The following is a 114,124-nucleotide window of genomic DNA, read 5'->3' as shown; positions in this document are numbered from 1 at the left end:
GTGCGGTTGTTCAGCACCCTACGCAGGGTCACTGACACCGCGGAGGGGCGGTCCGGTTTTGTGTCGGTCTTGCAACACACCGGACCGCCTCCGGCCGGGCGGGGCCTGTTCGCCGGCGGCACGGACTCGCAGAGCAACCTGGGGACCGCCTCCGGCCGGGCGGGACCCGCCGTCAGGCGAGGCCCGCCTCCTTCATCTGGCGCAGCTCCTTCTTCAGTTCTCCCACCTCGTCGCGGAGCCGGGCCGCCACCTCGAACTGGAGCTCGGCTGCGGCGGCGCGCATCCGGTCCGTCATCTCCTCGATGATCGCGGCCAGTTCGGTGGCGGGCCGGTCGCCGAGCTCGACCGTGGACCCGGCCCTGCCCCGGCCCTTGGACGCGTGCGCGGCGAGCGCGGGGACGGGGGTCTTGGCGCCCTTGCCCTCCTTCGCCTGGCGGTAGCCGGTGCCGAGCAGTTCCTCGGTGTCGATCTCCTCGCGCGCGATGGTCGCCACGATGTCGTTGATCTTCTTGCGGAGCGGCTGCGGGTCGATGCCGTGCTCCGTGTTGTACGCGATCTGCTTCTCGCGGCGCCGGTTGGTCTCGTCGATGGCCTGCTCCATCGCCGGGGTGATCCGGTCCGCGTACATGTGGACCTGGCCCGAGACGTTCCGCGCGGCGCGGCCGATCGTCTGGATGAGGGAGGTCCCGGAGCGCAGGAAGCCCTGCTTGTCGGCGTCGAGGATGGCGACCAGGGACACCTCGGGGAGGTCGAGGCCCTCCCGGAGGAGGTTGATGCCGACCAGGACGTCGTACTCACCGGCGCGCAGCTCGCGCAGCAGCTCGATGCGGCGCAGGGTGTCGACGTCGCTGTGCAGGTAGCGCACCTGGATGCCGAGCTCCAGGAAGTAGTCGGTGAGGTCCTCGGCCATCTTCTTGGTGAGGGTGGTGACGAGGACCCGCTCGTCCCGCTCGGTGCGCAGCCGGATCTCGTGGACCAGGTCGTCGATCTGGCCCTCGGTGGGCTTGACGACGACCTCGGGGTCGACGAGGCCGGTGGGGCGGATGATCTGCTCGACGAAGCCGTCGCCCCGGGAGAGCTCGTACGTGCCGGGGGTCGCGGAGAGGTAGACGGTCTGGCCGATCCGCTTCTGGAACTCCTCCCACTTCAGCGGGCGGTTGTCGAGGGCCGACGGGAGCCGGAAGCCGTGGTCGACCAGGGTCCGCTTGCGGGAGGCGTCGCCCTCGTACATGGCGCCGATCTGCGGCACGGTGACGTGCGACTCGTCGATGACGAGCAGGAAGTCCTCGGGGAAGTAGTCCAGGAGCGTGTTGGGCGCGGAGCCGGGCTCGCGTCCGTCGAAGTGCATCGAGTAGTTCTCGATGCCGGAGCAGGAGCCGATCTGGCGCATCATCTCGATGTCGTACGTGGTCCGCATGCGCAGCCGCTGGGACTCCAGGTGCTTGCCCTGCTTGTCCAGCTCGGCGAGACGGCCCTCCAGCTCGCGCTCGATGTCGTTGACGGCCCGCTCCATGCGCTCGGGTCCGGCGACGTAGTGGCTGGCCGGGAAGACGTACAGGTGCTCGTCCTCGCTGATGACCTCGCCGGTGAGCGGGTGGAGGGTGGAGAGGGCCTCGATCTCGTCGCCGAACATCTCGATGCGGACGGCGAGCTCCTCGTACACCGGGAAGATCTCGATGGTGTCGCCGCGGACGCGGAAGGTGCCGCGGGTGAACGCCAGGTCGTTCCGGGTGTACTGGATGTCGACGAAGCGGCGGAGGAGCTGGTCGCGGTCGATCTCCTCGCCGACCTTGAGCGGGACCATCCGGTCCACGTACTCCTGGGGCGTGCCGAGGCCGTAGATGCAGGAGACGGAGGCGACGACGATCACGTCCCGGCGGGTGAGCAGGGAGTTCGTCGCGGAGTGGCGCAGCCGCTCCACCTCCTCGTTGATGGAGGAGTCCTTCTCGATGTAGGTGTCCGACTGCGGGACGTACGCCTCGGGCTGGTAGTAGTCGTAGTACGAGACGAAGTACTCGACGGCGTTGTTGGGCAGGAGCTCGCGGAACTCGTTCGCCAGCTGGGCGGCCAGCGTCTTGTTCGGCGCCATCACCAGGGTGGGGCGCTGGAGCTTCTCGATCATCCAGGCGGTGGTCGCCGACTTGCCGGTGCCGGTGGCACCGAGGAGGACGACGTCCTTCTCGCCCGCGCGGATCCGCCGCTCGAGGTCGGCGATGGCCGTCGGCTGGTCGCCGCTGGGCTGGTAGGAGCTGACGACCTCGAAGGGCGCCACCGTACGTTCGATCTTGGAAACGGGCCGCATGCAACCACCGTACGACCCGGCACTGACACTCGGGCGGCGATCGGCTCACCGCACGGCCTCCGGGCGGCTCGTCACCAGTCCTGGGAGCGGTGCACGCCGTGCAGCGCGGCGGTCCTGCGGATGGCGCGGCGGGTGGGTCGGCGGGCGGGCTCGCCGTAGTGGGTCGGCACGTGGCGCGGGGCGGGCACACCGGGGCGGTGCACGGTCCGGGCCGGGGTCCGCCTCCATTCGGGGTCGCCCATCACGAGCAGCGGGTCGAACATGACGACGACCGCGGCGAGGATCAGGAAGACCGCCGGGCCGATCAGCATCGGCAGGAGGAGCGAGGCGGCGGGGGCGGTGGCGGCCCCGGGGGCCACGGCCCCGTTCAGGTGGACGGTGACGGCGGCCATGGCCGTGTAGTGCATACCACTGACGGCGACGCCCATCACCAGGCTCGCACCGAGACTGGCCAGAAACCCATGGACGGAGACGGCCGCCCAGAGGGCCGTGGTGGCGGCCACGACGGCGATGACTACGGAGAGGGCCACGGTCGCCGTGTCGTACTCGACGCGGCCGTGGAGGCGCATGCCGGCCATGCCGAGGTAGTGCATGGTGGCGATGCCGAGACCGGTGATGGTGCCGCCGGTGACCAGGGTGAGGGCGGTCGCCCCGCGGTAACCGACGATGAGGATGCCGATGCCGACCATGAGGATGGCGACGCCCAGGCTGGCGAAGGTGAGGGGCCGGTCGTAGTCGACCGGGGCCTGCTGGACCGAGAAGCCCATCATGGCGATGAAGTGCATGGTCCAGATGCCGGTGCCGATCGAGGTGGCGCCGAGGACGAGCCAGCCCGCCTTGAAGCTGTCGCGGTGGCGGAGGGATCTGGTGGTGCACCTCAGACCGAGGGCGCCGCCGAGGCAGGCCATGAGGAACGAGGCCACCGGGGTGACGAGCCCGTAACTGAATCCGTCGACCGTGCCCTGCATGAGCTGTGCCCTCCACCCCTGGTGCGACGTCGGCCGAAAACAGTCGGTTCCGTCGGCTCCTGACTCCCCGGGGCGAGATTATGGCGCGCGGAAGTCGCGGCGACCATGTGACCGGGGAATTTCCCTTCGTGAGTCCGGAGCGAGACCGGTCCGTGATCTTGGCGCCGGTCCCGGACGGCTGCACGTGGTCGCGGCCGGGTTGTCGGTGGGGGGTCGTAGCGTGGTCGGCATGGACATCGAAGCGGTGGAGTGGGCGGTCGTGGAGAGCGACGTCGGGCCGCTCTTCCTCGCCGCGACCGGGCGGGGGCTCGTACGGGTCGGGTTCCACGCGGACGCGGTGCGGCGGGAGCAGATGCCGGACCGGCTGGGGTCCCGGCTCGGCGCGGAGCCGGTGGAGCGCGCCTCGGGGCTGCTCGCGGAGCCGATACGCCGGCTGGAGCGGTACTTCGCGGGCGATCCGGACGAGTTCGACCTGCCCCTGGACTGGAGCCTGACGGCCGGGTTCAACCGGCAGGTGCTGCGCGAGCTGGCGACCGGCGTCCCGTACGGGACGGTCGTCGGGTACGGGGAGCTGGCGAGGCGCGTGGGGCAGCCGGGCGCCGCGCAGGCGGTGGGGGCGGCGATGGGTTCCAATCCGCTGCCGGTGGTGGTGCCGTGCCACCGCGTGGTGGAGAGCGACGGCGGGCTCGGGGGCTTCGGGGGCGGCCTGGAGACCAAGCGGCGGCTGCTGGCCCTTGAGGGGGTGCTGCCGGCGCTGTTGTTCTGAGGGGGGTGTTCCGGGGTGTTCTGAGGGGGGTGCCGTTCTGGAGGGGGCTGTTCTGAGGGGCGCTGCTCCGATGGGCGTCGCAGGACGGAGGGGCGCTGCCGGACGGGGCGCGTCGGCGGGCGGAGGCGCGTCGGTGATCGGGACGTTCCCATCAGGTGGGACGGCTGGCACACTCTCGTAAGTGACCCAGACCCCCGGTGCCCCTGACGCCACCCTGCCCGGCCGCATACCCGGCCCCGCCCCCGTCACCGCCGCCGAACTGCCCGCGCTGCGCCGCCGCGTCCAGGCCGTGCTGATCGCCACCCAGATCCTCGGCGGACTCGGCATCGCCATCGGTGTCGCGCTCGCCGCCGTCCTGGCCACGGAGGTCGGCGGCACCGAGGCGCTGGCCGGTCTGGCGTCGACGGCGACGGTGGCCGGTCCCGCGCTCCTCGCCATGCCGCTGGCCGCCCTGATGGCCTCGCGGGGGCGCCGGGCGGGGCTCGTCCTCGCGTATCTGCTCGGGGCGGTGGGCGCCGGGGTCGTGGTGCTCGGGGCGGTCGTCGGGAGCTTCGCCCTGCTGCTCGTCGGGCTCGTCGGCTTCGGCGCCGGTTCCTCGGCCAATCTGGCGGCCCGTTTCGCCGCCGCCGACCTGGCCGAGCCGGACCACCGGGCCCGGGCCATCTCCACGGTGGTGTGGGCGACCACGATCGGCGCGGTGCTCGGGCCGAACGTCGCGGCGCCCGCCGGGAAGAGCGTCGCGGACCTCGGCATACCGGCCACGGCGGGCCCCTTCGTCTGGGCCGCCGGCGTCTTCGTGGTCTCCGCGGCCGTGGTGGCCCTGCTGCTGCGCCCGGACCCGCTGCTCACCGCCCGCGCGCTGACCGACGAGGACCCGGGCGGGAAGGCGGCGGTCGAGGGCCGCTCCCTGCGGGCCGGGATGCGGGCGGTGCGGGAGTCCCCGAAGGCCCGGCTCGCCCTGGTCACCGTCGCGGGCTCGCACACCGCCATGGTGTCGATCATGTCGATGACCCCGGTGGCGCTCACCCACCACGGCGCGGACATCCAGCTGATCGGCCTCGTCATCAGCGGCCACATCGCGGGCATGTACGCCTTCTCGCCGCTGATGGGCTGGCTCTCCGACCGGCTGGGGCGCCTGTCGGTGATCGGGCTCGCGGTCGGGCTGATCGGCGTGGCGGCGCTCGTCGCGGGCACGGCCGGGGCGAGCCACGGCCGGGTCGCCCTGGGGCTCTTCGTCCTCGGCCTGGGCTGGTCCGCGGGGCTCGTGTCCGGTTCGGCGCTGCTCACGGACTCGGTGCCGCAGGCCGCCCGGGCCGCCGTCCAGGGGCTCTCCGACTTCATCATGAACACGGCCGCCGGGCTCGGCGGCCTCGCGGCGGGCCTGATCGTCTCGCAGGCGGGCTACGGACCGCTGAACGCGATCGCCGCCTGCCTGCTCCTTCCGATGGCGGCGCTCGCCCTGCGGAGCGTCTTCCGGAAGGCCTGAGCCGAACTCCCGGAAGACGCGCCGTCAGCGCGGCGCCGCCAGGAGGAGGCTCCGGCGGCCGGGCGGCGCGGGGCGTCCGTGCCGCCGACCGGGGTGCCGACGGACGGGAAGGTTTCCACTCGACTCCCGCCGACGGCTCACGAGCGGACCCCCAGTGGGGCGCGGGGCCTCAGAGACTGATGTGGTACGCCTTGCGCAGGGTCTCGTGGACGGTCCAGGTGGTCCGGTCGCCCTCGCGCAGGACACAGGCGTCGCCGGGGCCGATCTCCAGGGTGTCCCCGCCCTCGACGGCGACGGTCGCCCGCCCGGAGACCACCACGAACAGTTCGTTCGCCTCGGTGTCGGTGACGACGCCGGGCGTGATCTGCCAGATGCCGCGCACCTGCTTGCCGTCGGCGGACTCCCACAGCACCCTGCCCGTCACCTCGGGCGTGCCGGAGACGATCTGGGCGGGGTCGAGCGGCTCCGCTTCGAGCTCCGCGTCGGGGATGTGGACGGCGAAGGAGGGCAGGTCGTGTGTCGTCATGGGCGGTGACTGTAGCGGGGATCCGGAGGCCGCCCGAGACCGGGACCACGTGAACGGCACGGCTCCCACCAGGCACGATGCACGGTTCCGGAGACGGCGACGGAATCCGCACCGCCGTCCCGGCGTGGCGCCGCAAGGGTGCCGTGGACGCCCGGGAGGGTCGCCGGGGGTGGCCGGTGACGGATTCCGCAGGGCGCGGCGACCGCGCTGGCGGGAGGTCGCCGGCGAGGTTTGCGGGGCCCGTGGGTGCGCCAGGAATGGGGCATGTCCACACACGTGTCCGAAGAGGTACGGGAGGCGCTCCACGAGGGCCGTCCCGTCGTCGCGCTGGAATCGACGCTCATCGCCCACGGCCTGCCGCGCCCGCGCAACCTCGCGGTGGCCCGTGAGCTGGAGGGGCTGGTACGGGCCGGGGGCGCCGTCCCCGCCACGATCGCCGTGGTGGACGGCAGGGCCAGGGTGGGCCTGGACGAGGCGGCGCTGATACGGATCGCCGAGGACCCGACGGTGCGGAAGCTGGGCCACCGCGATCTGGCCCCCGCCCTGGCGACGGGCGCGACCGGCGCGACGACGGTCTCGGCGACGGCCTGGCTGGCGGACGCGGCGGGCGTCCGGGTGTTCGCGACGGGCGGCCTCGGCGGGGTGCACCGCGAGTGGGGCGAGACGCAGGACGAGTCCGCCGATCTGCGGCTGCTCGCCCGGGTCGGGACCACCGTCGTCTGCGCCGGGGTCAAGTCGATCCTCGACGTGCCCGCGACGCTCCAGCGGCTGGAGACGCTGGGGGTGACGGTCGTCGGGTACGGCACGGAGCACTTCCCCGGCTTCTACCTCTCCTCCTCGGGCGAGCCGGTCGACTGGACCCTGCGGACGCCGGAGGAGGTGGCGGCGGTGATACGCGCGCAGGACCGGCTCGCGGGCCTCCGGACCGCGCTCGTCGTGGCCAACCCCGTCCCGGAGGCGGAGCAGTTGGACCCCGCGCTGCACGACCGGGTGCTCGCGGACGGCCTGGCGGCGGCGAAGGAGAAGGGGATCACGGGCCAGGCGGTGACGCCGTTCCTCCTCGAATACCTGACGGTCCACACGGAGGGCGCGTCCCTGGAGGCCAACCTGGCGGCGGTACGGGGGAACGTGCGGCTCGCGGCGGAGATCGCGGGGGCGTACGGGGCGGGCACATCCGGCGCGGGAGGGACGAGCGGCGGCACGGAGAGACGTGAGGGGACGCACGTCACGGGAGCACGCGACGGAGGGGGCGGTACGGAGGCGCACGGCGGAGAGGTCGGTACGGAGGCGCGCGGCGCGGGCGGCCGGTGAACCGCGCCGGGCGGGCGCTGCTCGTCGTCGGGGACGTGGTCACGGACGTCATCGCCCGGCACCGGACCCCGCTCGCGGCGGCCACGGACACGGCGGCGGAGATCCGGACCCTGCCGGGCGGCGCCGGGGCCAACGCGGCCTGCTGGGCGGCGCGTTCCGGCGGCGGGGAGGTGCGGCTGCTCGGCCGGGTGGGGACGGACGCGGCCGACTGGCACGAGCGGGCGCTGCGGGCGGCGGGGGTGCGTCCCCTGCTCGTCCGGGACGCGGAGGCGGCGACGGCCACCGTCATCGCGCTCGTGGACGCGTCGGCGGAGCGCACCTTCCTGACCGACAGCGGCGCCGCGCTGCGCCTCTCCCCCGCCGACTGGTCCCCCGGGCTGCTCGACGGCGTGGGCCGGCTGCACCTCTCGGGATACCTGTTCTTCGCGGATCCGAGCCGCGAGACGGCCGGGCGGGCGCTGCGGGACGCCGCCGGGGCGGGGGTTCCGGTGAGCGTGGACCCGGCCTCGGCGGGGTTCCTGACGGTGCTGGGCGCCGACCGTTTCCTGGCGGCCGTGGCGGGGGCCGAGGTGCTGCTGCCCAACGCCGACGAGGCCCGGGTGCTCACCGGACACGCCGAACCGGAGCGGGCGGCGGCGGAGTTGAGCCGGCGCTTCCCGCTGGTCGTGGTCACCCTCGGGGCGGCGGGCGCGCTGGTCGCCGAGGGCGGCGCGGTCACCGGGCGGGTGGCGGCGCCTCCGGCGCGGCCGGTGGACTCGACGGGGGCGGGCGACGCGTTCACCGGGGCCTTCCTGGCGGCCCGGCTCGCGGGCGCGGATCCGGCCAAGGCGGCGGAGGCGGGGTGCGGGGCGGGCGCGGAGGCGGTCACGGTGGTGGGCGGCAGACCACCGGTACCACCGGCGGGCGGCTGATCGACCTCCCGGGGAACGGCGGGTCCGGGGCGCCTACCGCTCGAACCCCGTCCAGGCCGGGTGGCGCGGGTCGTCGGCGCGCACGACGACGTCCGCCGTCCCGGCCGGTTCGACCTCCGTCTCGTACCGAGCGAAGGCGGGGAGGGTCCAGGCCTCCTCCGTGCGCCGGGCGAGGGCGGCGGGCGAGAGCAGCAGGTGCACGGCGAGGTCGAAGGGGAACCAGTGGCCGAGCAGGAAGGGGCCGTGCAGGACGAGGACGCCGCCGGGCGGCAGCGTGACGTACGGGCTGCGGGTGGCCCGGTCCCTGACCGGGTCCCACAGGTCGGGCAGCACGCGCCCGGTGCCGCCGGGCTCCAGCGGGCCGAAGACCTCCCGCCACAGGGCCCCGGTGTCGGTCCACCCGCCGTAGTACGCGTCGGGGTCCTGCTTGCCGTACTCGTACCGGAGGGAGGCGGGTCGCAGGAAGCCGTCCGTGCCCGCCAGGTGGACGGGGCGCCCGCGCGCCCGCAGGGCCTCGGCCAGCGCGGCGGCGAGTTCGCCGCCGGGCGCGGCGGGCGGCCCGTCGATGCCGACCTTGAGCCATGCGCCGCCGTCTCCGGGGGCGGACGCGTCGACGTGCCCGGCGAGCGCCTCCGCCAGCCGGTCCCAGGTGATCGCCTCGTACCGCATCCCCCCACTCTGCCCGTACGCACGGCGGCCCGTCGTCACCGGGTCCGCGCGGCGGCACGGTAAGCCGGTCGGCGCGGGCCTCCGTGCGTGCGGCGACGAGGTCGGCACGGTCGTACGGGCCGGGCCGGGCCGGGCCGAGCAGAGTCGGGGCAAGCCGAGCCGGGCCAGAGCGCGACGCCGGGCTCCCGTATCCCCCGGGCCGCCCGGATCCCCCTCCGTCGGACGACGAACGCGTCCACGTGCTCGCGCGCCTCCCCGGGCCTCGGGCAGGGCCGTCCGCGGCTCGTTCGACGTCAGGCCTTGACCTTGTCACTGGCGTCACCGTTCGACCATCGGATTCATGGACACCACCACATCCACCAGGGTCGTCGTCACGGGCGCGGGCACCGGCATCGGCCGGGCCGCCGCGCGGGCCTTCGCCGGGCAGGGGGCGACCGTCGTCGCCGTCGGCCGCAGGGAGGAGCCGCTGCGGGAGACCGCCGGGGGCCGGCCCGGGATCCACCCGTTCGCCGCCGACGTCACGGCGGAGGGCGCCGCCGAGGAGATCGTCAAGGCCGTCCTGGACGCCCACGGCCGCCTCGACGTCCTCGTCAACAACGCCGGGATCGCCACGGGCGGTCCGCTCGGCACCCTCGACCGCTCGGTGATCACCCCGCTCCTGGAGACGAACCTCGTCGCCCCGGTCCTGCTGACCCAGGCCGCCGTCCCCGCCCTCCGGGAGTCCGGGGGCGTGGTGGTGAACGTGTCGACGACCGTCGGGCAGCGCGGCTGGCCCGCCAACTCCTTCTATCAGGCGACCAAGAGCGCCCTGGAGACCCTGACCCGCTGCTGGGCGGTGGAGCTGGCGCCGGCCGGGGTCCGGGTGGTGGCGGTCGCCCCCGGGCCGATCGACACCCCGATCGGCCCGCACACGGGCCTGTCACCCGAGGAGTCGGAGGCGGTGCGGGCCTGGCAGCTCGCGCACGTCCCGCCGGGGCGGCTCGGCAGGCCCGAGGAGGTCGCGTGGGCGATCACCGCCCTCGCCGCGCCCGACGCCGCCTTCCTGACCGGCACGGTGCTGCCCGTCGACGGGGGCGCGCTGGTCGCCTGAACGGCCTCCCGCCGGGCCGTGGTACGACTGTGCGAGGAGGTGGCGTCCTTGCGCATCGGCGAACTGGCCCGGCGGACCGGGGTGTCGGCCCGGGCCCTGCGGCACTACGAGAAGGCGGATCTGATCGCGTCGTCCCGGGCGGCCAACGGCTACCGGGTGTACGAAGAGGGCGCCGTCACGCGGGTGGCGAACATCCGGTACCTGCTGGACGCCGGGCTCACCCTGGACGACGTGTCCGCCTTCCGCTCCTGCCTGGACGGGGACATGCCCTCGGCCCCGCCGTCCGGCCGCGGCCTGGAGATCGCGCGTGAGCGGCTGGCCGTGCTCGACGCCCGGATCGCGGCGCAGACCGCGGCCCGCGACCGCCTGGCGAAGGCCCTGGGGGCGGAGTCCGTCAGGACGTGAGGCCGGGGGTCGCGACCGGAAGCGGGACCGGCTCCGCCCCCGCTCCTCGGAACTCCGCCCCCGCTCCTTCGAGCTCCGCCCGTCCCGACGCCACGGCCTCGGCGAGCGTCAGCTCCCCGCCCGCGAGCGCCCGGCACGTCGCCGCGTCGGTCAGCAGCCGGGCGTCGGGGGACCCGGCGGGGCCGTCCCCGTACGCGACGGCGCCGTCGGCCCCGACCCGTACGTGGAACTCTCCCTCGTCCAGGGTGACCTGGACGGTTCCCGCGCCCAGCTCCGCGAGCGCCCCGAGGAGCGGGATCGCGTACCAGTGGGCGCGCATCGCGTCGGTCGGGCGCGGTTCCCCCAGGTCGGGCGCGCCCCACGCGGCGAGGGCGCGCAGGACGGGCAGCAGGTCCCGGCCGCGCGGGGTGAGCTCGTAGACGGACGCCGAGGCGGGCGGGGGCAGTCGGCGGCGGGTGACCAGTCCGGCGCCCTCCATGTCCTTGAGGCGGCCGGCCAGCATGTCCGTGCTGACGCCGGGCAGGTCGGCGTGGAGGTCGGTGTAGCGGCGCGGCCCGGCGAGGAGTTCGCGGACGACGAGCAGGGTCCAGCGGTCGCCGACGAGGTCGAGGGCGCGCGCGGCGGCGCAGTGCTGGTCGTAGCTGCGGCGTGTCTGACGTGGCATGCGACGCAGTCTAGACATGTCGTTGGACTTTCCAAGCTCGAACTTGGTAAAACCAAGCAACAACGAGCGGTGCTGGTTCCGGGAACTGGGGAGGTCGGACATGGAGTTCCGGCAGTCGAGCAAGCTGAACGAGGTCTGCTACGAGATCCGCGGCCCGGTGATCGAGCACGCCAACGCCCTGGAGGAGGCGGGCCACAGCGTCCTGCGCCTCAACACGGGCAATCCGGCCCTCTTCGGCTTCGAGGCGCCCGAGGAGATCGTCCAGGACATGATCCGGATGCTCCCCAAGGCCCACGGCTACACCGACTCGCGCGGCATCCTCTCCGCCCGCCGCGCGGTGGCCCAGCGCTACCAGGAGATGGGCCTCCCCGAGGTCGACGTCGACGACGTCTTCCTCGGCAACGGCGTCTCGGAGCTGGTCTCCATGGCCGTGCAGGCCCTCCTGGAGGACGGCGACGAGGTCCTGATCCCCGCCCCCGACTTCCCGCTCTGGACGGCCGCCACCACCCTCGCGGGCGGCAAGGCCGTGCACTACCTCTGCGACGAGTCGGCCGACTGGTACCCCGACCTCGACGACATGGCGTCGAAGATCACCGACCGGACCCGGGCCGTCGTCATCATCAACCCCAACAACCCCACCGGCGCGGTCTATCCGAAGGAGATCGTCGAGGGGATCCTCGACCTCGCCCGCCGCCACGGCCTGATGGTCCTCGCCGACGAGATCTACGACCGGATCGTCTACGACGACGCCGTCCATCATCCGGCCGCCTCCCTCGCCGACGACCTGGTGATCCTCACCTTCGGCGGCCTCTCCAAGACGTACCGGGTGGCGGGCTTCCGCTCCGGCTGGCTGGTCGTCACCGGCCCGAAGCGGCACGCCGCCAACTACCTGGAGGGCCTCACCATGCTGGCCTCCATGCGCCTGTGCCCCAACGCCCCCGCCCAGTACGCCATCCAGGCCGCGCTCGGCGGCCGCCAGTCGATCCACGAGCTGACCGCCCCGGGCGGCAGGCTGCGCGAACAGCGCGACCGCGCCTGGGAGAAGCTCAACGAGATCCCGGGCGTCTCCTGCGTGAAGCCGAAGGGCGCCCTGTACGCCTTCCCGCGCCTCGACCCGGCCGTGCACAGGATCCACGACGACGAGAAGTTCGTCCTCGACCTGCTGCTCCGGGAGAAGATCCAGGTCGTCCAGGGCAGCGGCTTCAACTGGCCGCGCCCGGACCACTTCCGCATCCTCACCCTGCCGTACGCCGACGACCTCGACGCCGCGATCAGCCGCATCGGCCGCTTCCTGAGCGGATACCGGCAGTAGCGGACACGGGCGGTGACGCGAGCCCTCCCGGCTGTCATGATCAAGGGGTCGGGCGGTCGAGGGAAACGGGAGGGCGGCCGGTCATGGACGCTGCGCTGATAGCCGTGGTGGGAACCCTGCTGGGTGTCGTCTTCACCCACTGGTTCCAGGCGCGGGCCACCGAGCGCACGGCCGCGCTCGCCCGGTCCGAACAGCTCCGGCAGGAGCGGATCGCGACCTACAGCGCCTTCGCCGGCGCGGTCGTCGACTACCGGCACAGCCAGAACGACCGCTGGTTCCGGGCGGCCGAGGAGCCCGGTTCGGAGGAGGCGGAGGAGTCGCGCTACGCCTCCTACCGGCAGCGCACCGCCGCCCGGCAGGCCCTCTTCCGCGTCCAGCTGGTGTGCGACGACCCCGAGACCCGGCGCCTGGCGGAGAGGGCCTTCGAGGAGACCCACTGCATGCACGAGGCGGTGGGAATCGCGGACCGCGCCGGCCGCTCCGAGCGGGCGAAGGAGGCCCTCGCCCTGTTCGTCGCCGCCGCCGCGCCCGGCGTCCGCTGACGGGGGCGGCCGTGGACCTCGTCGCGCCGGTCGTCGTCGAACCGCTCAAGCGCCGCCGCTGCTCGGAGTGCCGCCGGGGGCCGCTGGAGCGGATGATCCTCGAATTCAACGCGCCGGTCTGCCTCGACTGCGCCGACCTCGGACACCTGGTCTTCCTGCCCCGGGGCGACACGGCCCTCACCCGCCGCGCCCGCGAGGGCAGCACCCTCTGGGCGGTGGTGGTACGGCACAACCGGCGCCGCACCCGGTACGAGCGCCAGGGCCTCCTCGTCGAGGAGGCGGCGCTGGCCGCGGCGGAGCGGACCTGTCTGGCGGACGCGGAGGCGCGCGCCAGGCGGCGGGCCCGGGACGCGGCGCGGCGCGCGGTCCTCGACACCGAGGTGACCGCCGCCCTCCGGGCGGAGATCCTGCGGCTCTTCCCGTCCTGCCCGGTGGACCGGGCCGGCGAGATCGCCGCCCACGCCTCGGCGAAGGGCAGCGGGCGGGTGGGGCGCACGGCCGCGGGCCGCTCGCTCGACCACGGCGCGGTGACCGCCGCGGTACAGGCCGGCGTACGGCACGTCGACACCCCGTACGACACCCTGCTGATGCAGGGGGTGCCCCGTCACCAGGCCCGGACGAGGGTCGCGCCCGCCATCGAGGCGGTGCTCCGGGCCTGGAGCGGTGGCGGCGGGGACGCGCGCGGCTGACGGCTCGGGCGTCGGCGCGCGCCGGTCCCGCCGCGCGGGGCGCTTCCTCAGGCCCGGTCTCCGGCGCGGCGCGCGCGGCGGTACAGCAGGGCGCCGCCGAGGAGCAGCGCGGCGCTTCCCGAAGCGGCGTAGCCGAGGCCGTCCGACGAACCGGTGTGGGCCAGCGCGGCCTCGCCCGTCTCGCCCTGCGGCGCGGGGGCCGGGGCGGGGGTGGGCGGCACGGTCTGCGGGGCCGGGATGTTCCGCACGGGGGTCTGCGGGCGCGGCGTCGGCGTCTCGATCGGCTGGGCCGGCTTCGAGGGGCCGTTGACCGCGGTGTTGCCGAAGGCCGGGTTGCCGATGCCGACCACGTTGACCGAGTTCCCGCTGACGTTCGCGGGGACGTCGACGGGGAGCTGGAGGCCGTTCCCGGAGAGGACGCCGGGCGATCCCTGGGCCTGGCCCTCGGCGGTGGAACCGCCGCCGTTGGAGGAGCCGCCGCTCTGGGCGCCGCCTCCGGAACCGCCGGCCTGCTCTCCGCCGCGCGGGGTGCCGGGCTCGTCCTTGTGGGAGTGGGAGCGGCCGTCGTCGTCCGATCCGTAACCCGTCGGCCCGTCCGAGACGTTGGCACAGCTGTTGCCGAAGGCCGGGTTGAGCAGCCCGACGACGTTGACCGTGTTGCCGCAGACGTTGACCGGCACGTGCACCGGCAGCTGAACCGTGTTGCCGGAACCGACTCCCGGCGAACCGACCGCGGCGCCCTGGGCGCCGGCGTCGGCGTGCGCGGCGCCCGCCGAGAGGGCGAGCGCTCCGCCCGTGACCAACAGTGTGGCCAGACCACTTCGGCGAATCTGCCTCATGGCTTCCTGCCTTCCGGAGGTGTGCACGGGCAGTCGCCCGTACCCGAATCAACGCGGCGGACGTGCGCGCCGGATCCGGCCCCCGGAGGGTTTCACCCCAACGAGTGGGACCTGTTCGAGTGTGGACCCTCCTCGGCTTCGTCGGCCGGGCCGGTCGCGGAATCAGCGTCCGAGGAGGCCGTCGAGGGTGTCGACGGGGTCCGGGCCGGGGCCGCCGCGCGGCCACCAGTCCTCGCGGTCGGCGTCCGACTCGTAGCCGTACCAGAGGCCGTCCCGGCCCAGGCGGAGCTGGAGGGACCTGCCGGAGAGGCGGTTGCGCCAGGGGCGGAAGGCGGGGAGTCCGGCGGCGAGCAGCGCGGGTCTGGCCCGGTCGAACGGGCCCGCCGGCGGGTCCCAGGCCTCCTCCAGGGCCGCGAGGCCCTCGGCGCCGCCCTGCCGCCAGGCGGCGACGGCACGGGCCAGGTCGGTGGGGGTGCGGTCGAGGGCGTGGGCCAGGTCGCGGTAGAGCGCGCGGGTGGAGGCGGTGAGGCCGGAGCCGGGGTGCGCGGCGGCGAGCCGGACCGCGTCCTGCCAGGGGGTGAGGGCGGCGACCGGGTCGTGGCCGGTGCCGAGGAACGCGTGGGCGCGGGCGGCGGCCTCGGTGGCGAGGAGGTCGAGCGCGAGCGGGTCGGGGGCGGCCGGGCCGGTCGGGAAGACGGCCGGGCGGCCGGGCCGGTCGGGAAGCGGCAGCGGGGCGGGCAGCGGCGGGAGTCCGGCCCCGGCGGCGTCGAGGGCGGCCCGGGCCGGGACGGTGGGCATCGGGGGCGCGGCGGCGTCCGCCTCGGCGGCGGACCGGGCCGCGTTGCGCCGGGTCAGCTCGGCGAGGAGCTCCTGCTCGCCGCGGCCGCGCATCAGGAAGAGGACGAACGGGTCCTCGTCGAGGAGCCGCGCGGCCTGGTAGCAGAGGGCGGCGGCGTGCTTGCAGGGGTAGCCGTCGTCCGGGCAGGAGCAGTCGGGGACGAGGTCGCCCGGCGCGGGAAGCAGCCCGGCGACCGCCTCCAGGGCGTGCGGCACGTCCTTGTCGAGGAGGGCGGCGATGTGGTCGGGGCGCGCGGTGGCCCCGTCGAGGAACGCCTCCCAGCCGTCGTCGCCGAGGGTCCGCATCCTGATCTCGGTGCGGTACGGGCGGGGCCGGCTGCCGTGGACGTAGGCGACGACCCGGCCGGGGGTGACCGTGATCGCGTCGACGTGGCCGCGTCCCGCGTAGGCCCTCCCGCGGGCGAGCCGGGCCGGGTCGAGGGCGGTGTCCTCCAGGGCGTCGACCCAGGCGTTCCCCCACCAGGTGGCGGCGAACCGCCCGTCGGGGGCCTCGCGGGGCGCGACCTGCGGGAAGGAGCGGCGGCGATCGTCGTGGCGGGGGGCGGCGGCCCCGCGCGCGGCCCGGGCGCGGTTCACGAGGGCCTCCTCAGGGACACCAGGTCGGCGAGCTCCCGGTCGGTGAGTTCGGTGAGGGCGGCCTCGCCGGAGCCGAGGACGGCGTCGGCCAGGGCCCGTTTGGCGCGGAGCATGTCGGCGATCCGGTCCTCGACCGTGCCCTCGGCGATCAGCCGGTGGACCTGCACCGGCCGGGTCTGCCCGATGCGGTAGGCGCGGTCGGTGGCCTGCTCCTCCACGGCCGGGTTCCACCAGCGGTCGTAGTGGACGACGTGGCCGGCCCGGGTGAGGTTGAGGCCGGTGCCCGCGGCCTTCAAGGAGAGCAGGAAGACGGGGACCTCGCCGTCCTGGAAGCGGTCGACCATCCGCTCCCGCTCGGCCACCGGGGTCCCGCCGTGCAGGAGCTGGGCGGGGACGCCGCGCGCGGCCAGGTGGTCGGCGAGGAGCCGCGCCATGGACACGTACTGGGTGAAGACGAGTACGGACCCGTCCTCGGCGAGGATCGTGTCGAGGAGTTCGTCGAGGAGGGCGAGCTTGCCCGAGCGGCCGGCGAGGCGGGCGGTGCCGGGGCCGCGCGGGGCCTCCTCCTTGAGGAACTGGGCGGGGTGGTTGCAGATCTGCTTGAGGGAGGTCAGCAGCTTCATGACGAGGCCGCGGCGTGCCATGCCCTCGGACTCCTCGATCCGCGCCATGGTCTCGCGGACGGTCGCCTCGTAGAGGGAGGCCTGCTCGCGGGTGAGGGGGACGGGGTGGTCGGACTCCGTCTTGGGCGGCAGCTCGGGGACGATGCCGGGGTCGGACTTGCGGCGGCGCAGCAGGAAGGGCCGCACGAGCCGGGCGAGTCGCTCGACGGCCTCGTCGTGCTCGATCTCCTCGTGGTTCTCCACGGCCCGGGCGTGCCGGGAGCGGAAGGCCTTGAGCGGTCCGAGGAGCCCGGGGGTGGTCCAGTCGAGGAGGGCCCACAGCTCGGAGAGGTTGTTCTCGACGGGGGTGCCGGTCAGGGCGACCCTGGCGGGCGCGGGGATCTCGCGCAGCGCCCTCGCGGTCGCGGAGAACGGGTTCTTGACGTGCTGCGCCTCGTCGGCGACGACCATCCCCCACTCGTGCGCGGCCAGCCGGGCGGCGCTGGTGCGCAGGGTGCCGTACGTGGTGAGGACGATGCCGCCCCCGGTGCCGTCCAGGTCCCGGTCGGCGCCGTGGAAGCGCCGTACGGGCACGTCGGGGGCGAACTTCCGCACCTCCCGCTGCCAGTTGCCGAGCAGGGACGCCGGGCAGACGACGAGGGTGGGGGCGCGGCGGGCGCGGCGCAGGTGGAGGGCGATGAGGGTGACGGTCTTGCCGAGGCCCATGTCGTCGGCGAGGCAGCCGCCGAGGCCGAGCGAGGTCATCAGGTCCAGCCAGGCGAGGCCGCAGAGCTGGTAGTCGCGCAGGGTGGCGGTGAGGCCGGGCGGGGCCTGCACGTCCTCGGGTCCGGCCAGGAGCCGGTCGCGGAGGGCGGCGAGCGCCCCGACGGGGACGGCGGGGACGGTCTCGCCGTCGACCTCGGCGGTGCCGGTGAGGGCGGCGGCGAGGGCGTCGACCGGTTCGAGCAGGCCGAGTTCCCGCTTGCGGGCCTTGCGGACCAGGTCGGGGTCGACGACGACCCACTGGTCGCGCAGGCGCACGACGGGCCGGTGGGCCTCGGCCAGGAGGTCCATCTCGCGCTCGGTGAGCGGATCGCCGTCGAGGGCGAGCTGCCAGTCGAACCGCAGCAGCTCCTCGCTGTCGAAGAACGAGGTGCCGTCGGTCGCGGAGCCGGGCGCGGCGAACGCCGGGCGGACGACGGCGGAGGCGCTGAGCGAGCGGGCCAGCTCGCGCGGCCAGTGGACGGCGACCCCGGCGTCGGCGAGCCGGGCGGCGGCGGGGCCGAGCAGTTCGTACAGCTCGTCCTCGGTGACGGCGAGGACGTCGGGCACGTCCCGCTCCAGGAACCGGGCCAGCGGGGGCCAGACCCGGGCGGCGCGGCGCAGCGCGAGGACGGCGTCGATCCGGGCGCGGGGGCCGAAGTGCTCGCCCTCCCCCGCCCACAGGGCCGCGGCGTCGATGACGAGGGTGGGGTCGGCGAGGCTGTGGACCTGGAGGAGGGCGGCGGCCGCGTGGCGCTCGCCGCCGTTCGGACCGGGAACGGCCGCGCGGCTCCCGCCGCGCTCCTCGCCGGACGCGGCGCCCTGCTCCCCGGGCGTGCCGGTCTTCTCCTCGGGGACTCCGATGTCGAAGAGTTCGTACGCCGACAGGTCGAGGCGGAGCGAGACGCGGACCCCGGCGTCCATCCCGGCCGCCGCCTCGGCGGCCCAGGCCCGCGCGCGGGGCAGGTGCTGCGGGGCCCGGGCGGCGAACGGCGCCCCGACCGCGTGGGCGGCGGCCGGGGTGCGGGGCAGGACGTCGGCGACGGCGTCCAGGAAGGCGCGGACGAGGGCCTCGGGCTCGGGCAGCCGCAGCGGCCCCCGGCCGGGGACGGGCACGGCGTACGCCTCGGCCGGCAGGGCGGCGGCGACGGCCCGCAGGTGGGCGATGTCGTCGGCGTCCAGGGGTCCGGCCCGCCAGGCGTCCAGTTCGTCGGCGGTGAGTCCCGGCAGGAGCCTCCCCCGGGCGGCCAGGTGCAGGGCGTGCAGGGCGGCGGCGCCCCAGCCGGCGGTGGCGGGGTGGGCGGCCGGGTGGTGGCGGGCCGCGACGAGGTGGGGCAGGGCGGCCTCGACGGGAAGCGTGACGGCGGGGACTCCGCGGCTCCGGGCGCCGCCGCCGTGCCGCCGAGCGACGGTCAGCTCGACGCGCTCCGCGCCGGCCGCCGTCTCCGGGTCGGGCAGCGCGCCGCCGTCGGGGGCCCAGAAGGCGACCCGGCCCTCGCGGGGAAGGGCGGCGGGCAGGAAGACGGCCGCGCCGGTGGTCCAGGTGTGTGTCACGGTTCCGCTCTCCTCCCCAGGCTCTCCGCCGTGCGACGGAGCCCCGACCTGCTCCGACGCGGTTGTCCGACGTGGATCTCCGACCTTACGGGTGGGGTCTGACAACCGGGTCCGGCCACCGCCGCCGGCCGTGGCCGCCGGGCGGTTCCCCCGGGCGGCCCAGCAGCGGATGACACGGGGCCCGGCGGGCGGGAGGGTGGGCCTGGACCGGGGTCGGGCCCGAGGGGCGCCGCCCGCCGGCCGCCACCCTCCGCGGCCCACCGCCGTCCGCCGTCCTTCGTCCCGCAGAAGCCCGGCGGAAGCCCGACAGAAGAGGAACCGCCATGTCCGTTCGCCGGCGTCTCACGACCGCCACCGGGGCCGTGCTGCTCACCCTCGCCGTCGCCGGCTGCTCGGGCCTCGGCCGCACCGCCGTGGGCACGATCGAGTACGAGACGGAGCGCGAGGTGGGGGTGCAGGTGACGAGTCCCTCGGTGAAGGGCTGCCACCGCCTGGCACCGTCCGGCGCGACCAAGGTCGAGAACAACACCATGGTGGACATCGTGCTGTACCGGACCCGTGACTGCCGGGGCGAGGACTCCACCTACCTGCCGTCCGACACCGGGGACCGGATCGTTCCGGACACCCTGCCCTGGCGCAGCTACAGCGTCATCCACTGACCGCCCCCGGCTCCGCCTCCCCTCCGGCCCGTTTTCCGTTCGGTCCGGGGCGGGTCCATGCTGGAAGGGTCCGAGGGGGCCTCACGGGAGAGGTGACCGCCATGCGGACCGGGAACGAGCCGGTGACCGCGCGCAGTCCCCTGCGGATGCGGTTCTGGCTGAGCGTGTGGGGGCTGCTGTGGGCGGCCTTCGGCACGATCGCGTTCGCCCTGGTGGGCCGCCCCGGCTGGGCCGCGGCCTGCGGGGTGCTGTTCCTGGTGGTCCTGGTCGACATGGTCCTCGTGGTGCGCCGGATGCGGCAGGGACCGCACTGGCAGCCGGGCCGGGACGTCCCTCCGTACGACCCCGACCGGAGCAGCGGCGGGAAGCGCTGAGCGCCGCCCTCGCTCCCGTACGCCCCCAGCTCGTACGTCCCGCGTCCGCGCGCCCTCAGTTCGGCGAGTCGAAGCCCGCCGCCTCCAGGTACTCCGGCTTGGGGTCGAGCGCGGCGGCGAGGCGGAAGTGCCGGGTGGCCCGGTCGGTCTGTCCGGAGCGCTCGAAGGTGCGGGCGAGGGCGAAGTGGGCGAACGCGTTGTCCGGCTCGCGCTCCAGGACCAGTTCGAACTCCAGCTGCGCGGGACGCAGCTGGGCGGCGGCGAAGAAGGCACGCGCGCGCAGCAGGCGCGCGGCCGTGTTCTCGGGGTGGGCGGCGATCACCGAGTCCAGCAGCTTCACGGCGCCACGGGGGTCCCGCGCGGCCAGCAGGTGCTCCGCGGCGCGGAAGTCGATGACGTGCGTTTCCGGATTGCTGTCGGCCACGATGGCATCCTTCCCCTCGTCCGGTGGTTGAACACCGGACCCGGTGACCGCATTCCGTCCGTCCCCCGTGGACAAGCCCTGCACAGGCCCCGCACAGGCCTCGAACAGGCTCCGGGCAGGTCCTAGGCGGAGGGCGCGGCCCGCCGGGCCAGCTCGTCCCAGACCTTCCGGACCTGCGGTTCGAGGGCGTCGAGCGGTCCGTCGTTGTCGATCACGAGGTCCGCGACGGCCAGCCGCCGCGCGCGCGCGGCCTGGGCCGCCATCCGGGCCCTGGCCTCCGACTCGTCCATGCCCCGGAGCCGTACGAGCCGGTCGAGCTGGGTCTCGGGGGACGCGTCCACGACCACGACCAGGTCGTAGAGGGGCGCGAGTCCGTTCTCGGTGAGCAGGGGGACGTCGTGGACGACGACGTCCCCGGTCTCCGCCCGGCTCTCCAGCTCCGCGGACCGGGCTCCGACCAGGGGGTGGACGATGGCGTTGAGGGTGGCCAGGCGCTCGGCGTCGGCGAACACGACGGAGCCGAGCTTCGGCCGGTCGAGCGTCCCCTCCGGGGTGAGGACGCCGTCGCCGAAGGCCTCCACGACGGCCGCGAGCCCCGGGGTGCCGGGCTCCACGACCTCGCGGGCGATCCGGTCCGCGTCGATCAGCACGGCCCCGTACGAGACGAGCAGCCGTGACACTTCGCTCTTGCCGGCGCCGATCCCGCCGGTCAGGCCCACCTTCAGCATGAGCGGCAGCTTAGGGCCTGCCCCGGCGGTGCTACGCGTCGCCCTCCCGCTCCGCGAGGAAGCGCTCGAACTCGCGGCCCAGCTCGTCCGCCGACGGCAGGTCGGCGGGCTCCGCGACGAGGTTGCCCCGGGTCTCGGCCCCGGCCACCGCGTCGTACTGGTGCTCCAGGCCCTGCACGAGCGCCACCAGTTCCTCGTCGCCCTCGCCGATCTGGCGGTCGATCTCGGTCTGGGTGCGGCGGGCCTCCGTCCGCAGGGAGTGGGCGATGCCGGGGAGGACGAGGCCCGTGGCGGCGGTGACGGCCTCCAGGGCGGTCAGGGCCGCGTCCGGGTACGGCGAGCGGGCCACGTAGTGCGGGACGTGGGCGGCGACGCCGAGGGTGTCGTGGCCGGCCTCCGTGAGCCGGTACTCGACGAGCGACTCGGCGCTGCCGGGGACCTGGGCCTCGTCGAAGGGGCTGCGGTGGCCGGGCATGAGGTCGGTGCGGCTGCCGTGCGGGGTGAGCCCGACCGGGCGGGTGTGCGGCACGCCCATGGGGATGCCGTGGAAGTTGACGGAGAGGCGCACGCCGAGGCGCTCGACGATCTGCTGGACGGCGGCGGCGAACCGCTCCCACTCCACGTCCGGCTCCGGGCCGGAGAGGACGAGGAAGGGGGCGCCGGTGGCGTCCTGCACGAGGCGGACCTCCAGGGACGGCGTCTCGTACGCGGTCCAGCGGTCGCGCCGGAAGGTCAGCAGCGGGCGGCGGGCCCGGTAGTCCACGAGCCGGTCGTGGTCGAAGCGGGCCACCAGCTGGTGCGGAAGCGTGTCGAGCACGCGCTCGACGATCTGCTCGCCGGTCTCGCCCGCGTCGATGTAGCCGTCGAAGTGGTACAGCATGACGAGGCCGGCCGACTCCTGTGCCAGAGCCATGTCGACGACGGCCACGCCCTTCGGGTCCCATTCGTACAAATCCTGCGGATCAAGCACGATTACCGCTCCTCCTCGTGTTCTCTCTGGGAACGCGCCGGGCGGCGCCGCCATTCCCGGAGGTGCGATCTTTCGGCGGCGACGGCCCGAACTCCGGCCATTGGTCCAGACCTTGACACGGTCAGGGCGGCTCCCTACCGTCTCCGGACAGCGCCGCGTCCTGCCCTCTCGCCCCGTGCACCCCAGCGGGGACCGCCCCCGCTCCCGCCCCGTGCACCCCGACGGGGACACCCCCGCTCCCGCCCCGGAAGGCACCCCCATGCGCCCTCGCACGCTGCTCCTTCCCCTCCTCCCGGCGCTCCTCGCCGTTCCCCTCGCGACCGCTCCGGCCGCCGCGGCGACCATCGAGGTCACGACCGCCGCCCAGCTCAAGTCGGCACTCACCGCCGCGCGCCCCGGCGACACGATCCACCTCGCGGACGGCACGTACACCGGGAACTTCAAGGCCACCGCGGCGGGCACCCCGGCCGCCCGGATCACCCTGACCGGCTCCCCGCGCGCGGTGCTGACCGCCCGCGGCGGCTACGGGCTGCACCTGAACGGCGCCTCGTACTGGACGGTGGAGGGGGTCACGGTGACCGGCGGCCAGAAGGGGATCATGGCCGACTCGGCGGACCACGTGGTGATCGACGGGGTGACCGTGCACAACCTCACCATGGAGGGCGTGCACTTCCGCAACTCCAGCAGGAACGGCGTCCTCAAGAACTCGCGGATCTACGACACCGGGAACGACGGCCGGGGCATGGGCGAGGGGGTGTACGTCGGCACCGCCAACGACCTCTCCGACCGGAGCGACGGCGCGCAGATCCTGAACAACGTCATCGGGCCGGACGTGGGCGGCGAGAGCGTCGACATCAAGGAGGGCACGACGGGGGCGCGGATCGTCGGCAACACCTTCGACGGGCGCGGGCTGACCGGCGCCAACTACGACGACTCCTGGGTCGACGTGAAGGGCAACGACGTCCTGGTGGAGGACAACACCGGGGTGAACACGACGAACAACGGCTTCGAGACCCACAGCCAGCAGAGCGGCTGGGGCTGCGGGACGGTCTTCCGCGACAACCGCGCGAACCTGACGGGCGCGACCGGTCCGCGGCGGCTGGCGATCGACGTCACCAACCAGAGCGGCTCGTGCCGGACCACGGTGTACGCCTCGAACACGGTGACCGGCGGGAAGGGCCTGACGAACATCGCCGTCACGCCCTGAGGGGACGGGGCCCCGATCCCCAGAAAAACGTCCGAGGCCCGCTCCCCCGGAGGGGAACGGGCCTCGGTCTCACCAGCGACTAGCGCTCAGCGGAGAGCCTGTTCAGCTCTGGCCGCCGGCCAGCTTCTCGCGCAGGGCGGCGAGCGCCTCGTCCGACGCCAGGGCGCCGGAGTTGTCGTCCGACTCCGAGGAGTACGAACCACCCGAGATGCCCGCACCGGCGTTGCCACCGGCGGCCGGGGCGGCAGCGCCCTCGGCAGCGGCGGCCTCGTCGGCCTCGCGGGACTTGATGACCTGGGCCTGGTGCTGCTCGAAGCGAGCCTGCGCCTCGGCGTACTGGGTCTCCCAGGCCTCGCGCTGGGTCTCGAAGCCCTCGAGCCAGTCGTTGGTCTCGGGGTCGAAGCCCTCGGGGTAGATGTAGTTGCCCTGGTCGTCGTAGGACGCGGCCATGCCGTACAGGGTCGGGTCGAACTCGACCGAGGCCGGGTCTGCACCGAAGGACTCGTTGGCCTGCTTCAGCGAGAGGCTGATGCGGCGGCGCTCGAGGTCGATGTCGATGACCTTGACGAAGATCTCGTCGTTGACCTGGACGACCTGCTCCGGGATCTCCACGTGGCGCTCGGCCAGCTCGGAGATGTGGACCAGACCCTCGATGCCCTCGTCCACGCGGACGAACGCACCGAACGGAACCAGCTTGGTGACCTTACCCGGGACGACCTGACCGATCTGGTGGGTCCGGGCGAACTGCTGCCACGGGTCCTCCTGGGTCGCCTTCAGCGACAGGGAGACGCGCTCGCGGTCCATGTCCACGTCGAGAACCTCGACGGTGACCTCCTGGCCGACCTCGACGACCTCGGAGGGGTGGTCGATGTGCTTCCAGGACAGCTCGGAGACGTGCACGAGGCCGTCGACGCCACCCAGGTCCACGAAGGCACCGAAGTTGACGATCGAGGACACGACGCCGGAGCGGACCTGACCCTTCTGGAGGGTCGTGAGGAAGGTCTGGCGGACCTCGGACTGGGTCTGCTCCAGCCAGGCGCGGCGGGACAGGACCACGTTGTTGCGGTTCTTGTCCAGCTCGATGATCTTCGCCTCGAGCTCCTTGCCCACGTAGGGCTGGAGGTCGCGGACGCGACGCATCTCGACGAGGGAGGCCGGCAGGAAGCCACGGAGGCCGATGTCGAGGATGAGACCACCCTTGACGACCTCGATGACGGTACCGGTGACGATGCCGTCCTCTTCCTTGATCTTCTCGATGGTGCCCCAGGCGCGCTCGTACTGGGCGCGCTTCTTCGAGAGGATCAGGCGGCCTTCCTTGTCCTCCTTCTGGAGAACCAGGGCCTCGATCTCGTCGCCGACCTTGACGACCTCGTTCGGGTCGACGTCGTGCTTGATCGAGAGCTCGCGGCTCGGGATGACACCTTCGGTCTTGTAACCGATGTCGAGCAGGACCTCGTCCCGGTCGACCTTCACGATGACGCCGTCGACGATGTCGCCGTCGTTGAAGTACTTGATCGTCTCGTCGATCGCGGCGAGGAAGGCTTCCTCGTTACCGATGTCGTTGACCGCAACCTGCGGGGTGGTGCTGGTGGCGGTGGTCTCGGTGCTGCTCGTCATGTGGGAAAGGGCTCCGGTTACGGACAGAAAGTCGTAGGTACTGCTACGCCGTGAGCCCGTATCGCACCAAGAAGCCGGACAGCCAATGAGACTCCCTGCCCGCGGACGGGAAGAGCCTCGAAAACCGAGGGGACATATACCAGGTACGAGCGCGGCCTGCTCCGTCTGAGGCACGCAGACCCGCAGCGCAACCTTTAGCATACGGAAGCGGCCGGACAGGGTCAATGCGCGAAGCGCGCACCCGGGGCAGATCGGCTCAACTCCGGCACCATTCATGTCCTTCCACGCCGTGTCGGCGTGGTCCGCCGCACGGCGGCACTGAGCGCAAACTACATCGGCGGGCGAGATGAACCAAGAGTACGGACGGGAAGACGCGGACCAGGACGGGGCCGACGGGGCGGAGGCCACCCGGCGTGACGCGGGGGACGCGGAGAGCAGCCGGGCGAGCCGCGGATGGTGGGACCGCAACGCCGACGAGTACCAGAGCGAGCACGGCTCCTTCCTCGGCGACGACCGGTTCGTGTGGGGCCCCGAGGGGCTCGACGAGGCCGAGGCCGGGCTCCTCGGTCCGGCCGCCTCGCTGAAGGGCCTCGACGTCCTGGAGATCGGCGCGGGCGCCGCGCAGTGCTCGCGGTGGCTGGCGGCGCGGGGGGCGCGGCCGGTGGCGCTCGACCTCTCGCACCGGCAGCTCCAGCACGCGCTGCGGATCGGCGGCGGGGTGCCGCTCGTGGAGGCCGACGCGGGGGCGCTGCCGTTCCGGGACGGCTCCTTCGACCTGGCCTGCTCGGCGTACGGGGCGGTGCCGTTCGTCGCCGATCCGGTACGGGTGTTCCGGGAGGTGCGCCGGGTGCTGCGGCCGGGCGGCCGCTGGGTGTTCTCGGTGACGCACCCGATCCGCTGGGCCTTCCCCGACGAGCCGGGGCCCGAGGGGCTCTCGGTCGCGGCCTCCTACTTCGACCGCACGCCGTACGTCGAGCAGGACGAGGAGGGGCGGGCGGTGTACGTGGAGCACCACCGGACGCTCGGGGACCGGGTGCGGGACGTGGTGGCCGGCGGGTTCCGCCTCGTGGACCTGGTCGAGCCGGAGTGGCCGGCCTGGAACGGTCAGGAGTGGGGCGGCTGGTCCCCGCTGCGGGGGAACCTGATCCCGGGGACGGCGATCTTCGTGTGCGAGCGGGAGGGGTAGGCCTTCGTGCACGGGCGAGCGGGGTAGCGGAGGGGGAGAGCCGGGGCAGCGGAGAGGGAGAGCCGGGGCGTCGGCTTCGTCGGCGGCCCCGCTTCACCGGCAGCCCCACCCAGTCGTACTTATTACCAGTCGTACTTACAAGTGGGCCCTGTGGACAACGGCGCCCACCTTTTCCTTGCCCGTACGAGACTGAGTGCGTGATCCGAAACGAAGCGCTCGACCGTCTCCCCGTCCGCCATGCCGTCCCCGAGCTGCTCTCCGCGCTCGCGGAGCGCGGCACGGCGGTGCTGTCCGCTCCTCCCGGCACCGGCAAGACGACGCTGGTGCCGCTGGCCCTCGCGCGGCTCATGGGAGACGGACCGGCGTGCCGGGTGCTGGTGGCCGAGCCGCGCCGGATGGCGGTGCGGGCGGCGGCCCGGCGGATGGCGTGGCTGCTCGGCGAGGAGGTCGGCGGCGCGGTCGGCTTCTCGGTGCGCGGCGAGCGGCGGGCCGGGCCCGCGACCCGGGTCGAGGTGGTGACCACGGGCATCCTGCTCCAGCGGCTCCAGCGCGACCCGGAGCTGGCGGGGGTCGATGTGGTGCTGCTCGACGAGTGCCACGAACGGCACCTGGACGCCGACACGGCGATGGCGTTCCTGGTGGACGTGCGGGCGGCCCTGCGGCCGGAGCTGCGGCTGATCGCGGCCTCGGCGACGAGCGACGCCGAGGCCTGGGCGCGACTGCTGACCTCCCTCGACGGCGCCGGGCCCGCGCCGATCGTGCGGAGCGAGGGCGAGGGCGAGGGGCACGGGTACGGGGTCCGGTTCGCCGCGCCGCCCGCCGGGATCAGACCCGCGCACGGCACCTGGGTGGATCCGGCGCTGCTGCGGCACGTGGCGGCGACGGTCCGGCTCGCCCTGGAGCGGCACGAGGGCGACGTCCTCTGCTTCCTGCCCGGCACGGGGGAGATCGCGCGGACGGCGGGGCTGCTGTCCGGTCTGGACGCCGAGGTGCTCCAGTTGCACGGGCGGGCCCCGGCGGCGGTGCAGGACGCGGTGCTGCGGGGCGCCGAGCCGGGCGGGCGGCGCCGGGTGGTGCTCTCGACGTCGGTGGCGGAGTCGAGCCTGACGGTTCCGGGGGTGCGGATCGTGGTCGACTCGGGGCTCGCGCGGGAGCCCCGGACGGACCACGCCCGGGGGCTCGGGTCGCTGGCGACGGTGCCGGTGTCGGCGGCCGCGGCGGCGCAGCGGGCCGGGCGCTCGGGACGCGAGGCTCCCGGCGTGGTCTACCGCTGCTGGGCGGAGGCGGAGGACGGCGGCCGGGCGCGGTTCCCGTCGCCCGAGATCAGGATCGCGGACCTGGCGGACTTCGCCCTGCGGGCCGCCTGCTGGGGCGACCCGACGGCCGGGGGGCTCGCGCTGCTCGACGCGCCGCCGGCCGGGGCGATGGAGGCGGCCCGTGCGGTCCTCGGGTCGATCGGGGCCGTGGACGCGACGGGCCGGGCCACGGAGCGGGGGACGCGGATGTCCCGGCTCGGGCTCCACCCGCGGCTGGGCCGGGCCCTGCTGGACGGTGCGCCGGAGGTCGGGGTCCGGCGGGCCGCCGAGGTGGTGGCGCTGCTCAGCGAGGAGCCGCCGCGCGACTACGGGGACGACCTGGCGGCGGCCTGGCGGGCGGCCCGCCGGGGCGCGGACGGGTACGGAGCGCGGTGGAAGGCGGAGGCGCGCCGTCTGGAGCGGGCGGCCGGCGAGGCGGTGGCCGGCGGAAACGACGGCGGCGCTCCGGCGGTCGGGGAGAGCGAGGACGCCGTGGCCGGTCTGGTGACGGCGCTCGCCTTCCCCGAGCGGGTGGCCAGGGCCCGGGAGCAGGGCGGCCATCTGATGGTGTCGGGGAGCGGGGCGCGGCTCGCCGAGGGTTCCGGGCTGCGGTCCGCTCCGTGGCTGGCCGTGGCGGTGGCGGACCGCACGGCCCGGGACGCCACGGCGCGGGTGCGGCTCGCGGCGGCGGTGGACGAGGCGGTGGCGCGGCGGGCGGCCGGGCACCTGCGGTCCACCGGCGAGGAGGTCCGCTGGGAGGACGGGGACGTGGTCGCGCGCTCGGTGGACCGGCTGGGCGCGGTCGAGCTGACGGTCCGTCCCCTGGGGGCCGGGGCCGACCGGGCGCTGGTCCGGGAGGCCCTGCTCGACGGCCTGCGGCGCGAGGGGCTCGGGCTGCTGCGGTGGAGCCGGGAGGCCGGGGAGCTGCGCGAGCGGCTGGCGTTCCTCCACCGGGAGGTGGGCGAGCCGTGGCCGGACGTGTCGGAGGAGGCGCTGGTCGACCGGGCCGGGGAGTGGCTGGAGCCGGAGCTGTCCCGGGCCGGGCGCCGCGCCGACCTGGGGCGGATCGGCGCCGGTGAGGCCCTGCGGCGGCTGCTGCCGTGGGCGACGGGCGAGGCGGGCCGGCTGGACGAGCTGGCGCCGGAGCGGATCGAGGTGCCGAGCGGTTCGCGGATACGGGTGGAGTACGGGGGCGATCGGCCGGTGCTCGCGGTGAAGCTCCAGGAGATGTTCGGTCTGGCCGAGACGCCCCGGGTGGCGGGGGTTCCGGTGCTCGTCCATCTCCTCTCCCCCGCCGGGCGGCCGGCGGCGGTGACCTCCGACCTGGCGTCGTTCTGGCGGGACGGCTACCGCGCGGTGCGGGCGGAGCTGCGGGGGCGGTACCCGAAGCACCCGTGGCCGGAGGATCCGTCGGCGGTGGTGGCGACCCGGCACACCAGCGCGCGGCTCAGAGGGGAGCGGTGACGCCGTCCCTGCCACGTCCGGGGGGAGAACGAAGCGCCGCCCCTCCGTCCGGTGCGGACGGAGGGGCGGCGCGGAGAAGCGGTGCCGCGGCCGGTCAGGCCTTGGACGCGGAGGGGGACGGAGAACCCGTCGGCGCGGAGGTGGCCGCCGAGGGAGAGGTGGACGGTGACGAGGAGGCGGACGGTGCGGGAGAGGCGGACGGCGAGGGGGAGGCCTCGGGCGTACCGGTCTCGGAGGGCTCCGGCTCCGGGGTCGGGGTGGAGGGCGCGGCGACCGTGAGCTCGACGAAGAGGGCGCCGCCGCCGGGCGCGCTCAGCTTGAGGTAGTACGTGCCCGCCTTGTCGCCCGCGAGGAGGTCGCCCGCCTCGAAGGCGAGGGTGCCGTTCGTGGCGGTCGTGAGGGTGGCGGTGCGGGAGGACGTGGTCTTGAAGGTCGGGCCCTCGGTGACCGGCTTCGGGTCCGTCTTCGAGTCGACGATCTCCGCGGTGACGAGCACGCCGGGGGCGAGGACTCCCTTGTCGGTGGCCTTGACCTGGACCTGCTGGTCGAAGGCGGTGCCGGTGGTGGCCTTCAGGGAGGTGTCGCCGACGCGGACGAGGGTGTCCGCCCGCCGCTCAGTGACGGAGACGGCGAAGTCGGCCGGGGCCAGGGTCCGGCCCACGACGGTGGCCCGGATCTTGAACGTTCCCGTCTGCTCACCGGCCCGCAGCGCCGGGGCGGAGGCGACGCCCGCCGCGGTGGTGGTGGCGGTGACTCCGGTCTTGCCCCCGGCGAAGCGGGTGTCGGTGGTCCCGACGATCTCGAAGCGGACCGTCACCCCGGAGACCGGCTTGCCCGAGGCGTCGAGCGCCGCGACCCGGGGGACTCCGGTGAAGTCGCTGTCGGTGGTCGCGGTCAGCTGCCCGTTGGCCGCGACCTTGAGCAGCGACACCTTCCCGGCCGGCGAGGTAACCGGCGGCGTCGGGTCGGTGGTGGGGGGCTTGGTCGGGACGGTCGGCGGCTTGCTCGTCCCGGGGTTCGGCTTCGGGTCCTGGGCGCCCGGCTTCGGCGCGGGGGACGTCGGGGCGGGCGACGTCGGCACGGTGGGGCGGGGGAAGCCGCCCGGACGGCGGTTGTCGCTGCGGTCGATCGGCAGCACGCCCGTGCCGTCCGGGACCTGGTGGGTGCCGCGCTTGTAGTACTCCAACCAGGACAGGACCGTGTTCAGGTACTCGGTCGAGCGGTTGTAGCTGAGGACCGCGCGGTCGAGGTCGGCCTTGAGCAGGAGGTTGCGGTCGTTGGCGCAGAGGTAGCGACCGGCGGCCTGCGCCGCGTCGTAGATGTTGTTCGGGTCCTTCTTCCCGTCGCCGTTGGCGTCCTGGCCCCAGGTGGCCCAGGTGGACGGGATGAACTGCATCGGGCCGACGGCGCGGTCGTGGACCTTGTCGCCGTCGTAGGCGCCGCCGTCGGTGTCGGAGATGTTGGCGAAGCCGACGCCGTTGAGGGCGGGGCCGAGGATCGGCTTGAAGGTCGTGCCGTTGGCGTCGACCCGGCCGCCGCTCGCCTGCCCGGACTCGACCTTGCCGATGCCGGCGAGCAGTTGCCACGGCAGGTTGCAGCCGGGGTCGGTCGAGCGGGACGACTGCTCGGCGCGCTTGTAGGCGGCGAGGACGGTCGCGGGTATGCCGGCTTCCGCGGGGCCGGTGACTATGAGCGGACCGGTGCCCGTCCCGGGCTGGCCCGGCTGGTGGGGCGGCGCGTTCAGCGGCGGCAGCGCCGTGTAGTACGGCGAGTCTCCGGTGGCGGAGCCCTTGTCGGACGGCGGGGCGCTCTCCCCGGTGCCGGCGGCGCGGTCGCCGCCGGTGTTGTCCGTGGTCGGCTGGATCGCCTCCGGTGCCTGCGAGGCGGCGAGCGCGGCGACCGCCGCGGCCACCACCGCACCGCTGGTGGCCCCCCTGCGCAGCCGGCGGCCGATGTCCGGTGCCATATCCGTCGTCCCTCCCCGATCGACTGCGGCCCCGTGCTCCCCGCGCGTGGCCTCCGGCGACTTTATGCCAACTCCGTACCGGCGAGTACCGGCCCTTGACCGTGTTTCACTCTTTCGTCACCTCTTGACCGCCTGCCGATCAAAGGGAGGCGGGAACCGACCGGGGTGTCCGGCGCCTCTTGCACTGCGGTCGATCACGGACCGGCCCGCGCCCGTGCCCGTGAGCCGTCGCCGTCCGAACCCCGGGAGCCCTCCTTGCCGTTCACGCTGAGCCATGCCGCCGCCGTGCTGCCCGGACTGCGCCGGGACGGGACCGCGCGGGGGCCGCTGGTCGCGTCCGCCCTCGTCGCGGGCTCCTTCGCGCCCGACATGACGTACTTCGCCGCGACGGCGCTGCCCGGCGCGATGGCCTTCGGCGACGTCACGCACTCCGCCGTCGGGATCGTCACGGCCGACGTCCTGATCGCGGCCGCGCTCGTCGCCCTGTGGCTGACCGTGCGCGAGCCGCTGGTGGCGCTGCTGCCCGCCCGCTGGCGGGGCAGGGTGTACGGGCTCGTCGTGGGCCGCCGGTGGCGGGACCGGTCCCCGTCCGCGCTCGCGGGCTGGTTCCTCGTCTCGGCGGTGCTGGGCGCCACGACCCACGTGGTGTGGGACTCCTTCACCCACCTCGACCGCTGGGGCACCCGCGCGCTCCCCTTCCTCGGCGAGATCGTGGCCGGCTTCCCGGTCTACCTGTACGCGCAGTACGGGGGTTCGGCGCTGGCCCTGGGGCTCCTCTGCTGGTTCGCCGCCCGGGCGCTGCGGGCCACCGCGCCCGGTGCGGAGCTGCCCGCCGGCGTGGCGGTCCCCGACCGGCGCGGGCGGCTCGTCGCGGCCGTGCTCATCGGCGGCTGCGTCCTCGCCGGGATCGCCCACCGGGTGCTGCGCTGGGCCGCGTACTGGGGCTGGGACCGGATCGAGACGCCCCTGGACGTCATTCCGACGGCGTGCTTCGGGGCCGGCGCCGGGCTCGCCGCCGGGCTCGTGCTGTACGGGGCGGGGGCGCGGCTCCTCGGAGCGTCGCCGATTCGGCGGGCGGGAAGCCCGGCGCCGAGCCCGGATCCGGAGCGGAGGGACCGGGAGCGGGAGGACTCGGAACTGAGGAGTTCGGCGCCGGAGGGCCGGAAGCGCCTGTCGGAGCACTCCCGTCCGGGATCTCGCTGACGTTCTCCGAGGGCGTGAAGCCGCGGGCCGCCGCGCTGCCGGAGAGTCCGCGGTGCACGGCCAGGGCGACCCCCTCCAGGGTGCGGATACCGTACCGCATGGTGGGGTTGCCGTGGCTCAGGAGGGCGAGCCGGTAGTCGGTCGCCGAGGCGCCGGCCGCCCCCGGGACGGCGCCCGCTCCCCCGCTCTTCCCCTTGCCCGTAACGGCGGCCGGGCGCACCACGCCGACGCTGTGGACGCGCCAGGCGTGGGTGGTGCGGGGCAGCCAGCCGTTCTTGAGGTGGACCTTGACCGTGCGGGGCGCGCCCGAGGTAATGCCCCAGGCCTGGTCGCGGACGACCTGGCCCATCAGGGACAGCGCCTCGGCGCGGCGGGACACCGCGGCCAGGAGGGCCAGTTGGTCGCGGGCGGTGGTGCGGGTCAGGCCCCAGTAGCCGCCGTGGCCGAGGACGGTGTCCCGGGCCCCGACGTCGCGCAGCACCCGGTCGAGGCGGGCGCGGGAGAGCCCCTTCCACAGCTCGCCGGCCGCCTTGTTGTCCGAGCGGGTGATCATCGCCCTCATCCGCTGGGACTCCGGGCGGGTGGGCGCGCGGCCCAGCTCCGCCGCCCGTCCGAGGACGGCCTCCAGGATGAGGATCTTGGCGATGCTGGCGGAGTCGTACACCCGGGTGTCGTCGAGCCGGCAGCGCAGTCCGCGTGCGGGGTCGTGCAGGGCGACGGAGACCGTGCCGTCGCGGCCCTTGAGCGCCGTCGCGATGTCCCGGGACAGCCGGGCGGCGAGGGCCGGTTCGCGGGACGAGGTGCAGAGTGCGGGAGCCCGGTGCGCCTCGGCGGGCCAGGCGGCGCCCGATGCCCCGAGTACGGCTCCGAGCAGGGCCCAGGCGCGGAGGCGGGCGCGGCGGCTCGTGATCATGATGCTCAGTTTCATGAGCCCGGCCGCCGGGACGCCCTCCGGAGTGGTCCATCCGGCGCACACCACCCGCACCCGGGCCCGTACGGCGTCCGTACGGGCCCGGGGCGGGTGGGGTCAGTGCGCGGCGGAGTCCCAGTCCCGGCCGACGCCGACGGAGACGTCGAGCGGGGCGCGCAGGTGGGCCGCCGCGGACATCTGCTCGCGGACCAGGGCCTCGACCTGCTCGCGCTCGCCGGGGGCGAGTTCGAGCACGATCTCGTCGTGGACCTGGAGGAGCATCCGGGAGGTGAGGCCCGCCTCCGTGAGCGCCCGGTCGACGTTCAGCATGGCGATCTTCACGATGTCGGCGGCGGTGCCCTGGATGGGGGCGTTGAGCGCCATCCGCTCGGCGGCCTCGCGGCGCTGCCGGTTGTCGCTGTTGAGGTCGGGCAGGTAGCGGCGGCGGCCCAGCATCGTCTCGGTGTACCCGGTGGCGCGGGCCTCGTCGACGACCCGGCGCAGGTAGTCCCGCACCCCGCCGAAGCGCTCGAAGTAGGTCTCCATCAGGATCCGGGCCTCGGCCGGGTCGATGGTGAGCTGCTGCGCGAGGCCGAAGGCGGAGAGGCCGTAGGCCAGGCCGTACGACATGGCCTTGATCTTGCGGCGCATCTCGGCGTCGACGGCGGACCGCTCGACGCCGAAGACCTGGGAGGCGACGGTGGTGTGCAGGTCCTCGCCGGAGGCGAAGGCCTCGATGAGGCCCTCGTCCTCGGAGAGGTGGGCCATGACCCGCAGCTCGATCTGGCTGTAGTCGGCGGTCATCAGGGCCTCGAAGCCCTCGCCGACGACGAAGCCGTGCCGGATGGCCCGGCCCTCGTCGGTGCGCACCGGCACGTTCTGCAGGTTCGGGTCGGTGGAGGAGAGGCGGCCGGTGGCGGCGACGGTCTGGCTGAAGGTGGTGTGGATCCGGCCGTCGGCGGCGACGGTCTTGATCAGGCCCTCGACCGTGGAGCGGAGCCGGGCCTGCTCGCGGTGGCGGAGCATGATCACGGGCAGTTCGTGCTCGGTCTGGCCGGCCAGCCAGGCGAGCGCGTCGGCGTCGGTGGTGTACCCGGTCTTGGTCTTCTTGGTCTTCGGGAGGTTCAGCTCGCCGAAGAAGACCTCCTGGAGCTGCTTGGGCGAGCCGAGGTTGAACTCGTGGCCCACGGAGGCGTGCGCCTCCTTCACCGCCTGCTGGACGGCGCCGGCGAACTGCTGCTCCATGGCCTCCAGGTGCTCGCGGTCGGCGGCGATGCCGTGCCGCTCAAGACGGGCGAGGAGGACGGAGGTGGGCAGCTCGACCTCGTGGAGGAGCTCGCGGGCCCCGACCTCGCCGAGCCGCTCCTCGAAGGCCCCGCCGAGGTCGAGGACGGCGCGGGCCTGGGCCATGAGGGCCTCGGCCTCGGCGGTGTCGTCGGCGCCGAAGGCGAGCTGCCCGTCGGAGGCGGCCGCGGGGGCCAGCTCGCGGCCGAGGTACTCGACGGAGAGCGCGTCCAGGGCGAAGGAGCGGCGGCCGGGCTTGACGAGGTAGGCGGCGAGGGCGGTGTCCATGGCGACGCCCGCGACGCTCCAGCCGTGCTCGGGGAAGACCCGCATGGCGCCCTTGGCGTTGTGCATCACCTTGGGGCGGTCGGGGTCGGAGATCCACCCGGCCCAGGCCCGCTCGTCGGCCTCGTCGAGCTCGCTGGGGTCGAACCAGGCGGCGGCTCCCCCGGCGGCGGCGAGGGCGACCTCGGCGACGTTTCCGGTGCCGAGGGCCCAGCTGTCGACGGTGGCGACGCCGAGGGGCCCGGTGCCGTGCTCGGCGAGCCAGGGAGCGAGCTCACCCGCGGAGAGGACGGAGGCGTCCAGCTCGACGCCGGCGGCGGGCGGCGGGACGTCCTCCTCGGCGGAGCCGGGGTCGACGGCGAGGAGCCGCTCGCGCAGGGAGGGGTTGCGGATCTCCAGGGTGTCGAGGACGAGGGCGAGGGCCGCGCGGTCGTAGGGCTCGCGGGCGAGGTCGGCCACCGTCTTCGACAGCTCGACGTCCCGGACCATCTCGGTCAGGCGCCGGTTGAGCCTCACCGCTTCCAGGTGGTCCCGGAAGTTCTGCCCGGCCTTGCCCTTGACCTCCTCGGCGCGCTCGACGAGCTGGTCGAAGGAGCCGAACTGGTTGATCCACTTCGCGGCGGTCTTCTCGCCGACCCCGGGGATGCCCGGCAGGTTGTCCGACGGGTCGCCGCGCAGGGCCGCGAAGTCGGGGTACTGCGAGGGGCTCAGACCGTACTTCTCCTGGATCTTCTCCGGGGTGAAGCGGGTCAGCTCGGAGACGCCCTTGGTCGGGTAGAGCACGGTGACGTGGTCGGTGACGAGCTGGAAGGAGTCCCGGTCGCCGGTGACGATCAGCACGTCGAAGCCCTCGGCCTCGGCCTGCGTGGCGAGGGTCGCGATGACGTCGTCCGCCTCGAAGCCGTCGACGGCGAAGCGCTGCGCGTGCATCGCGTCGAGCAGCTCGCCGATCAGCTCGACCTGCCCCTTGAACTCGTCGGGGGTCTTCGAGCGGTTCGCCTTGTACTCCGGGAACTCCTCCGACCGCCAGGTCTTGCGGGACACGTCGAACGCGACCGCGAAGTGGGTGGGCGACTCGTCGCGCAGCGTGTTCGCCAGCATCGAGGCGAATCCGTAGATCGCGTTCGTCGGCTGTCCCGTCGCGGTGGTGAAGTTCTCCGCGGGCAGCGCGAAGAACGCCCGGTACGCGAGCGAGTGCCCGTCCATCAGGAGCAGGCGGGGACGGGTGTCTGCGGTGTTCTTCGATGCTGTCTGGGCCACGGGACGATCCTGCCACGGCCCACCGACAATCCCCTCCTCACCGGCCGGGGTGCCGGGCTGTCGGTGCCGCGTGACAGGATCGGAGACGTACGCCGAAGGACGACCGCTCAAGGGAGAGCGCGATGGTCAGCAAGCCGCCGGCCGGTGACCCGGTCCAGGACGCACCGCAGGTCACGCCGCCGCAGCACGCAGCCGCCGGGCTGCCCGCCGTCGGACACACCCTGCGGATCGCCCGGGAGCAGATGGGGTCCCTGCGCACCGCGCGGACCCTCCTGAAGGTCAACCAGAAGGACGGCTTCGACTGTCCGGGCTGCGCCTGGCCCGAGGAGGACAAGCGGCACGTCGCGGAGTTCTGCGAGAACGGCGCGAAGGCCGTCGCGGAGGAGGCGACGCTGCGCCGGGTCACCCCGGAGTTCTTCACCGCGCACCCCGTGGCGGACCTGGCGGAGCGCAGCGGGTACTGGCTCGGCCAGCAGGGCCGCATCACCCAGCCGATGCTGCTTCCCGAGGGCGGCGACCGGTACGAGCCGGTGACCTGGGAGCGGGCCTTCGGGATCCTCGCCGAGGAGCTGCGGGCCCTGGACTCCCCCGACGAGGCGCTCTTCTACACCTCGGGCCGCACCAGCAACGAAGCGGCCTTCCTGCTCCAGCTCTTCGCCCGCGAGTTCGGCACGAACAACCTCCCGGACTGCTCCAACATGTGCCACGAGTCCTCGGGCTCGGCACTGACGGAGACCATCGGCGTCGGCAAGGGCAGCGTCTCCCTGGAGGACCTGCACAAGGCGGACCTGATCGTCGTGGCCGGGCAGAACCCGGGGACGAACCACCCCCGGATGCTGTCCGCCCTGGAGAAGGCGAAGGCCGCGGGCGCCCGGATCATCTCGGTCAACCCGCTGCCGGAAGCCGGCCTGGAGCGGTTCAAGAACCCGCAGACCCCCCTCGGCATGGTCCGGGGCGCCGCGCTCACCGACCTCTTCCTCCAGATCCGGATCGGCGGCGACCAGGCCCTCTTCCGCCTCCTCAACAAGCTGGTCCTGGCGACCCCCGGCGCCGTCGACGAGGAGTTCGTACGCGAACACACCCACGGCTACGAGGAGTTCGCGGCGGCCGCCGAGGAGGCCGACTGGGACGAGACCCTCGCCGCGACCGGCCTGGAGCGCTCCGAGATCGAGCGGGCCCTGGAGATGGTCCTCTCCTCGGAGCGCACCATCGTCTGCTGGGCGATGGGCCTCACCCAGCACAAGCACTCCGTGCCGACCATCCGCGAGGTGGTCAACCTGCTGCTCCTGCGGGGCAACATCGGACGGCCGGGCGCGGGCGTCTGTCCGGTGCGCGGCCACTCGAACGTGCAGGGCGACCGGACGATGGGCATCTTCGAGCGCCCCGCGCCCGCGTTCCTCGACGCCCTGGACAAGGAGTTCGGGATCGTCTCGCCCCGCCACCACGGCTTCGACGTGGTCCGCTCGATCCAGGCGCTGCGCGACGGCGAGGCGAAGGTGTTCTTCGCCATGGGCGGCAACTTCGTGGGGGCGACGCCCGACACGGAGGTGACGGAGGCGGCGATGCGCCGCGCCCGGCTGACCGTCCACGTGTCGACGAAGCTGAACCGCTCGCACGCGGTCACGGGCACGCGCGCGCTGATCCTGCCCACCCTCGGCCGCACCGACAAGGACGTCCAGAAGGGCGGACGGCAGTTCGTGACGGTCGAGGACTCGATGAGCCTGGTGCACGCCTCCCGGGGCAACCTGCCCCCGGCCGGTCCCCATCTGCTGTCCGAGCCGGCGATCGTGGCCCGGATGGCCCGCGCGGTCCTCGGCGACGGATCGGCCACGCCCTGGGAGGAGTTCGAGGCCGACTACGCCCGGATCCGGGACCGCATCGCACGCGTGGTGCCCGGTTTCCAGGACTTCAACGCCCGGCTCGCGGCCGATCCCGGCGGCTTCGCGCTGCCGCACGCCCCGCGCGACGAGCGCCGCTTCCCCACGAGGACCGGCAAGGCGAACTTCACGGCCGCGCCCGTCGAGTACCCGAGGGTGCCGGAGGGCCGGCTGCTCCTCCAGACGCTGCGCTCGCACGACCAGTACAACACCACGATCTACGGACTGGACGACCGCTACCGGGGCATCAAGGGGGGCCGCAGGGTCGTCCTGGTGCACCCGGAGGACGCGGCGGCCCTCGGCCTGGCCGACGGGGCGTACGCGGACCTGGTGAGCGAGTGGACGGACGGCGTGGAGCGGCGGGCGCCCGGCTTCCGGGTGGTGCACTACCCGACGGCCCGGGGATGCGCGGCGGCCTACTACCCGGAGACGAACGTCCTGGTGCCGCTGGAGTCGACGGCGGACGTCAGCAACACCCCCGCGAGCAAGTCCGTCATCGTCCGTCTGGAACAATCGCCCTCCGCCTAAGCGTTTGCTCAGGCGGAACCACGCGATCGAACGATCAGCGACCAGCGTACGAAGACGAACGGAGCCGGGCCATGGGTGAACAGCAGCACGTGAAGTTCCCGCAGGAGGTCATCGACGAATACGCGGCGCTCGGCATCGACCTCCCGGCCCTCTTCTCGGCGGGGCACCTCGGCAACCGGATGGGCGTGCAGATCCTGGAGGCCTCGGCCGAGCGGGTCGTCGGCACCATGCCGGTGGAGGGCAACACGCAGCCTTACGGGCTGCTGCACGGCGGGGCGTCGGCGGTCCTCGCCGAGACGCTGGGCTCCGTGGGCTCGATGCTGCACGGCGGGGTCTCCCGCATCGCCGTCGGCGTCGACCTCAACTGCACCCACCACCGCGGGGTCCGCAGCGGCCTGGTGACCGGCGTGGCGACCCCGGTGCACCGCGGGCGGTCCACCGCCACGTACGAGATCGTGATCACCGACGAGCAGGACCGGCGGGTCTGCTCGGCCCGGCTGACCTGCCTGCTGCGCGAGGTCACCCCCAAGGACGCGGAGAACGTGCCGGGCGCGAGCGCCTGAGACCTGTACGAGGGGCCGGCCGAACGGCTCCTGAAGTCCCGCACCGACCGGGCCGGTCCGGCGTGGACGAGGTCCCGTGCGGACGAGCCCTGCGGGGGCGGTGCGAGAAGCACCGCCCCCGTCGGCGTTTTCGCGCCAACTCCCTTTCTCACGGACCCTCTTGCCCCTCGCGGTCCGAGGCGCTTCACTGGCGGGCCTCCCCACGGGGAGGACCCGGCCCGCCCGTCCGGCCGCCCGTCCGCCCGCCCGTTCGCCCACGCACCCGCCGAGGGCCCCCATGACCGCCGCGCAGCCCGTCGCACACCCCGCCTCCGCCTCAACTCCCCCCGGATTCAACGCAGTCACCCCTGACACACCCGACACGCCCTGTCACACCGCCGACATCGCATACCGGCCGGACGCGATCTCCGTCCGCCTCCTCCCGAAGCCGCGGGTCCGACTCCCTTGAAGGGCCGGCGATCCGGCACCGCCGGGGCCGCGCTCGCCGCGGTCCTGACCGCCTGCGCGCTGGCCCTGGCGGGCGGCTGCGGAACGCCCGAGGAGTCCGGGCCCCCCGCCAGGACCCCCGCGGACATCTGCGCCGACCTCGTGTCGTACTGGGTGGAGGAGGCCCTGAAGGGCAGCGCGTGGGCGGGTCTGGACTGGGAGCAGAAGGGCCTCTCCAACGAGCAGTACGAGATCCACGACGAGGTCCTCGCGGCGGCCCGGGCGGAGGAGCGGCGGGCCGGGCGGGCGGCCGCCTCGGCCTTCGCCGACCGGGAGTCGCGACGGCGCTGCGAGGAGGCGAAGGGCGCGACGGGGAGTTCGGAGAACTGGCGCCCGTGACCGCCGGCGCCGGCCGGACGACCCGACCCGGCACGCCGATCGAACGATCTCGGCCAGCACCTTCGTAACCCTGCGTAACGACCGCGCAATGTTCCGGCGGGGTGCCACGGTCGGCTCCTCCGTCCGCTCACGGAAAGACCACTGTCCGATATCCGGATACCCCTCGAAGGGGCCCGTCAGGAGCATGATCCGCCCAAGCCCCTTAGCGGAACTGGGGATTCTCACTATGTGAACACCGCGCTACAGCCCAATACGACCCGATTTGCCCACCCGATGCACACGGCATCCGCCCGTCGGCATAACAAGACAGTCACATCATGACCCCGGCGCTCCCCGACCCTCCCCACCTGCGCTTAGAGTCACGGCCAGTCACCGCGCCGCCGGGCGCTTCCACTGCACGGCCCCGCTCGAACCAGTACGGCCCGGCATCGAGAACGGCACCTCTAGCTACACAGCTCCACGGCACCGCCTCAGCTCGAGGGGGCCGCGCCAGGGAAAGGATTCTTCGTGCGACACCGTTCACTCATCATCCTCACCAGTGTGCTCACCACCGGAGCGCTCACCCTCACCGCCTGCGGTTCGCGCGACGACAAGGGCGGCTCCGGCGACGGAAACGGTGGCGGTGGCAGCACCACGACCGTCGTCATCGGCGTCGACGCCCCCCTGACCGGCTCGCTCTCCGCCCTCGGCCAGGGCATCAAGAACTCCGTGGACCTCGCGGTCAAGACCGCGAACAAGAACAACGAGGTTCCCGGCGTCACCTTCAAGATCGAGGCCCTGGACGACCAGGCCGTCCCCGCCTCCGGCCAGGCCAACGCCACCAAGCTGGTCGGCAACAAGGACGTCCTCGGCGTCGTCGGCCCCCTGAACTCCGGCGTCTCCCAGCAGATGCAGGGCGTCTTCGCCGCCGCCAAGCTGGCCCAGGTCTCCCCCGCCAACACCAACCCGGCGCTCAGCCAGGGCGACAACTGGGGCAAGGGCGAGTTCAAGCGCCCCTTCCCCACCTACTTCCGCACCGCCGCCACCGACGTGGTCCAGGGCAAGTTCGCCGCCCAGTACCTCTTCAAGGACGCCGGCAAGAAGAAGGTCTACGTCGTCGACGACAAGCAGACCTACGGCGCCGGCCTCGCCGCGATCTTCAGCGACGAGTTCAAGCGCCTCGGCGGCCAGGTCGTCGGCACCGACCACGTCACCGTCAAGGAGACCGACTTCTCGGCCACCGCCGACAAGGTCAAGTCCTCCGGCGCCGACTCCGTCTACTTCGGCGGCCAGTACCCCGAGGGCGGCCTGCTCTCCGACCAGATCAAGAAGACCGGCGCCAAGATCCCCGTCATGGGCGGCGACGGCATCTACGACCCCGCCTTCATCAGCGCCTCCGCCGAGGCCAACGACGGCGACCTCGCCACCTCCATCGGCTACCCGGTCGAGAAGCTCGACACCGCCAAGAAGTTCATCGCGGACTACAACGCCGGCGGCTACAAGGACCCCTACGCGGCCTACGGCGGCTACTCCTACGACGCCGGCTGGGCCGTCATCCAGGCCGTCAAGGCCGTCGTCGCCGCCAACAGCGGCAAGCTCCCCTCCGACGCCCGCGCCAAGGTCACCGAGGCCCTGGGCAAGGTCTCCTTCGACGGCGTGACCGGCAAGGTCTCCTTCGACGAGTTCGGCGACACCACCAACAAGCAGCTCACGGTCTACAAGGTCGAGGGCGGCAAGTGGATCGACGTCAAGAGCGACACGTTCAACCAGTAATCCCGTAGGACAGCAGCACCCCCCGTCACCACCCCGGCCCCGGCCGGAACCCCGCACCACCTGACCCAAGCCGCGCGAGGGCGCAAACAGCGCCCTCGCGCGGAGTCTTATCCGACAAGCTCATCGGAGGCCTGCGGTGCACGAACTGCCGCAACAGCTGGCCAACGGCCTGGCCCTCGGTGCCCTCTATGGCCTCATCGCCATCGGGTACACCATGGTCTACGGCATCGTCCAGCTCATCAACTTCGCCCACGGCGAGATCTTCATGATCGGGGGCTTCGGTGCCCTCACCACCTACACCGCTCTCCCGAGCGGAACGTCCCTGCTGGTGGCGATACCGCTCATGATCGTCGGTGGCGCGATAGCCTCCGTGGCCGTCGCCACCGCCGCCGAGCGCTTCGCCTACCGCCCCCTGCGCGGCGCCCCCCGGCTGGCACCCCTCATCACCGCGATCGGCCTGTCCATCGCCCTCCAGCAACTGGTCTGGCAGTTCTACCCGGACGCCAAGAAGGCCGTCAGCTTCCCCGAATTCAAGGGCGAGGCCTTCCAGATCGCCGGAAACCTGTCGATCCAGCGCGCCGACGCCTTCGTCCTCGCCCTCGCGCCCCTGTGCATGCTCGCCCTCGGCGTCTTCGTCTCCAAGAGCCGCAGCGGCCGCGCCATGCAGGCCACCGCACAGGACCCCGACACCGCCAAGCTGATGGGCATCAACACCGACCGCATCATCGTCATGGCCTTCGCCATCGGTGCCGCGTTCGCCGCCGTCGCCGCCGTCGCCTACGGCGTCGACAAGGGCCAGATCAACTTCGAGATGGGCTTCATCCTCGGCCTCAAGGCCTTCACCGCGGCCGTCCTCGGAGGCATCGGCAACATCTACGGCGCCATGGTCGGCGGCGTCGTCCTCGGCATCGCCGAATCCCTCTCGATCGCCTACATCGAGGACGTCCCCGGCATGCAGCAGCTCGGCGGCGGCGCCTGGGCCAACGTGTGGGCCTTCGTCCTCCTCATCCTCGTACTCCTCGTGCGGCCCCAGGGCCTGCTCGGCGAACGCGTCGCGGACAGGGCGTGAGCACCATGACCGAAAACCTGCCCAAGAACCCGGCCACGCCGAAGCCCGCCGCACTCCTGTGGGCCGTCGTCGGCGGCAGCCTCGTCACCGTCGTCAGCACCTTCCTCGCCTGGACGTGGACCACCGCCTTCCCCGGCAACCTCACCGTCTACGGCTACCCGGCCGAACTCCAGCTCCTCACCCTCGTCGGAGCCGTCCTCACCGCCGCCCACGCGCTCTCCGCGCTCGGCATCAAGGGCCTCGGCTGGCTCACCCCCACCGGCGCCCGCAAGGCCACCTGGATCCTGGCCCTCGGCACCTTCGCCACCACCCTCTTCACCGCGCTCGCGATCATCGTCGAGCTGGGAGCCCTGGTCGACCTGGAGCCCGGAGCCGGCGTCGCCGTCCTCGCCTCCGCCGTACCCGCCATCGCCGCCTACAAGCTCCCCGACGACACCCGCAAGGCCGCCCCGGCCAAGGAACTCCCCTCCTGGGCCGAGATCCTGCTCATCGTCGTCGTCTTCGCGATCGGCCTCTTCGTCGTCACCTTCGGCATCGACACCGACGACTCCGAGCCCCAGCTCTTCATCGCCTTCCTGATCCTCGTCGGCTTCACCGCCACGGCCCTGATCAAGTCCGGCCTCATCGCCCGCATCTCGGCGATCACCGCCCGGAACCGCCAGGTCACCGTCACCGCGAGCCTCGTCGCCGCGATCGCCTTCCCCTTCATCCAGCAGAGCGGCGACACCTACACCCTCATCGCGGTCAACATCCTCATCTTCGCGACCGTCGCCCTCGGCCTGAACATCGTCGTCGGCCTCGCCGGCCTCCTCGACCTCGGCTACGTCGCCTTCCTCGGCGTCGGCGCCTACACCGCCGCCCTGGTCTCCGGCGCCACCTCCTCCGCCTTCGGCGTCCAGTTCCCCTTCTGGGCCTCGGCGCTCACCGGCATGGCCGCCTCCCTGGTCTTCGGCGTGGTCATCGGCGCACCCACCCTGCGCCTGCGCGGCGACTACCTCGCCATCGTCACCCTCGGCTTCGGAGAGATCTTCCGCATCGCCATGGGCAACCTCGACGGCACCTCCGGACCGAAGATCACCAACGGACCCAACGGCATCCCGAACATCCCCCAGCTGGAGTTCTTCGGGTACAACTTCGGCGAGTCCCACACCGTCCTCGGTGTCGAACTCGGCGCCTACGCCAACTACTACCTGCTGATGATCCTGGTCATGGCCCTGGTCATCATCGTCTTCTCCCGCGCCGCCAACAGCCGCATCGGCCGCGCCTGGGTCGCCATCCGCGAGGACGAGACCGCCGCCACCGCCATGGGCATCAACGGCTTCCGCGTCAAGCTCGTCGCCTTCGCCCTCGGCGCCGCCCTCGCCGGCCTCGCCGGCACCGTCCAGGCCCACGTCAACACCACGGTCGTCCCCGAGAACTACGTCTTCGCCGGCCCCGTGCCGCCGAACTCCGCGTTCCTCCTCGCCGCCGTCATCCTCGGCGGCATGGGCACCATCAACGGACCCATCCTGGGCTCCGCGCTCCTCTTCCTGATCCCGGCCAAGCTGCAGTTCCTCCAGGACTACCAGCTCCTCGGCTTCGGCATCGCGCTGATCCTCCTCATGCGCTTCCGCCCCGAGGGCCTGATCGCCAACAAGCGCGCGAAGCTGGAATTCCACGAGAACGACGAGCAGCCCGCCGTACCCGAACCACGACCCTCCGAGGAGTCGGGCATCGGCACGGCGAAGGCGGGGGCGTGACGCCATGACCACCATCACCAAGGACACCGCCACGGCCGCCACCGTCCTCGACGCCAGCGGCGTGACCATGCGCTTCGGCGGCCTCACCGCCGTCCGCGACGTCAACCTCACCGTCCGCGAGGGCGAGATCGTCGGACTCATCGGCCCCAACGGCGCCGGCAAGACGACCTTCTTCAACTGCCTCACCGGCCTCTACGTCCCCACCGAGGGACAGGTCAGCTACAAGGGCACCGTCCTCCCCCCGAAGCCCCACCTGGTCACCCAGGCCGGCATCGCCCGCACCTTCCAGAACATCCGCCTCTTCTCCAACATGACGGTCCTGGAGAACGTCCTCGTCGGCCGGCACACCCGGACCAAGGAGGGCCTCTGGTCCGCCCTCCTGCGCGGCCCCGGCTTCAAGAAGGCCGAAACCGCCTCCCGGAACCGGGCCATGGAACTCCTGGAGTTCGTCGGCCTCGCCAACAAGGCCGAACACCTCGCCCGGAACCTCCCCTACGGCGAGCAGCGCAAGCTGGAGATCGCCCGCGCCCTCGCCAGCGACCCCGGCCTGCTCCTGCTCGACGAGCCCACCGCAGGCATGAACCAGAGCGAGACCCGCACCACCGAGGAACTCGTCTTCGCCATCCGCGACCTCGGCATCGCCGTCCTGGTCATCGAGCACGACATGAAGTTCATCTTCAAGCTGTGCGACCGGGTCGCCGTCCTCGTCCAGGGCGAGAAGCTCGTCGAGGGCACCTCCGAGGTCGTCCAGAACGACGAGCGCGTCGTCGCCGCCTACCTGGGCACGCCGTACGAGGGCGCGCCCGGCGCGGAGGAGGCCGCCGAGGTCGAGGCCGCCGAGGCCCACGCCCACGGCACCACGGGACCGGCCCCGGCGCCGGTCCCGGCCGCGGAAACGGACGCGGACGCGGACACCGCTGCGGACGCGGGCACGGACGCGGACGCCGCGGCCCCGGCCGACACGGACCCGGCGGCCGACACGGACGCCGACACCGGTCCCTCCGCCGCACCGGACGACGCGGACACCCCCGCCAAGACCGGCACCGGCGACGCGAACAGCACCACCGAAGGAGACTCCAAGTGACCGCACTCCTGGAGGTCGAGGACCTCAGGGTCGCCTACGGCAAGATCGAGGCCGTCAAGGGCATCTCCTTCTCCGTCGAGGCGGGCCAGGTCGTCGCCCTCATCGGCACCAACGGCGCCGGCAAGACCACCACCCTGCGCACCCTCTCGGGCCTCATCAAGCCCACCGCGGGCAGGATCTCCTTCGACGGCCAGGAGCTCAACGGCATCCCGGCCCACAGGGTCGTCTCGCTCGGCCTCGCCCACTCCCCCGAAGGACGCCACATCTTCCCCCGGCTCTCCATCGAGGAGAACCTGCGGCTCGGCGCCTTCCTCCGCAAGGACAAGGGCGGCATCGAGCGGGACATCCAGAAGTCCTACGACCTCTTCCCCATCCTGGGCGAACGTCGCAAGCAGGCCGCGGGAACCCTCTCCGGCGGTGAGCAGCAGATGCTGGCGATGGGCCGGGCCCTCATGTCCGAGCCCAAGCTCCTCATGCTGGACGAGCCCTCCATGGGCCTCTCGCCCATCATGATGCAGAAGATCATGGAGACCATCGCCACCCTGAAGTCCGAGGGCATGACGATCCTGCTCATCGAGCAGAACGCGCAGGCCGCCCTCTCCCTCGCGGACCACGGATACGTCCTGGAGGTCGGCACCATCAAGCTGTCCGGCACCGGACAGGACCTCCTCGTCAACGACGACGTCCGCAAGACGTACCTCGGCGAGGACTGACCTCCCCGCCCGTACGGAAGCCGAAGGCCCGCCCCCACAACGCCGTGGGGACGGGCCTTCTTCCGTACGTACGGAGCCGCTCACTGCTCCTTGTTCTTGGCCGCCTTCTTCTCCTCGGCGTCCTCGATGACCGCCTCGGCGACCTGCTGCATCGACATGCGGCGGTCCATCGACGTCTTCTGGATCCAGCGGAACGCGGCGGGCTCCGTCAGTCCGTACTGGGTCTGCAGGACCGACTTGGCCCGGTCCACCAGCTTCCGGGTCTCCAGACGCTGCGAGAGGTCCGCGACCTCCTTCTCCAGGGCCCGCAGCTCCGCGAACCGGGAGACCGCCATCTCGATGGCCGGCACCACGTCGCTCTTGCTGAACGGCTTCACCAGGTACGCCATGGCACCGGCGTCCCGGGCTCGCTCGACCAGCTCGCGCTGCGAGAAGGCGGTGAGCATGAGGACGGGGGCGATGGACTCGCCGGCGATCTTCTCGGCGGCGGAGATGCCGTCGAGGACGGGCATCTTCACGTCGAGGATGACGAGGTCGGGGCGGTGCTCGCGGGCGAGCTCGACGGCCCTGGCGCCGTCCCCGGCCTCGCCGACGACCGTGTAGCCCTCTTCTTCGAGCATCTCTTTGAGGTCGAGGCGGATCAGGGCCTCGTCCTCGGCGATGACGACACGGGTCGTCAGCGGCGGAACGTGCGGCGCCTCGGCGTCGTCGGCGGGCTGGGGCGACTCGGGGGCGGTCACGGGGGCTCCTCGTTGCAGGGCAGGTACTGCTACATGAGCCTACCTAGGTCCTGTATGTTTGAGGCACAGCAGGTTGCCAATGACCTTCGTTTCGAAGGATGCCCCGGTAGCCCAGCGGAAGAGGCAGTGGTCTCAAACACCATACAGCGTGGGTTCGAATCCCACCCGGGGCACTTCCCCTTCGATTCCAAGGACTCCAAGGGCGCTGTTGATCTTCACTCGTCACGGTGAGCACCCCTTCGACTCCCGCCGTACGGGTTGCGGCTCGGCGAAGCCGCCGCCATGGGACGGCGCAATCCTTCGATTCGCGAAGAAGCGCTCTCACTCCTCCACCAGGGCCCGAGCAACCGAGCAGTCGCCGAACGCCTCAACGTGCCGCGAGGCACGGCCGGTTGGCGGCTGTCCGAGGACCGCCGCAAGCGTGGCGTCCGATTCGAGCGGCCCACGGACCGCCGCCTGTGCGCCCACCGCACGTTCGGTGCCCCGGCGGAGTGGACGCGGTGCGGTCGCGGCGGGAGGCCCTACAACGTCTCCGTCGCCCGTAGGGCCTCCGTCGCGCTCATGGACCTGTATGTGGGGCCCAAGCGGTGACCGGCTAGGGCGCCCAGGGCTTCAGTACGTCCTTCATCGTGTCCGTGAGGGCGAACTGGAGCAGCGGGCCGTAGGTGACGCGGCCGACGCCGAGGCGGCGGAAGCGGGCGAGGTCGTGCTTGACGGGGTGGGCCGTGGAGTTGACCGGGACGGTGACCGCGCCGACGACTGCCGTGAGGAGGTCGTCGTCGTCCTGGATGCCCACCGGGTAGACGCTGTCGGCGCCGGCCCGTTCCATCGCGCGCAGGCGGTCGATCGCCTGGTCGAGGACGGCGGAGGGGTCGTCCGCGTGCAGGAAGAGGTCGGTGCGGCCGTTGATCCAGAGGGGGACGCCCGCGGCGTCGGCCGCCGCGCGCAGGTCGGCGATGTAGCTCGCGTGTTCCTGGGTGTCGCGTACGCGTCCGCCGTCCGAGTGGACGGTGTCCTCCAGGTTGAGGCCGGCGCCGCCGGCCTCGATGAGTCCGGCGACGAGGTCGGCGGGCTTCTGTCCGTAGCCGGCTTCGAGGTCGACGGAGACGGGGACGTCGACCGCAGCGATGATCGGCCGGACGGCGGCGAGTACTTCTTCGAAGGTCTGGCCCTCGTTGTCGTCGGCTCCCCGGGAGTCGGCGAGGGGGTGGCTGCCGATGGTCAGGGCGGGGAATCCGGCGTCGGCCGCCGTCCGTGCGGACCAGACGTCCCAGACGGTCGGCAGCACGAGCGGCTTGTGGTCGGCGTGCAGTTGCTTGAGGCGCTGGGCGCGCTCGGCGGTGGTGCGAAGATCCATACCGTGGACGCTACCCCCGAAATGCCGCGAACAACGTGATGTCGGGGTTATGTCAGGGGTTCTCCGATGTGGTGGACCCTGACGAGGTTGGTGGAGCCGGCGACGCCGGGCGGGGAGCCGGCGGTGATGACCACGATGTCGCCCTTGGCGCAGCGGCCGATGCGCAGGAGTTCCTCGTCGACCTGGGCGACCATGGCGTCGGTGGAGTCGACGTGGGGGCCGAGGAAGGTTTCGACGCCCCAGGTGAGGTTGAGTTGGGAGCGGGTGGCGGGGTCGGGGGTGAAGGCGAGGAGGGGGATCGGGGAGCGGTAGCGGGAGAGGCGCTTGACGGTGTCGCCGGACTGGGTGAAGGCGACGAGGAACTTGGCGCCGAGGAAGTCGCCCATCTCGGCGGCGGCGCGGGCGACGGCGCCGCCCTGGGTGCGGGGCTTGTTGCGTTCGGTGAGCGGGGGGAGGCCCTTGGCGAGGACGTCCTCTTCGGCGGCTTCGACGATGCGGCTCATGGTGCGAACGGTTTCGACGGGGAAACGGCCGACGCTGGTCTCGCCGGAGAGCATGACGGCGTCGGTGCCGTCGATGACGGCGTTGGCGACGTCGGAGGCTTCGGCGCGGGTGGGGCGGGAGTTGTCGATCATGGAGTCGAGCATCTGGGTGGCGACGATGACCGGTTTGGCGTTGCGCTTGGCGAGTTTGACGGCGCGCTTCTGGACGATGGGGACTTGTTCGAGGGGCATTTCGACGCCGAGGTCGCCGCGGGCGACCATGATGCCGTCGAAGGCGGCGACGATCTCTTCGATGTTCTCGACGGCCTGGGGCTTTTCGATCTTGGCGATGACGGGGAGGCGGCGGCCTTCCTCGTCCATGATGCGGTGGACGTCGTCGATGTCGCGGGCGCTGCGGACGAAGGAGAGGGCGATGACGTCGGCGCCGGTGCGGAGGGCCCAGCGGAGGTCTTCGATGTCCTTGTCGGAGAGGGCGGGGACGGAGACGGCGACGCCGGGGAGGTTGAGGCCCTTGTGGTCGGAGACCATGCCGCCCTCGATGACGCGGGTGCGGACGCGGGGTCCGTCGACGGCGGTGACTTCGAGGGTGACGCGGCCGTCGTCGACGAGGATGCGTTCGCCGGTGGTGACGTCGTCGGCGAGGCCGGGGTAGGTGGTGCCGCAGGTGTGGCGGTCGCCTTCGACGTGTTCGACGGTGATGGTGAATTCGTCGCCGCGTTCAAGGAGTACGGGGCCTTCGCGGAAGCGGCCGAGGCGGATCTTCGGGCCTTGAAGGTCGGCGAGGACGCCGACGCTGTGGCCGGTCTCGTCGGAGGCTTTGCGGACGCGCTGGTAGCGCTCCTCGTGTTCGGCGTAGGTGCCATGGCTGAGGTTGAGGCGGGCGACGTCCATTCCGGCCTCGATCAATGCCTTGATCTGGTCGTATGTTTCGGTGGCGGGCCCAAGGGTACAAACGATTTTCGCTCGGCGCATGGGTCGAGCCTAGGGCTTACCCGTGAGTAGCGAATCGGCCTGGCATGACTGCTCAACGACCTTTCAGTGAAAGGTCGTTGACAAGACTTGAATCTGTGCGGCGGGGTGCTCCGATGAGCGTTTTCCGGCCCTTTTCGGGGTCCTTTCGGACGGCTGCGCGACGCGTGTACGTCGAACACTTTTCCACTCCGTAACCCGCGGGACCTGTTGCGGGCGGTTCTCCTGGGCCAGAATCTACGCGCGTTGTGCACCTGAGCGACGCCACTGAACCGAGGAGAAGCACATGCCGTTGAACCGCCGGACGTTCCTGGAGGGCTCCGTGGCCGTCGGGGCCGGGGCCGCCCTCACCGCCGGGGCCGTCGCCCCCGCCGAGGCCCACGGACCCGGGCACGGGCACGGTCCGAAGCCGGCCGCGCGGTACTCCTTCACCGTCATGGGGACGACCGATCTGCACGGGAACGTCTTCAACTGGGACTACTTCACGGACAAGGAGTTCGACGACAAGGCGCACAACGACGTCGGCCTCGCGAAGATCTCCACGCTCGTCGAGCGGGTGCGGAAGGAGAAGGGGCGGCGCAACACCCTCCTCATCGACGCCGGTGACACCATCCAGGGCACCCAGTTGTCGTACTACTACGCCAAGGTCGACCCGATCACCGCGCGGCGCGGTCCGGTGCACCCGATGGCGCAGGCGATGAACGCCATCGGCTACGACGCCGCCGCGCTCGGCAACCACGAGTTCAACTACGGCATTCCGGTGCTGCGGAAGTTCGAGGAGCAGTGCGACTTCCCGCTGCTGGGTGCCAACGCGCTGGACGCGAAGACGCTGCGGCCGGCGTTCGCCCCGTACAGCATGCACCGGCTGCGGACGCCGTGCGGGCGGGGTGTGAAGGTGGCCGTGCTGGGTCTGACCAACCCGGGGATCGCGATCTGGGACAAGGCGAACGTGGGCGGGAAGATGGTCTTCCCGGGTCTGGAGGAGCAGGCGGCGAAGTGGGTGCCGAAGCTGCGGTCGATGGGTGCGGACGTGGTGGTCGTCTCGGCGCACTCGGGTTCCAGCGGCACGTCGTCGTACGGTGACCAGCTGCCGTACGTGGAGAACGCGGCGGGGCTCGTGGCCGAGCAGGTGCCGGGGATCGACGCGATCCTGGTCGGGCACGCGCACACCGAGATCCCCGAGTACCGGGTCGCGAACAGGACGACCGGCAAGGAGGTCGTGCTCTCCGAGCCGCTGAAGTGGGGCCAGCGCCTCACGCTGTTCGACTTCGACCTGGTGTGGGAGCGGGGTCGCTGGACGGTCGAGAAGGTGGGTGCGCAGGTTCTGAACTCCAACACGGTGGAGGAGGACCGGAAGATCGTGCGGCTGCTCTCGGACGAGCACCGGAAGGTGGTCGCGTACGTCAACCAGGTCATCGGCACCTCCACCTCGGCGATGACCACGGCGGACGCGCCGTGGAGGGACGAGCCGATCATCGACCTGATCAACGTGGTGCAGGCGGAGACGGTGAGGGCGGCGCTGGCGGGTGGCGCGTACGCGGGTCTGCCGGTGCTGTCGCAGGCGTCCTGCTTCTCCCGTACGGCCCGGATCCCGGCCGGTCAGGTGACGATCAAGGACGCGGCGGGGCTGTACCCGTTCGAGAACACGCTTGAGGCGCGGCTGCTCACGGGCGCCCAGCTGAAGGACTACCTGGAGTTCTCGGCGCGGTACTACGTGCGGACCGCGGCGGGGGCTCCGGTGGACACGGCGAAGCTGACGAACGCGGACGGGACGCCGGACTACAACTACGACGCGGTGTCGGGTCTGACGTACGAGATCGACATCGCGAAGGAGGCCGGGTCGCGGATCGTGAACCTGGCCTTCGAGGGGAGGCCGCTGGATCCGGCGGCGAAGTTCGTGCTCGCGGTGAACAACTACCGGGCGAGCGGCGGCGGCGCGTTCCCGCACGTGGCGAACGCGCAGCAGCTGTGGGCGAACTCGGACGAGATCCGGAACACGATCATCCAGTGGGTGCGGGCGAAGGGGACGGTCGACCCGGGGCAGTTCGCGTCGGTGGACTGGAGGCTGACCCGGGACGGCGTGCCGGTGTTCTAGCCGGTCCTAGACGTTCTGTGCGAGAGGCGTCAGCTTCCGGCTCTGGGCCGGGATGCCGGGCGCCTCTCGTGTTTCCAGGCCGAAGCTGGTGAAGGCGGTGCGGCGCGGGAGGGGGTAGGGCTCCTTGCCGGTGATGGCGTTGAGGATGGTGGCGCTGCGCCAGGCGGCGAGGCCGAGGTCGGGGGCGCCGACGCCGTGGGTGTGGCGTTCGGCGTTCTGGACGTGGACGGCGCCGGTGACGGAGGGGTCGAGGACGAGGCGGTGGTGCTCGTCGATCCGGGGGCGTCCGGCGGAGTCGTGGCGCACGTAGGGGTCGAGGCCGGTGAGGATGCGGTCGAGGGGACGTTCGCGGTAGCCGGTGGCGAGGACGACGGCGTCGGTGGTGAGGCGGGTGCGGGCGTTCTGCTGGACGTGTTCGAGGTGGAGTTCGACGCGGGTGGTGGCGACGCGGCCGGCGGTGCGGACGCGGACGCCGGGGGTGAGGACGGCGTCGGGCCAGCCGCCGTGGAGGGTGCGGCGGTAGAGCTCGTCGTGGATGGCGGTGATGGTGGTGTCGTCGATGCCCTTGTGGAGCTGCCACTGGCGGGGGACGAGGTCGTCACGGACCTGTTCGGGGAGGGCGTGGAAGTAGCGGGTGTAGTCGGGGGTGAAGTGTTCGAGGCCGAGTTTGGAGTACTCCATGGGGGCGAAGGCCTCGGTGCGGGTGAGCCAGTGGATGCCTTCGGCTCCGGCGGGGCGGGCGCGGAGGAGGTCGAGGAAGATCTCGGCGCCGGACTGGCCGGAGCCGATGACGGTGACGTGTGCGGCGGCGAGGAGGGTGTCGCGGTGGGTGAGGTAGTCGGCGGAGTGGAGGACGGGGACGCCGGGGGCGTCGGCGAGGGGGCGGAGGGGTTCGGGTACGTACGGTTCGGTGCCGACGCCGAGGACGATGTTGCGGGTGTGGGCGCGGCCGAGGGCTTCGGTTTCGCCGTCGGGGTCGATCTGGGTGTAGTCGACTTCGAAGAGGCGGCGTTCGGGGTTCCAGCGGACGGAGTCGACCTGGTGGCCGAAGTGGAGGCCGGGGAGGCGTTCGCTGGCCCAGCGGCAGTAGGCGTCGTATTCGGCGCGCTGGATGTGGAACTTCTCGGCGAAGTAGAAGGGGAAGAGGCGTTCGCGGCTCTTGAGGTAGTTGAGGAAGGTCCAGGGGCTGGCGGGGTCGGCGAGGGTGACGAGGTCGGCGAGGAAGGGGACCTGGAGGGTGGCGCCGTCGATGAGGAGTCCGGGGTGCCAGTGGAAGGCGGGGCGCTGTTCGTAGAAGGCGGTGGAGAGGCCGCCGGGGACGCCGTGGGCGAGGGCGGCGAGGGAGAGGTTGAAGGGGCCGATGCCGATGCCGACGAGGTCGTGGGGGTGGTCGGGGTCCGGTGTGTGCGGGGGGTGGTGGGGCCGGTCGGTGTCCTGTTCGGGGGTGCTGCCGGTCATCGGTGCGCGCTGCCTTCCACGAGGGTGATGAGGTGGTCCAGGTCGCCGGGGGTGGCGTGGGGGTTGAGGAGGGTGGCTTTGAGCCAGAGGCGGCCGTCGCCGCGGGCCCGGCCGAGGACCGCGTGGCCGCCGGTGAGGAGGGTGCGGCGGATCGCGGCGACGGTGGTGTCGTCGGCGTCGTGGGGCCGGAAGAGGACGGTGGTGAGGGTGGGGCGGGCGCGCAGGTGGAGGCCGGGGGTCTTCTCGACGCGGTCGGCGAGGTCCTGGGCGAGGTCCATGCAGGTGTCGACGAGGGCGCCGAGTCCGGTGCGGCCGAGGGCGCGGAGGGTGACGGCGGCTTTGAGGACGTCGGGGCGGCGGGTGGTGCGGGGGGAGCGGCCGAGGAGGTCGGGGAGGCCGGCGTCGGTGTCGTCGTCGGCGTTGAGGTAGTCGGCGGTGTGGGCGAGGGGGGTGAGGTCGGTGGTGTCGCGGACGGCGAGGAGTCCGGCGGCGGCGGGCTGCCAGCCGAGTTTGTGCAGGTCGACGGTGACGGTGCGGGCGCGGTCGAGGCCGTCGAGGAGCCGGCGGTGGGCGCGGCTGAAGAGGAGGGGTCCGCCGTAGGCGGCGTCGACGTGGAGGTCGGCGCCGTGGGTGGCGCAGACGTCGGCGAGTGCGGGGAGCGGGTCGATCAGGCCTTCGTCGGTGGTGCCGGCGGTGGCGGCGACGAGGAGCGGGCCGGGTGTGGCGGTGAGGGCGGCGTCGAGGGCTTCGGGGTCGAGGGTGCCGCGGGGGGTGGGGACGACGACGGGGGCGGGGAGTCCGAGGAGCCAGGCGGCGCGCCGGAAGGAGTGGTGGGCGTTGGCGCCGACGACGGTGCGGAGGGGGCCTTTGCCGGTGTGGCGTTCTCTGGCGAGGAGGAGGGCCAGTTGGTTGGACTCGGTGCCGCCGGTGGTGACGAGGGCGTCGGGGTGGGGTGCGCGGGGGTGGATCTCGGTGGCGAGGGCGGTGGTGACCAGGGTTTCGAGGGCGGAGGCGGCGGGGGCCTGGTCCCAGGAGTCCATGGAGGGGTTGAGTGCGGAGGCGGCGAGGTCGGCGGCGGTGGCGAGGGCGAGGGGCGGGGTGTGGAGGTGGGCGGCGCAGAGGGGGTGGGCGGGGTCGGCGGCGCCGGCGGCGAGGGCGTGGACGAGGGTGCGGAGGGCTTCGTCGGGGCCGGTGCCGGTTTCGGGGAGTACGGCTCCGAGTGCCGCGGTGCGGTGGGCGACGGCGTCGGGTCCTCCGGCGGGGAGGGGGCCGCCGCGTTCCTCGGCTCCGGTGCGCAGGGCTTCGAGGACGGTGGCCAGGAGGGGCCGCAGGGCGTCGGCGCCGGGGGCGCCTCCGGCGAGGGGTGGGGGTGCGGCACGCATGGACGACAGGGTGCCGGGGGGTGCGGGGGTTTGTCCGGAGAGTGCGGGGGCGTGACCCGAACGGGGGACACGGGGTGGTGTTTCGGGGGCGGTTGGTGCGGGGACCGGGGGTCCCCGCACCGTGCCGGGTTCAGCCTTCCCTGACCTTCAGGGCCCGGCGGAGGTCGTCGAGCTGGTCGACAAGCTTGCGGCGGAGGGCGGGGATCATGGGGGTGTCGGCGAGGTGGCGTTCGCCGAGGGCGAGGGAGTCGGCGTCGACCGCGTACGCCGGGAAGGCGTGGCGGCCGGCGGCTTCGGCCATGGCGGGGCCGCGCCGGTCGCCGAGGGCGGCGGCGGCTTCGTAGAAGCGGGGGACGTACTCCTTCACGAGGTCGGCCTGTTCGGGCTGCCAGAAGCCCTGGGCGGTGGCGGTGAAGAGGTAGTTGGAGAGGTCGTCGGAGTCGAAGAGCGCGGACCAGGCGGCCGCCTTCGCCCCGGGGTGGGGCAGGGCGGCGCGGCAGCGGGCGGCGCCTTCCTGTCCAGTGGCGCTGGGGTCGCGTTCCAGTTCGGCGGCGATGGCGGGCTCGTCGGTGGCGCCGAGGACGGCGAGGCGGGCGAGGATGCGCCAGCGCAGTTCGGGGTCGAGTTCGGGGCCGCCGTGGACGGTGCCCTCGTCGAGCCAGGAGGCGATCTTGTCGGGGGTGGTGGCGCTGTCGACGAGGGCGCGGACGGCGGTGAGGCGCAGTCCGGGTGCTTCGCCGTCCTCGGTGCGGCGCAGCAGGGCGCGGGCGATCCCGTTGAGGGTGGCGAGGGCGGCGGGGCGCTCGTCGGCGGGGACGTAGCGGTCGGCGATCTGGTGGCGGGCGAAGGCCAGGACGCCCTGGACGAGGGCGAGTTCGGTCTCCTCGGTGAGGTGGGCTCCGGCGACGGCGAGGTATTCGACGGGGGCGAGGTCTCCGTCGCGGACCATGTCGCGCAGCGCGTTCCAGACGACGGCGCGGGTGAGCGGGTCGGGGATGCGGGAGAGGCCGCGCAGGGCGGATTCCTCGGAGGTCTCGTCGAAGCGGAGCTTGGTGTAGGTGAGGTCGCCGTCGTTGAGGACGACGAGGGCGGGGCGGGGGCCGGTGAGTTCGGCGGGGGCGTCCTGGGGGACGTCGAGTTCGCGGTGTTCGCGCGGGACGAGGTCGCCGGAGGGGTCGCGGTCGTAGAGGCCGGCGGAGATGCGGTGGGGGCGGGCGCCGTCGCGGTCGACGGTGAGGTTCCAGTGGAGGCCTTCGCCGTCGAGGCGGGGGGTGAGGGTGTCGACGCCGGTGGTGCGCAGCCACTGTTCGGCCCAGCCGTGGACGTCGCGGTCGGTGGCGGCGGCGAGGTTGTCGATGAAGTCGGCGAGGGTGGCGTTGCCGAACCTGTGGCGCTTGAAGTGGATGTTGATGCCGGCGAGGAAGTCCTTCTCACCGAGCCAGGTGACGAGCTGGCGGAGGGCGGAGGCGCCCTTGGCGTAGGAGATGCCGTCGAAGTTGAGGAGGGCGGAGGCGGTGTCGGGTACGGCCTCGGGGTCGGGGGCGACGGGGTGGGTGGAGGGCCGCTGGTCGGCCTCGTATCCCCAGGCCTTGCGGGTGACGCCGAAGTCGATCCAGGTGTCGGGGAAGAGGTCGGAGCAGGCCTCGTTGACGGTCTGGTAGCCCATGTACTCGGCGAAGGACTCGTTCAGCCAGATGTCGTCCCACCAGCGGAGGGTGACGAGGTCGCCGAACCACATGTGGGCCATCTCGTGGGCGATGACCATGGCGCGGGTCTGGCGTTCGGTGACGGTGACGGCGGAGCGGAAGACGAACTCGTCGCGGAAGGTGACGAGGCCGGGGTTCTCCATGGCGCCGGCGTTGAACTCGGGGACGAAGGCCTGGTCGTACGAGTCGAAGGGGTAGGGCTCGTCGAACTTCTCGTGGTAGCGGTCGTAGCAGGCCTTGGTGACGGCGAGGATCTCGTCGGCGTCGGCGTCGAGGTGGGGGGCGAGGGAGCGGCGGCAGTGAATGCCGAAGGGGAGGCCGGCGTGTTCGGTGCGGACCGAGTGCCAGGGGCCGGCGGCGACGCAGACGAAGTAGGTGGAGAGCAGCGGGGTGGGGGCGGCCTTCCAGGTGCCGTCGGGCTGCCGTTCGGTGATGCCGTTGGCGAGGACGGTCCAGTCGTCGGGGGCGGTGACGGTGACCTCGAAGACGGCCTTGAGGTCGGGCTGGTCGAAGGCGGCGAAGACGCGCTGGACGTCCTCCATGAAGAGCTGGGTGTAGACGTAGGACTCGCCGTCGGTGGGGTCCGTGAAGCGGTGCATGCCCTCGCCGGTGCGGGAGTAGCGCATGGTGGTGGTGGTGCGCAGCTCGTGCTCGCCCTCGGTGAGGCTCAGCGGGAGCCGGTTGCCGTCGAGGGCGGCGGGGTCGAGGGGCTCTCCGTCGAGGGTGGCGGAGTGCAGGGTGACGGGCTTGAGCTCGACGAAGGTGTCCCCGGCGGCGCGGGCGGTGAATCGAACGGTGCTGGTGGACTCGAAGGTCTCGGCGCCGGTGGTGAGGTCGATGTCCACGAGGTAGTGGTGGACGTCGAGGAGCTGGGCACGGGTCTGCGCTTCGTCGCGCGTCAGTACGGACATGGGCCCTATGCTGCCCGATGCCCGGGGCGGCGGGCAGGGGGGTGGGAAGAACCTTGCCGGGGCTCGGGGCGCCGTGGACCGGGACGGATCGGCGGGGCCGTCCCCCGGGGGCCTGTCCGACCCTGATCCGCCGGACAGGCCCTAGGCGGTCCGGGTGCCGTTCAGGTGGGCGAAGGCGGCGGTGATGCGGGGGCGGTCGTAGCCGGCCGGGCCGGCGGCGCCGTCGGAGAGCAGGGCGTGGAGCAGGATCCGGGCCTTGGCGGGGTCGAGCGGGCCGGCCGGGACGAGTCCGCGGCTGAGCAGGTCGTGTTCGGAGCCGGGGCCCCGGTAGGTGTGCGAGAGGGTCGTTCCGCCGCCGGTGCGGGAGGCGAGGACGACGGGGACGCGGGCGGCGATCCCGGCGAGGGGTTCGACGAGCGGTGCGGGGACGTGTCCGGCGCCGAAGGCGGCGACGACGAGGCCCTGGAAGCGGTGGTCGACGGCTTCGAGGAGTTCGCCGCGGTCGCCCAGGGAGAGGGTCACCAGGGCCACCCGGATCTCGGGGTCGAGGGCCAGCGGGCGGTGGGGGTTGCGGGGCGGAGCAGGATCCGGGGCTCGCCCTCGACGACGGTGCCGAGGGGGCCGGCGCCGGGCGAGGCGAAGGTGGCGACCGAGGTGGTGTGGGTCTTGCGGGCGTGGCGGGCGGCGTGGATCTCGTCGGCGAGGACGACGAGGACGCCGAGGTTCCGGCAGGCGGGGTCGGTGGCGACGGCGAGCGCGGCGGCGAGGTTGGCGGGGCCGTCGGCGCCGGGCAGGTCGGGGCGGCGCATGGCCCCGGTGACAACGATCGGGCGCTCGGTGGTGCAGAGCAGGTCGAGGAGGAAGGCGGTCTCCTCCAGGGTGTCGGTGCCCTGGACGACGACCGCGCCGGAGCCGGCGGCGACGGTGGCGCGGACCTCGGCGGCGAGGTCGGCGAGGTCGGCGTGGGTGAGGGTGGAGCTGGGGACGCGGCGGAAGTCGTGGAGGACGACGTCCTCGGGGGCGCCGAGCGCGGTCAGGACCTCCCGGCCGGTCATGCGGGCCGCGTCGCCGCCGCGCGCGGAGATGGTGCCGCCGAGGGTGAAGACGGTGACGCGGGACATCGGGGCTCCGTGGGTGTTCGTGTCGTGTCGTACCGGGGGTGGTCGGTCAGCGCGTTCCGTCCGCGATCGTCTCGTGGTGGCGGATGACCTCGGCGATGATGAAGTTCAGGAGCTTCTCCGCGAAGGCGGGGTCCAGTTTGGCGCTCTCGGCGAGTTCCCTGAGGCGGGCGATCTGGCGGGCCTCGCGGGCGGGGTCGGCGGGCGGGAGCTGGTGCTCGGCCTTGAGGACGCCGACCTGCTGGGTGCACTTGAAGCGTTCGGCGAGCATGTGGACGACCGCCGCGTCGATGTTGTCGATGCTGTCGCGCAGCCGGGTCAGCTCGGCGCGCACGGCCTCGTCGGCGGCCGGGGAGGGGGCGGGGGCCGGGGTGGAGGCCGGGGTGGAATCGCTCATGACCTGCGAGCTTAGACGGAGCGCGGGAGGATCGTCGGAGGGTGTTCGGGATCCGGGACGCGGTTGCTCCAGCCGCCGGGCACGGATCGGCCCTGCTGTTCGCGGAAGCGGATCGGGGCGGTGCCGACCCTGCGGGTGAAGAGCCGGGAGAAGTAGGCGGGGTCGTCGTAGCCGACGCGCCGGGCGACGGCGGAGACCGGCAGCTCGGTGGCGGCGAGGAGTTCCTTGGCGCGGCCGAGGCGGACGGTGAGCAGGTAGTCCTTGGGACTGCACCCGGCGGCGCGGCGGACGGCGGTGCGCAGTTCGGCGGGGGTCATGCCGTGGCGGGCGGCGTGTTCGGCGACGGAGAGCGGCTGGAAGGCGTCGCGGGCGAGGGCGGCGAGGACGGGGTCGCCGTCGGCGTTGGTGTCGGCGCGGGCGCGGCGCAGGGCGACGAGCAGTTCGTGGACGGCGGCGCCGGTCTCGACCTCCAGGAGGGGGTTGCCGGGGCGGGCGGCGCGGGCGATCCGGGCGATGGCGGCGCGGGCGGGGGCGGCGTCGGAGAGGGGGACGACGGGCCGGTCGGGTTCGATGTAGCCGAGTTCGGTGTAGGTGGCGGCGGCGGGTCCGGAGAAGTCGACGAAGGCCTCGTCCCAGCCGGTGCCGGGGTCGGCGCCGTAGTGGTGGGGGGTGCCGGGGGTGAGCCAGATCAGGGCGGGGGCGGTGACGGTGGCGCGGCGTCCGTCGGCGCCCCGGTACCAGCCGCCGCCGGCGGAGACGACGACGGCCACGTGGTGGTCGAGGGTGCGGGGTCCGACGGTGGGCAGGGTGCCGTGCTGGAGTCCGACGCCGAGGCAGACGAGGCCGAGGCGGTGGTGGACGGGGCTGGGCGTGAAGTAGCGCATCCAGGTGTGGTACATGCCGGTGGTGCCCCTTCCCCGGGCCCCGGGCGGGTGGGCCCTAACGTCCAAACTGCGACGATCTTTGTCCATGGACGGGTTCGCCGCCAGGGGGTGAGGTGGTGCCCATGAGCACGTTCGCTGTGGGTGACGAGGACTTTCTGCTCGACGGACGGCCGGTGCGGCTGCTCTCGGGGGCGCTGCACTACTTCCGGGTGCACGAGGGCCACTGGGAGCACCGGCTCGGGATGCTGCGGGCGATGGGCCTCGACTGCGTCGAGACGTACGTTCCGTGGAACCTGTACGAGCCGGGACCCGGCCGGTACGGGGACGTGGCGGCGCTCGGCCGGTTCCTGGACGCGGTGGGGCGGGCGGGGATGCGGGCGATCGTGCGCCCGGGGCCGTACATCTGTGCCGAGTGGGAGAACGGCGGGCTGCCGCACTGGCTGACGGGGCCGCTCGGGCGGCGGGTGCGGACCCGGGACCCGGAGTTCCTGGCGGCGGTGGAGTCCTGGTTCCGGCGGCTGCTGCCGCAGGTGGTGGAGCGGCAGGTGGACCGGGGCGGTCCGGTGGTCCTGGTGCAGGTGGAGAACGAGTACGGGAGTTACGGCAGCGATCCGGTGTATCTGGAGTGGCTGGCGGGGCTGCTGCGGGAGTGCGGGGTGGTGGTGCCGCTGTTCACCTCGGACGGCCCGGAGGACCACATGCTGACGGGCGGGTCGGTGCCGGGGGTGCTGGCGACGGCGAACTTCGGTTCGGGGGCGCGGGAGGGCTTCGCGGCGCTGCGGCGGCACCAGCCGTCGGGGCCGTTGATGTGCATGGAGTTCTGGTGCGGCTGGTTCGACCACTGGGGCACGGAGCACGCGGTGCGGGACGCGGGGGACGCGGCGGCGGCGCTGCGGGAGGTCCTGGAGTGCGGGGCGTCGGTCAACGTGTACATGGCACACGGCGGGACGAACTTCGGCGGCTGGGCGGGGGCGAACCGGGACGGGGAGCTGCACGACGGTCCGCTGCGGCCGACGGTGACCTCGTACGACTACGACGCGCCGGTGGACGAGGCGGGGCGGCCGACGGAGAAGTTCTGGCGCTTCCGGGAGGTGCTCGCGGAGTACGCGGAGGGTCGGCTGCCGGAGGTGCCGGAGCCCCCGGCCCGGCTCGCGGTCCCGGTGCGGGCGGCCTTCGAGGGGTGGGCGCCGCTGGACGCGGTCCTGGAGGTGCTCGGCGACGGGGAGGTGGTGGCGGCGGTGCCGCCGACCTTCGAGGAGCTGGGGGTGGACCGGGGTCTGGTGCGCTACCGGGTGGCGGTGCCGGGTCCCCGGCAGCCGTATCCGCTGGGGGTGACGGGGCTGCGGGACCGGGCGGTGGTGTACGTGGACGGGGCCCTCGCGGGGGTCCTGGACGCGGGCGGCGGGGAGGACGTGGCGCTCGCGGAGCCGGTGGCGGGTCCAGCGGTGGTGGACCTGTGGGTGGAGTCCCTGGGCCGGGTCAACTACGGGCCGCGCCTGGCGGAGCCGAAGGGGATCACCGGGGGCGTGCGGCACGAGCGGCAGTATCTGCACGGGGTGCGGGCGCGGGGGCTGCGGCTGGACGCGTTCGGGGCGGCGGCGGTCGGGAAGGTGCCCTTCGAGGAGGTCGGCTCCGGGCCGGGGCTCCTGCGCGGGACGCTCGACGTGGCGGGCGCGGGGGACGCGGTGCTGCGGCTGCCGGGGGCGACCCGGGGCTTCGTGTGGGTGAACGGCTTCTGCCTGGGCCGCTACTGGTCGGCCGGTCCGCAGGAGGCGCTGTTCGTGCCGGGTCCGGTGCTGCGGGAGGGGACGAACGAGGTGTGGGTCCTTGAGCTGGAGGGGGACGCGGGGGCCGGGGTCGAGCTCGACGTGCTGTGACCGCGCACTCCATACGGACCGTGCACACCGGGCCGGCCCACACCGGCCCGGTGTACGGGAGGGGCGCTCCGGGGCCGAGGCCGCCCCGGAGCGCCCGTTCACGGGGTGCCGCTACAGCGTGGCGGCGGCGGACTTGATCGCGGCGGCGAAGGTCGAGACCTCCGTGTAGACGCCGGGGTAGTTGGGCCGGGCGCAGCCCTGGCCCCAGCTCACGATGCCGACCTGGACCCAGGCGCCGGCGTTGTCCTTGCGGAACATCGGGCCGCCGGAGTCGCCCTGGCAGGTGTCGGTGCCGCCCTGGGCGTAACCGGCGCAGATCTCCTCGGCGGGGACGAGGTCGTTGCCGTAGGAGGCCTTGCAGGAGGCGTCGGAGACGAAGGGGACGTTCGCCTTGAGCAGGTAGCGCTGCTGCGCCCCGCCCTCGCGGGCGGCGCCCCAGCCGGCGACCGTGAAGGTGCCGGTGTTGTAGGCGGTGGTCTCGGCGAGCTTGAGGGTGGGCAGGGAGGTGATGGGGCTGGCGAGCTTGATGAGGGCCCAGTCCTTGCCCTGGCCGTTGTAGCCGGGGGCCTGGAGGACCTTGGTCGACTTGACCTTGATGGCGCTGCTGCTCTGGAGGTCCACGACTCCGGCGGTGGCGGTGATGCTCGTGTTGTTGCCGGAGCCGCTCACACAGTGGGCGGCGGTGAGGACGACCTGCGGGCTGATCAGCGAGCCGCCGCAGCCCATGGAGAGCCTGACCATCCAGGGGAACTCGCCCTGGGCGGCGCGGGTGCCGCCGACGACGGGGGCCGGGGCGGCGGAGGCGGTGGTGGTGGGCTGGAGGCTGACGGCCGCGAGGACGACGGCGCCGGCGGCGGCCAGCTTCTGGAGCGCGCGGACCATTCTGTTCTTCTTCACGTATCTGCCTTCTCTCGTGGGGGGTCGACCTCGACGGGGTGTGACATGCGCCCGTCAAAGTGTGGTCCGCATTATGAACAGCGCTCAACCGCGGTCACAAGGAAGCCTTTTCGGCCAGATGAGATGTGAGGGACCGTACAGTGAACGGAAGGGAGGATCCGGCATGCCGCACCGTCGAGAGGCCGACCGTGTCGTCCACGGCTTTCCGCACCGGGCCGTGGTCGGGGCCTCCCTCACCGCGCTCCACCGCCGCCTCTCCCCCGACGGGGTACGGCGTTATCCGGTCAGCGTGTCCGCCGCCGAGACGGCGATCGGCGACGACGAGGACCTGACCCTGGGCACCCGCCGGGTGGCCCGCGCCCTCGTCCGGCACCTGGGGCTCCCCGACGCCCGGATGGTGGTCGAGTTCCGGCCGATGGAGCACGCGGGCACTGTCGAGCTCACGCCCGGCCCCGAGTACTCCGTGGAGGTGCACGAGCGCTTCCGGACCCGCCGCCGGGACATCGGCGCGGTCCTCGCCCACGAGATCGCCCACGTGCTGCTGCACCGCCTCGGCCTGGGCTTCCCGCGCACCGCCGAGAACGAGATCCTCACCGACGTGACCACCGCCTACCTGGGCGCCGGCTGGCTGCTGCTCGACGCGTACCGCGAGGACGGCGTCGAGCGCCAGCGGCTCGGCTACCTGACCCCGGAGGAGTTCGGCTACGTGCTCGCCAAGCGGGCCGAGGTGTTCGGCGAGGACCCGTCGCCGTGGTTCACCAGCCCGGTCGCGTACGACGCGTGGGTACGGGGCCGGGCGGAGGCCCGCCGGGAGCGGACGGCGCCGCCGCTCGCCGGGGCCGGGCCGGTCGAGCGCCGCCGGTACGCCTGGGAGCGGCGCCGGGGCCGGGCCGGCGGGGACGCCCCGTACGCCTTCGACGGCGGGGCCCCCGCGACCGGCGTCTCCTTCCCCTGCCCGGTCTGCCGCCAGCGGCTGCGGATCCCGGCGGGGCGGACGCTGCGGGCCCGGTGCGGGGTGTGCGGCACCGTCCTGGAGTGCGCCTCCTGACCCCTCTCCCCCGCGCCCGACCGCAGTCGATTTGCGCCATGTGCCGACGGCGGGTCAGGGTCGGTGCATGAGCACGTTGTTCGACGCGATCCGGGCCGGGGACGAGGACGGGGCCGTACGGGCCCTGAGGAGCGGGGCCGACCCCGAGGGGCGGGAGGACGGGGAGACCGCCCTGTACCGGGCGGCCGTCGGCGGCGAGGCCGGAATCGTACGGGTGCTGCTCGCCGCCGGGGCGGATCCCGGCCGGGGCAGCGGCGAGGAGGACGGCGACCTGCCGCTGTGCGGGGCGGCCTGTGCCGGACACACCGGGACGGTGCGGGCGCTGCTCGCGGCGGGCGCGGAGGCGGACCAGGAGGAGGCGTACGGCTTCACGGCCCTCGCCTGGGCCCTGCGGCTCGGACACGCCGACGTCGCGCGGCTGCTCCTGGAGCACGGCGCCGACCCCGGCCGGCGCGGCCCCGACGGGCTCGCCCCACTCCTCGCCGCCGCCCGGCGCGGCTCCACCGGCTGCGTGCGGGCGCTCCTCGACCACGGGGCCGGGGGCGCGGAGGCCGCGCTGCGGGAGGCGCGGCGGTGGATCGGCGCCGACATCGCGGCCGAGCTGCGGCGCGGGCTCGTCGCGGGGAACGAGGGCGGGCAGACGTACGAGGCGGTGGTCCGCCGGGTCCGGGAGGACGGCGGGATCACGGTGGTCGTGGAGCTGCTGCGGGAGGACGGCGCTCCCGGGCGGGGCGACGACCGCCAGACCGGGCACGCGGCGATCGCCACGCTCCTGGAGGCCTCGCTCGGGCTGCTCACCCCCGCCGAGGAGCTGGCGGCGCGGGCGCTGCGCTGCGGCGACCCCGGACTCGACGACTGGACGACGGCGGTGGCCGAACTCGCGGGCCGGGCCGACGAGGAGACCTTCGTGGCGGCGGCCGGCTGGTGCGCCTACCGGGACCCGCTGCGGCGGGCGCTCGGCGCACGGGTCCTGGGCGCGCTGCCGGGCTTCGCGCAGAGCGCCCTGCCGGTCCTGCGGCGGCTGGCGGCGGAGCCGGCGGGCACGGCGGGCACGGCGCGGGAGCCCGCCCTGTCGGTGGTGACGGCGCTCGGGGCGTGCGCGGACCCGGCGGCCGTGCCCGAACTGCTCGCGGCCGCCGGGCATCCCGACGCGGTGGTGCGCGGGGCCGTCGCGGGCGCCCTGGCCGGAATCGTCCCGGCCGGGCACGTCGAGGCCCTCGGGGTGCTGCTCGCGCTGAGCCGGGACGGCGACGCCCAAGTGCGGGACTGGGCGACGCTCGCGCTCGCCGAACTGCCCGACGACACCCCGCTCGTACGGGAGGGGCTCGCCGAGCGGCTCGACGACGCGGATCCGGAGACGGCGGCGGAGGCGGCGCGCGGGCTCGCGATCCGCCAGGACCCGCGCGCCGTCGACGCGCTCGCGTCGGTCCTCGCGGACGGCGAGGCGGACGGCGCGGCGCGCGAGACGGCGCTCGCCGCCCTCGAACACGTCCGGGACCCCCGGGTCAGGACCCGCCTGGAGTGGACGGCCCCGCGCCGGTCCTGAGGGCCGCCGGACGCTCAGCAGCCGTGGTCGATCAGGTCGAACGAGGCGTAGTGGTCGGCGGTGTAGTAGTCCTCCCGCGTCGCGTTCCCGGTGACGATCCGGCGGGCACCCCGGGTCGTGGAGCCCGGGGTCTTCACCGTGTACTCGTGGTAGTACCCGGAGGTGCGGGCGGGCAGGATGCCCTCCCTGTTCTGGAAGACGGACCCGTCCTGGCCGTACGGGAAGGGGCCGCCCGCGTCGATCAGGCCGAGGGTGGTGTGGGCCTGGGAGGGCAGGGCGGAGTAGCAGATCTCCCCGACGGCCTCGACGACGGCGCGGGCGGAGACGGGGGCGGGCGCGGGGGCCTGGGCGGCGGTGGCTGGGGCGCCGAGGAGGAGGGAGGAGAGGAGGGCGGTGGCGACACCGCCGGCGAGGGTGAATCGAGGGGGGATGCGCATGCCTGTGATGATGATGCGCGTAGATCCCGGCCGGGAACCCCGACGGCCTTCAATTCCCCGGATGTTGACCACTCGTTCCCGTACGTACGGGACCTGTGAAGACGGGGCGCGTGCGGTGACGGAAGCGGGCGGCGCCGTTGTCACGACACCGCCCGCGTCCGGACCCCGTAGGGGGTTACGTGTTGTCGGCCGGCCGCTGCCGGGGGCCGCGGGGGCGGCCCGTGCCCGCCGTCCGGCGCCCGCCGCGACCGGACCCGGCGGAGGCGGACGTGGAAGCGGAGGCGGCGGCGCGACCGGTGCCCGCGCCCCGGCCCGCACCGGAGCCGCGGCCACCGCCCGTACCGGAACCGCGACTCCCGGCCGCGGCCGTGCCGGAGGCGGTGCCGCGTGCCGAGCCGGTGGACGCGCCGGTGCCGGAGCCGCCCGAGGCGGCCGGGCGGCGACGGCGGCGACCGCCGCCGTTCCCGGTGCCGGATCCGGCCGGCTTGCGGGGCGGGGTGGGCTGCGGGGTCTCGATGACGACCGGGACGCCCGAGGGCTCCCGGGCGCCGGTGAGCTCGGCGAGCTCCCCGTCGCTGGACTTGATCTGCGCCGTGCGGGGGCTGATGCCCGCGTTGGACATCAGCCGGCCCATGTCGCGCTTCTGGTCGGGCAGGACCAGGGTGAAGACGCTGCCGGACTCGCCGGCGCGGGCGGTGCGGCCGCCGCGGTGCAGGTAGTCCTTGTGGTCCATCGGCGGGTCGACGTTCACGACCATGTCGAGGTCGTCGACGTGGATGCCGCGGGCCGCCACGTTCGTCGCGACGAGCGTGGTGACCTGCCCGTTCTTGAACTGGTCCAGGGTGCGGTTGCGCTGCGGCTGCGAGCGCCCGCCGTGCAGGCCGGAGGCCCGCACGCCGTTGGCGAGGAGCCGCTTGACCAGCCGGTCCACGGACCGCTTGGTGTCGAGGAAGAGGATCGTGCGCCCGTCGCGGGCCGCGATCCGCAGCGTGACGGCCTTCTTGTCGGTCTCGTCGGCCACGTACAGGACGTGGTGCTCCATGGTGGTGACCGCGCCGGCCGACGGGTCGACGGAGTGCACGACCGGGTCGTCGAGGAACATCTTGACCAGGCGGTCGATGTTCCGGTCGAGGGTGGCCGAGAACAGCAGCCGCTGGCCGCCCGGCTCGACCTGCTTCAGGAGCTTGGTGACCTGCGGCAGGAAGCCCATGTCGGCCATCTGGTCGGCCTCGTCGAGGACGGTGACGGCGACCTGGTCGAGCCGGCAGTCGCCGCGGTCGATGAGGTCGTGGAGGCGGCCGGGGGTGGCGATGAGCACCTCGGCGCCGCGCCGCAGCGCGGAGGACTGCCGGCTGATCGACATGCCGCCGACGACGGTGGTGATCCGCAGCCGCAGGGCCCCGGCGTACGGGGTGAGGGCGTCGGTCACCTGCTGGGCGAGCTCGCGGGTGGGCACCAGGACGAGGGCGAGCGGCGCGCCCGGCTCGGCGCGGCGGCCCGCGGTGCGGGCGAGCAGGGCGAGGCCGAAGGCGAGGGTCTTGCCGGATCCGGTGCGGCCGCGGCCGAGCACGTCGCGGCCCGCGAGCGAGTTCGGCAGGGTCGCGGCCTGGATCGGGAACGGCTCCGTGACGCCCTGCTCACCGAGGGTCCGCAGCAGGCCCTCGGGCATGTCGAGGTCGGCGAAGGAGGCCACCGCGGGCAGCGCGGGCGTCACCGACACCGGCGGCGTGAACTCGCTCGGCGGCGGGGGCGCGGCGGGACGGCGACCGCCGCGGGAGGCCTTCGGCTGGGACGTGGACTTCGCCTGCGCGGTGCGGGGGCCGCGCTTGTGGGGGCGCTCGGAGCGGGTCATTCGTGCCTTTCTGGCCGGTGCGCCGCCGAGCCCTGCTGGCCGGGTGCGCGGCGCAGCGGGGGCCCGTACCTGCGCGGTACGGGCCCCGGCTGCTCTGTCCGGAGCGCGTGGTACGGCTCCGGGCTGTCTCTGCCGCCGGGACACCCCGTGCGGGTCCCGGCGTCTCCTGCTTCTGCCGCCGGGGCGCGCACTGCGGCTCCGGTCGTCTCTACCGGAACAATAGTGCGCCCCGGGACCTTCCCGCCCCGCCCGCCCGATGCCCGGACGGATCGCCCCAGCCCAGGCGGCTCCGACGTGGCCCACCTCACAACGGCCGGGCGTCCCGGCGGGGCGGGGCGTCGTCGTTGCCGCGCCGGGTCGTCCACGCGGGCCGCCCCGGCACCCAGCTGCGGAAGACGATCTCCTCACCGTCCACCCGTGTGCGCACGACCTCTGTGGGCTCCGCCCGGAAGAGGTGGAAGGGCAGGGGCACACCGACCCCGGCGGCGTACCGCTCCAGGGCCCCGGGGTCGGTGACCTCGACCGCCCGCCCGGAGATCCGGACGTCCCCGCCGCCCATGCCGGTGCCGGGTCCGGGATTGGCGAGCAGCGCGAACCGGGGGTCGCGGCGCAGGTCGAGCGCCTTGCGCGAGTTCGGCATCATGCCGAACCGGAGCTCGCCGTCGCGGAAGTCCGCCTCGATGCCGCTGAGGCGCGGCGAGCCGTCCTTCCGCAGGGTGGCGAGGACGTGGTGGGTGAACTGCCCGAAGCGCTCGCGCACGGTCGCGGCGAGATCGGGTTCGGCGGCCTCGAAGGCCGGCCAGGTGGTTCCGGTGTCTTCCATGGTTCCAGGGAACACGGAATACCCGACACCCTTTGTCGGGTTTGCCTCCGCCTGGTCGCGCCGGGCTCAGGCGGCCTCGCGCTCCGCCCGGCTGCGCTCGACGCAGAACTCGTTCCCCTCGGGGTCCGCCAGGGTGGCCCAGCCGGTGCCGTCCGGGTTCCGGCGGTCGTCGAGCAGTACGGCGCCGAGGCCGAGCAGCCGCTCGACCTCCTCGTCGCGGGTGCGGTCCTGCGGCTGGAGGTCGAGGTGGACCCGGTTCTTCGCCGCCTTCGGCTCGGGCACCTGGATGAAGAGGAGGGAGGCCCCGGGCGACTCGACGAGCGCCTCCTCGTCCCCCGGCTCGTCGTCGTCGGAGAGCCGGGCGTCGAGGACCTGTGCCCAGAAGGAGGCGAGGGCGTAGGCGTCGGCGCAGTCGATGGTCACGTGGCGTACGAGAGAGGTCATGGCGTCATGATCCACGCCGGGGGCGGGGGGCGGCCACCGCTTTCCGGTTGCCTCACCCCCGGACGATGCCCCGGGCCCGGGCGGCGGCGAGCCACATCGGGAACTCGGAGAGGAGCCGGTCGTACAGTTCGGCGTCCGGGACCCGGTCGGGGTCCTGTCCCGCGTGGAAGAACCCGGCGTTGTCGACGGGCCGCTTTCCCGGGACGTCCAGCTCGTCCAGCCTGCGCAGGAAGTCGAACTGCCGGCTGTCGGGGTCGCCGAAGCCGATGAACTGCCAGAAGAGCGGCAGCCGGGCGGCCTTGCACACGTACCGCTCGGCCGCCGGCTTGCTGGTCGGACCGCCGTCGGTCTGGAAGACGACGAACGCGGGATCGGTCGCCCCGCTGTCCAGGTAGTGGTCGACGACCGCGTCCATGGCCAGGTGGTAGTTCGTCTGCCCCATGTGCCCGAGCCCGGCGGCGATCCGGTCGATCCGCCCCTTGTGGTCGTCGAGCCGTATCTCGGTCTCCGCGTCGACGTCGGTGGAGAAGAACACCACGGGCACCCGCCCGTCGTCGTCGAGGTGCGCGGAGAGCCCGAGCACCCGGTCGGCGAGCGCCTGCACGGCACCGCTCCTGTAGTACGGCCGCATCGACCCCGAGTGGTCGACGACCAGGTAGACGGCGGCCCGCTGTCCGTCGATCCCGTGCCGCCGCAGCGACTCCCCCGCCGACTTGTAGAGACTCACGAGCGCGGGCGCGGTCTCCTCGACCTTTCGCAGGCTCAGTGCCATGGACGTTCCCCCTCGGTTCCTTCGAGGTGCTCGGCGCACTGTCGAAGATACGGCTGTTCGGGGGTTTCCGGTTCCCGTATGACCATCCGTCAGGCCGTGGAATCATGGCCTCTCCGGGGCGGAGCGGAAGGAAAGCGGGGGCGGGGGCGCGTGAGCACGACGGCGGGAACCGGTACGGAGACGGGTACGGGCACCGAGACGGAGACGGGGCCGGGCGGCGACCGCAGGGCCCTCCTGATCGGCATCCGGGACACCGAGTACCTGGCGCGCAACCCCCTTCTCGCCGCCGCCTATCCGTCCCTGGCCTGCGTCGACGAGGACGTACGGCGGATCGAGGCGGCGCTGCGGGCGTCCGACTACGAGGTGACGTCCTTCCATCCGGGCCACTCGGACGAGGAGCACCGGGACACCAGCAAGGACATGATCCTCGCGGCCATGGTCGACTTCTTCGGCTCCTGCGCTCCGGGGGACACCGCCCTCGTGTACGTCTCCGGACACGGCGTCGTGCTCGACGGCCGGGACTACATCCTCCCGTGGAGCGCCCGCGCCAGCGCCGGCGGCACCCTGATCTCCGGGACGCTCATCGAGACGGTCGCCCCCGAACTCCTCGGCAGCGTCCCGGAGGGCGTGTCGGTCGTCGTCTGCCTGGACACCTGCCGGACGGAGACCGCCGGTTCCGCACCCAAGGTGCCCAAGCCGCTCGTGGGCGACGAGTACGACGACGTGGTGTGGCTGCGGGCCGGCAGCCATGGGCAGGAGGCGTTCGCCGACCCGAAGCGGGGCAGCCACTTCGGCTTCGCCCTGTCCGAGGCGCTGTCGCCCGAGCGTCCCCCGCAGACGCTCGGAGAGATCGGCGCCTTCGTCCGGACCCGGGTCAGGTCCCTCGCGCAGAAGCTGCGCGTACCGGCGCCCGCCGTCGTGCTCAAAGCCGCCCGGGGGCGTGAGGACTGGGCCCGGGACCTGCGCCTGTGCCAGGGCTCCGAGGAGACCGACCACTGGGCGGAGGTCCTGAGGAAGTCCGGTCTCTGGACGTACACCTCGGGGACCCCGGAGGTGCACACGCGGGTGAAGGAGGCTCTGGCGGAGCTGGCCGCCGAGGTCGCCAGGAGCCGCACGGACACGCAGTCGGAGCTCGCCACCCCCTGGCACGACCCCCTCTACCTGGAACGGGTCGTCCACGTCCTCGAACGGCTCGTCGAGGACGCGAGGCTCCAGCCCTTCGAGTACCTCTCCCCCGCCGAGACGGCCGCCCTCCTCGCCGCCCCGCTCCTCCACGAGGGCGTCGTGGCCGTCGCGCTCAGCGAGCTCGCCTCCCTCCGCCCGGACCGGCTCGACCGCGTCGAGGACAACCGGGGCAGGGATCCCGAGGACGGCCACGACCGGCTGGTGTGCGACGCCGCCGCCGACGTCTGCCGGGCTCACTCGCGCGTGACCGTCACCGCCGAGACGCTGCGGAAGCGCAAGGAGGACGATGCCGCCAAGGCGGCCGACCACTGGCTGCGCCACCGCTTCATCGCGGACTGGGACCGGCTGTGGGACCGGAGCCACAGCGACTACGGGAGCGTCCACCAGCTCCTCGACATGGTCGTGAACGCCGTCACCGCCGGCGCGGTCGGCACGAGCACCGAACTCACCACCGTGGACCGGCACGTCCGCCGGGTCCTGCCCCACATGACGGTCGCTCCCGGGTCGAGCCCCCGCATCGACGACACCGGCAGCCCGACATGGAGCCGGACCGAGAAGCCCGTGCCGGGCAACGCCTGGCGGGACTTCGAACTCGCCTACCTCCTGTGGCTGGCGGCCCTCCTCGCCGCGGACCCGCGCCGCATGTCCAGCGTGCTCGTCGACCACCTGGGCGCGCACGTACCGCTCGCCCCTGCCGACGTGGTCGACGCGCTCGCCCGGACCGACTGGGAGAGGGAGGTGCGCGACGGCCTCCCGCACCCGCAGTACGCGCTCCGCCTCTCCTGCCCGCACCCCGCGCTGCACGCCGCGCTCGAAGAGCTGGCGGCCACCGCCGACGCCTCCGTCCACGACCACCACCGACGCGTGCGCGTCACCGGGCAGCCCGCGCCCGACCTGCTCAGGGGCATCCCCCGGCGGGTGACCACCGACCACCTCAAGCCGGTCGACCCCACTGCGTACAGCAAGCCGCTGGAGCGCTTCCGGCTCGCCGAGGACGAGATCCGCCCGCTGCTCATGGGCACCCAGCTGTACGGCGACCGGATGCTGGCCGTGCGCGAGCTGTACCAGAACGCCCTGGACGCCTGCCGGTACCGGAAGCAGCGGACCGCGTACGGCCGCAGCCGGGAGGCGTTCCACAGCACCGACCCCGAACTCAGGATCACGTTCCGTCAGGGGTACGAGGGCAACCGCGCGTACATCGAGTGCGAGGACAGCGGTGCGGGCATGAGCCGCGAGAAGCTGACCTCGATGTTCGCCCGCGCCGGCAAGCGGTACGAGCAGGACCCCGACTACGTCCAGGAGCGGCGCAACTGGCGTCGGGCCGGAATGAAGCCCGTCCCGTTCAACAGCCGCTTCGGCATCGGCGTGTTCAGCTACTTCATGCTGGCGGAGGAGGTCACGGTCGACACCGCCGCCGTCGACCGCCACGGCAACCCCGCCCGCTCGGTCCTCCCCCTCCACGCCACCGTCCAGTCGGGTTCCGGCCTCCTCCAGATCCGCGAGATCGAGGGTGGCGGGCCGAAGGACGGCGGCACGGTCGTGCGCCTCTACCTGAGCGCGGAGCAGGACGGGGAGCACCCTCCGTCGGTGGTGGAGACACTGCGGCGACTACTGTGGGTGAGCGAGTTCCACGTGACGGCGGAGGAACGGGACCGCGACGAGAACCTCATCCGCTCGAAGAGCTGGAAGCCGGGGGTGCTCCGGGCGCCGGAGCACCGTGCCCGGGAGTGGTACGGGAAGCCGGTGAAGGCCGGCGAGGAGAGCTGGATCGTCCAGGGCGCCGGGCAGCTCCTCCTCGACGGCATCCTCGTGGGGGAGGCATCCTCCGTCTACGGCTGCGTGTTCAACCTGCAGGAGAGGCACCGGCCGGAGCCGAGCGTGAACCGCAATTCCCTGCTCACGTACGACGAGAAGGGAGTCAGGGAGGAGCTCCTGAACGCGGTGCGGCACGTCGCCCGGAAGATCGACGCGATGGCGCTGACCTGGCTCTGGAATCTGGCCCATCACGAACCCCGGCTGGCGCTCCAGTTGCTTCGGCACGTCTCGCCGGATGCCGTCGGAGTCATCGCCAAGGACGCGACCGATCACGTCGTCGCCTCCGACCGCGTCCCCCTGCGTCGTACGGGCGTGCTGGCCATGGACGCCACCTTCGTCATGGACTTGCACGGCCCCTACTCCTGGCCCCAGGTCAGCGCCGCGGAACGCGCCCTGCTGCAGCGATGGCGCTTCGCCAAGCTGGGCATCGTGACTCGCGGCGAGACCTCCTTCGTGCCCGAGGGGTACCCGGAACCCACCGCTCTGGACGCTCTGCTCTTCTCCCGAAACGCGTTCCACAGTGATTGGTCGCCCCCGCTGACGGCTGCTGCGAGGGCGGACGTCCCCTTGGCGGCCGCCCTCAGGGCGCTCCGGAGGTACGCGATCACCGGCGTACGCGTTCCTGCGGTCCCCGACATCCAGAAACTCTCCGAGGCCGGGACGCCCACCTCCCGGACGGCGGCCCTCCACCTGGCCTACGAACAGGCGGCACGGGTCAGGAACATGCCCAACCCGGACCTTCCCGCCGTTCACGCCCCTCTCGTCTCGGTGGCGGCCGACCACGAGGTGCCCCTCTCGCATCTCCTGGACGATCTGGACGTTCTGACCCGCATCGGCATCGAGGTCCCGGATCCGGGTCCGCTGCGCTCGGCCGACCTCGGCATGAAGTTCCTCGCCTCCGAGGCCCTGCTACTGGCGAGGGATTCGTCCGAGGGAAAGTCCTGGCGCGACGGCATGGTCCCGCCCGCCGATCTCCTGTCACGAGTCGAACCGCCCGAGCAACGGCGTCGCCTGGTCGAACGCATCCGGGAACTCGGGCCGCTCGGCTTCTCCCTGTCCGAGGCCGTGGGTGAGGAGACCCTCGACCACCCCGCGCTCACCGCCGTGGAGCTGAAGACGGTCTCCCACGACATCGACGGCATGGGCCCGTGGCTCGCCCCGCGCCCCCTCACCATGTGGCAGCTCATCGACCGGGCCTCGGCGTTGCAGCGCCCCCTCGGCGCGATGGCGGACGAGATCGACGCGCTCACTCCCGTCACCGGCATCTCCGCACCGGTCGTGCCCGCGGAGTGCCGTACCTGGGCCCCGTCACCATGGATCCACGACCCTCGGGGCACCTCCGTGCGCCGCGCCCCCTTCGGGGAGGCCCGCCGCGGAGACTGGCGACTGGTCTTCGGCGCGCACCGGGCGGAACCCCGCCCGTCGCCGCAGGAACTGCGTACGGAGCTCTCCCGGCTGGAAGCGTGCGGCGTGCTGACGGCGTCCGTCGACGATCTGGTGGAGCAGGTCGGCCGGATCGCGCCCGTCGTCGTCTCTCTCCTCGACGAGGCGTTCCCCGAGTGGCCGGACCGGGATCCGGTGTGGACGCTCGGTGCCGGAGGCCTCTCCTGGCCGCTCCTGCTGCGGCTCTCCCTCAGCCGCCACGCCCTTCTCGGCTCCCTCGTCGACGAACTGGACGCGACCGACACCCGGCTTCCACTCGGTCTGCCGGTCCTGCCGGAAGAGGCGCGATCCCTCAGGCCCGTGGAAACGGAGTTGGCCCGGGTCCTCCGGGACCCCTCGGCGGACCCGTCCTTCAAGGCCGCCCTGACGGTCCGGGACCTCCTCGAACTCGCCACCTTCTACCGCTGCACCCTCCGCGAGGCAGCCGACGCCCTCGGCGCGTACCGCTGTCTCGGCGGGCCGGAGCTGCCGGGTGCCTTGGAGGACGGGCCGCTCGCCGAGCTCGAACCCACTCTCTTCGACCTCGTGGCCTTCGAGGAGAGCCTGCTCGGGCCCGGCGCCCTCGGCCCGCTCGAACTGGTCCTCGTCGCGGGGCGGTTCGGCTGGACGCTCGGCGAGGCGTACGACCGGTACGCGCCCTTCGAGGCCCTCGGGCTGCGGGTCGGCGTCGAGCCGAAGGGCGAGGAGCGGGACATCGTGCCCGGCTGGGCCGATGTCGTCGTGCTCACCGAGCAGTTGACCGGCCGGTCACCCGCGATCTCGGGAACCGTGACGGCGGAACACGTCGTTCTGTGCGCGGAGGAGACGGAGCGCACCGAGGACGAGGTCCTCGACCTGCTGCGGCCCTACGTCGGACTGTTCGAGCTCGACCTTCCCGAAGCCGGAGGACCGCGCCCATGAGTTCCACCACGCGCTACCACGAGGACGACCGGCCGCCGGACCGGGCCCTCACGACCTTCCTGTGGGAGGTGCGGGCGCCCGACCGGGTCGAGGCCACGGGTGAGTGCCCGCAGTGCCGGTGCGTGCTCGCCCTGTCCTGGACTCCCGTGCAGTACGTCGCCAAGGGGCCGGGCAAGCCCGATCGGAGGAGGTTCGACAACGGGGAGCCCAAGTCCGTCGTGTGCGAGTGCCGGACCTGGCACGTGGGCCGGCCCTCCTCGGTCCCGAGCGGCTGCGGCTACCTCTTCTACGTCGCGATGCCCCCGCAGCGCCTGGGCGTCTCGTGGTGAGTCCGGAGTTCACCCCGGAGCAGATTCGCGAGGCCCAGCGGCGCGTACGGGCGATGGAGGAGCCGCCCGAGCGGCTGCGGGCGGCGCTCCAGCAGGCGGAGGGGTACCGGAACTTCCTGACCTCCCTCACCGGCCTGCTGACGGTCGTCTTCGTGCTCAAGGGACAGGAGAACCTGAGCAGGATGACCACCGGGCCCCGGTGGTGGGTGATCGGGCTGCTCGCCGGGGCATTCCTGCTGCTGCTCGTGGCCTCCTGGCTGATGGTCTCGGCCGTCCACGAGCCGCCGGGGCGGAAACTGCCGCCGACCGGGGAGTACCTCCTCCGTTACGAGAAGGACCGCGCGAAGACCGTGATCCTCATGACGGCCTGGTCGCGCTGGATGGGCGCGGTCGGCGTCCTCGCCGTCTCCGCCGCCTCGCTGGTCACCTGGATCTGGCCCGGAAAGAGCTGAGCCGACAAGGGTCGAGGACGCGCCGCGGCGCCCTCCCAGTCGTCCGGTCGGGGACATTCGGGGGGCGCCGCGCTCAGTTCCGTACGTCGTTGTACGGGACGTTCGGGGGGTGATCCGGTCGGATCAGACCATCAGGGAGCGGTCCGTCGGGCGGATCGGGGCCGGCAGGGAGCTGGCGCCGGTCAGGTGGCGGTCGACGCCGCGGGCGGCGGAGCGGCCCTCGGCGATGGCCCAGACGATGAGCGACTGGCCGCGGCCCGCGTCACCGGCGACGAAGACGCCGTCGACGTTGGTGGCGAAGTCCGCGTCCCGGGCGATGTTGCCGCGCTCGTCGAGCTCCAGGCCGAACTGGGCGACCAGGCCGTTCTGGACGTCCGTGCCGGTGAAGCCCATGGCGAGGGTGACGAGCTGGGCGGGGATCTTCCGCTCCGTGCCCGGCTTCTGGGTCAGCCTGCCGTCGACGAACTCGACCTCGGCGAGGTGGAGGGACTGGACGTTGCCGTCCTCGTCACCCTCGAAGTGGGTGGTGGAGACGGAGTAGACCCGCTCGCCGCCCTCCTCGTGCGCCGAGGTGACCTTGTACAGCATGGGGAAGGTCGGCCAGGGCTGGCCCGGGTTCCGGTCCTCGCCCGGGCGGGGCATGATCTCCAGCTGCGTGACGGAGGCCGCGCCCTGGCGGTGGGCGGTGCCGACGCAGTCGGCGCCGGTGTCGCCGCCGCCGATGACGACGACGTGCTTGCCCTCGGCGGTGATCGGCGGGGTGACGAAGTCGCCCTCGACGACCTTGTTGGCGAGCGGCAGGTACTCCATCGCCTGGTGGATGCCGTTCAGCTCGCGGCCCGGGACGGGCAGGTCGCGGGCGGTGGTGGCGCCGGCGGCGATGACGACCGCGTCGAACCGCTTGCGCAGGTCCGTCGCCGTCAGGTCGCGGCCGATCTCGATGCCGGTGCGGAACTTGGTGCCCTCCGCGCGCATCTGCTCGATGCGGCGGTTGATGTGCCGCTTCTCCATCTTGAACTCGGGGATGCCGTAGCGCAGCAGGCCGCCGATGCGGTCGGCGCGCTCGTACACGACCACGGTGTGGCCGGCCCGGGTGAGCTGCTGGGCGGCGGCGAGGCCGGCCGGGCCGGAGCCGATGACGGCGGCGGTCTTGCCGGAGAGGCGCTCGGGCACCTGCGGCTTGACGTCGTTGGCGTCCCAGGCCTTGTCGATGATGGAGACTTCGACGTTCTTGATGGTGACGGCCGGCTGGTTGATGCCGAGCACGCACGCGGACTCGCAGGGCGCCGGGCAGAGGCGGCCGGTGAACTCCGGGAAGTTGTTGGTGGCGTGCAGGCGCTCCTGCGCCGCCGACCAGTCCTCGCGGTAGGCGTAGTCGTTCCACTCGGGGATCAGGTTCCCGAGGGGGCAGCCGTTGTGGCAGAACGGGATGCCGCAGTCCATGCAGCGGCCGGCCTGCTTGCTGATGATCGGCAGCAGGGAGCCGGAGACGTAGACCTCGTTCCAGTCGCGGACGCGCTCGGCGACGGGACGGGTCTCGGCGACCTCGCGGCCGGTGGTGAGGAAGCCCTTCGGATCAGCCATGGGTCGCCGCCTCCATCATCTTCTCGGTGGTCTCGGCCTCGGAGAGACCGGCGAGCTCAGCGGCGTCCTTGGCGGCGAGCACTGCCTTGTACGTGGTGGGGATGATCTTGCTGAACCGGGCCGCGGCGGCGTCCCAGTCGGCGAGGAGCTTCTCGGCGACCGTGGAGCCGGTCTCCTCGTGGTGGCGGCGCACGACGTCGTGCAGCCAGGCCGCGTCGGTGTCCGACGGGGCCTCGACCGCCCCCAGGTTGCCGGAGTTGACGTTGTCCCGGTCGAGGTCGATCACGTAGGCGACGCCGCCCGACATGCCGGCCGCGAAGTTGCGTCCGGTCTCGCCGAGGACGACGGCCGTGCCGCCGGTCATGTACTCGCAGCCGTGGTCGCCCACGCCCTCGGAGACGACGAGGGCGCCGGAGTTGCGGACGCAGAAGCGCTCGCCGGTGCGGCCGCGGAGGAACAGCTCGCCGCCGGTCGCGCCGTACGCGATGGTGTTGCCCGCGATGGTGGAGTACTCGGCCAGGTGGTCGGCGCCCCGGTCGGGGCGGACGATCACGCGGCCGCCGGAGAGGCCCTTGCCGACGTAGTCGTTGGCGTCGCCCTCCAGGCGGAGGGTGACGCCGCTCGGCAGGAAGGCGCCGAAGGACTGGCCGGCGGAGCCGGTGAAGGTGATGTCGATCGTGTCGGCCGGGAGGCCGGCGCCGCCGAACTTCTTGGTGACCTGGTGGCCGAGCATGGTGCCGACCGTGCGGTTGATGTTGCGGATGGCGACCTGGGCGCGGACCGGCTGGGCCTCCTCGGCGGAGGCGGCGTTCAGGGCCTCGGCGGCGAGCTGGATCAGCTGGTTGTCGAGGGCCTTCTCCAGGCCGTGGTCCTGCTCGACCAGGGCGTGGCGGACCGCGCCCTCCGGGAGGTCCGGCACGTGGAAGAGGGGCTCCAGGTCGAGGCCCTGGGCCTTCCAGTGGGTGACGGCGCGGCTGGTGTCGAGCAGCTCGGCGTGGCCGACGGCCTCTTCGAGGGTGCGGAAGCCCAGCTCGGCGAGGAGCTCGCGGACCTCCTCGGCGATGAACTCGAAGAAGTTGACGACGTACTCGGCCTTGCCGGAGAAGCGGTCGCGCAGGACCGGGTTCTGGGTGGCGATGCCGACCGGGCAGGTGTCGAGGTGGCAGACGCGCATCATGACGCAGCCGGAGACGACGAGCGGCGCGGTGGCGAAGCCGAACTCCTCGGCGCCGAGCAGCGCGGCGATGACGACGTCGCGGCCGGTCTTGAGCTGGCCGTCGGTCTGGACGACGATCCGGTCGCGCAGGCCGTTGAGCAGCAGGGTCTGCTGGGTCTCGGCGAGGCCGAGCTCCCAGGGACCGCCCGCGTGCTTGAGGCTCGTCAGAGGAGACGCGCCCGTGCCGCCGTCGTGGCCGGAGATGAGGACGACGTCCGCGTGGGCCTTGGAGACGCCGGCGGCGACCGTGCCGACGCCGACCTCGGAGACCAGCTTCACGTGGATGCGGGCGACCGGGTTGGCGTTCTTGAGGTCGTGGATCAGCTGCGCCAGGTCCTCGATGGAGTAGATGTCGTGGTGCGGCGGCGGGGAGATCAGGCCGACGCCGGGCGTCGAGTGACGCGTCCTGGCGACCCACGGGTAGACCTTGTGGCCGGGCAGCTGGCCGCCCTCGCCGGGCTTGGCGCCCTGGGCCATCTTGATCTGGATGTCGTCGGCGTTGACCAGGTACTCGCTGGTGACGCCGAAACGGCCGGAGGCGACCTGCTTGATGGAGGAGCGGCGCGCCGGGTCGTACAGGCGGTCCGGGTCCTCGCCGCCCTCGCCGGTGTTGGACTTGCCACCGAGCTGGTTCATGGCGATGGCGAGGGTCTCGTGCGCCTCCTTGGAGATGGAGCCGTACGACATGGCGCCGGTGGAGAAGCGCTTGACGATCTCGGAGGCGGGCTCGACCTCGTCGAGGGAGATCGGGGCGCGGCCCTCGGCGGCGAAGCCGAAGAGGCCGCGGAGCGTCATGAGCCGCTCGGACTGCTCGTTCACCCGGTCGGTGTACTGCTTGAAGATGTCGTACCGCTTGTTGCGCGTGGCGTGCTGGAGGCGGAAGACGGTCTCCGGGTCGAACAGGTGCGGCTCGCCCTCGCGGCGCCACTGGTACTCGCCGCCGATGTCCAGGGCGCGGTGCGCCGAGGGGACGCCGGAGGCGGGGTACGCCTTGGCGTGGCGGGCGGCGACCTCCTTGGCGACGACGTCGAGGCCGGCGCCGCCGATCTTGGTGGCCGTGCCGTTGAAGTACGTGGCGACGAACTCGGAGTCGAGGCCGACGGCCTCGAAGACCTGGGCGCCGCGGTAGGAGGCGACGGTGGAGATGCCCATCTTGGACATGACCTTGAGGACGCCCTTGCCGAGGGCGTAGATCAGGTTCCGGATGGCCTGCTCGGGCTCCAGGCCCTCGATGAAGGTGCCGGCGCGGACCAGGTCCTCGACGGACTCCATGGCGAGGTACGGGTTGACGGCGGCGGCGCCGTAGCCGATGAGCAGGGCGACGTGGTGGACCTCGCGGACGTCGCCGGCCTCGATGAGCAGGCCCACCTTGGTGCGCTGCTTGGTGCGGATGAGGTGGTGGTGGACGGCCGCGGTGAGCAGCAGCGAGGGGATCGGGGCGTGCTCGGCGTCGGAGTGCCGGTCGGAGAGGACGATGAGGCGGGCGCCGCCCTCGATGGCGGTGTCGGCCTCGGCGCAGATGGCCTCGATGCGGGCGGCGAGGGCGTCGCCGCCGCCGGAGACCCGGTAGAGGCCGGAGAGGGTCGCGGCCTTCATGCCGGGCATGTCGCCGTCGGCGTTGATGTGGACGAGCTTGGCCAGCTCGTCGTTGTCGATCACCGGGAAGGGCAGGGTGACGCTGCGACACGACACGGAGGTCGGGTCGAGCAGGTTGCCCTGGGGGCCGAGCGAGGAGCGCAGCGAGGTGACGAGCTCCTCGCGGATGGCGTCCAGCGGCGGGTTGGTGACCTGCGCGAAGAGCTGGGTGAAGTAGTCGAAGAGCAGCCGCGGGCGGGCGGACAGGGCCGCGATCGGGGAGTCCGTGCCCATGGAGCCGAGGGGCTCGCCGGCGGTGCGGGCCATCGGGGCGAGGATGACGCGGAGCTCTTCCTCGGTGTAGCCGAAGGTCTGCTGGCGGCGGGTGACCGAGGCATGGGTGTGGACGACGTGCTCGCGCTCGGGGAGGTCGGAGAGCTCGATCTCGCCGGTCTCCAGCCACTCCTCGTAGGGGTTCTCGGCGGCGAGACCGGCCTTGATCTCGTCGTCCTCGACGATGCGGTGCTCGGCGGTGTCGACGAGGAACATCTTCCCGGGCTGGAGGCGGCCCTTGCGGACGACCCTGGCGGGGTCGATGTCGAGGACGCCGACCTCGGAGGAGAGGACGACGAGGCCCTCGTCGGTGACCCAGTAGCGGCCGGGGCGCAGACCGTTGCGGTCGAGGACCGCGCCGACCTGGACGCCGTCGGTGAAGGTGACGCAGGCCGGGCCGTCCCAGGGCTCCATCATCGTGGAGTGGTACTGGTAGAAGGCGCGGCGGGCCGGCTCCATGGTCTCGTGGTTCTCCCACGCCTCCGGGACCATCATGAGGACCGCGTGGGGCAGGGAGCGTCCGCCGAGGTGGAGCAGCTCCAGGACCTCGTCGAAGGAGGCCGAGTCGGAGGCGTCCGGGGTGCAGATCGGGAAGATCCGGTCCAGCGGGCCCTCGCCGAAGACCCGGGAGTCGAGCTGGGCCTCGCGGGCGGTCATCCAGTTCCGGTTGCCCTTGACGGTGTTGATCTCACCGTTGTGGGCGACGAAGCGGTACGGGTGGGCCAGCGGCCAGCTCGGGAAGGTGTTGGTGGAGAACCGGGAGTGGACCAGGGCCACGGCGGTGGCGCAGCGGCGGTCCGACAGGTCCGGGAAGAAGGGCTCCAGCTGGCCGGTGGTCAGCATGCCCTTGTAGACGAGGGTGCGGGCGGAGAGCGACGGGAAGTAGGTCGCGGCCTCGCGCTCGGCGCGCTTGCGCAGGACGAAGGCCTTGCGGTCGAGCGCGATGCCCGTGTTCTCGCCGTCGGCCACGAAGAGCTGGCGGAAGACCGGCATGGTGGACCGGGCGGAGGCGCCGAGCAGCTCGGGGGCGACGGGGACCTCGCGCCAGCCGAGGACGTTCAGGCCCTCCTCGGCGGCGATCGCCTCGATCTTGGCGACGGTGGCGTCGATGCCGTCCTCGGGGAGGAAGGCGATGCCGACGGCGTACGCGCCGGCCTCGGGGAGCTCGAACCCGGCGACCTCGCGGAGGAAGGCGTCCGGGACCTGGAGCAGGATGCCCGCGCCGTCACCGGAGTCGGCCTCGGCGCCGGTGGCGCCGCGGTGCTCGAGATTGCGCAGTACGGTCAGCGCCTGCTCCACCAGCGCGTGGCTGGCTACACCGGTGAGGGTGGCCACGAACCCGACACCGCAGGCGTCGTGTTCGTTACGGGGGTCGTACATCCCCTGCGGAGCGGGGCGACCGTCCATGGGCGACCAGGCGTCGGAACGCATCGGCTCTCCCGTCGTCGTCGTGGCATATGCAGCTGCCGAGGGACGACGTTGGCCCTCCGCGAAATTTCGTGCAGGTTACATGATGGCTGGCTTCTCGCGAAGCGGATAGCTCGTTCCAACATGCGGACACCGCAGACACGCAGCGGTGGTACTGGTTCAGCTGTGGGGTGCGGCGACAGGCACTGTCCCGCGGGGACGGATCGAGGGGGTCCGCACGATCTCCGGATCTCCGGCGAGCCGTCGCTGGGTGGGCTTCGTTGCCCACTGGCGCTCATGCCTCTTTCCCGTTGGTCACGGGTTCGAAACCGCCGAGTAACCGGCTATGTATGTGGCGCTCCGCATAGTGTCTCATCGCAACGGCGGATCGGGCCAGGGAGATACGTCACAGGCGATATGCGGCTTGGGTCCGGAAAGGAGGGGCACCCCGAGGGCGCCGGGCTACAGCGCGGCGCCGAGGAGCATGCCGAGCCCGTACGTGACGGCCGCGGCGGCGCCGCCGAGGGCGAGCTGGCGCGCACCGCTGGAGAACCAGCCGCGGGCCGTCACCCGGGCCACCAGGGCGCCGCAGGCGAAGAGCCCGAGGAGGGCGAGCAGCACGGCCGGCCAGAGGGCGGTCGCCCCGAGCAGGTACGGCAGGACGGGCAGCAGCGCGCCGAGCGCGAACGAGCCGAACGACGAGACCGCGGCGACCGCCGGCGACGGCAGGTCGTCCGGGTCGATGCCGAGCTCCTCGCGGGCGTGGATCTCCAGGGCCTGCTCGGGGTCCTTCGAGAGCTGCATCGCCACCTCGCGGGCGAGGGCGGGCTCGACGCCCCGGGAGACGTAGAGCGCGGCGAGCTCCTCCATCTCGTCGACGGGGTGCTTGCGCAACTGGCTTCGCTCGACCTCCAGTTCCGCCTGGACGAGTTCGCGCTGCGAGGCGACGGAGGTGTACTCGCCCGCGGCCATGGAGAAGGCGCCGGCGGCCAGACCCGCGAGGCCGGTGACGGCGACGACGCCGGAGGAGACCGCGCCGCCGGCGACGCCGGTCATCAGGGCGAGGTTGGAGACGAGTCCGTCCATCGCGCCGAAGACCGCCGGACGTAGCCAACCGCCGTTCACGTCGCGGTGCGTGTGGTTGTCGCGGTGGGCCTCGTGCAGCGGTGCCTGCGCTTCGACGACGGACATGGTGCTCCCCTCTTCACGGCGGGCCGGGACGTGCCCGCCTCCCTCTCAACTACCCTCGAAAATACGCTCGATGTAAGGGTCTCGCCAGCAAGGCAGGCCGTACTTACCAAGGCTCGCCTCACCGGCGGTCCGGCTTCTGGCTGGGTGTCAGGCGGGTGACAGAGACGTTTCTGCGTCGCGTTCCCGGGCGGTGGTGGCACAGATCCAGGCAACGGGGCGCCGCCGGTGCGCCTCCCCGAGGAAGGAGCCGCCGCACATGGGCACCACCACGGCATGCGACACCCGCGAACGGGCGAGGGGGGCGCTCCTCGGCCTCGCCGTCGGCGACGCGCTCGGCGCGCCCGCCGAGAACATGCGGCCCTCCGAGATCCGGCGCCGCTGGGGCCGGATCGAGGGCTTCGTGACGGAGAGCCCGGCGGGCACGGACGACACCGAGTACGCCGTCTTCTCGGGGCTGCTGCTCGCCCGGCACGGCTCGGCCCTCACCGTCCGGCACGTCGAGCGGGCCTGGCACCGCTGGATCGCCGACCTCGACGAGGGCCCCTTCCGGGGCGCGGGCTTCTCGGAGCGGGGCACCCTGGAGAACCTCCGGCGCGGGCTCGCGGCGCCGATCTCCGCGCAGCACCGGCACGCCTGGAGCGACGGCCTCGCGATGCGCGCGGCGCCGTTCGGGGTGTTCGCCGCCGGGCGCCCGGCGGAGGCGGCCCGGCTCGTCGCGATCGACGGCAGCGTCAGCCACGAGGGCGAGGGCATCTACGGCGGCCAGGCGGTCGCGGCGGGGGTCGCGGCGGCGATGGCGGGGGCTAACGTGACGTCGGTGATCGCGGCGGCGCTCTCCGCCGTCCCGATGGGCTCGTGGACGGCCCGCTCGCTGCGCCGCGCGGTCGTGGCGGCCCAGCGGGTCCAGCCGGACCCGCTCGTCCGCGAACGCCAGGTCCGCTCGGCGGTCGTCGTCGGCGGCTACCCGTGGACGGACCTGGCGCCGGAGGCGGTGGGCCTGGCGTTCGGCGCCTTCGCGGCGGCGCGCGGGGACTTCCGCACGGCCGTCCTGACCGCCGTCAACATGGGCCGCGACGCCGACACCACGGCGGCGGTCGCGGGCGCCCTGGCGGGCGCGATGTCGGGCGTCCGGTCGATCCCGGCGGAGTGGGCCACCGCCATCGCCCCGGTCACCGGAAGCTGCCTGCCCTCCATGCGCGGCTACCACGTCCTGGACATCGCGGACCTGCTGACCCCGGAGGAGGCGGCGTGAACGGGGAGAGGACGGATCCGCCGGGGACGGGGACGCTTGCGGACAGCGGTACGGGGACGGGGACGGCCACCGGTACGACCACGGGCATGTCCACGGGGACGGCCACGGGCACGTCCACGGGCACGTCCACGGGCACGTCCACGGGCATGTCCACGGGTACGACCACGGGGGCGGGCCCGCTCGCACCGGCCCCCACCGCGAACAGCACCCCGGGACCGGACACCCCTCTCGCGGGCGGCACCGCGCCGGGGGCGGGCATCGCCGCCATCCCCATGGGCGGCACCGCGCCAGGAGGCGGCACCGGCACCGTCACCACCCCCGTGGGCAGTAGCCCCGTCGGGTACGGGGGTCCCCCCTCCGGAGGAAGCTGGGCACAGGCCCCGGTGCGGGGCACCGGCCTGCTGAGCGGGGCCCCCGTGGACCCCGCGGCACCCCCGGTGCGGGACGCGCACGACCGGCCCCCGGTGCCGGCCGACCGGACCGGGACGCCGACCGCCGAGGTCCAGCCGCCGATCACCCAGGCCCAGCCGCCGACCGCCCAGGTCACCGCGAGCCGCGACGCGATCGAAGGCCTGCTCCTCGGGCTCGCCGCGGGCGACGCCGCCGGGTGGCCCGCCGCCCGGCACCGGGCCGCCCGGATGCCCGAGTGGACCCGTCGCCTCACCCGGGAGCTCGACACCTTCGCGGAGCAGAACGCGACGACCACCCTCCCCGTGCCCATCGCCCTCAACCAGCCGCCCGAGCCCCTCCTGCTCGGCCCCTCCGACGACGCCGAATGGGCGGTCTTCACCGCCGAGGCGATCCTCGCCTCGGCCTCCCCCGCCCTCGCCGGGCTGCCTCCGGAGCGCCGGCTCCGCGCCGCCGTCGACCTCGCCTGGAACGCCCTCGCCGGCCAGGTCGCGGCCGCCGCCGACCGCGCCCCCGAGGTCGAGTCCGCCGTCCTGCCCCTCCGCGCCCGGATCTCCGTCCGCGCCGGTCTCGGCAACCTCGCCACCGGTCTGCGCCCGCCCGCGACGGGGCACGACAACCCGCACTACTTCGACGACGCCGCCTGCGTGCGGGCCGCCGTCCTGGCCCTCGTCCACCCGGGCGATCCGCGCGCCGCCGCCGAACTCGCGGAGTTCGACGCCCGGTACACCCAGGACGGCGACGGCGTCCACGGCGCCCGCGCGACGGCGGCGGCGGTCGCCGCGGCCCTCGGCGGGGCGACCGCCGAGGAGGCCGTCGGGGCGGCGCTCGCCGAACTCCCGCCCGCCACCGAGATCGGCCGCAACGCCCGGCAGGCCATGGAGCTGGCCCGGACCGCCGGCTCGGCTTTCGAGCTGGTCCCGCTCCTGGAGCACCGGATCGTGGACCACGTCTACAGCTACGGCGTCGCCGCCGCCGAGACCGTCCCGGTCGCCCTGGCCCTCGCCCTCGCCGCCCGGGGCGAGATGACGGCCGCGGTGCCGGCCGCCGCCTGCCTCTCCCGGGTCGCCGACTCGGCCCCGGCGCTCGCGGGCGCCCTCACCGGGGCGCTCGGCGGCGGCCGTTCGGTCCCGGCGACCTGGCGCGAGGCCTGCCGGACCCTCGCGGGCTGCGCGCTGCCCCGGCTCGCGGGGACGGACCTGGTGGAACTCGCCGGGCTGCTCGGAGCCACGGAACCGGCCGCCCCAGGTGGACAATTCCGACATGGAACCCACTCTGGACGTGCCCACCCCGGCTGTACGCACACCGAACACGCCGACCGCACCGACCGCACCGGGCCTTCCCACCCTGGATGACCGGATCACCGGCAGTCTCCTCGGGGCCGCCGTCGGCGACGCGCTCGGCGGCCCCGTCGAGGGCTACACCCCCGAGCAGATCCTGGAGCGCCACGGCGGCCGCGTCACCGGGATCGTCGGCCCCTGGAACGGCGACGCCTGGCGCACCGCCCGCCCCATCGCCCCTTACCACAAGGGCGACGGGCACGTCACCGACGACACCTTGATGACCCACACCCTGATCCGGGTGTACGAGAAGGTCCGCGGCCACCTCGACGCCTACGCCGTCGCGGACCACCTCGTCCCCGAGCTCATGAACTCCCCCGTCTGGATCCCGGAGCTGGAGGCGGAGGCACTGCCGCTCCAGCGGATCTTCCTCGCCGAGAAGTGGATCGTGACCCGGCTCCACTACGGCCACGTGGACCCCCGCGAGGCCGGCAGCGGCAACATCGTCAACTGCGGCGCCGCGATGTACATGGCGCCGGTCGGGCTCGTCAACGCCGCCAACCCCCGGGCCGCCTACGCCGAGGCCCTCGACCTGGCGGGCGCGCACCAGTCCTCGTACGGGCGGGAGGCGGCCGGCGTGTTCGCGGCGGCGGTGGCGGCGGCCTGCGTGCCGGGCGCGACGCCGGCCTCGGTCGTGGACGCGGCCCTGTCCCTGGCGAAGGACGGCACGGAGGCGGCGATCGAGGCGGTGGCCGAGGCGGCCGCCCGCCACACGGACTTCGAGACCGCCCTCGCTCCCCTGCGCGGCGCGGTCGCCCCCTTCGACACGGTCGGCCCCGACTACCGCGCGCCGTCCCTCGGCGCCCGGCGGCCCTCCCGGCTCCACGCCATCGAGGAGCTGCCGATCGCCCTGGGGATGCTGCTCGTCGGCGGGGGAGACTTCCGGCGCACGGTCCTGGGGGCGGTCAACTACGGCCGGGACTGCGACTCGATCGCCACGATGGCGGGCGCGATCGTGGGCGCGCTGCACGGCGAGGCGGCCGTGCCCGCCGACTGGGCGAAGCGGGTGGCGGAGGCGAGCCGCCTCGACCTGCACGCCCCGGCGCGGGCCCTGGCCGGGGTCGCCCGCGAGGTCTTCGCGCGGGACGCGGAGGCGCGCCGGGCCCACGAGTCGGCGTTCGCCGCGCTGACGGGCGAGGACCGGTGAACCTCCGTCTGACCTGGGTGCAGCCGGAGGACCTGGTGGGCCACGAGCTCCGGCAGGCGGCGGAGGACGGCCGCGACGCCCGCGCCCCGGCGGCCCGCTGGGCGGCGGCGGGCGGGCCGCCCGCCCCGGAGGCGGCCGGCGCCTCCGAAACCCCCCGCCCGGACCTCCGCCTCCTGGCGGAAGAACTCCTGGACGCCCTGGCCGCCCTCCCGAACCCCCTCGCGGAACACGAGCCGACCGCCCTGCCGGACATCCTGGCCCTGACCGCCACCCCCGCCGGACGCCCCCGCGGCGAAGCCGCGGACGGGCCGGCTCCGGTCCCGGGCTTCCCGTACGGCGGCCACCGGGCCCCGGCCCCGCGCCCGGTGCCGGACGTCTCCCCGCGCCCGCGCGAAGCGCCGGAACCCCGGGAGCACGGCGGCCACGAGGGCACGGTCTCCCGGCCCGACGGACTCCCCGGGCGCGGGCACGCCCCCGCGCCACCGGACACGAGGAGCCGGGCCGCGCACGACCCCGACCTCCTCCCCCGTCTGCACGCCGCCTGGCTCGGCCGGGCCGTCGGCTGCCTGCTCGGCAAGCCCGTCGAGAAGCTCCCCCTCCCCGCGATCCGCGCCCTCGCCCGCGCCACCGGCAACTGGCCCCTCACCACCTGGTTCACCGCCCGGGGCGTCCCTCCCGACCTGCTCGCCGCGCACCCCTGGAACCGGCGCTCCGCCGCCACCTCCCTCGCCGAGAACATCGACGGCATGCCCGAGGACGACGACCTCAACTACCCCCTCCTGAACCTCCTCCTGCTCCAGCGGCACGGCCGCGGCTTCACCACCGCCGACGTCGCCCGCCTCTGGCTCGACGAGCTTCCCGCCGGCCGCACCTTCACGGCCGAGCGCATCGCCTACCGCAACCTCCTCGACGGGGTCGAACCCCCGCTGACCGCCGTCCGCCGCAACCCCTTCCGCGAGTGGATCGGCGCCCAGATCCGGGCCGACGCGCACGGCTGGACCCATCCGGGCGACCCGGTCGCCGCCGCCGCGCAGGCGCACCGGGACGCGGTGCTCACCCACACCGCCAACGGCGTGTACGGCGCCATGTTCGTCGCCGCCACCGTCGCCGCCGCCGCGTCCGGCACCGCCGACGTCCACCGGGCGCTCGCCGCCGGACTCGCCGTGGTCCCGCCCCGCTCCCGCCTGGCACGGGCGGTCCGCCGGGGCATCGCGCTCGCCCGCGCCCACGCAGGCTTCGACGCCGTCGTGGACCGGCTGCACGCCGAACTCGGCGGGTACCACTGGGTGCATGCCGTCCCCAACGCCGCCCTGCTCGCCGCCGCCCTCACCCACGCCGACGGCGACTTCTCCCGCTCCGTCTGCGCGGCGGTCTCGGGCGGCTGGGACACCGACTCCAACGGCGCCACCGCCGGTTCGGTCGCCGGGCTGCTCGCCGGACACCCCGACCGGCTGCCCGAGCACTGGACCTCCCCCCTCAAGAACCGCCTCGCGACCTCGGTCCCGTCCTTCGACGGCATCGGGTTCGACACCCTGGCCGAACTGACACACCTGGAGGCAGTACGCCCATGACCAGCATCGTCGTGCTCGGCAGCACGAACATGGACCTCGTCACCTACGTACCGAGGGCCCCGGCCCTCGGCGAGACCGTCACCGGCCGCTCCTTCCGCACGATCCCCGGCGGCAAGGGCGCCAACCAGGCCGTCGCCGCCGCCCGCGCCGGCGCCGAGGTCGCCATGATCGGGGCGGTCGGCACGGACGGCTTCGGCACGCGGCTCCGGGCCACCCTGGAGCACTGCGCGGTGGAGACCGATCTGCTGCGCACCGTCGAGGGCCCCTCGGGGACCGCCCACATCGTCGTGGACGACGAGGGCGGCAACGCGATCGTCGTCGTCCCCGGCGCCAACGGCACCGTCACCTCCCTCACCCACGGCGACGAGGCCCTCATCGGCACCGCCGACACCCTGCTCCTCCAGCTCGAACTCCCCCTCCCCGTCGTCGTCGAGGGCGCCACGGCCGCCCGCCGGCGCGGCGTCCGCACCCTCCTCACCCCCTCCCCCGCACGGCCGCTCCCGCCCGAACTCCTCGCCGTCACCGACCTGCTGGTGCCGAACGAGCACGAGGCCGCCGCGCTCACCGGTCTCGCCGATCCCCGCGCCGCCGCCGAGGCCCTGCTCCGGGACGTCCCCGAGGTGGTCGTCACCCTGGGCGCGGCCGGCAGCCTGTACGCGGCGCGCGGCGCCGAGCCGGTCGCCGTGCCCGCCCGCCGGGTCCGGGCCGTGGACACCACCAGCGCCGGCGACACCTTCGTCGGCGCCCTCGCGGTCGCCCTCGGCGAGGGCCGTCCCGCCCCGGAGGCGATCCTCTGGGCGCAGACCGCCGCCGCGCTCTCCGTCCGGCGCGAGGGCGCGTCGACCTCGATGCCGTACCGCGTCGACATCGAAGCGGCCTTCCGCTCCCCCGAGACCCTGGAGGCCGATCCCGTATGACGACCCTTCCCGCACCGGACGGCACACCGGCCGACGGCGCCGCCGCACCCGCAGGCCCCGTCCCTCCCCTCCACGGACTGCGCGTCCTGGACCTCGCGACCCTCTTCGCCGGGCCGCTCGCCGCCATGATGCTGGGCGACTTCGGCGCCGACGTCGTCAAGGTCGAGCACCCCCGCAAGCCCGACCCGTCCCGCGGCCACGGCCCCGCCAAGGACGGCATCGGCCTGTGGTGGAAGGTCCTCGGCCGCAACAAGCGGACGATCACCCTCGACCTGTCCGCGCCGGGCGGCCGCGACACCCTCCTCGCACTCGCCGCCGACGCCGACGTGATCGTGGAGAACTTCCGGCCCGGCACCCTGGAGCGCTGGGGCCTGGGCTGGGAGGAGCTCTCCGCCGCCAACCCGCGTCTGGTCCTGGCCCGGGTCACCGGCTTCGGCCAGTTCGGCCCGTACTCCCACCGTCCCGGCTTCGGGACCCTCGCCGAGGCGATGAGCGGCTTCGCCGCCATCACCGGCGAGCCCGACGGCCCGCCGACCCTGCCCCCCTTCGGCCTGGCCGACTCGATCGCCGCCCTGGCCACCGCGTACGCCGTGATGACGGCGCTCACCGCCAGGACGACGACCGGCCGCGGCCAGGTCGTCGACATGGCGATCATCGAACCGATGCTCTCCGTCATCGGACCCCACCCCCTCTGGTACGACCAGCTCGGATACGTCCAGCCCCGCACCGGCAACCGCTCCCGCAACAACGCCCCGCGCAACACCTACCGGACCGCCGACGGCTCCTGGGTGGCCGTCTCCACCTCCGCGCAGTCGATCGCGGAACGGGTCCTGAACCTCGTCGGCCGCCCGGAGCTGATCGACGAGCCGTGGTTCGCCGACGGCGCGGGCCGGGCCGCGCACGCGGACGTCCTGGACGAGGCGGTCGGCTCGTGGATCGCCCGCCACACCCGCGACGAGGCCATGGCGGCCTTCGAGAAGGCGGAGGCGGCCATCGCCCCCGTCTACGACGTCCGGGACGTCCTCGACGACCCGCAGTACCAGGCACTCGGCACCGTCACCGAGGTGACGGACCCCGAGCTGGGGCCGATCCGGATGCAGAACGTCCTCTTCCGGCTCTCCGAGACGCCCGGCGCCATCCGCTGGCCCGGCCGCCCGCACGGCGCCGACACCGCCGCCGTCCTCTCCGAGCTGGGCCTCAGCCCCGCCGAGATCGGCGCCCTCCGCGAGCAGGGGGCGGTATGAGCGGACCGCACGGCGTCCGGAACCTGGGCCGGGTCAGCGGCCCCCGCGAGCGGACCGACGCGCCCGTCGCGAGCGGCACCGCCGGACCGCACACCCCGCTCACCTGGCTGTACGCGCCCGGCGACCGGCCCGAGGTCGTCCGCAAGGCGCTGGCCTCCGGCGCCGACGTCATCATCGTCGATCTGGAGGACGCGGTCGCCCCCGACCGCAAGGCGTACGCCCTGGACGCCACGGCCGATCTCCTCGCGGACGTCCACCCCGTCCCGGTCCACGTCCGGGTCCACACCCCGCTCGACATCCCCGTCCTGACCCCCCTCCCCGGCCTCTGCGGTCTCCGTGTACCCAAGGTGACACACGCCACTGACATCCACCGGATCGCCGGTCTCGCCCCGGGCCTCCCGCTCTACCCGCTCCTGGAGAGCGCCCTCGCCGTGGAGAACGCGTACGCCGTCGCCTCCGCCCACCCCGCCGTGCGCGGCATCGCGCTCGGCGAGGCCGACCTCCGCTCCGACCTGGGGGTGCGGGAGGACGGCGGGCTCGACTGGTCGCGCGGCCGGCTGGTGGTCGCGGCCCGCGCGGCCGCCCTGCCGCCGCCGGCCCAGTCGGTCCACCCCCACGTCCGCGACCTGGAGGGGCTGGCCGCCGACTGCGCCCGGGGCCGGGCGATGGGCTTCCTGGGCCGGGCGGCCATCCATCCCCGCCAGCTCCCGGTCATCGAGCGCGCCTACCTCCCCACCCCGGAGGAGGTCGACGCGGCCCGGGAGATCGTCGCCGCGACCGGGCAGGGCGCGCTGGCCCTCCCGGACGGCCGCTTCGTGGACGCGGCGGTGGTGGAGGGCGCCCACCGGGTCCTCGCCCTCGCCGCGCGGGCCGGGTGACCCGTACCCCCGTACGCGGAAGGGCCGCCGGAACCTTTCGGCTCCGGCGGCCCTTCCTGTCCGCGTGGGTGAGAGGTCAGCTCTTCCCGGCTCCGTGCTCCACGTCCTTGCCGAGGTCGACGGCGCCGGAGGGGGCGTCCGGCTTCGCGTCGCCGTCCGCGTCCGTCTCCGCGTCCTCGTCGGACTCGCCCCTGTCGGACTCCTCGGCCTTCCCGGACCCTTCCGGCGTCTTCTCCGCCTTCGGCTCCACGATCTCCTCGCGTCCCGGCCGGACCCGCGACGAGACCACGATGTAGACCACCGCGAGGAGGAAGACGACGATGGCCGTCCACACGTTCAGGCGCAGGCCGAGCACGTGGTGCGCCTCGTCGACGCGCATGTACTCGATCCAGCCGCGGCCCGCGCAGTACGCGGCGACGTAGAGCGCGAAGGCGCGTCCGTGGCCGAGCTTGAAGCGGCGGTCGGCCCAGACGACGAGGAGGGCGACGCCGACGCACCAGAGCGACTCGTACAGGAAGGTCGGGTGGTAGGTCCCGGCCTCGCGGTTCGGGCCCTCGCTGATCTTCAGGGCCCAGGGCAGGTCGGTCGCCCGGCCGTACAGCTCCTGGTTGAACCAGTTGCCCCAGCGGCCGATGGCCTGGGCGAGGGCGATGCCGGGCGCGATGGCGTCGGCGTACGCGGGGAGCGGGATGCCCCGGCGGCGGCAGCCGATCCAGGCGCCCACCGCACCGAGCGCGATGGCGCCCCAGATGCCGAGGCCGCCCTCCCAGATCTTGAAGGCGTCGACCCAGTTCTCACCCTCGCTGAAGTACAGCTGGTAGTCGGTGATCACGTGGTAGAGGCGTCCGCCGACGAGGCCGAAGGGCACCGCCCAGACGGCGATGTCGGCCACGGTGCCGGCGGTGCCGCCCCGGGCGATCCAGCGCTTGTTGCCGTACCAGACGGCGACGAAGACACCGATGATGATGCAGAAGGCATAGCCGCGCAGCGGGATCGGTCCGAGGTGGATCACGCCGGTCGACGGGCTGGGAATGTAGGCAAGGTCCATGGCAGGTCCGACGCTACCCTGCCGGGCGGGCGGGACGGCAGCCCGCCCGGCAACGTCTGGGTAACTAACCCCGGCGGACGGACCCGTCCGGGGGGCCGTTCAGCCGGCCGACGGGGAGGCCGTGCCGGGCTTCTTGCCCTTGTTGGCCTCGGCGACCCACTTCTTCAGGTTCTCCGGGGAGAGCTGCTCGTTCCCCTTGGTCGGGAAGATCGACTCGCCGTTGAGCAGGACGGTCGGGGTGCCGCGGAAGCCGCCCTTCTGGAAGGCCTCGTTGGACTTCACGACCCAGCTGTCGTGCGTGCCGTCCTCCACGCAGCTCCGGAACTCCGGCGTGTCGAGGCCGGGCACCTTCGCCGCCAGCTCGATCAGCTTCTTGTTGTCGCCGAAGGCGTCGTCCGTCTCCTGCGGCTGGTTGATGTAGAGCGTGTCGTGGTACGGGGTGAACTTCCCGGCGTCCTGGGCGCACGCGGCGGCGTTCGCCGCGCGCAGCGAGCCGCTGCCGCCCATGTTCCCGTCGATGAGGGTGGCGAGGTGGTACTCAGTCCTGAGCTGCCCCGAGGCCTCCAGCTCGTGGATGGAGTTCCGCATCACGTTCTCGAACTGGGCGCACGCCGGGCAGCGGAAGTCCTCCCAGATCTGGAGGGTGGCGGGGGCGTCCGGCCGGCCGGTGGGGATGGCGGGCTTGTCGCCCTCGACCGAGGTCGACGGCGCGACCACCGGCCCCGCCTTGTCGGATCCGCCCCCCTTGTCGGCGTTCGCGGCGATCACGCCGACGACCGCGGCCAGGGCGAGGACGCCGACCACCGCCGACGACACGATCAGGACGCGCCGCTGCCTGTCACGGGCCTTGTCGCGCTCGCGCTGCTGCTGAAGGCGCTCCCGCGCCCCCCGGTTACCGTCACCACGGTTGTTCTGGCTCACGTCCCGGACAACGAACCGGGGAGGCACGTGCGCGCCTCCCCGGTCCCAGATCCACCCGGACGGGTTACGGATTCCGGCGGACGCCCTCGGCGAGTTCGGCCGCCAGTTCCCTTACGGCGGCGAGTCCGGCGGCCTCGTCGCCCTCGGCGTCGAGGATCCGCTTGACGAAGGCGGAGCCGACGATGACGCCGTCGGAGAAGGCGGCGACCTCCTTGGCCTGGACGGCGTTCGAGACGCCGAGGCCGACGCAGACGGGGAGGGTGCGGCCGGGCTCGACGGTGGCGCGGGTGCGGCGGACGAGATCGGCCGCCTGCTCGCCGACGGACTCGCGGGTGCCGGTGACGCCCATGAGCGAGGCGGCGTAGACGAAGCCGGACCCGGCGGCCGTGATGGTGGCGAGGCGCTCGTCCCGGCTGCTGGGCGCGACGACGAAGACGGTCGCGAGACCGTGCTTGTCGGCGTGCTCGCGCCAGAGCGCGGACTCCTGGACCGGCAGGTCGGGCAGGATGCAGCCCGCGCCGCCGGCCGCGGCGAGCTCCTCGGTGAAGCGCTCGACGCCGTAGCGGTCGATCGGGTTCCAGTACGTCATGACGAGGACCGGCTTGCCGGTGGCCTCGTGGGCCTCGCGGACCGTGCGCATGACGTCGGCGATCCGGACGCCGCCGCGCAGGGCGATGTCGTCGGCGGTCTGGATGACCGGGCCGTCGAGGACGGGGTCGCTGTGCGGGAGGCCGACCTCGACGATATCGGCGCCGCCGTCGAAGACGGCCTTGACGGCCGCGATGCCGCCGTCGACGGTCGGGAAGCCGGCCGGCAGGTAGGCGATGAGCGCGGCCCGGTTCTCGGCCTTCGCGGCGGCGAGGGTGTCGCTCAGCAGGTCGATGTTGCCGCTCACTTGGCGTCCCCCTCGATCTCGGCGGTGTCGTCGGCGCCGGCGTCCGCGGCGACCTCGGCGTCGGTGTCGTACAGGCCGAAGTAGCGAGCGGCGGTGTCCATGTCCTTGTCGCCGCGCCCGGAGAGGTTGACCACGAGGAGGCCCTCGGGGCCCAGCTCCCTGCCGACCTCGATCGCCCCGGCGAGGGCGTGCGCCGACTCGATGGCCGGGATGATGCCCTCGGTGCGGGAGAGCAGGCTCAGGGCCTGCATGGCGGCGTCGTCGGTGACGGCCCGGTACTCGCCGCGGCCGCTGTCCTTGAGGTGGGCGTGCTCGGGGCCGATGCCGGGGTAGTCCAGGCCGGCCGAGATCGAGTACGGCTCGGTGATCTGGCCCTCGTCGTCCTGGAGGACGTACGACCGCGAGCCGTGCAGGATGCCGGGCTCGCCGGCGGTGAGGGTGGCCGCGTGCTCACCGGTCTCGACGCCGTGGCCGGCCGGCTCGCAGCCGATCAGGCGCACGCCGGCGTCGGGGACGAAGGCGTGGAAGAGGCCGATGGCGTTGGAGCCGCCGCCGACGCAGGCGATCGCCGCGTCGGGGAGGCGCCCGGCGCGCTCCAGGATCTGGCGGCGGGCCTCGACGCCGATGACGCGGTGGAAGTCGCGGACCATGGCGGGGAAGGGGTGCGGGCCCGCGACGGTGCCGAAGAGGTAGTGCGTGCGGTCGACGTTGGCGACCCAGTCGCGGAAGGCCTCGTTGATGGCGTCCTTGAGGGTGCGGCTGCCGGACTTCACGGCGACGACCTCGGCGCCGAGCATCCGCATCCGGGCGACGTTCAGCGCCTGGCGCTGGGTGTCGATCTCGCCCATGTAGACGGTGCAGTCGAGGCCGAAGAGGGCGCAGGCGGTGGCGGTGGCGACGCCGTGCTGTCCGGCGCCGGTCTCCGCGATGACCCGGGTCTTGCCCATGCGCTTGGTCAGGAGGGCCTGGCCGAGCACGTTGTTGATCTTGTGCGAGCCGGTGTGGTTGAGGTCCTCGCGCTTGAGGAAGATCCGGGCGCCGCCGGCGTGCTCGGCGAACCGGGGCACCTCGGTGAGGGCGCTCGGGCGGCCCGTGTAGTTCACCATCAGGTCGTTGAGCTCGCGGGCGAACTCGGGGTCGGTCTTGGCCTTGTCGTACTCGACGGCGACCTCGTCCACGGCGGCGACGAGGGCCTCCGGGATGAACTTGCCGCCGTAGGCGCCGAAGTAGCCCTCGGCGGTGGGGACCTGACCGTCCGGGTCGGGAATGAAGAACTCGCTGGACATGCGGTTGCTCCTCGCGGGGCGGTGCCCCGGGGTTACGTGTGGGTGATGGTCACGGTATGCGCGCGCCACTCGGGTACGGCGTTGCCGCCGCCGGTGCGGTTGCCGTTGCCGTTGCCGTTGCCGTTGCCAGTGCAGTCGCCGGTGCGGTTGCCGTCGCCGGTGCGGCTGCCGTCGCCGAGCACCGGTTACGGGCCTCCGCGCCCCGCCCGTGCGGACGGCGCCCTCGGCGGGCGTCTCCGCTCCCTGTCCTGCCCGCACCATCGGCGCGGCGCACGACAGGGCGCGGGTCGGAGCACGGGAGCCCGGGCCCGGCAAGGGCGCCGTCCCGTTCCGCCCCAGCGGAACGAATGCCCGCAACGGGCGGGACGGGGGCCCGCACGAGGCGGAGGCCCGGACGGGCGAGGGGCGGCGGCGAGGCGGCCCTGCGGCTAGGCGCTGACGTCGTGCGTGAAGACGCGCGCGAGGCGCGGGCGCCATCGCATGCCGTTGACCTGGCCGGGCTCGTCGCCGATCACGTACCGCACCCGGCGGCCGAGGACCCGCCGGGCGGGCGCGCGGCAGCCGCGCGGGCGGCAGCCCCGGGCCAGGGGGGCGTGCGCGGGGACGGGGGCCGCGGCGGTACGGAGCCGGCCGCGGCGCCCGGGTGCCGACGGCACGGCGACGCTCCCCCGGGCGGGGCCCGGAGGGGTCGGCGTGTCGCGGCGGGGGGTCATGGTCCGGTCAGCTCCGCCCGTGGCGGAGGGCCGGGTGGGCGCCGGCGGCGACCAGGTCGGCGACGGCGGCCTTCGGGTCGCGGCCGGTCACCAGGGACTCGCCCACGAGGACCGCGTCGGCGCCCGCGTTGGCGTACGCGATGAGGTCGTGCGGGCCGCGGACGCCGGACTCGGCGACCTTGACGATGTGCGCCGGGATCTCGGGCGCGACGCGCTCGAAGGTGGAGCGGTCGACCTTGAGGGTCTTGAGGTTGCGGGCGTTGACGCCGATGATCCGGGCGCCCGCGTCGACCGCGCGCTCGACCTCGTCCTCGTCGTGCACCTCGACCAGCGGGGTGAGCCCGATGGACTCGGCCCGCTCGATGAGGGAGACGAGTGCCTCCTGCTCCAGGGCGGCGACGATGAGGAGCGCGAGGTCCGCCCCGTACGCCCTGGCCTCCCAGAGCTGGTACGCGGTGACGATGAAGTCCTTGCGCAGGACCGGGATGTCGACCTTGGCGCGGACGGCCTCCAGGTCCGCGAGGGAGCCGCCGAAGCGGCGCTCCTCGGTGAGGACCGAGATGACGGCCGCGCCGCCCGCCTCGTAGTCCGCGGCGAGTCCGGCCGGGTCGGCGATCGCGGCGAGCGCGCCCTTGGACGGGCTGGAGCGCTTGACCTCGCAGATCACCTTGACGCCTTCGCCGCGCAGTGCGGCGACGCCGTCCTTGGCCTGCGGCGCCTTGGCGGCGCGCTCCTTGAGCTCGTCGAGGGTGACCCGCGCCTGCCGCTCTGCGAGGTCGGCGCGCACGCCTTCGATGATCTCGTCGAGCACACTCACGCGAGGGGCCCCCTTCCGGGACGGTGATGATGAACCAGGTTCAGCCATATCGATCCTATCCGCAGGACGGCCCCGGAATCGCATCGGCCGGAGCGGCGTCCCATCTGCTGGGACGTCCCGCCGGGGTCGCGGCGGGTCCTCACGGGGCCAGCGCGGAGCCGAAGGGAAGGTTTCTGACCAGGGTGAAGAGGGCGAGGACGGCCCCGATCCCCCACCACCAGTTCGGTGGGACCGCGAGGCGCAGCGGCACACCCCGACAGGCGCGAACCAGCCACAGGACGGCGACGACGGCGAACACGCCGTAGCCGACGACGGCGAGGGCATTGGCGCCGAGGGCGGCCGGGAGGTCGCCGTGGGCGAAGGCGTGGGCGCTGCGGAGCCCGCCGCAGCCGGGGCAGTACACGCCGGTGAAGCGGAGCAGCGGGCAGACGGGGTAGTGCCCGGGTTCGTTGGGGTCGACGGTCCCGACGTACGCGAACGCCGCGACGACCCCGGCGACCGCGCCCACGGGCGCGAGCAGGCGCCGGGCGCGCGATCGGGGCGGGGCGGGGGGCGCGGGGGGCCCGGGCCAGGGAGTGCTACCGGGCGGGGGTTCCCACGACGGTTCCGGGCGGGCGCCCGTGGCGTCCGGGGACGGGGCCGGATCCGGGGCAGCCAGGTCCCCGGCCGACGGGGTCGGGACATTCGGGTCCGTCCGTTCCGCCGACCGGGTGCGGTGGGCGGTGTCGGTCGCGGGTTCGGGCGTCGGGTGCGGGTCCACGCGGTGATTCTCGCCCCTCACGCGCGAGGGCGCAGCCCGACCCCTCGCGCGAGCCCGGTCGGCCCTCGCCTGCCCGCGGGCCCGGCCCTCTCCCCCCGCGAACCCGGCCCGGGCCCCTCCACGCGCGAGGGCGCGGTCCGGCGATGCCGGGCCGCGCCCTCGGGTGCGTGGGGTCGCGTCAGGAGCGGGCCCGCGCGGTCGTGGTCGCGGCCTCGCGGGCGGCGACGACGTCGGCCGACTGCTTCGGCATGCCGAGGCCCGCCACCTTCATCGCCCCGCCGACGACGCCGCCGACGAGGACCACGGCGATGCCCGCCCAGAAACCGGGCACGTTGGCGGCCACCATGAAGACCCCGGCGATGCAGAAGCCGATGAAGGAGATGATGACACCGGTCCAGGCGGCCGGGGTGTGTCCGTGGGCGCTGCCCGCCATGAGTTGCTCCTCGTTGCTGTTGCTCGATGGTGAGGTCACGCGTGCGCGGACGCTCGGCGCCCATTGTCCCGCACGCGGGCGCGCGAGGATGAATCGGGGGTACCGGGACGATCACGCGTCGCGGTCGGTGCCCCGGTCCGTCAGCCCCGGGTGGGGTCCTCGCCGCGGTCCAGGGCCTTCCACAGGTCCTCGGGCCGGTCGGGGTCGGTCGTGGGGGCCTTGCGGGCGGCGCGCGGGGCGCCGGTGCGCTCGTAGCGGCCGCCCATGGCCGGCCAGTTCTTGCCGAAGCGGAGCGCGAAGAGGCCGGCGAGCAGGATGAGGACGGCGCCGACGGCGGTCACGTACGGCCAGACGGTGTGGGTCAGACCGGCGACGGCGGCGGCCGTGTCGCCGCTGATCCGGGCGGCCTCGGCGTCCAGGGCGGTGCGGTCGGAGGCGCCGAGGACCGCGGCGAGCGCGGCGCCCGCGCCGCTGAGCGCGAGGACCGCGGCGACCAGGGCGCGGCCGGTGCGGCGGACGGCGAAGACGGCGAAGAGCGCGGCGAGGCCGACGATCGCGAGGGCGGTCGGCACTCCGGTGACGGTGCCGCCGTCGGCCTCGACGGGGACGCTGCCGCCGCCGACGGCCGCGGTGCCCTCCGCCCAGATCTGACCGGCGGAGAGCAGGACGACGGTGGCGCCGAGGGCGCCGAGGAGGAGGGCCGCGGCCAGGCTGCGACGGCCACCGGCGGGGGCGGCCGCGCGGGCGGCCCGGGGCTGGGGTACGGGTACGGCACTCACGTACCCCACTATCCCCTACGTCCTCAGGAGGCGTTCATCCGGTTGGCGGTGTGGACGGCGCGGAGCACGGCCGCCGCCTTGTTGCGGCACTCGTCGTCCTCGGCCACCGGATCGGAGTCGGCGACGACACCCGCTCCGGCCTGCACGTACGCGGTGCCGTCGCGGAGCAGGGCCGTACGGATGGCGATGGCGGTGTCCGCGTCGCCGGCGAAATCGAGATAACCGACACATCCGCCGTACAGGCCGCGCCGGGAGGGTTCGAGCTCCTCGATGATCTGCATGGCGCGGGGCTTGGGGGCGCCGGAGAGGGTGCCGGCGGGGAAGCAGGCGGTGAGGACGTCGAAGGCGGTGCGGCCCTCCGCGACCCGGCCGGTCACGGTGGAGACGATGTGCATGACGTGGGAGTACCGCTCGATCGACATGAAGTCGACGACCTCCACGGAGCCGGGCGCGCAGACCCGGCCGAGGTCGTTGCGGCCGAGGTCGACGAGCATGAGGTGCTCGGCGCGCTCCTTGGGGTCGGCGAGCAGCTCCTCGGCGAGGTCGTGGTCCTCCTGCGGGGTGGCGCCGCGGTGCCGGGTGCCGGCGATGGGGTGCAGGAGCGCCTGCCCGTCCTCGACCTTGACGAGGGCCTCGGGGCTGGATCCGACGACGTCGAAGCCGTTCTCGAAGCGGAACAGGTACATGTACGGGGACGGGTTGGTGGCCCGCAGGACCCGGTAGACGTCGAGCGCGGAGGCGATGCAGGGGGTCTCGAACCGCTGCGAGGGCACGACCTGGAAGGCCTCGCCGGCCCGGATGCGCTCCTTCACGTCCTCGACGGCCTCCTGGTACGCCCGGCCGCCCCAGAGGGCCGAGTACGCGGGGAGCTCGGAGGCGGGCAGGGCGGTGGGGGCGGTGGCGACCGGGCGGGCCAGGTCGGCCTCCATCGCGTCGAGGCGGGCGACGGCGTGCGCGTACGCCTCGTCGACGCCGGTCTCCAGGTCGTTGTGGTTGATCGCGTTGGCGATCAGGAGGACCGAGCCGTCCCAGTGGTCCAGGACCGCGAGGTCGCTGGTGAGGAGCATGGTGAGCTCGGGGAGCTCCAGGTCGTCCCGGCCGTGCTCGCCGATCCGCTCCAGGCGGCGGACGATGTCGTAGCCGAGGTAGCCGACCATGCCGCCGGTGAAGGGCGGCATGCCGGACGCCAGGTCGCGGGGGGTGTGGAGGGTCTCGACGGTGGCGCGCAGGGCCTGGAGGGGGTCGCCGTCGACGGGGACGCCGACGGGCGGGGTGCCGAGCCAGTGGGCCTCGCCGTCCCTGACCGTCAGCGTGGCGTCGCTGCGGACCCCGATGAAGGAGTAGCGGGACCAGCTGCGGCCGTTCTCCGCGGATTCGAGGAGGAAGGTGCCGGGGCGTTCGGCGGCGAGCTTGCGGTAGAGCCCGACCGGGGTGTCGCCGTCCGCGAGGAGCCTGCGGCTGACGGGGATGACGCGGCGGTCGGCCGCCAGCTTGCGGAAGGTGTCGAGATCCATGGGACCGGACCTTACTGGGATACGGGGAGCACGTCGGCGTCGAAGCAGGTGCGGGCGCCGGTGTGGCAGGCGGCCCCGACCTGGTCGACCTTGACGAGGAGGGTGTCGGCGTCGCAGTCGAGGGCGACGGACTTGACGTGCTGGACGTGGCCGGAGGTGTCGCCCTTGACCCAGTACTCGTTCCGGCTGCGGGACCAGTAGGTGCAGCGTCCGGTGGTGAGGGTGCGGTGCAGGGCCTCGTCGTCCATCCAGCCGAGCATCAGCACCTCGCCGGTGTCGTACTGCTGGGCGATGGCGGGGACGAGCCCGTCCGGGCTGCGCTTGAGCCGGGCGGAGATCGCCGGGTCGAGATTGCTGCTCATGGCGCCATTGTGCCGCGCCCGGGGACGGTGCCCGGCGGGGCGTCCACTGGGCGGACCGTCGGCGTCCGCCGTACGCTGGCGGACATGTCGACCCATGCCAAACGTGAACGGCTTCTGCTGGCTGACCTGTTGGAAGCGGCCGGTCCGGACGCGCCGACGCTCTGCGAGGGCTGGCGGACGCGGGACCTCGCGGCCCATGTGGTGGTGCGGGAGCGGCGCCCGGACGCGGCGGCCGGCTCGCTCGTGCCTGCGCTCAAGGACCGGCAGGACCGGGTGCAGGCGGAGTTCGCCGACCGGCCGTACGACGAGCTGATCCGGCTGATCCGCACGGGCCCGCCGAAGTTCTCGCCGTTCACGATCAAGCAGGTGGACGAGGGGGCGAACGTCGTCGAGTTCTACGTGCACGCGGAGGACGTGCGGCGGGCCCAGCCCCACTGGTCGGCCCGCGAGCTGGACCCGGTCTTCGCGGACGCCCTCTGGTCGCGCCTGGAGCGCTCGGCCCGGCTCCTGGGCCGCAAGGTCCCGGTGGGCCTGGTGCTGCGCCGCCCGGACGGGCAGACGGTGGTCGCCCACAAGGGCACCCCGGTGGTGACGGCCTCCGGGGAGCCGGGCGAGCTGACGATGTACCTGTACGGGCGGCAGGACGCGGCGAAGGTGGCGCTCGACGGGGAGCCGCAGGCGATCGAGCGGCTGCGGGAGACGAAGCAGCTGGGGTTCTAGGGCCTGTCCGGGGGCCGGTGCCGGTCTGAAAGCTCAGCGGCCCGGTGTCCGGTGCCGCTCCGGCGGCCCGGCCGCCCGCGTCACTTCGGCAGTTCGGCGTGGCGCAGGGCCGGGACCAGGAGGCCGTACGCGCCCGCCAGGGCGCAGACGGCGGCGCTGGCGACGAAGACCGGGCCGGTGCCCCACAGGCCGATCGCGGCGCCCGTGAGCGGGAAGCTCAGCGGGGCGAGGCCCAGGCTGCACAGGCTCGCGACGGCGGAGACGCGGCCGAGGTACGCGGGGTCGCACTCGGTCTGGAGGAGGGCGCCGGCCAGGGTGCCGGAGAGTCCGGCGAGCAGGCCGACGGAGAGCGCGAGGAGCACGGCGAGGGGCAGCAGCGGGGCGTGGGCGAGCGCGCCGACCGAGACGGCGCCGAGGGCCATCGTCCAGCCGAGGACGGCTCCGGCGCGCGGGACCCGGCCCTTGACGCCGAGCAGCAGCGAGGAGGCCGCCGCGCCCGTGCCGAAGCCGGCGAGGATCCAGCCGATGCCGGAGGCGCCCCAGCCGCGCTGGTCGGAGAGGAGCGCGAGGCCGACGTTGAGCGGGCCGACGAAGCCGAGGTCGCTGAGGGCGATGACGATCATGAGGGGGCCGAGGACCCGGTGGCCGCGCAGGTAGCGCAGTCCGTCGGCGAGGTCGCCGAGGGCGGTGTTCCTCGGGGCCGCCTCCGTCCCGGCCCCGGCGGGCAGCGGGCGCAGGCGCAGGCCGAGCAGCAGGGGCAGGGAGAGCGCGAAGAGCAGTCCGGCGACCGCGAACGCGACGCCCGGTCCGCCGAGGGCGACCGCGAGGCCGCCGAGCGGGGCGCCGAGGACGGCTCCGGCGCGCTGGCCGAGGCCGCGCATGCCCTGGACGCGGGCGAGCTGGTCGCGGGCGGCTATCCGGGGCGGCAGGGCGCCGACGGCGGGCATGAAGAGGGCGTCGAGGACGCCGAAGACCAGGGCGACGGCGGCGAGCGTCCAGAGGGCGGGCGCGGTGGCCAGGACGAGCGCGGCCAGGGCCAGGACGACGAGGCAGCGGACGGCGTCGGAGGCGATGACGACCCGGCGGGGGCCGAAGCGGTCGGCGATCACTCCCCCGCCGAGCATGAGGAGGGCGCGGGGCACGGCGGAGACGGCCAGGACGAGTCCGGCCTCCGCCGGGGTGCCGCCGCGGACGGCGGCCCAGGAGAGGGCGAGGTGGTATACGCCGTCGCCGAGGGTGGAGGCGGTGTAGGCGCCGAGCCAGCGCAGGACCCGGGGGTCGCGGTGGGCGGGCCGCGACGGGGCGGCGGCGAGGACGGCGGCGCTCATGCGCGGTAGGGGAAGGCGTGGATGTGGACGGCGGTGTTCTCGCGCCCCTCGGTGTCGCCAGCCTCTTCGGCGGCGCGGGCCCGCCGGTCGTACTTCTGGACGACGGCGTCCAGTTCGGCGGTGAGCGCGGCGAGTTCGGGGGCGGTGAGGCGGGGCAGCCACTCGGAGGCGGTGGAGGCGGCGCGCCACTCGGCCGACCAGGTGGACCGCTCGTCGAGGAAGCGGGCGTGCATCGCGCCGCGCTGCTCCTCGACCGTACGGCTGAAGGCGGCGTTCGCCGCGACGAGTTCGGGGGCGTCGCGCATGTCCTCGTCGTGGATGCTGAAGCCGTAGGAGCTGGGCTGCCACCAGCGTTCGCGGCCGTCCGTGGACCGGGCCTCGGCCTCTTCGATGAGGCCGTGGTCGGCGAGCTTGCGCAGGTGGTAGCTGACGAGGGAGACGGCTTCGTCGACCTGCTCGGCGAGCTGGGAGGCGGTGGCGGTGCGGGCGGTGAAGAGGGCGCGGTAGAGGCGCATCCGCAGCGGGTGCGAGACGGCCTTGAGGGTGCCGAGGTCGGTGATCCGGCGGTTCTCTGGCGAGGTCATGTCCACGACCCTAGGTACGAAAGAAAAGTTGCGCAACTAAAATTGCGAAATAAATGTTGCACGTCCGGGTGTGAAGAAGGGCCCCCGAGGGGGCCCTTCCGGAAAGCGGAACCGGGTCTCAGCGGACCTCGTGGCCCGCTTCCCGCAGCGTCTCCTTGACCTGGCCGATCCGCAGGTCGCCGAAGTGGAAGACGGAGGCCGCGAGCACCGCGTCCGCGCCCGCCGCGACGGCCGGCGGGAAGTCGGAGAGCTTCCCCGCACCGCCGGAGGCGATCACCGGCACGGTCACGTGCTTGCGCACGGCCGCGATCATCTCGGTGTCGTAGCCGTCCTTCGTGCCGTCCGCGTCCATCGAGTTGAGCAGGATCTCGCCCGCGCCGAGGTCGGCGGCGCGGTGCGCCCACTCGACGGCGTCGATGCCGGTGCCCTTGCGGCCGCCGTGCGTGGTGACCTCGAAGGAGCCCGTCCCGGTACGGCGCGCGTCCACGGACAGGACGAGCACCTGGCGGCCGAAGCGCTCCGCGATCTCCCGGATCAGCTCCGGGCGCGCGATGGCCGCGGTGTTCACGCCGACCTTGTCGGCGCCGGCCCGCAGCAGCCTGTCGACGTCCTCCGCCGACCGCACGCCGCCGCCGACCGTGAGCGGGATGAAGACCTGCTCGGCGGTGCGGCGCACCACGTCGTAGGTGGTCTCCCGGTTGCCGGAGGAGGCGGTGATGTCGAGGAAGGTCAGCTCGTCGGCGCCCTCGGCGTCGTACAGCTTCGCCATCTCGACGGGGTCGCCCGCGTCCCGCAGGTTCTGGAAGTTGACGCCCTTGACGACCCGGCCGTTGTCGACGTCCAGGCAGGGGATCACGCGTACGGCGAGGCTCACGCGTCCTCACCCCGGTAGGCCTCGACCTCGACCTCGACGACCAGGCTGGGGTCGACGAAGCCGGAGACGATGATCATCGTGGCGGCCGGGCGGACGGCGTCGAACAGCTCCTTGTGGGCGCGGCCGACCTCGTCCACGTCCCGGGCGTGGGTGAGGTACATCCGGGTGCGGACGACGTGCTCCGGGCCCAGGCCCAGCTGCTTCAGCGCCTCGAAGGCGACGTTGAAGGAGTTGACCGTCTGCTCGTGCGGGCCGCCGCCGGCGATCTGGCCGCCGACCACCGACGTGCAGCCGGAGACCAGGACCGTGCCGTTCGACAGCTCGACCGCGCGGGAGTAGCCGAACTGCTCCTCCCAGGGGGCGCCGGTGACGACCTTGCGGACCCCGGAGGTCACGACGCCACCGCCGCGAGCGCCTCTTCGAGGGTGAAGGCCTTGGCGTAGAGCGCCTTGCCGACGATCGCGCCCTCGACGCCCAGCGGGACCAGGCCGGACAGGGCCCGCAGGTCGTCCAGGGAGGAGACGCCGCCGGAGGCGACGACGGGCTTGTCGGTGGCCGCGCAGACGTTCTTCAGGAGCTCCAGGTTGGGGCCCTGGAGGGTGCCGTCCTTGGCGATGTCGGTGACGACGTAGCGGGCGCAGCCCTCGGAGTCGAGGCGGGCCAGCGTCTCGTACAGGTCGCCGCCGTCGCGGGTCCATCCCCGGCCGCGCAGGGTGGTGCCGCGCACGTCGAGGCCGACGGCGATCTTGTCGCCGTACTCGGCGATGACCTTGGCGACCCACTCGGGGGTCTCCAGGGCGGCGGTGCCGAGGTTGACGCGGGTGCAGCCGGTGGCGAGGGCGGCGGCGAGCGAGGCGTCGTCGCGGATGCCGCCGGAGAGCTCGACCTTGATGTCCATGGCCTTCGCCACCTCGGCGATCAGCTCGCGGTTGTCGCCGGTGCCGAAGGCCGCGTCGAGGTCGACCAGGTGCAGCCACTCGGCGCCGGAGCTCTGCCAGGCGAGGGCCGCTTCGAGCGGGGAGCCGTAGGAGGTCTCGGTGCCGGACTCGCCGTGGACGAGGCGGACGGCCTGGCCGTCGCGGACGTCGACGGCGGGGAGGAGTTCAAGCGTGCTGCTCACAGGGTTCCGATCCAGTTGGTGAGGAGCTGGGCTCCGGCGTCGCCGGACTTCTCGGGGTGGAACTGGGTGGCCCACAGGGCGCCGTTCTCGACGGCCGCGACGAAGGGCTCGCCGTGGGTGGTCCAGCTGACCTTGGGGGCGCGGATGTGCGGGTTGCCGATCTCCATGGACCACTCGCGCACGCCGTAGGAGTGCACGAAGTAGTAGCGGGCGTCGGCGTCGAGCCCGGCGAACAGCTCGCTGTCGGCGGGGGCGTCGACGGTGTTCCAGCCCATGTGGGGGACGACGGGGGCGTTCAGCGGCTCGACCGTGCCGGGCCACTCGTCGAGGCCCTCGGTCTCCACGCCGTGCTCGATGCCCTGGGCGAAGAGGATCTGCATGCCGACGCAGATGCCCATGACGGGCCGGCCGCCGGCGAGGCGGCGGCCGACGATCCAGTCGCCGCGGGCCTCCTTGAGCCCCCGCATGCAGGCGGAGAAGGCACCGACGCCGGGGACGAGGAGTCCGTCGGCGTTCATGGCGCGCTCGTAGTCGCGGGTGATCTCGACGTCGGCGCCGACCCGGGCGAGGGCGCGCTCGGCGGAGCGCACGTTGCCGAAGCCGTAGTCGAAGACGACGACCTTCTTGGGGCTCCCCTTGGCGGGGCTCGCGGACGCGCTCATGACCACACGTCCAGACGGAGCACGCCGGCGGCGAGGCACATCGCGGCGCCGAGGGAGAGCAGCACGATGACGCCCTTGGGCATCTGCTGCTTGGAGAAGGAGTAGATGCCGCCGAGCAGGAACAGCCCGACGACGATCAGGACGGTGGAGAGGCCGTTCACGACTAGAGCGCGCCCTTCGTGGAGGGGAGGATGCCGGCGGCGCGGGGGTCGCGCTCGGAGGCGTAGCGCAGGGCGCGGGCGAGGGCCTTGAACTGGCACTCCACGATGTGGTGGGCGTTGCGCCCGTACGGGACGTGGATGTGCAGCGCGATCTGGGCCTGGGCCACGAAGGACTCGAAGATGTGCCGGGTCATCGTGGTGTCGTACGAGCCGATCATCGGCGCCATGTTCTCGGGCTCGGTGTGCACGAGGTACGGGCGGCCGGAGAGGTCGACGGTGACCTGGGCGAGCGACTCGTCCAGCGGGACGGTGCAGTTGCCGAAGCGGTAGATGCCGACCTTGTCGCCGAGGGCCTGCTTGAAGGCGGCACCGAGCGCGAGGGCGCTGTCCTCGATGGTGTGGTGCGAGTCGATGTGCAGGTCGCCCTCGGTCTTGACCGTGAGGTCGAAGAGCCCGTGGCGGCCGAGCTGGTCGAGCATGTGGTCGTAGAAGCCGACCCCGGTCGACACGTCGACCTTTCCGGTGCCGTCGAGGTCGATCTCGACGACGACGGAGGTCTCCTTGGTGGTGCGCTCAACGCGGCCTACGCGGCTCATCGTTCCTGCTCCTTCATCAATTCACGGACCGCGTCGAGGAACGCGTCGTTCTCTTCGGGGGTGCCGGCGGTGACGCGCAGCCATCCCGGTACGCCGTTGTCCCGGACCAGGACGCCCCGGTCGAGGATCGCCCGCCAGGCGGCGTGGGTGTCGGGGAACTTCCCGAACTGCACGAAGTTGGCGTCGGACTCGGTGACCTCGTAGCCGATCGCCCGCAGTTCGGCGACGAGCCGGTCGCGCTCGGCCTTGAGCTGCTCGACGTACCCGAGGAGGGTGTCGGTGTGCTCCAGGGCGGCGAGCGCGGTGGCCTGGGTGACGGCGGAGAGGTGGTACGGCAGCCGGACGAGCTGGACGGCGTCGACCACGGCGGGGTGGGCGGCGAGGTAGCCGAGGCGGAGTCCGGCGGCGCCGAAGGCCTTGGACATGGTCCGCGAGACCACCAGGTTCGGGCGGCCCTCAATGAGGGGCAGCAGCGAGTCGCGGTGGCTGAACTCGACGTACGCCTCGTCCACGACGACCATCGACGGCCCGGCCGCCTGGGCCGCCTCGTACAGGGCGAGGACGGTGTCGGCCTCGACGGCGGTGCCGGTGGGGTTGTTGGGCGAGGTGACGAAGACGACGTCCGGGCGGTGCTCGGCGATCGCCTTCCGGGCGGCCTCCACGTCGATGGTGAAGTCCTCGTTCCGGGGGCCGGAGATCCAGCCGGTGCCGGTGCCGCGGGCGATCAGGGCGTGCATCGAGTACGAGGGCTCGAAGCCGATCGCGGTGCGGCCGGGGCCGCCGAAGGTCTGGAGGAGCTGCTGGAGGACCTCGTTGGAGCCGTTGGCCGCCCAGACGTTCTCGGCGGCGACCGGGTGCCCGCCGGTGCGGGTGAGGTAGCGGGCGAGCTCGGTGCGCAGCTCGACCGCGTCCCGGTCGGGGTAGCGGTTGAGGCCGCGGGCGGCCTCGGCGACCCGTTCCGCGATCCGGGCCACGAGCGGCTCGGGCAGCGGGTAGGGGTTCTCGTTGGTGTTGAGCTGGACGGGGACGTCGAGCTGGGGCGCGCCGTAGGGGGACTTGCCGCGCAGCTCGTCCCGGACGGGCAGGTCGTCGATTCCGGTCACCGCTGCGGCACCTTCCACTCGAAGCGGGCCTTGATCGCGGCGCCATGGGCCGGCAGGTCCTCGGCCTCCGCGAGGGTCACCACGTGGTGGGCGACGTCCGCGAGGGCGTCGCGGGTGTAGTCCACGATGTGCACCCCGCGCAGGAAGGACTGCACGGAGAGGCCCGAGGAGTGGCAGGCGCAGCCGCCGGTGGGCAGGACGTGGTTGGAGCCGGCGCAGTAGTCGCCGAGCGAGACGGGGGCCCAGGGGCCGACGAAGATCGCGCCGGCGTTGCGGACGCGGTCCGCGACGGCGGCGGCGTCGGCGGTCTGGATCTCCAGGTGCTCGGCGCCGTACGCGTCGACGACCTTGAGGCCGTCGGCGAGGTCGCGGACGAGGACGATCGCGGACTGGCGGCCGGCCAGGGCGGGCGCGATCCGGTCGTCGACGTGCTTGGAGGCGGCGACCTGCGTCTTCAGCTCGGCCTCGGTGGCCCCGGCCAGCTCCTCGGAGTCGGTGACGAGGACGGAGGCGGCCATCGGGTCGTGCTCGGCCTGGCTGATGAGGTCGGCGGCGACGTGCACGGGGTCGGCGGTGGAGTCCGCGAGGATCGCGATCTCGGTGGGTCCGGCCTCGGCGTCGATGCCGATGCGGCCCTTGAGGAGGCGCTTGGCGGCGGCCACGTAGATGTTGCCGGGGCCGGTGACCAGGTCGACGGGGGCGCAGCCGGACTCGCCGTCCGTCCCGGTGCCGTCGAGGGTTCCGTACGCGAACATGGCGATGGCCTGGGCGCCGCCGGCCGCGTAGACCTCGTCCACGCCGAGCAGGGCGCAGGCGGCCAGGATCGTCGGGTGCGGGAGGCCGCCGAAGTCCTTCTGCGGGGGCGAGGCGACGGCCACGCCCTCGACGCCGGCCTCCTGGGCCGGGACGACGTTCATCACGACGGAGGACGGGTAGACGGAGCGGCCGCCGGGCACGTACAGGCCGACGCGGCCGACGGGGATCCACTTCTCGGTGACGGTGCCGCCGGGGACGACCTGGGTGGTGTGGGTGGTGCGGCGCTGCTCGCGGTGGACGAGCCGGGCGCGGCGGACGGACTCCTCCAGGGCGGCGCGGACGGCCGGGTCGAGTTCGTCGAGGGCGCGGGCGAGTTCCTCGGCGGGGACGCGCAGGCTCCGGACGCGGACGCCGTCGAACCTCTCTCCGTAGTCGATCACCGCGGCCGCGCCATGATGCCGTACGTCCTCGCAGATCGGCCGCACCTTCTCCAGGGCGGCTTCCACGTCGAACTCGGCACGGGGCAGCAGGTCGCGCAGGGCGGAACCCTCGGGGAGGGCCTCGCCGCGCAGATCGATTCGAGAGATCACGGGTCAATTCTCTCAGACGCCCCACGGGGCCGGACGCCCGTATCACTGGCTGATACACACCACACTGGCGTCTTGTCGCCACTCCTGACCGTTAGCGTTCAGCCCGTCACACAGCGGGAAGAACGGCTGTACGAATCCATGGGTTCCGGAGAGCGGAATCGTGGGTGCGGATCGTGGAAAGCGAGGGGGCGGCAGTGACCGAGCCGCGCGAGGACGGGGTGCCGGACGGTCTCACGGCTCCGGAGCGGGCGCTGTGGCGGGCGTTCCGGGTGGGCAGGACGTGCGACCTGACGGAGGGGATCGCGGAGCGGGACGACCCGTTCGGGGCGTGGGAGTGGGGGGAGGAGCGGAGCGTCCGCGCGGAGGTGATGGCGCTGCTGCTGCTCTCCGGGCCGGAGGCCCGGTCCGGCCGGGTGGCCGCGCTGAAGCTGCGCGGGGCGAGGATCACGGGCGTCCTGGACCTGGCGGGCGGGACGATAGGGCCGTACGTGGAGCTGCAGGGCTGCCGGTTCGACGGCGAGGTGGCGGTGCCCGAGGCCCGGTTCGGCACCCTGCGGATGGTCGAGTGCGCGCTGCCGCGCCTGGAGGCGGCCCGGCTGCACACGGAGGGGGACCTGCACCTGCCGCGCTGCCGGGTGCGCTGGGGCATCCGTCTGACGGACGCCCAGATCGGCACGGACCTGCTGATCAACCAGATCCAGGTGTGGCCGGACCGGCGGGGCCGGGCGATCGCGGCGGACGGGATGGTGGTGGCGCAGGACCTCCAGGCCGAGCTGATCGAGACCTACGGCGAGCTGAGCCTGCGCGGGGCCCAGGTCGGGGTCTCGCTCAGCCTGCGGGGCAGCGTGCTGCGCGGCGCGCAGGGCCGCCGCGCGCTCAACGCACCGCAGCTCACGGTGGAGCGCTCCCTCTATCTGAACGCGGCCTGGGTGTACGAGGGGGCGGGGACCGCGGGGACGGTGGTCGGTTCGACGGCCACCCCGCCGTACGGGCTCACGCCCGCCCGGGGCACGCGGCGCAAGCCGGTCGAGTTCCACGGCGGGGTGCGGCTCGACGACGGGCGGTTCGGGGACGCGGTGGACCTGAAGCACGCCCGGTTCCTCCTCGACGGCGCGCGCCGGGAGGAGGTGTCGCTGCGCCGGATCGTCACCCCGGAGCTGCGGTTCAACGGCGAGCGCCCGGAGGAGGGACGGGTGGTGCTCAACGGCGCCAAGATCGTCACGCTCATCGACCTGTGGAGCAGCTGGCCGGGACCCGGCGGCCTGGCGATGGGCGGCTTCGTCTACGAGAACCTCGTGCCGTACGAGCGCTTCCCGCTGTCCCAGCGCCTGGAGTGGGTGGCGGCGGCGACCCCGGAGTACGCCCCCGAGCCGTACGAGCGCCTCGCGACGGTGCTGCGCAACAGCGGGGAGGACGCGGACGCCCGCGAGGTGCTGCTCGCCAAGCAGCGGCGCCGCCGGGAGACGCTGCCGCTGGCCGGAAAGCTCTGGGGGTACCTCCAGGACTGGACGGTGGCGTACGGCTACCGGCCGGGCCGGGCGGCGCTCTGGATGGCGGTGCTGTGGGCGGCGGGCACGGTGGCCTTCTCCCACTACCGGCCGGTGCCGCTGAAGGAGGATGAGGCGCCCGCGTGGAACGGCCCGCTGTACGCGCTCGACCTGCTGCTGCCGGTGATCAACCTCGGGCAGGACGGCTACTGGCGCCTCGAAGGCGCGTGGCAGTGGGTGGCGGCGGTGCTGGTCCTGCTGGGCTGGATCCTCGCGACGACGGTGGCGGCGGGCGCGACCCGCCTGCTGAGCAGGGGGTGAGCGGGTCGCGGAGGGATTTTCGCGAGGGGAAGCGGGGGCGGGCGCGGCAGGCGTGTGGAAGCTGTCACGGCGGGGTGAGGGAGCTGTCACGACCTGCCGGGACGGCTGCGACGGCGAGGGCCGCCGGGGGACAATACGTCACGCCATGTCCTTGTTCCGCGCCCTGGTCGGCGCCGCCCGCTCGGCCCGGCACGCGCCGCGGCTCGCCGCCGGGCTCGTGCCGGACGACGACGTGCTGCTCGACGCCCCCGACGAGCGGCTCGCGCCCGCCCTGGTCGCCGCCGCCCTCGGCGACCCGGAGCCTGCGGCGAAGCTGCTCGCCACCGCCCGGGACGCCGCCGAGTGGGAGGACCGCGACCGGTACGTCGCCCGGCTCGCCGCCTTCGCCCACCTCAGGGACGACTGGCTGCTCCACTGGCTCTCCACCGCACCCGAGGACTCGGACGCCCTCCTCGTCACGACGCAGCTCGCCGTCCGCAGGGCGTGGGAGTCTCCGGCGCGGGCCGAACTCCTGCGCGATCTCGAACCGCTGGTCCGGGGGGTCGCCGAGACGGCCCCGCACGACCCGGTGCCGTGGCGGCTCGCCCTGGACCACGCGCGCGGGGCGCAGGCCGGGCCCGCCGTCTTCGAGACGCTCTGGGAGCAGGCCGTGCGCCGCTCCCCGCACCACTACGGCTGCCACGTCGCGGCCCTGAAGTACCTGTCCGCCCAGGGGCAGGGCTCGCACCGCGCCGCCTTCGACTTCGCCGAGCGGGCGGCCGACGACGCCGCCCCGGACTCGCTGGTGCGGGCGCTGCCGGTCCGCGCCGCCCACGAGGCGCTGCGGGTGCCGCCCGGGCAGGACGGTTGCGAGCCGCCGGCCCGGCTCGACCGGGCGGCGGACCGGGCCCTGGCCCTGTCGGCGGTCTTCCCGGCGGGCGACCCGTGGCCGGCCGGGGTCCGCAACCTGCTCGCGCACGTGCTGATGGAGCGGGGCCGGTGGGCGGAGGCGCTGGAGGAGTTCGGCCGGATCGGCCCCCGCGCGACCTCGTTCCCCTGGGAGCCGGCGTGGGACGCCGTACCGGAGGACCTCCCTCCGGGCTCCCGACCTCGCGCGACCGGGGAGGACCCCCTCCTCCGCTTCCTGGCCGCGCGGGACCGGACGCGGTTCGAACTGGCCCGGCGGACGCCCCTGTGGACGCCCGGTCGTGGACGGGCCGGACGGGGCGGGCCCGGCGGCCATTAGGCTTGGCGGCTGTGACCACCCGTCTGCCCCTCTTCCCGCTCAACACGGTGCTGTTCCCGGGCCTCGTGCTGCCGCTGAACGTCTTCGAGGAGCGTTATCGCGCCATGATGCGCGAGCTGCTCACGCTCGACGAGTCGGAGCCGCGCCGCTTCGCCGTCGTCGCGATCCGCGACGGCCGCGAGGTCGCGCCGACCGCGCCCGGCATGCCGGACCCGACGGCGCTGCCCGAGAAGGGTCCGGCGGCGGGTTTCGGCCCCGACCCGATCCAGTCCTTCCACCGGGTCGGCTGCGTCGCCGACGCGGCGAGCATCCGGGAGCGCGCCGACGGCAGCTTCGAGGTGATGTCCACCGGCACGACCCGGGTGAAGCTGCTCTCGGTCGACGCGAGCGGCCCGTTCCTGACGGCCGAGGTCGAGGAGGTCCCGGAGGAGCGGGGCGAGGGGGCGGGCACGCTCGCCGAGGGGGTGCTGCGGGCCTTCCGGAGCTACCAGAAGCGGCTGGCGGGGGCCCGGGAGCGCTCGCTGACCACGACCGAGCTGCCGGACGACCCGTCGGTGGTGTCGTACCTGGTCGCGTCGGCCGCCGTCCTCGACACTCCGTCGAAGCAGCGGCTGCTCCAGGCCCCGGACACGGCGACGCGGCTGCGCGAGGAGCTGACCCTGCTGCGCGCGGAGACGGCGGTGCTGCGGCACCTGCCGTCGCTGCCGGCGGTGGATCTGACGCAGGCCCCGACGTACCCGAACTGAGCCGGTCCGGTCCCGGCCGCCCGGGGCCTGGGGAAGACGAGGAAGAGCGCGTGGCGAAGAAGCAGAAGAAGAACGGCGGGGGCACCCCGGCGACGGCGGCCCTGACGGCGGCCGGCACGCCGTTCACCGTGCACGCGTACGAGCACGACCCGGCCTCCGCGTCGTACGGCGAGGAGGCGGCGGAGGCCCTGGGCGTCTCCCCCGACCGGGTGTTCAAGACGCTGGTGGCGGACGTCGACGGCGAGCTGACGGTCGCGGTGGTCCCGGTGGCGGGCCGGCTCGACCTGAAGGCGCTGGCCTCGGCGGTCGGCGGCAAGCGCGCGGTGATGGCCGACCCGGTGGCGGCGGAGCGCACCACGGGCTACGTGCGGGGCGGCATCTCCCCGCTGGGGCAGCGCAAGCGGCTCCGTACGGTCCTCGACGCCTCGGCCTCGGACCACGCGACGGTCTGCGTGTCGGCGGGGCGGCGCGGCCTGGAGGTGGAGCTCTCCCCCGCGGACCTCGCCGCCCTCACCTCGGCGGTGGTGGCCCCGATCGGCCGCGACTGACGCCTCAGGTCCGCGGGGCCGCGGGGCCTCGGAGCGCCTTCGGCCGCTCTCGCGGGGCCGTGGGTTCTCAGAGCGCCTTCGGGTGCTCCCAGGGGTCCGGGTCGCGCGGGCCGAAGGCGGCCGTCAGGGCCAGGTGGACGACCATCGCCCCGAGCGGCCAGGCGAGGAGCGCGGCGATCCCCAGGTTCAGTTCCAGCGGGGCCTCGAAGGGGACGTTCGGCCCGACGGCCTTGGCGTGGGCGACCACGTCCGAGGTCGGGCCGAAGTGCGTGCCGACGCCCCACGCGAGCAGCGAGCCCAGGACGCCGCCGACGGCCAGGCCGAGCACCAGCGGGACCCCGCCCCGGCGGCGCAGCAGGAAGACGACGAGCCCGGCGACCGCGCCGAAGGCCAGGGCCAGCACGACGAACGTGCCGTCGGCGCCGATCGCGTACTCCCCCTCGGAGTTCCGCAGGTAGACCCCCTTGCCGTCCGAGACGAGCAGGACGCGGGGGGCCAGGTTCAGCCACAGCACTCCGAGCAGCGCTCCCGCGACCGCCGAGACGGCGGTCACCAGAA

At 73.6% G+C, this 114,124-nt stretch carries 97 protein-coding genes, 1 tRNA gene and 3 pseudogenes (1 of these 101 running past the window's edge); 44 read left to right on the top strand and 57 right to left on the bottom strand.

Annotation, left to right across the window (positions count from 1 at the left end):
• Positions 1–172: 172 nt before the first annotated feature.
• Together uvrB and AB0398_RS19625 are read right to left on the bottom strand one after the other, a co-directional pair.
• Positions 173–2,302: an excinuclease ABC subunit UvrB gene (gene uvrB, locus AB0398_RS19630; RefSeq protein ID WP_366376692.1), complete on the bottom strand. Its 2,130-nt coding sequence runs from the start codon at positions 2,300–2,302 to the stop codon at positions 173–175.
• 71 nt (positions 2,303–2,373) lie between these two features.
• Positions 2,374–3,270, bottom strand: a complete 897-nt coding sequence (locus AB0398_RS19625; protein ID WP_366376690.1) for an MHYT domain-containing protein — start codon at positions 3,268–3,270, stop codon at positions 2,374–2,376.
• 229 nt (positions 3,271–3,499) lie between these two features.
• Here AB0398_RS19625 and AB0398_RS19620 point away from each other — a divergent pair, with 229 nt between their 5' ends.
• Together AB0398_RS19620 and AB0398_RS19615 are read left to right on the top strand one after the other, a co-directional pair.
• Complete coding sequence (locus tag AB0398_RS19620; protein WP_366376688.1) at positions 3,500–4,036, top strand: methylated-DNA--[protein]-cysteine S-methyltransferase; 537 nt, start codon at positions 3,500–3,502, stop codon at positions 4,034–4,036.
• Positions 4,037–4,217: 181 nt separating this feature from the next.
• Entirely contained in the window at positions 4,218–5,522 is a 1,305-nt protein-coding gene (locus AB0398_RS19615; protein ID WP_366376687.1) for an MFS transporter, read from the top strand.
• 169 nt (positions 5,523–5,691) lie between these two features.
• On the opposite strand, the gene AB0398_RS19610 is transcribed toward AB0398_RS19615, so the two are convergent.
• The gene (locus AB0398_RS19610; RefSeq protein WP_366376685.1) at positions 5,692–6,048 is read right to left on the bottom strand and encodes a cupin domain-containing protein; all 357 of its coding nucleotides are present in this window, start codon (positions 6,046–6,048) and stop codon (positions 5,692–5,694) included.
• 264 nt (positions 6,049–6,312) lie between these two features.
• Here AB0398_RS19610 and AB0398_RS19605 point away from each other — a divergent pair, with 264 nt between their 5' ends.
• On the top strand, positions 6,313–7,359 hold the full coding sequence (locus tag AB0398_RS19605) for a pseudouridine-5'-phosphate glycosidase (RefSeq protein ID WP_366376683.1): 1,047 nt from the start codon (positions 6,313–6,315) through the stop codon (positions 7,357–7,359).
• Positions 7,356–8,270: a PfkB family carbohydrate kinase gene (locus tag AB0398_RS19600; protein WP_366376681.1), complete on the top strand. Its 915-nt coding sequence runs from the start codon at positions 7,356–7,358 to the stop codon at positions 8,268–8,270. The genes AB0398_RS19605 and AB0398_RS19600 overlap by 4 nt, the downstream gene beginning before the upstream one ends.
• A 33-nt stretch (positions 8,271–8,303) precedes the next feature.
• Here AB0398_RS19600 and AB0398_RS19595 read toward each other — a convergent pair whose 3' ends face one another.
• Complete coding sequence (locus AB0398_RS19595; RefSeq protein WP_366376679.1) at positions 8,304–8,939, bottom strand: uridine kinase; 636 nt, start codon at positions 8,937–8,939, stop codon at positions 8,304–8,306.
• A gap of 340 nt (positions 8,940–9,279) precedes the next feature.
• Here AB0398_RS19595 and AB0398_RS19590 point away from each other — a divergent pair, with 340 nt between their 5' ends.
• Together AB0398_RS19590 and AB0398_RS19585 are read left to right on the top strand one after the other, a co-directional pair.
• On the top strand, positions 9,280–10,029 hold the full coding sequence (locus tag AB0398_RS19590; RefSeq protein ID WP_366376677.1) for an SDR family oxidoreductase: 750 nt from the start codon (positions 9,280–9,282) through the stop codon (positions 10,027–10,029).
• A gap of 48 nt (positions 10,030–10,077) precedes the next feature.
• Positions 10,078–10,434, top strand: a complete 357-nt coding sequence (locus AB0398_RS19585; protein WP_366376675.1) for a MerR family transcriptional regulator — start codon at positions 10,078–10,080, stop codon at positions 10,432–10,434.
• Here AB0398_RS19585 and AB0398_RS19580 read toward each other — a convergent pair.
• Positions 10,424–11,098 (bottom strand): winged helix-turn-helix transcriptional regulator, encoded by a 675-nt coding sequence (locus tag AB0398_RS19580; RefSeq protein ID WP_366376673.1) that lies wholly within the window; start codon positions 11,096–11,098, stop codon positions 10,424–10,426. The two genes, AB0398_RS19585 and AB0398_RS19580, sit on opposite strands and share 11 nt — an antisense overlap.
• A gap of 100 nt (positions 11,099–11,198) precedes the next feature.
• On the opposite strand from AB0398_RS19580, the gene AB0398_RS19575 reads away from it, so the two are divergent.
• The 3 genes from AB0398_RS19575 (at position 11,199) to AB0398_RS19565 (ending at position 13,641) form a co-directional block, all read left to right on the top strand.
• The gene (locus AB0398_RS19575; RefSeq protein WP_366376671.1) at positions 11,199–12,410 is read left to right on the top strand and encodes a pyridoxal phosphate-dependent aminotransferase; all 1,212 of its coding nucleotides are present in this window, start codon (positions 11,199–11,201) and stop codon (positions 12,408–12,410) included.
• An 83-nt stretch (positions 12,411–12,493) separates the two neighbouring features.
• Complete coding sequence (locus AB0398_RS19570) at positions 12,494–12,952, top strand: hypothetical protein (RefSeq protein WP_366376669.1); 459 nt, start codon at positions 12,494–12,496, stop codon at positions 12,950–12,952.
• Between the two features lie 11 nt (positions 12,953–12,963).
• The gene (locus AB0398_RS19565) at positions 12,964–13,641 is read left to right on the top strand and encodes a DUF2293 domain-containing protein (protein WP_366376668.1); all 678 of its coding nucleotides are present in this window, start codon (positions 12,964–12,966) and stop codon (positions 13,639–13,641) included.
• Positions 13,642–13,688: 47 nt separating this feature from the next.
• Here the strand turns inward: AB0398_RS19565 and AB0398_RS19560 are convergent, their stop codons facing one another.
• The 3 genes from AB0398_RS19560 to AB0398_RS19550 all read right to left on the bottom strand — a co-directional run bounded on the left by AB0398_RS19560 (position 13,689) and on the right by AB0398_RS19550 (position 18,832).
• Positions 13,689–14,480, bottom strand: coding sequence for a chaplin (locus tag AB0398_RS19560; RefSeq protein ID WP_366376666.1), 792 nt, complete (start codon positions 14,478–14,480; stop codon positions 13,689–13,691).
• Between the two features lie 162 nt (positions 14,481–14,642).
• Positions 14,643–15,914, bottom strand: coding sequence for an SWIM zinc finger family protein (locus AB0398_RS19555; RefSeq protein WP_366376664.1), 1,272 nt, complete (start codon positions 15,912–15,914; stop codon positions 14,643–14,645).
• Positions 15,911–18,832 carry a DEAD/DEAH box helicase gene (locus tag AB0398_RS19550; protein ID WP_366376662.1) on the bottom strand — a complete coding sequence of 974 codons (2,922 nt, stop codon included), beginning with the start codon at positions 18,830–18,832 and terminating at the stop codon, positions 15,911–15,913. Before AB0398_RS19550 ends, AB0398_RS19555 begins: the two co-directional genes overlap by 4 nt.
• A 323-nt stretch (positions 18,833–19,155) precedes the next feature.
• On the opposite strand from AB0398_RS19550, the gene AB0398_RS19545 reads away from it, so the two are divergent.
• A complete protein-coding gene (locus AB0398_RS19545; RefSeq protein ID WP_366376660.1) occupies positions 19,156–19,491 on the top strand; it encodes a hypothetical protein in 336 nt (111 codons plus the stop codon).
• 101 nt (positions 19,492–19,592) lie between these two features.
• Entirely contained in the window at positions 19,593–19,865 is a 273-nt protein-coding gene (locus tag AB0398_RS19540; protein WP_366376658.1) for a DUF6343 family protein, read from the top strand.
• 55 nt (positions 19,866–19,920) lie between these two features.
• Here the strand turns inward: AB0398_RS19540 and AB0398_RS19535 are convergent, their stop codons facing one another.
• From AB0398_RS19535 to AB0398_RS19525, 3 genes are all read right to left on the bottom strand, one after another.
• Complete coding sequence (locus tag AB0398_RS19535) at positions 19,921–20,289, bottom strand: tetratricopeptide repeat protein (RefSeq protein ID WP_366376656.1); 369 nt, start codon at positions 20,287–20,289, stop codon at positions 19,921–19,923.
• Positions 20,290–20,411: 122 nt separating this feature from the next.
• A complete protein-coding gene (gene coaE / locus AB0398_RS19530; protein ID WP_366376654.1) occupies positions 20,412–21,017 on the bottom strand; it encodes a dephospho-CoA kinase in 606 nt (201 codons plus the stop codon).
• A 31-nt stretch (positions 21,018–21,048) separates the two neighbouring features.
• Positions 21,049–21,987, bottom strand: coding sequence for a PAC2 family protein (locus AB0398_RS19525; RefSeq protein WP_366376652.1), 939 nt, complete (start codon positions 21,985–21,987; stop codon positions 21,049–21,051).
• Positions 21,988–22,246: 259 nt separating this feature from the next.
• Here AB0398_RS19525 and AB0398_RS19520 point away from each other — a divergent pair, with 259 nt between their 5' ends.
• A complete protein-coding gene (locus AB0398_RS19520) occupies positions 22,247–23,194 on the top strand; it encodes a right-handed parallel beta-helix repeat-containing protein (RefSeq protein WP_366376650.1) in 948 nt (315 codons plus the stop codon).
• Positions 23,195–23,296: 102 nt separating this feature from the next.
• Here the strand turns inward: AB0398_RS19520 and rpsA are convergent, their stop codons facing one another.
• Positions 23,297–24,811, bottom strand: a complete 1,515-nt coding sequence (gene rpsA / locus AB0398_RS19515; protein ID WP_030325237.1) for a 30S ribosomal protein S1 — start codon at positions 24,809–24,811, stop codon at positions 23,297–23,299.
• 346 nt (positions 24,812–25,157) lie between these two features.
• Here rpsA and AB0398_RS19510 point away from each other — a divergent pair, with 346 nt between their 5' ends.
• Together AB0398_RS19510 and hrpB are read left to right on the top strand one after the other, a co-directional pair.
• A complete protein-coding gene (locus AB0398_RS19510; protein WP_366376648.1) occupies positions 25,158–25,997 on the top strand; it encodes a methyltransferase domain-containing protein in 840 nt (279 codons plus the stop codon).
• A gap of 197 nt (positions 25,998–26,194) precedes the next feature.
• Positions 26,195–28,756 carry an ATP-dependent helicase HrpB gene (gene hrpB, locus AB0398_RS19505; RefSeq protein ID WP_366376646.1) on the top strand — a complete coding sequence of 854 codons (2,562 nt, stop codon included), beginning with the start codon at positions 26,195–26,197 and terminating at the stop codon, positions 28,754–28,756.
• A 94-nt stretch (positions 28,757–28,850) separates the two neighbouring features.
• Here hrpB and AB0398_RS19500 read toward each other — a convergent pair whose 3' ends face one another.
• Positions 28,851–30,722, bottom strand: a complete 1,872-nt coding sequence (locus AB0398_RS19500; protein WP_366376644.1) for a lytic transglycosylase domain-containing protein — start codon at positions 30,720–30,722, stop codon at positions 28,851–28,853.
• 255 nt (positions 30,723–30,977) lie between these two features.
• Here AB0398_RS19500 and AB0398_RS19495 point away from each other — a divergent pair, with 255 nt between their 5' ends.
• Positions 30,978–31,925, top strand: coding sequence for a DUF4184 family protein (locus AB0398_RS19495; RefSeq protein ID WP_366376642.1), 948 nt, complete (start codon positions 30,978–30,980; stop codon positions 31,923–31,925).
• A gap of 226 nt (positions 31,926–32,151) precedes the next feature.
• On the opposite strand, the pseudogene AB0398_RS19490 reads toward AB0398_RS19495, so the two are convergent.
• Positions 32,152–32,478, bottom strand: a pseudogene (locus tag AB0398_RS19490) (serine hydrolase); the annotation flags it as partial.
• Between the two features lie 474 nt (positions 32,479–32,952).
• Positions 32,953–35,664 (bottom strand): DNA polymerase I, encoded by a 2,712-nt coding sequence (polA, locus tag AB0398_RS19485; protein ID WP_366376641.1) that lies wholly within the window; start codon positions 35,662–35,664, stop codon positions 32,953–32,955.
• 122 nt (positions 35,665–35,786) lie between these two features.
• Between polA and AB0398_RS19480 the strand changes: the two genes are divergently transcribed.
• The 8 genes from AB0398_RS19480 (at position 35,787) to AB0398_RS19445 (ending at position 45,814) form a co-directional block, all read left to right on the top strand.
• Entirely contained in the window at positions 35,787–38,069 is a 2,283-nt protein-coding gene (locus AB0398_RS19480; protein ID WP_366376640.1) for an FdhF/YdeP family oxidoreductase, read from the top strand.
• A 71-nt stretch (positions 38,070–38,140) separates the two neighbouring features.
• Complete coding sequence (locus AB0398_RS19475) at positions 38,141–38,632, top strand: hotdog fold thioesterase (protein WP_366376638.1); 492 nt, start codon at positions 38,141–38,143, stop codon at positions 38,630–38,632.
• A gap of 444 nt (positions 38,633–39,076) precedes the next feature.
• Positions 39,077–39,457, top strand: coding sequence for a hypothetical protein (locus AB0398_RS19470; protein ID WP_366376636.1), 381 nt, complete (start codon positions 39,077–39,079; stop codon positions 39,455–39,457).
• A 507-nt stretch (positions 39,458–39,964) separates the two neighbouring features.
• Complete coding sequence (locus tag AB0398_RS19465) at positions 39,965–41,209, top strand: branched-chain amino acid ABC transporter substrate-binding protein (RefSeq protein WP_366376634.1); 1,245 nt, start codon at positions 39,965–39,967, stop codon at positions 41,207–41,209.
• A 136-nt stretch (positions 41,210–41,345) separates the two neighbouring features.
• Positions 41,346–42,278, top strand: coding sequence for a branched-chain amino acid ABC transporter permease (locus AB0398_RS19460; RefSeq protein WP_366376632.1), 933 nt, complete (start codon positions 41,346–41,348; stop codon positions 42,276–42,278).
• 5 nt (positions 42,279–42,283) lie between these two features.
• Positions 42,284–44,017: a branched-chain amino acid ABC transporter permease gene (locus tag AB0398_RS19455; protein ID WP_366376630.1), complete on the top strand. Its 1,734-nt coding sequence runs from the start codon at positions 42,284–42,286 to the stop codon at positions 44,015–44,017.
• A gap of 4 nt (positions 44,018–44,021) precedes the next feature.
• Positions 44,022–45,101 (top strand): ABC transporter ATP-binding protein, encoded by a 1,080-nt coding sequence (locus AB0398_RS19450; RefSeq protein WP_366376628.1) that lies wholly within the window; start codon positions 44,022–44,024, stop codon positions 45,099–45,101.
• Complete coding sequence (locus AB0398_RS19445; RefSeq protein WP_366376626.1) at positions 45,098–45,814, top strand: ABC transporter ATP-binding protein; 717 nt, start codon at positions 45,098–45,100, stop codon at positions 45,812–45,814. The genes AB0398_RS19450 and AB0398_RS19445 overlap by 4 nt, the downstream gene beginning before the upstream one ends.
• Positions 45,815–45,894: 80 nt before the next feature.
• Here AB0398_RS19445 and AB0398_RS19440 read toward each other — a convergent pair whose 3' ends face one another.
• Complete coding sequence (locus tag AB0398_RS19440; protein WP_366376624.1) at positions 45,895–46,554, bottom strand: response regulator; 660 nt, start codon at positions 46,552–46,554, stop codon at positions 45,895–45,897.
• 100 nt (positions 46,555–46,654) lie between these two features.
• On the opposite strand from AB0398_RS19440, the gene AB0398_RS19435 reads away from it, so the two are divergent.
• Both AB0398_RS19435 and AB0398_RS19430 read left to right on the top strand, forming a co-directional pair.
• Positions 46,655–46,727: transfer RNA gene (locus AB0398_RS19435), tRNA-Leu, on the top strand.
• Positions 46,728–47,043: 316 nt separating this feature from the next.
• Positions 47,044–47,145, top strand: a pseudogene (locus AB0398_RS19430) (helix-turn-helix domain-containing protein); the annotation flags it as partial.
• A 4-nt stretch (positions 47,146–47,149) separates the two neighbouring features.
• On the opposite strand, the gene AB0398_RS19425 reads toward AB0398_RS19430, so the two are convergent.
• Together AB0398_RS19425 and pyk are read right to left on the bottom strand one after the other, a co-directional pair.
• A complete protein-coding gene (locus tag AB0398_RS19425) occupies positions 47,150–47,911 on the bottom strand; it encodes an isocitrate lyase/phosphoenolpyruvate mutase family protein (protein ID WP_366376622.1) in 762 nt (253 codons plus the stop codon).
• 47 nt (positions 47,912–47,958) lie between these two features.
• Positions 47,959–49,386 (bottom strand): pyruvate kinase, encoded by a 1,428-nt coding sequence (gene pyk, locus AB0398_RS19420; RefSeq protein WP_366376620.1) that lies wholly within the window; start codon positions 49,384–49,386, stop codon positions 47,959–47,961.
• A gap of 283 nt (positions 49,387–49,669) precedes the next feature.
• Here pyk and AB0398_RS19415 point away from each other — a divergent pair, with 283 nt between their 5' ends.
• The gene (locus tag AB0398_RS19415) at positions 49,670–51,478 is read left to right on the top strand and encodes a 5'-nucleotidase C-terminal domain-containing protein (protein ID WP_366376618.1); all 1,809 of its coding nucleotides are present in this window, start codon (positions 49,670–49,672) and stop codon (positions 51,476–51,478) included.
• A 6-nt stretch (positions 51,479–51,484) separates the two neighbouring features.
• Here the strand turns inward: AB0398_RS19415 and AB0398_RS19410 are convergent, their stop codons facing one another.
• The 7 genes from AB0398_RS19410 to AB0398_RS19380 form a co-directional block, all read right to left on the bottom strand.
• A complete protein-coding gene (locus AB0398_RS19410) occupies positions 51,485–52,936 on the bottom strand; it encodes a SidA/IucD/PvdA family monooxygenase (RefSeq protein WP_366376616.1) in 1,452 nt (483 codons plus the stop codon).
• Positions 52,933–54,318: an aminotransferase class V-fold PLP-dependent enzyme gene (locus AB0398_RS19405; RefSeq protein ID WP_366376614.1), complete on the bottom strand. Its 1,386-nt coding sequence runs from the start codon at positions 54,316–54,318 to the stop codon at positions 52,933–52,935. The genes AB0398_RS19410 and AB0398_RS19405 overlap by 4 nt, the downstream gene beginning before the upstream one ends.
• Positions 54,319–54,448: 130 nt before the next feature.
• Positions 54,449–56,935 carry an aminopeptidase N gene (pepN, locus tag AB0398_RS19400; protein ID WP_366376613.1) on the bottom strand — a complete coding sequence of 829 codons (2,487 nt, stop codon included), beginning with the start codon at positions 56,933–56,935 and terminating at the stop codon, positions 54,449–54,451.
• Positions 56,936–57,076: 141 nt separating this feature from the next.
• Positions 57,077–57,457: a hypothetical protein gene (locus AB0398_RS19395; RefSeq protein ID WP_366376611.1), complete on the bottom strand. Its 381-nt coding sequence runs from the start codon at positions 57,455–57,457 to the stop codon at positions 57,077–57,079.
• Complete coding sequence (locus tag AB0398_RS19390) at positions 57,454–58,056, bottom strand: asparaginase domain-containing protein (protein WP_366376610.1); 603 nt, start codon at positions 58,054–58,056, stop codon at positions 57,454–57,456. Before AB0398_RS19390 ends, AB0398_RS19395 begins: the two co-directional genes overlap by 4 nt.
• Before the next feature lie 46 nt (positions 58,057–58,102).
• Entirely contained in the window at positions 58,103–58,450 is a 348-nt protein-coding gene (locus AB0398_RS19385) for a chorismate mutase (RefSeq protein WP_366376609.1), read from the bottom strand.
• A gap of 11 nt (positions 58,451–58,461) precedes the next feature.
• Positions 58,462–59,349 carry an AraC family transcriptional regulator gene (locus AB0398_RS19380; RefSeq protein WP_366376607.1) on the bottom strand — a complete coding sequence of 296 codons (888 nt, stop codon included), beginning with the start codon at positions 59,347–59,349 and terminating at the stop codon, positions 58,462–58,464.
• Positions 59,350–59,456: 107 nt separating this feature from the next.
• Between AB0398_RS19380 and AB0398_RS19375 the strand changes: the two genes are divergently transcribed.
• Complete coding sequence (locus AB0398_RS19375; protein ID WP_366376606.1) at positions 59,457–61,211, top strand: beta-galactosidase family protein; 1,755 nt, start codon at positions 59,457–59,459, stop codon at positions 61,209–61,211.
• Between the two features lie 111 nt (positions 61,212–61,322).
• On the opposite strand, the gene AB0398_RS19370 is transcribed toward AB0398_RS19375, so the two are convergent.
• Positions 61,323–62,093, bottom strand: a complete 771-nt coding sequence (locus AB0398_RS19370; protein WP_366376913.1) for a serine protease — start codon at positions 62,091–62,093, stop codon at positions 61,323–61,325.
• 178 nt (positions 62,094–62,271) lie between these two features.
• On the opposite strand from AB0398_RS19370, the gene AB0398_RS19365 reads away from it, so the two are divergent.
• On the top strand, positions 62,272–63,156 hold the full coding sequence (locus AB0398_RS19365; RefSeq protein ID WP_366376604.1) for a hypothetical protein: 885 nt from the start codon (positions 62,272–62,274) through the stop codon (positions 63,154–63,156).
• A gap of 67 nt (positions 63,157–63,223) precedes the next feature.
• A complete protein-coding gene (locus AB0398_RS19360) occupies positions 63,224–64,702 on the top strand; it encodes an ankyrin repeat domain-containing protein (protein WP_366376602.1) in 1,479 nt (492 codons plus the stop codon).
• Between the two features lie 14 nt (positions 64,703–64,716).
• Here AB0398_RS19360 and AB0398_RS19355 read toward each other — a convergent pair whose 3' ends face one another.
• The 5 genes and pseudogenes from AB0398_RS19355 to AB0398_RS19335 all read right to left on the bottom strand — a co-directional run bounded on the left by AB0398_RS19355 (position 64,717) and on the right by AB0398_RS19335 (position 69,030).
• Positions 64,717–65,139: a ribonuclease domain-containing protein gene (locus AB0398_RS19355; protein ID WP_366376600.1), complete on the bottom strand. Its 423-nt coding sequence runs from the start codon at positions 65,137–65,139 to the stop codon at positions 64,717–64,719.
• A gap of 175 nt (positions 65,140–65,314) precedes the next feature.
• Positions 65,315–66,991: a DEAD/DEAH box helicase gene (locus AB0398_RS19350; protein WP_366376598.1), complete on the bottom strand. Its 1,677-nt coding sequence runs from the start codon at positions 66,989–66,991 to the stop codon at positions 65,315–65,317.
• A gap of 304 nt (positions 66,992–67,295) precedes the next feature.
• Complete coding sequence (locus tag AB0398_RS19345) at positions 67,296–67,814, bottom strand: pyridoxamine 5'-phosphate oxidase family protein (protein ID WP_366376596.1); 519 nt, start codon at positions 67,812–67,814, stop codon at positions 67,296–67,298.
• Positions 67,815–67,886: 72 nt separating this feature from the next.
• A pseudogene (locus tag AB0398_RS19340) lies at positions 67,887–68,258 on the bottom strand (VOC family protein); the annotation flags it as partial.
• Positions 68,259–68,310: 52 nt separating this feature from the next.
• Positions 68,311–69,030, bottom strand: a complete 720-nt coding sequence (locus AB0398_RS19335) for a VWA domain-containing protein (protein ID WP_366376594.1) — start codon at positions 69,028–69,030, stop codon at positions 68,311–68,313.
• 150 nt (positions 69,031–69,180) lie between these two features.
• On the opposite strand from AB0398_RS19335, the gene AB0398_RS19330 reads away from it, so the two are divergent.
• The 3 genes from AB0398_RS19330 to AB0398_RS19320 are packed head-to-tail and all read left to right on the top strand — an operon-like array spanning position 69,181 to position 75,154.
• Positions 69,181–74,373, top strand: a complete 5,193-nt coding sequence (locus AB0398_RS19330; protein WP_366376593.1) for a caspase family protein — start codon at positions 69,181–69,183, stop codon at positions 74,371–74,373.
• Positions 74,370–74,702, top strand: a complete 333-nt coding sequence (locus AB0398_RS19325; protein WP_366376591.1) for a hypothetical protein — start codon at positions 74,370–74,372, stop codon at positions 74,700–74,702. The genes AB0398_RS19330 and AB0398_RS19325 overlap by 4 nt, the downstream gene beginning before the upstream one ends.
• Positions 74,699–75,154, top strand: coding sequence for a hypothetical protein (locus AB0398_RS19320; RefSeq protein ID WP_366376589.1), 456 nt, complete (start codon positions 74,699–74,701; stop codon positions 75,152–75,154). The genes AB0398_RS19325 and AB0398_RS19320 overlap by 4 nt, the downstream gene beginning before the upstream one ends.
• Before the next feature lie 123 nt (positions 75,155–75,277).
• Here the strand turns inward: AB0398_RS19320 and AB0398_RS19315 are convergent, their stop codons facing one another.
• From AB0398_RS19315 to AB0398_RS19305, 3 genes are all read right to left on the bottom strand, one after another.
• Positions 75,278–76,738, bottom strand: a complete 1,461-nt coding sequence (locus AB0398_RS19315; protein ID WP_366376588.1) for a glutamate synthase subunit beta — start codon at positions 76,736–76,738, stop codon at positions 75,278–75,280.
• On the bottom strand, positions 76,731–81,293 hold the full coding sequence (gltB, locus tag AB0398_RS19310) for a glutamate synthase large subunit (RefSeq protein WP_366376586.1): 4,563 nt from the start codon (positions 81,291–81,293) through the stop codon (positions 76,731–76,733). Before gltB ends, AB0398_RS19315 begins: the two co-directional genes overlap by 8 nt.
• Positions 81,294–81,731: 438 nt before the next feature.
• A complete protein-coding gene (locus AB0398_RS19305) occupies positions 81,732–82,460 on the bottom strand; it encodes a VIT1/CCC1 transporter family protein (RefSeq protein ID WP_366376584.1) in 729 nt (242 codons plus the stop codon).
• Between the two features lie 256 nt (positions 82,461–82,716).
• On the opposite strand from AB0398_RS19305, the gene AB0398_RS19300 reads away from it, so the two are divergent.
• The 7 genes from AB0398_RS19300 (at position 82,717) to AB0398_RS19270 (ending at position 91,217) form a co-directional block, all read left to right on the top strand.
• On the top strand, positions 82,717–83,712 hold the full coding sequence (locus AB0398_RS19300) for an ADP-ribosylglycohydrolase family protein (RefSeq protein WP_366376583.1): 996 nt from the start codon (positions 82,717–82,719) through the stop codon (positions 83,710–83,712).
• 512 nt (positions 83,713–84,224) lie between these two features.
• Positions 84,225–85,475, top strand: a complete 1,251-nt coding sequence (locus AB0398_RS19295; RefSeq protein ID WP_366376912.1) for an ADP-ribosylglycohydrolase family protein — start codon at positions 84,225–84,227, stop codon at positions 85,473–85,475.
• Positions 85,384–86,607 (top strand): ADP-ribosylglycohydrolase family protein, encoded by a 1,224-nt coding sequence (locus tag AB0398_RS19290; RefSeq protein ID WP_366376581.1) that lies wholly within the window; start codon positions 85,384–85,386, stop codon positions 86,605–86,607. Before AB0398_RS19295 ends, AB0398_RS19290 begins: the two co-directional genes overlap by 92 nt.
• Entirely contained in the window at positions 86,604–88,178 is a 1,575-nt protein-coding gene (locus tag AB0398_RS19285; RefSeq protein ID WP_366376579.1) for an ADP-ribosylglycohydrolase family protein, read from the top strand. Before AB0398_RS19290 ends, AB0398_RS19285 begins: the two co-directional genes overlap by 4 nt.
• Entirely contained in the window at positions 88,175–89,095 is a 921-nt protein-coding gene (rbsK, locus tag AB0398_RS19280; protein WP_366376577.1) for a ribokinase, read from the top strand. Before AB0398_RS19285 ends, rbsK begins: the two co-directional genes overlap by 4 nt.
• Positions 89,092–90,339, top strand: coding sequence for a CoA transferase (locus AB0398_RS19275; protein ID WP_366376576.1), 1,248 nt, complete (start codon positions 89,092–89,094; stop codon positions 90,337–90,339). The genes rbsK and AB0398_RS19275 overlap by 4 nt, the downstream gene beginning before the upstream one ends.
• Positions 90,336–91,217: a CoA ester lyase gene (locus tag AB0398_RS19270; RefSeq protein ID WP_366376574.1), complete on the top strand. Its 882-nt coding sequence runs from the start codon at positions 90,336–90,338 to the stop codon at positions 91,215–91,217. The genes AB0398_RS19275 and AB0398_RS19270 overlap by 4 nt, the downstream gene beginning before the upstream one ends.
• Positions 91,218–91,293: 76 nt before the next feature.
• Here AB0398_RS19270 and lgt read toward each other — a convergent pair whose 3' ends face one another.
• The 12 genes from lgt to hisI form a co-directional block, all read right to left on the bottom strand.
• On the bottom strand, positions 91,294–92,265 hold the full coding sequence (lgt, locus tag AB0398_RS19265; RefSeq protein ID WP_366376572.1) for a prolipoprotein diacylglyceryl transferase: 972 nt from the start codon (positions 92,263–92,265) through the stop codon (positions 91,294–91,296).
• 99 nt (positions 92,266–92,364) lie between these two features.
• Positions 92,365–93,186 carry a thioredoxin domain-containing protein gene (locus AB0398_RS19260; protein ID WP_366376571.1) on the bottom strand — a complete coding sequence of 274 codons (822 nt, stop codon included), beginning with the start codon at positions 93,184–93,186 and terminating at the stop codon, positions 92,365–92,367.
• Positions 93,187–93,250: 64 nt separating this feature from the next.
• Positions 93,251–94,081 carry a tryptophan synthase subunit alpha gene (gene trpA / locus AB0398_RS19255; protein ID WP_366376569.1) on the bottom strand — a complete coding sequence of 277 codons (831 nt, stop codon included), beginning with the start codon at positions 94,079–94,081 and terminating at the stop codon, positions 93,251–93,253.
• On the bottom strand, positions 94,078–95,367 hold the full coding sequence (gene trpB / locus AB0398_RS19250) for a tryptophan synthase subunit beta (protein WP_366376567.1): 1,290 nt from the start codon (positions 95,365–95,367) through the stop codon (positions 94,078–94,080). Before trpB ends, trpA begins: the two co-directional genes overlap by 4 nt.
• 32 nt (positions 95,368–95,399) lie before the next feature.
• Positions 95,400–95,549 carry a hypothetical protein gene (locus AB0398_RS19245; RefSeq protein ID WP_366376565.1) on the bottom strand — a complete coding sequence of 50 codons (150 nt, stop codon included), beginning with the start codon at positions 95,547–95,549 and terminating at the stop codon, positions 95,400–95,402.
• Between the two features lie 246 nt (positions 95,550–95,795).
• Positions 95,796–96,023 carry a tryptophan synthase subunit(beta) gene (locus AB0398_RS19240; RefSeq protein ID WP_366376564.1) on the bottom strand — a complete coding sequence of 76 codons (228 nt, stop codon included), beginning with the start codon at positions 96,021–96,023 and terminating at the stop codon, positions 95,796–95,798.
• A gap of 64 nt (positions 96,024–96,087) precedes the next feature.
• Positions 96,088–96,897: an indole-3-glycerol phosphate synthase TrpC gene (gene trpC / locus AB0398_RS19235; protein ID WP_366376563.1), complete on the bottom strand. Its 810-nt coding sequence runs from the start codon at positions 96,895–96,897 to the stop codon at positions 96,088–96,090.
• Positions 96,898–97,036: 139 nt separating this feature from the next.
• Entirely contained in the window at positions 97,037–97,417 is a 381-nt protein-coding gene (locus tag AB0398_RS19230; protein WP_366376910.1) for a DUF2752 domain-containing protein, read from the bottom strand.
• Between the two features lie 418 nt (positions 97,418–97,835).
• Positions 97,836–98,090: an HGxxPAAW family protein gene (locus AB0398_RS19225; RefSeq protein WP_366376561.1), complete on the bottom strand. Its 255-nt coding sequence runs from the start codon at positions 98,088–98,090 to the stop codon at positions 97,836–97,838.
• A 140-nt stretch (positions 98,091–98,230) separates the two neighbouring features.
• Positions 98,231–98,878: a TIGR02234 family membrane protein gene (locus AB0398_RS19220; protein WP_366376559.1), complete on the bottom strand. Its 648-nt coding sequence runs from the start codon at positions 98,876–98,878 to the stop codon at positions 98,231–98,233.
• A 14-nt stretch (positions 98,879–98,892) separates the two neighbouring features.
• Positions 98,893–100,383, bottom strand: a complete 1,491-nt coding sequence (locus tag AB0398_RS19215) for an anthranilate synthase component I (RefSeq protein WP_366376558.1) — start codon at positions 100,381–100,383, stop codon at positions 98,893–98,895.
• Positions 100,384–100,394: 11 nt separating this feature from the next.
• Positions 100,395–100,745 (bottom strand): phosphoribosyl-AMP cyclohydrolase, encoded by a 351-nt coding sequence (hisI, locus tag AB0398_RS19210; protein ID WP_366376556.1) that lies wholly within the window; start codon positions 100,743–100,745, stop codon positions 100,395–100,397.
• A gap of 84 nt (positions 100,746–100,829) precedes the next feature.
• Here hisI and AB0398_RS19205 point away from each other — a divergent pair, with 84 nt between their 5' ends.
• Entirely contained in the window at positions 100,830–101,465 is a 636-nt protein-coding gene (locus tag AB0398_RS19205) for a TIGR03085 family metal-binding protein (RefSeq protein WP_366376554.1), read from the top strand.
• Positions 101,466–101,545: 80 nt separating this feature from the next.
• On the opposite strand, the gene AB0398_RS19200 is transcribed toward AB0398_RS19205, so the two are convergent.
• The 10 genes from AB0398_RS19200 to hisD all read right to left on the bottom strand — a co-directional run bounded on the left by AB0398_RS19200 (position 101,546) and on the right by hisD (position 109,239).
• Positions 101,546–102,793, bottom strand: a complete 1,248-nt coding sequence (locus AB0398_RS19200) for an MFS transporter (RefSeq protein WP_366376553.1) — start codon at positions 102,791–102,793, stop codon at positions 101,546–101,548.
• The gene (locus AB0398_RS19195; protein ID WP_366376551.1) at positions 102,790–103,377 is read right to left on the bottom strand and encodes a helix-turn-helix domain-containing protein; all 588 of its coding nucleotides are present in this window, start codon (positions 103,375–103,377) and stop codon (positions 102,790–102,792) included. The genes AB0398_RS19200 and AB0398_RS19195 overlap by 4 nt, the downstream gene beginning before the upstream one ends.
• Positions 103,378–103,495: 118 nt before the next feature.
• Positions 103,496–104,251, bottom strand: coding sequence for an imidazole glycerol phosphate synthase subunit HisF (gene hisF, locus AB0398_RS19190; protein ID WP_366376549.1), 756 nt, complete (start codon positions 104,249–104,251; stop codon positions 103,496–103,498).
• A complete protein-coding gene (locus tag AB0398_RS19185) occupies positions 104,248–104,646 on the bottom strand; it encodes a RidA family protein (RefSeq protein ID WP_366376547.1) in 399 nt (132 codons plus the stop codon). The genes hisF and AB0398_RS19185 overlap by 4 nt, the downstream gene beginning before the upstream one ends.
• Entirely contained in the window at positions 104,643–105,371 is a 729-nt protein-coding gene (priA, locus tag AB0398_RS19180; RefSeq protein ID WP_366376546.1) for a bifunctional 1-(5-phosphoribosyl)-5-((5-phosphoribosylamino)methylideneamino)imidazole-4-carboxamide isomerase/phosphoribosylanthranilate isomerase PriA, read from the bottom strand. The genes AB0398_RS19185 and priA overlap by 4 nt, the downstream gene beginning before the upstream one ends.
• The gene (hisH, locus tag AB0398_RS19175) at positions 105,368–106,033 is read right to left on the bottom strand and encodes an imidazole glycerol phosphate synthase subunit HisH (RefSeq protein WP_366376544.1); all 666 of its coding nucleotides are present in this window, start codon (positions 106,031–106,033) and stop codon (positions 105,368–105,370) included. The genes priA and hisH overlap by 4 nt, the downstream gene beginning before the upstream one ends.
• On the bottom strand, positions 106,030–106,194 hold the full coding sequence (locus tag AB0398_RS19170; protein ID WP_366376542.1) for a hypothetical protein: 165 nt from the start codon (positions 106,192–106,194) through the stop codon (positions 106,030–106,032). Before AB0398_RS19170 ends, hisH begins: the two co-directional genes overlap by 4 nt.
• 2 nt (positions 106,195–106,196) lie before the next feature.
• Positions 106,197–106,790 carry an imidazoleglycerol-phosphate dehydratase HisB gene (gene hisB, locus AB0398_RS19165; RefSeq protein ID WP_053646363.1) on the bottom strand — a complete coding sequence of 198 codons (594 nt, stop codon included), beginning with the start codon at positions 106,788–106,790 and terminating at the stop codon, positions 106,197–106,199.
• Positions 106,787–107,893, bottom strand: a complete 1,107-nt coding sequence (locus tag AB0398_RS19160) for a histidinol-phosphate transaminase (protein ID WP_366376540.1) — start codon at positions 107,891–107,893, stop codon at positions 106,787–106,789. Before AB0398_RS19160 ends, hisB begins: the two co-directional genes overlap by 4 nt.
• Positions 107,890–109,239, bottom strand: a complete 1,350-nt coding sequence (hisD, locus tag AB0398_RS19155) for a histidinol dehydrogenase (protein WP_366376538.1) — start codon at positions 109,237–109,239, stop codon at positions 107,890–107,892. Before hisD ends, AB0398_RS19160 begins: the two co-directional genes overlap by 4 nt.
• Before the next feature lie 194 nt (positions 109,240–109,433).
• On the opposite strand from hisD, the gene AB0398_RS19150 reads away from it, so the two are divergent.
• The 4 genes from AB0398_RS19150 to ybaK all read left to right on the top strand — a co-directional run bounded on the left by AB0398_RS19150 (position 109,434) and on the right by ybaK (position 113,566).
• Positions 109,434–111,047 (top strand): oxidoreductase, encoded by a 1,614-nt coding sequence (locus AB0398_RS19150; protein WP_366376536.1) that lies wholly within the window; start codon positions 109,434–109,436, stop codon positions 111,045–111,047.
• 145 nt (positions 111,048–111,192) lie between these two features.
• Positions 111,193–112,272 carry a hypothetical protein gene (locus tag AB0398_RS19145; protein WP_366376534.1) on the top strand — a complete coding sequence of 360 codons (1,080 nt, stop codon included), beginning with the start codon at positions 111,193–111,195 and terminating at the stop codon, positions 112,270–112,272.
• Between the two features lie 2 nt (positions 112,273–112,274).
• Complete coding sequence (locus AB0398_RS19140) at positions 112,275–113,018, top strand: LON peptidase substrate-binding domain-containing protein (RefSeq protein WP_366376532.1); 744 nt, start codon at positions 112,275–112,277, stop codon at positions 113,016–113,018.
• Between the two features lie 50 nt (positions 113,019–113,068).
• Positions 113,069–113,566: a Cys-tRNA(Pro) deacylase gene (gene ybaK, locus AB0398_RS19135; RefSeq protein ID WP_366376530.1), complete on the top strand. Its 498-nt coding sequence runs from the start codon at positions 113,069–113,071 to the stop codon at positions 113,564–113,566.
• A gap of 67 nt (positions 113,567–113,633) precedes the next feature.
• Here ybaK and AB0398_RS19130 read toward each other — a convergent pair whose 3' ends face one another.
• Positions 113,634–114,124 carry the 3' portion of a DUF2567 domain-containing protein gene (locus tag AB0398_RS19130; RefSeq protein ID WP_366376528.1) on the bottom strand. Its footprint extends 124 nt past the window's final position, so 491 of the gene's 615 nt are visible here — the last part of the coding sequence; its start codon lies off the right edge, out of view; the stop codon is at positions 113,634–113,636.

It is taken from the genome of Streptomyces sp. NPDC086147, assembly GCF_040702165.1.
Lineage (GTDB): Bacteria > Actinomycetota > Actinomycetes > Streptomycetales > Streptomycetaceae > Streptomyces.
The sequence above is the reverse complement of the archived record's forward strand: the minus strand, read 5'-3'. Positions and strand labels throughout refer to the sequence as shown.

Bases quoted from the DNA above. Each gene is read 5' to 3' on its own strand.
- uvrB (WP_366376692.1), bottom strand. From the start codon at position 2,302: ATGCGGCCCGTTTCCAAGATCGAACGTACGGTGGCGCCCTTCGAGGTC.
- AB0398_RS19625 (WP_366376690.1), bottom strand. From the start codon at position 3,270: ATGCAGGGCACGGTCGACGGATTCAGTTACGGGCTCGTCACCCCGGTG.
- AB0398_RS19620 (WP_366376688.1), top strand. From the start codon at position 3,500: ATGGACATCGAAGCGGTGGAGTGGGCGGTCGTGGAGAGCGACGTCGGG.
- AB0398_RS19610 (WP_366376685.1), bottom strand. From the start codon at position 6,048: ATGACGACACACGACCTGCCCTCCTTCGCCGTCCACATCCCCGACGCG.
- AB0398_RS19605 (WP_366376683.1), top strand. From the start codon at position 6,313: ATGTCCACACACGTGTCCGAAGAGGTACGGGAGGCGCTCCACGAGGGC.
- AB0398_RS19595 (WP_366376679.1), bottom strand. From the start codon at position 8,939: ATGCGGTACGAGGCGATCACCTGGGACCGGCTGGCGGAGGCGCTCGCC.
- AB0398_RS19590 (WP_366376677.1), top strand. From the start codon at position 9,280: ATGGACACCACCACATCCACCAGGGTCGTCGTCACGGGCGCGGGCACC.
- AB0398_RS19580 (WP_366376673.1), bottom strand. From the start codon at position 11,098: ATGCCACGTCAGACACGCCGCAGCTACGACCAGCACTGCGCCGCCGCG.
- AB0398_RS19575 (WP_366376671.1), top strand. From the start codon at position 11,199: ATGGAGTTCCGGCAGTCGAGCAAGCTGAACGAGGTCTGCTACGAGATC.
- AB0398_RS19570 (WP_366376669.1), top strand. From the start codon at position 12,494: ATGGACGCTGCGCTGATAGCCGTGGTGGGAACCCTGCTGGGTGTCGTC.
- AB0398_RS19560 (WP_366376666.1), bottom strand. From the start codon at position 14,480: ATGAGGCAGATTCGCCGAAGTGGTCTGGCCACACTGTTGGTCACGGGC.
- AB0398_RS19545 (WP_366376660.1), top strand. From the start codon at position 19,156: ATGTCCGTTCGCCGGCGTCTCACGACCGCCACCGGGGCCGTGCTGCTC.
- AB0398_RS19540 (WP_366376658.1), top strand. From the start codon at position 19,593: ATGCGGACCGGGAACGAGCCGGTGACCGCGCGCAGTCCCCTGCGGATG.
- coaE (WP_366376654.1), bottom strand. From the start codon at position 21,017: ATGCTGAAGGTGGGCCTGACCGGCGGGATCGGCGCCGGCAAGAGCGAA.
- AB0398_RS19520 (WP_366376650.1), top strand. From the start codon at position 22,247: ATGCGCCCTCGCACGCTGCTCCTTCCCCTCCTCCCGGCGCTCCTCGCC.
- rpsA (WP_030325237.1), bottom strand. From the start codon at position 24,811: ATGACGAGCAGCACCGAGACCACCGCCACCAGCACCACCCCGCAGGTT.
- AB0398_RS19510 (WP_366376648.1), top strand. From the start codon at position 25,158: ATGAACCAAGAGTACGGACGGGAAGACGCGGACCAGGACGGGGCCGAC.
- AB0398_RS19500 (WP_366376644.1), bottom strand. From the start codon at position 30,722: ATGGCACCGGACATCGGCCGCCGGCTGCGCAGGGGGGCCACCAGCGGT.
- AB0398_RS19480 (WP_366376640.1), top strand. From the start codon at position 35,787: ATGGTCAGCAAGCCGCCGGCCGGTGACCCGGTCCAGGACGCACCGCAG.
- AB0398_RS19475 (WP_366376638.1), top strand. From the start codon at position 38,141: ATGGGTGAACAGCAGCACGTGAAGTTCCCGCAGGAGGTCATCGACGAA.
- AB0398_RS19455 (WP_366376630.1), top strand. From the start codon at position 42,284: ATGACCGAAAACCTGCCCAAGAACCCGGCCACGCCGAAGCCCGCCGCA.
- AB0398_RS19450 (WP_366376628.1), top strand. From the start codon at position 44,022: ATGACCACCATCACCAAGGACACCGCCACGGCCGCCACCGTCCTCGAC.
- AB0398_RS19425 (WP_366376622.1), bottom strand. From the start codon at position 47,911: ATGGATCTTCGCACCACCGCCGAGCGCGCCCAGCGCCTCAAGCAACTG.
- pyk (WP_366376620.1), bottom strand. From the start codon at position 49,386: ATGCGCCGAGCGAAAATCGTTTGTACCCTTGGGCCCGCCACCGAAACA.
- AB0398_RS19415 (WP_366376618.1), top strand. From the start codon at position 49,670: ATGCCGTTGAACCGCCGGACGTTCCTGGAGGGCTCCGTGGCCGTCGGG.
- AB0398_RS19410 (WP_366376616.1), bottom strand. From the start codon at position 52,936: ATGACCGGCAGCACCCCCGAACAGGACACCGACCGGCCCCACCACCCC.
- AB0398_RS19405 (WP_366376614.1), bottom strand. From the start codon at position 54,318: ATGCGTGCCGCACCCCCACCCCTCGCCGGAGGCGCCCCCGGCGCCGAC.
- pepN (WP_366376613.1), bottom strand. From the start codon at position 56,935: ATGTCCGTACTGACGCGCGACGAAGCGCAGACCCGTGCCCAGCTCCTC.
- AB0398_RS19390 (WP_366376610.1), bottom strand. From the start codon at position 58,056: ATGTCCCGCGTCACCGTCTTCACCCTCGGCGGCACCATCTCCGCGCGC.
- AB0398_RS19385 (WP_366376609.1), bottom strand. From the start codon at position 58,450: ATGAGCGATTCCACCCCGGCCTCCACCCCGGCCCCCGCCCCCTCCCCG.
- AB0398_RS19380 (WP_366376607.1), bottom strand. From the start codon at position 59,349: ATGTACCACACCTGGATGCGCTACTTCACGCCCAGCCCCGTCCACCAC.
- AB0398_RS19375 (WP_366376606.1), top strand. From the start codon at position 59,457: ATGAGCACGTTCGCTGTGGGTGACGAGGACTTTCTGCTCGACGGACGG.
- AB0398_RS19370 (WP_366376913.1), bottom strand. From the start codon at position 62,093: ATGGTCCGCGCGCTCCAGAAGCTGGCCGCCGCCGGCGCCGTCGTCCTC.
- AB0398_RS19365 (WP_366376604.1), top strand. From the start codon at position 62,272: ATGCCGCACCGTCGAGAGGCCGACCGTGTCGTCCACGGCTTTCCGCAC.
- AB0398_RS19360 (WP_366376602.1), top strand. From the start codon at position 63,224: ATGAGCACGTTGTTCGACGCGATCCGGGCCGGGGACGAGGACGGGGCC.
- AB0398_RS19355 (WP_366376600.1), bottom strand. From the start codon at position 65,139: ATGCGCATCCCCCCTCGATTCACCCTCGCCGGCGGTGTCGCCACCGCC.
- AB0398_RS19350 (WP_366376598.1), bottom strand. From the start codon at position 66,991: ATGACCCGCTCCGAGCGCCCCCACAAGCGCGGCCCCCGCACCGCGCAG.
- AB0398_RS19345 (WP_366376596.1), bottom strand. From the start codon at position 67,814: ATGGAAGACACCGGAACCACCTGGCCGGCCTTCGAGGCCGCCGAACCC.
- AB0398_RS19335 (WP_366376594.1), bottom strand. From the start codon at position 69,030: ATGGCACTGAGCCTGCGAAAGGTCGAGGAGACCGCGCCCGCGCTCGTG.
- AB0398_RS19325 (WP_366376591.1), top strand. From the start codon at position 74,370: ATGAGTTCCACCACGCGCTACCACGAGGACGACCGGCCGCCGGACCGG.
- AB0398_RS19315 (WP_366376588.1), bottom strand. From the start codon at position 76,738: ATGGCTGATCCGAAGGGCTTCCTCACCACCGGCCGCGAGGTCGCCGAG.
- gltB (WP_366376586.1), bottom strand. From the start codon at position 81,293: ATGCGTTCCGACGCCTGGTCGCCCATGGACGGTCGCCCCGCTCCGCAG.
- AB0398_RS19305 (WP_366376584.1), bottom strand. From the start codon at position 82,460: ATGTCCGTCGTCGAAGCGCAGGCACCGCTGCACGAGGCCCACCGCGAC.
- AB0398_RS19300 (WP_366376583.1), top strand. From the start codon at position 82,717: ATGGGCACCACCACGGCATGCGACACCCGCGAACGGGCGAGGGGGGCG.
- AB0398_RS19290 (WP_366376581.1), top strand. From the start codon at position 85,384: ATGGAACCCACTCTGGACGTGCCCACCCCGGCTGTACGCACACCGAAC.
- rbsK (WP_366376577.1), top strand. From the start codon at position 88,175: ATGACCAGCATCGTCGTGCTCGGCAGCACGAACATGGACCTCGTCACC.
- AB0398_RS19275 (WP_366376576.1), top strand. From the start codon at position 89,092: ATGACGACCCTTCCCGCACCGGACGGCACACCGGCCGACGGCGCCGCC.
- AB0398_RS19270 (WP_366376574.1), top strand. From the start codon at position 90,336: ATGAGCGGACCGCACGGCGTCCGGAACCTGGGCCGGGTCAGCGGCCCC.
- lgt (WP_366376572.1), bottom strand. From the start codon at position 92,265: ATGGACCTTGCCTACATTCCCAGCCCGTCGACCGGCGTGATCCACCTC.
- trpB (WP_366376567.1), bottom strand. From the start codon at position 95,367: ATGTCCAGCGAGTTCTTCATTCCCGACCCGGACGGTCAGGTCCCCACC.
- AB0398_RS19225 (WP_366376561.1), bottom strand. From the start codon at position 98,090: ATGGCGGGCAGCGCCCACGGACACACCCCGGCCGCCTGGACCGGTGTC.
- AB0398_RS19215 (WP_366376558.1), bottom strand. From the start codon at position 100,383: ATGGATCTCGACACCTTCCGCAAGCTGGCGGCCGACCGCCGCGTCATC.
- hisI (WP_366376556.1), bottom strand. From the start codon at position 100,745: ATGAGCAGCAATCTCGACCCGGCGATCTCCGCCCGGCTCAAGCGCAGC.
- AB0398_RS19205 (WP_366376554.1), top strand. From the start codon at position 100,830: ATGTCGACCCATGCCAAACGTGAACGGCTTCTGCTGGCTGACCTGTTG.
- AB0398_RS19200 (WP_366376553.1), bottom strand. From the start codon at position 102,793: ATGAGCGCCGCCGTCCTCGCCGCCGCCCCGTCGCGGCCCGCCCACCGC.
- AB0398_RS19195 (WP_366376551.1), bottom strand. From the start codon at position 103,377: ATGACCTCGCCAGAGAACCGCCGGATCACCGACCTCGGCACCCTCAAG.
- hisH (WP_366376544.1), bottom strand. From the start codon at position 106,033: ATGAGCGCGTCCGCGAGCCCCGCCAAGGGGAGCCCCAAGAAGGTCGTC.
- hisB (WP_053646363.1), bottom strand. From the start codon at position 106,790: ATGAGCCGCGTAGGCCGCGTTGAGCGCACCACCAAGGAGACCTCCGTC.
- AB0398_RS19145 (WP_366376534.1), top strand. From the start codon at position 111,193: ATGTCCTTGTTCCGCGCCCTGGTCGGCGCCGCCCGCTCGGCCCGGCAC.